Annotated in this window: 83 protein-coding genes and 4 pseudogenes; 39 read left to right on the top strand and 48 right to left on the bottom strand. The window is 49.9% G+C overall.

Going from position 1 to position 92115, the window contains the following annotated elements; genetic code table 11:
- The 18 genes from SERS4_RS0100650 to SERS4_RS0100555 all read left to right on the top strand — a co-directional run.
- Nucleotides 1-685, top strand: a 685-nt coding sequence (locus SERS4_RS0100650) for a DotI/IcmL/TraM family protein (RefSeq protein ID WP_017891142.1), incomplete at its 5' end; no start/stop codon positions are given.
- A gap of 2 nt (nucleotides 686-687) precedes the next feature.
- Nucleotides 688-1695: a DotH/IcmK family type IV secretion protein gene (locus SERS4_RS0100645; RefSeq protein WP_017891141.1), complete on the top strand. Its 1008-nt coding sequence runs from the start codon at nucleotides 688-690 to the stop codon at nucleotides 1693-1695.
- 4 nt (nucleotides 1696-1699) lie between these two features.
- Nucleotides 1700-2932 carry a conjugal transfer protein TraO gene (traO, locus tag SERS4_RS0100640; protein ID WP_017891140.1) on the top strand — a complete coding sequence of 411 codons (1233 nt, stop codon included), beginning with the start codon at nucleotides 1700-1702 and terminating at the stop codon, nucleotides 2930-2932.
- Nucleotides 2932-3675 (top strand): hypothetical protein, encoded by a 744-nt coding sequence (locus SERS4_RS0100635; RefSeq protein ID WP_017891139.1) that lies wholly within the window; start codon nucleotides 2932-2934, stop codon nucleotides 3673-3675. Before traO ends, SERS4_RS0100635 begins: the two co-directional genes overlap by 1 nt.
- An 8-nt stretch (nucleotides 3676-3683) precedes the next feature.
- Nucleotides 3684-4214, top strand: a complete 531-nt coding sequence (gene traQ / locus SERS4_RS0100630) for a conjugal transfer protein TraQ (RefSeq protein ID WP_010895872.1) — start codon at nucleotides 3684-3686, stop codon at nucleotides 4212-4214.
- A gap of 15 nt (nucleotides 4215-4229) precedes the next feature.
- Nucleotides 4230-4631, top strand: coding sequence for a DUF6750 family protein (locus SERS4_RS0100625; protein WP_017891138.1), 402 nt, complete (start codon nucleotides 4230-4232; stop codon nucleotides 4629-4631).
- Nucleotides 4632-4874: 243 nt separating this feature from the next.
- Nucleotides 4875-5321 carry a TraT conjugal transfer protein gene (locus SERS4_RS25915; RefSeq protein ID WP_129935357.1) on the top strand — a complete coding sequence of 149 codons (447 nt, stop codon included), beginning with the start codon at nucleotides 4875-4877 and terminating at the stop codon, nucleotides 5319-5321.
- Between the two features lie 2 nt (nucleotides 5322-5323).
- Nucleotides 5324-8398: a hypothetical protein gene (locus SERS4_RS0100615; RefSeq protein WP_017891136.1), complete on the top strand. Its 3075-nt coding sequence runs from the start codon at nucleotides 5324-5326 to the stop codon at nucleotides 8396-8398.
- Nucleotides 8399-8538: 140 nt separating this feature from the next.
- On the top strand, nucleotides 8539-9765 hold the full coding sequence (gene traW / locus SERS4_RS0100610) for a conjugal transfer protein TraW (RefSeq protein WP_017891135.1): 1227 nt from the start codon (nucleotides 8539-8541) through the stop codon (nucleotides 9763-9765).
- On the top strand, nucleotides 9758-10321 hold the full coding sequence (gene traX / locus SERS4_RS25910; protein WP_017891134.1) for a conjugal transfer protein TraX: 564 nt from the start codon (nucleotides 9758-9760) through the stop codon (nucleotides 10319-10321). The genes traW and traX overlap by 8 nt, the downstream gene beginning before the upstream one ends.
- Nucleotides 10322-10385: 64 nt before the next feature.
- Nucleotides 10386-12530, top strand: a complete 2145-nt coding sequence (locus tag SERS4_RS0100600; protein WP_017891133.1) for a DotA/TraY family protein — start codon at nucleotides 10386-10388, stop codon at nucleotides 12528-12530.
- Nucleotides 12527-13105, top strand: a complete 579-nt coding sequence (locus SERS4_RS0100595; RefSeq protein WP_017891132.1) for a hypothetical protein — start codon at nucleotides 12527-12529, stop codon at nucleotides 13103-13105. The genes SERS4_RS0100600 and SERS4_RS0100595 overlap by 4 nt, the downstream gene beginning before the upstream one ends.
- A 129-nt stretch (nucleotides 13106-13234) precedes the next feature.
- Nucleotides 13235-14545 carry a conjugal transfer protein TrbA gene (locus SERS4_RS0100590; protein WP_156816627.1) on the top strand — a complete coding sequence of 437 codons (1311 nt, stop codon included), beginning with the start codon at nucleotides 13235-13237 and terminating at the stop codon, nucleotides 14543-14545.
- Between the two features lie 81 nt (nucleotides 14546-14626).
- A protein-coding gene (locus SERS4_RS0100580; protein WP_156816620.1) for an IS3 family transposase occupies nucleotides 14627-15777 on the top strand; the annotation gives its coding sequence in 2 pieces (ribosomal slippage) (nucleotides 14627-14885 and nucleotides 14885-15777; 1152 coding nt in all).
- Nucleotides 15778-16108: 331 nt separating this feature from the next.
- Complete coding sequence (locus tag SERS4_RS0100570) at nucleotides 16109-16819, top strand: hypothetical protein (protein WP_156816626.1); 711 nt, start codon at nucleotides 16109-16111, stop codon at nucleotides 16817-16819.
- Between the two features lie 37 nt (nucleotides 16820-16856).
- Entirely contained in the window at nucleotides 16857-19034 is a 2178-nt protein-coding gene (trbC, locus tag SERS4_RS0100565; RefSeq protein ID WP_026142136.1) for an F-type conjugative transfer protein TrbC, read from the top strand.
- Nucleotides 19035-19044: 10 nt separating this feature from the next.
- Entirely contained in the window at nucleotides 19045-19581 is a 537-nt protein-coding gene (locus SERS4_RS0100560; protein WP_017891127.1) for a phospholipase D family protein, read from the top strand.
- 9 nt (nucleotides 19582-19590) lie between these two features.
- Nucleotides 19591-19914, top strand: coding sequence for a hypothetical protein (locus tag SERS4_RS0100555; RefSeq protein WP_017891126.1), 324 nt, complete (start codon nucleotides 19591-19593; stop codon nucleotides 19912-19914).
- A 502-nt stretch (nucleotides 19915-20416) separates the two neighbouring features.
- Here the strand turns inward: SERS4_RS0100555 and traI are convergent.
- Both traI and mobA read right to left on the bottom strand, forming a co-directional pair.
- Nucleotides 20417-22372, bottom strand: a complete 1956-nt coding sequence (gene traI / locus SERS4_RS0100550; RefSeq protein WP_017891125.1) for a TraI/MobA(P) family conjugative relaxase — start codon at nucleotides 22370-22372, stop codon at nucleotides 20417-20419.
- Nucleotides 22373-22382: 10 nt separating this feature from the next.
- Nucleotides 22383-22688, bottom strand: coding sequence for a plasmid mobilization protein MobA (gene mobA, locus SERS4_RS0100545; protein WP_017891124.1), 306 nt, complete (start codon nucleotides 22686-22688; stop codon nucleotides 22383-22385).
- 268 nt (nucleotides 22689-22956) lie between these two features.
- Here mobA and SERS4_RS26855 point away from each other — a divergent pair, with 268 nt between their 5' ends.
- Nucleotides 22957-23298, top strand: coding sequence for a mobilization protein MobC (locus tag SERS4_RS26855; RefSeq protein WP_216594069.1), 342 nt, complete (start codon nucleotides 22957-22959; stop codon nucleotides 23296-23298).
- A 130-nt stretch (nucleotides 23299-23428) separates the two neighbouring features.
- Here SERS4_RS26855 and SERS4_RS0100535 read toward each other — a convergent pair whose 3' ends face one another.
- From SERS4_RS0100535 to sopA, 19 genes are all read right to left on the bottom strand, one after another.
- Nucleotides 23429-23740: a DUF5983 family protein gene (locus SERS4_RS0100535; RefSeq protein ID WP_017891122.1), complete on the bottom strand. Its 312-nt coding sequence runs from the start codon at nucleotides 23738-23740 to the stop codon at nucleotides 23429-23431.
- Between the two features lie 47 nt (nucleotides 23741-23787).
- Entirely contained in the window at nucleotides 23788-24606 is an 819-nt protein-coding gene (locus SERS4_RS0100530) for a DUF932 domain-containing protein (RefSeq protein WP_037410062.1), read from the bottom strand.
- A gap of 445 nt (nucleotides 24607-25051) precedes the next feature.
- Complete coding sequence (locus SERS4_RS26850; RefSeq protein WP_017891119.1) at nucleotides 25052-25201, bottom strand: hypothetical protein; 150 nt, start codon at nucleotides 25199-25201, stop codon at nucleotides 25052-25054.
- Nucleotides 25202-25261: 60 nt separating this feature from the next.
- Nucleotides 25262-25714, bottom strand: a complete 453-nt coding sequence (locus SERS4_RS0100520) for a hypothetical protein (RefSeq protein ID WP_017891118.1) — start codon at nucleotides 25712-25714, stop codon at nucleotides 25262-25264.
- A gap of 733 nt (nucleotides 25715-26447) precedes the next feature.
- Entirely contained in the window at nucleotides 26448-26891 is a 444-nt protein-coding gene (locus tag SERS4_RS0100515) for a type II toxin-antitoxin system HigA family antitoxin (protein ID WP_017891117.1), read from the bottom strand.
- On the bottom strand, nucleotides 26888-27199 hold the full coding sequence (locus SERS4_RS0100510) for a type II toxin-antitoxin system HigB family toxin (RefSeq protein ID WP_017891116.1): 312 nt from the start codon (nucleotides 27197-27199) through the stop codon (nucleotides 26888-26890). The genes SERS4_RS0100515 and SERS4_RS0100510 overlap by 4 nt, the downstream gene beginning before the upstream one ends.
- Nucleotides 27200-27314: 115 nt before the next feature.
- Nucleotides 27315-28043 carry a plasmid SOS inhibition protein A gene (locus SERS4_RS0100505; RefSeq protein ID WP_017891115.1) on the bottom strand — a complete coding sequence of 243 codons (729 nt, stop codon included), beginning with the start codon at nucleotides 28041-28043 and terminating at the stop codon, nucleotides 27315-27317.
- Nucleotides 28040-28504: a conjugation system SOS inhibitor PsiB gene (psiB, locus tag SERS4_RS0100500; RefSeq protein WP_017891114.1), complete on the bottom strand. Its 465-nt coding sequence runs from the start codon at nucleotides 28502-28504 to the stop codon at nucleotides 28040-28042. The genes SERS4_RS0100505 and psiB overlap by 4 nt, the downstream gene beginning before the upstream one ends.
- A gap of 41 nt (nucleotides 28505-28545) precedes the next feature.
- Nucleotides 28546-30588 carry a ParB/RepB/Spo0J family partition protein gene (locus SERS4_RS0100495; RefSeq protein ID WP_017891113.1) on the bottom strand — a complete coding sequence of 681 codons (2043 nt, stop codon included), beginning with the start codon at nucleotides 30586-30588 and terminating at the stop codon, nucleotides 28546-28548.
- Nucleotides 30589-31306: 718 nt separating this feature from the next.
- Entirely contained in the window at nucleotides 31307-31690 is a 384-nt protein-coding gene (locus SERS4_RS25575) for an antirestriction protein (protein ID WP_017891112.1), read from the bottom strand.
- A 463-nt stretch (nucleotides 31691-32153) separates the two neighbouring features.
- Nucleotides 32154-32561, bottom strand: a complete 408-nt coding sequence (locus SERS4_RS0100485) for a hypothetical protein (protein WP_156816625.1) — start codon at nucleotides 32559-32561, stop codon at nucleotides 32154-32156.
- Nucleotides 32562-32984: 423 nt separating this feature from the next.
- Nucleotides 32985-33542: a helix-turn-helix transcriptional regulator gene (locus SERS4_RS26685; protein WP_083906150.1), complete on the bottom strand. Its 558-nt coding sequence runs from the start codon at nucleotides 33540-33542 to the stop codon at nucleotides 32985-32987.
- An 84-nt stretch (nucleotides 33543-33626) separates the two neighbouring features.
- The gene (locus SERS4_RS0100475) at nucleotides 33627-34031 is read right to left on the bottom strand and encodes a plasmid partitioning/stability family protein (RefSeq protein WP_017891109.1); all 405 of its coding nucleotides are present in this window, start codon (nucleotides 34029-34031) and stop codon (nucleotides 33627-33629) included.
- Between the two features lie 2 nt (nucleotides 34032-34033).
- On the bottom strand, nucleotides 34034-35008 hold the full coding sequence (parM, locus tag SERS4_RS0100470) for a plasmid segregation protein ParM domain-containing protein (RefSeq protein ID WP_017891108.1): 975 nt from the start codon (nucleotides 35006-35008) through the stop codon (nucleotides 34034-34036).
- A 257-nt stretch (nucleotides 35009-35265) separates the two neighbouring features.
- Nucleotides 35266-35565 carry a DUF3085 domain-containing protein gene (locus SERS4_RS25570; RefSeq protein WP_172641803.1) on the bottom strand — a complete coding sequence of 100 codons (300 nt, stop codon included), beginning with the start codon at nucleotides 35563-35565 and terminating at the stop codon, nucleotides 35266-35268.
- Between the two features lie 87 nt (nucleotides 35566-35652).
- Complete coding sequence (locus SERS4_RS0100460) at nucleotides 35653-36156, bottom strand: hypothetical protein (RefSeq protein ID WP_017891106.1); 504 nt, start codon at nucleotides 36154-36156, stop codon at nucleotides 35653-35655.
- Nucleotides 36157-36615: 459 nt separating this feature from the next.
- Nucleotides 36616-37386, bottom strand: coding sequence for an N-6 DNA methylase (locus SERS4_RS0100450; protein WP_017891104.1), 771 nt, complete (start codon nucleotides 37384-37386; stop codon nucleotides 36616-36618).
- 471 nt (nucleotides 37387-37857) lie between these two features.
- Nucleotides 37858-38820 (bottom strand): ParB/RepB/Spo0J family plasmid partition protein, encoded by a 963-nt coding sequence (locus SERS4_RS0100445; protein WP_017891103.1) that lies wholly within the window; start codon nucleotides 38818-38820, stop codon nucleotides 37858-37860.
- Nucleotides 38820-39986 (bottom strand): plasmid-partitioning protein SopA, encoded by a 1167-nt coding sequence (gene sopA / locus SERS4_RS25565; protein ID WP_017891102.1) that lies wholly within the window; start codon nucleotides 39984-39986, stop codon nucleotides 38820-38822. Before sopA ends, SERS4_RS0100445 begins: the two co-directional genes overlap by 1 nt.
- Before the next feature lie 1200 nt (nucleotides 39987-41186).
- On the opposite strand from sopA, the gene SERS4_RS0100430 reads away from it, so the two are divergent.
- Nucleotides 41187-42176, top strand: a complete 990-nt coding sequence (locus SERS4_RS0100430) for a replication initiation protein (RefSeq protein WP_017891101.1) — start codon at nucleotides 41187-41189, stop codon at nucleotides 42174-42176.
- Nucleotides 42177-42622: 446 nt separating this feature from the next.
- Here SERS4_RS0100430 and SERS4_RS0100425 read toward each other — a convergent pair whose 3' ends face one another.
- From SERS4_RS0100425 to SERS4_RS0100405, 5 genes and pseudogenes are all read right to left on the bottom strand, one after another.
- Nucleotides 42623-42916, bottom strand: coding sequence for a type II toxin-antitoxin system RelE/ParE family toxin (locus tag SERS4_RS0100425; protein WP_026142132.1), 294 nt, complete (start codon nucleotides 42914-42916; stop codon nucleotides 42623-42625).
- On the bottom strand, nucleotides 42909-43151 hold the full coding sequence (locus SERS4_RS0100420) for a type II toxin-antitoxin system ParD family antitoxin (RefSeq protein ID WP_017891099.1): 243 nt from the start codon (nucleotides 43149-43151) through the stop codon (nucleotides 42909-42911). Before SERS4_RS0100420 ends, SERS4_RS0100425 begins: the two co-directional genes overlap by 8 nt.
- 151 nt (nucleotides 43152-43302) lie before the next feature.
- Nucleotides 43303-43531: pseudogene (locus SERS4_RS25560) on the bottom strand (type II toxin-antitoxin system Phd/YefM family antitoxin).
- A gap of 172 nt (nucleotides 43532-43703) precedes the next feature.
- Nucleotides 43704-44366 (bottom strand): tyrosine-type recombinase/integrase, encoded by a 663-nt coding sequence (locus SERS4_RS0100410; protein ID WP_083906153.1) that lies wholly within the window; start codon nucleotides 44364-44366, stop codon nucleotides 43704-43706.
- Nucleotides 44367-45187: 821 nt separating this feature from the next.
- Nucleotides 45188-48979: a hypothetical protein gene (locus SERS4_RS0100405; protein ID WP_017891096.1), complete on the bottom strand. Its 3792-nt coding sequence runs from the start codon at nucleotides 48977-48979 to the stop codon at nucleotides 45188-45190.
- Nucleotides 48980-49847: 868 nt separating this feature from the next.
- On the opposite strand from SERS4_RS0100405, the gene SERS4_RS0100395 reads away from it, so the two are divergent.
- A complete protein-coding gene (locus tag SERS4_RS0100395; RefSeq protein WP_017891094.1) occupies nucleotides 49848-52058 on the top strand; it encodes an AAA family ATPase in 2211 nt (736 codons plus the stop codon).
- Nucleotides 52059-52777: 719 nt separating this feature from the next.
- On the opposite strand, the gene SERS4_RS0100390 is transcribed toward SERS4_RS0100395, so the two are convergent.
- The gene (locus SERS4_RS0100390; RefSeq protein WP_017891093.1) at nucleotides 52778-53092 is read right to left on the bottom strand and encodes a hypothetical protein; all 315 of its coding nucleotides are present in this window, start codon (nucleotides 53090-53092) and stop codon (nucleotides 52778-52780) included.
- Between the two features lie 673 nt (nucleotides 53093-53765).
- On the opposite strand from SERS4_RS0100390, the gene SERS4_RS0100385 reads away from it, so the two are divergent.
- From SERS4_RS0100385 to SERS4_RS0100375, 3 genes are all read left to right on the top strand, one after another.
- Nucleotides 53766-54704 carry a DUF4365 domain-containing protein gene (locus SERS4_RS0100385; protein WP_017891092.1) on the top strand — a complete coding sequence of 313 codons (939 nt, stop codon included), beginning with the start codon at nucleotides 53766-53768 and terminating at the stop codon, nucleotides 54702-54704.
- Nucleotides 54705-54782: 78 nt separating this feature from the next.
- Nucleotides 54783-55559 carry a hypothetical protein gene (locus SERS4_RS0100380; RefSeq protein WP_017891091.1) on the top strand — a complete coding sequence of 259 codons (777 nt, stop codon included), beginning with the start codon at nucleotides 54783-54785 and terminating at the stop codon, nucleotides 55557-55559.
- A 208-nt stretch (nucleotides 55560-55767) separates the two neighbouring features.
- The gene (locus SERS4_RS0100375) at nucleotides 55768-56307 is read left to right on the top strand and encodes a hypothetical protein (protein ID WP_017891090.1); all 540 of its coding nucleotides are present in this window, start codon (nucleotides 55768-55770) and stop codon (nucleotides 56305-56307) included.
- Between the two features lie 737 nt (nucleotides 56308-57044).
- On the opposite strand, the gene SERS4_RS0100365 is transcribed toward SERS4_RS0100375, so the two are convergent.
- Nucleotides 57045-57818 (bottom strand): hypothetical protein, encoded by a 774-nt coding sequence (locus SERS4_RS0100365; protein ID WP_017891088.1) that lies wholly within the window; start codon nucleotides 57816-57818, stop codon nucleotides 57045-57047.
- 2 nt (nucleotides 57819-57820) lie between these two features.
- Nucleotides 57821-58144: a hypothetical protein gene (locus SERS4_RS0100360; RefSeq protein ID WP_017891087.1), complete on the bottom strand. Its 324-nt coding sequence runs from the start codon at nucleotides 58142-58144 to the stop codon at nucleotides 57821-57823.
- A 137-nt stretch (nucleotides 58145-58281) separates the two neighbouring features.
- Here SERS4_RS0100360 and SERS4_RS0100355 point away from each other — a divergent pair, with 137 nt between their 5' ends.
- From SERS4_RS0100355 to umuC, 3 genes and pseudogenes are all read left to right on the top strand, one after another.
- Nucleotides 58282-58974 (top strand): SOS response-associated peptidase family protein, encoded by a 693-nt coding sequence (locus SERS4_RS0100355; RefSeq protein WP_026142130.1) that lies wholly within the window; start codon nucleotides 58282-58284, stop codon nucleotides 58972-58974.
- 193 nt (nucleotides 58975-59167) lie between these two features.
- Nucleotides 59168-59587: a translesion error-prone DNA polymerase V autoproteolytic subunit gene (gene umuD, locus SERS4_RS0100350; RefSeq protein WP_017891085.1), complete on the top strand. Its 420-nt coding sequence runs from the start codon at nucleotides 59168-59170 to the stop codon at nucleotides 59585-59587.
- Nucleotides 59588-59589: 2 nt separating this feature from the next.
- Nucleotides 59590-60851: pseudogene (umuC, locus tag SERS4_RS25555) on the top strand (translesion error-prone DNA polymerase V subunit UmuC).
- A gap of 11 nt (nucleotides 60852-60862) precedes the next feature.
- On the opposite strand, the gene SERS4_RS26010 reads toward umuC, so the two are convergent.
- From SERS4_RS26010 to SERS4_RS25550, 4 genes and pseudogenes are all read right to left on the bottom strand, one after another.
- Nucleotides 60863-61636: a DUF4145 domain-containing protein gene (locus tag SERS4_RS26010; RefSeq protein ID WP_037410057.1), complete on the bottom strand. Its 774-nt coding sequence runs from the start codon at nucleotides 61634-61636 to the stop codon at nucleotides 60863-60865.
- 394 nt (nucleotides 61637-62030) lie between these two features.
- Nucleotides 62031-62759: a hypothetical protein gene (locus SERS4_RS0100330; RefSeq protein ID WP_017891079.1), complete on the bottom strand. Its 729-nt coding sequence runs from the start codon at nucleotides 62757-62759 to the stop codon at nucleotides 62031-62033.
- Nucleotides 62760-62819: 60 nt separating this feature from the next.
- Nucleotides 62820-64250: a serine protease gene (locus SERS4_RS26005; protein WP_071592973.1), complete on the bottom strand. Its 1431-nt coding sequence runs from the start codon at nucleotides 64248-64250 to the stop codon at nucleotides 62820-62822.
- Nucleotides 64251-64591: 341 nt separating this feature from the next.
- Nucleotides 64592-65967, bottom strand: a pseudogene (locus tag SERS4_RS25550) (Tn3 family transposase); the annotation flags it as partial.
- 69 nt (nucleotides 65968-66036) lie between these two features.
- Between SERS4_RS25550 and SERS4_RS0100310 the strand changes: the two are divergent.
- Nucleotides 66037-67187 (top strand): IS3 family transposase gene (locus SERS4_RS0100310; protein ID WP_156816620.1). Its coding sequence is split into 2 segments (ribosomal slippage): nucleotides 66037-66295 and nucleotides 66295-67187, totalling 1152 coding nucleotides; the frame shifts between segments, so codons are not numbered across the junction.
- 48 nt (nucleotides 67188-67235) lie between these two features.
- Nucleotides 67236-68363, top strand: coding sequence for a hypothetical protein (locus tag SERS4_RS27280; protein WP_253275379.1), 1128 nt, complete (start codon nucleotides 67236-67238; stop codon nucleotides 68361-68363).
- Nucleotides 68364-68512: 149 nt separating this feature from the next.
- On the opposite strand, the gene SERS4_RS0100300 is transcribed toward SERS4_RS27280, so the two are convergent.
- The gene (locus tag SERS4_RS0100300) at nucleotides 68513-69355 is read right to left on the bottom strand and encodes a GIY-YIG nuclease family protein (protein WP_017891075.1); all 843 of its coding nucleotides are present in this window, start codon (nucleotides 69353-69355) and stop codon (nucleotides 68513-68515) included.
- A 346-nt stretch (nucleotides 69356-69701) separates the two neighbouring features.
- On the bottom strand, nucleotides 69702-71048 hold the full coding sequence (locus SERS4_RS25540) for an RES family NAD+ phosphorylase (RefSeq protein ID WP_253275378.1): 1347 nt from the start codon (nucleotides 71046-71048) through the stop codon (nucleotides 69702-69704).
- A 425-nt stretch (nucleotides 71049-71473) separates the two neighbouring features.
- Between SERS4_RS25540 and SERS4_RS0100290 the strand changes: the two genes are divergently transcribed.
- The 4 genes from SERS4_RS0100290 to SERS4_RS0100275 all read left to right on the top strand — a co-directional run bounded on the left by SERS4_RS0100290 (nucleotide 71474) and on the right by SERS4_RS0100275 (nucleotide 73362).
- Entirely contained in the window at nucleotides 71474-71719 is a 246-nt protein-coding gene (locus tag SERS4_RS0100290) for a hypothetical protein (protein ID WP_017891073.1), read from the top strand.
- A 4-nt stretch (nucleotides 71720-71723) separates the two neighbouring features.
- Entirely contained in the window at nucleotides 71724-72302 is a 579-nt protein-coding gene (locus SERS4_RS0100285) for a hypothetical protein (RefSeq protein WP_017891072.1), read from the top strand.
- Nucleotides 72292-72456 carry a hypothetical protein gene (locus SERS4_RS26845; RefSeq protein ID WP_017891071.1) on the top strand — a complete coding sequence of 55 codons (165 nt, stop codon included), beginning with the start codon at nucleotides 72292-72294 and terminating at the stop codon, nucleotides 72454-72456. Before SERS4_RS0100285 ends, SERS4_RS26845 begins: the two co-directional genes overlap by 11 nt.
- A 210-nt stretch (nucleotides 72457-72666) precedes the next feature.
- Nucleotides 72667-73362, top strand: coding sequence for a hypothetical protein (locus tag SERS4_RS0100275; RefSeq protein WP_017891070.1), 696 nt, complete (start codon nucleotides 72667-72669; stop codon nucleotides 73360-73362).
- Nucleotides 73363-73389: 27 nt separating this feature from the next.
- Here the strand turns inward: SERS4_RS0100275 and SERS4_RS0100270 are convergent, their stop codons facing one another.
- Nucleotides 73390-74079, bottom strand: coding sequence for an RES family NAD+ phosphorylase (locus SERS4_RS0100270; RefSeq protein ID WP_017891069.1), 690 nt, complete (start codon nucleotides 74077-74079; stop codon nucleotides 73390-73392).
- 560 nt (nucleotides 74080-74639) lie between these two features.
- Between SERS4_RS0100270 and SERS4_RS0100265 the strand changes: the two genes are divergently transcribed.
- Nucleotides 74640-75986, top strand: a complete 1347-nt coding sequence (locus SERS4_RS0100265) for an ISNCY family transposase (RefSeq protein ID WP_083906151.1) — start codon at nucleotides 74640-74642, stop codon at nucleotides 75984-75986.
- A gap of 126 nt (nucleotides 75987-76112) precedes the next feature.
- Here SERS4_RS0100265 and SERS4_RS0100260 read toward each other — a convergent pair whose 3' ends face one another.
- Entirely contained in the window at nucleotides 76113-76628 is a 516-nt protein-coding gene (locus tag SERS4_RS0100260) for a hypothetical protein (RefSeq protein WP_017891067.1), read from the bottom strand.
- Nucleotides 76629-77436: 808 nt separating this feature from the next.
- Between SERS4_RS0100260 and SERS4_RS27275 the strand changes: the two are divergent.
- The 5 genes and pseudogenes from SERS4_RS27275 to SERS4_RS0100235 all read left to right on the top strand — a co-directional run.
- Nucleotides 77437-77643, top strand: a pseudogene (locus tag SERS4_RS27275) (SOS response-associated peptidase family protein); the annotation flags it as partial.
- Nucleotides 77644-78327: 684 nt separating this feature from the next.
- On the top strand, nucleotides 78328-79368 hold the full coding sequence (locus tag SERS4_RS0100250) for a nucleotidyltransferase (RefSeq protein WP_017891065.1): 1041 nt from the start codon (nucleotides 78328-78330) through the stop codon (nucleotides 79366-79368).
- Nucleotides 79365-81104, top strand: coding sequence for a ThiF family adenylyltransferase (locus SERS4_RS0100245; protein WP_017891064.1), 1740 nt, complete (start codon nucleotides 79365-79367; stop codon nucleotides 81102-81104). Before SERS4_RS0100250 ends, SERS4_RS0100245 begins: the two co-directional genes overlap by 4 nt.
- Entirely contained in the window at nucleotides 81085-81588 is a 504-nt protein-coding gene (locus SERS4_RS25530; protein ID WP_156816623.1) for a Mov34/MPN/PAD-1 family protein, read from the top strand. The genes SERS4_RS0100245 and SERS4_RS25530 overlap by 20 nt, the downstream gene beginning before the upstream one ends.
- Nucleotides 81581-82654 carry an SAVED domain-containing protein gene (locus SERS4_RS0100235; RefSeq protein ID WP_017891062.1) on the top strand — a complete coding sequence of 358 codons (1074 nt, stop codon included), beginning with the start codon at nucleotides 81581-81583 and terminating at the stop codon, nucleotides 82652-82654. Before SERS4_RS25530 ends, SERS4_RS0100235 begins: the two co-directional genes overlap by 8 nt.
- 673 nt (nucleotides 82655-83327) lie before the next feature.
- Here the strand turns inward: SERS4_RS0100235 and SERS4_RS26840 are convergent.
- From SERS4_RS26840 to SERS4_RS27270, 11 genes are all read right to left on the bottom strand, one after another.
- Complete coding sequence (locus SERS4_RS26840; RefSeq protein ID WP_156816621.1) at nucleotides 83328-83876, bottom strand: hypothetical protein; 549 nt, start codon at nucleotides 83874-83876, stop codon at nucleotides 83328-83330.
- 237 nt (nucleotides 83877-84113) lie between these two features.
- A complete protein-coding gene (locus tag SERS4_RS27380; protein ID WP_017891061.1) occupies nucleotides 84114-84248 on the bottom strand; it encodes a hypothetical protein in 135 nt (44 codons plus the stop codon).
- Nucleotides 84249-84333: 85 nt separating this feature from the next.
- Nucleotides 84334-86049: a PglL family O-oligosaccharyltransferase gene (locus tag SERS4_RS0100225; protein WP_017891060.1), complete on the bottom strand. Its 1716-nt coding sequence runs from the start codon at nucleotides 86047-86049 to the stop codon at nucleotides 84334-84336.
- 224 nt (nucleotides 86050-86273) lie between these two features.
- Nucleotides 86274-87068, bottom strand: coding sequence for a hypothetical protein (locus SERS4_RS0100220; protein ID WP_017891059.1), 795 nt, complete (start codon nucleotides 87066-87068; stop codon nucleotides 86274-86276).
- A 38-nt stretch (nucleotides 87069-87106) separates the two neighbouring features.
- The gene (locus tag SERS4_RS0100215; protein ID WP_017891058.1) at nucleotides 87107-88084 is read right to left on the bottom strand and encodes a reverse transcriptase domain-containing protein; all 978 of its coding nucleotides are present in this window, start codon (nucleotides 88082-88084) and stop codon (nucleotides 87107-87109) included.
- The gene (locus SERS4_RS0100210) at nucleotides 88077-88604 is read right to left on the bottom strand and encodes a fimbrial protein (RefSeq protein WP_017891057.1); all 528 of its coding nucleotides are present in this window, start codon (nucleotides 88602-88604) and stop codon (nucleotides 88077-88079) included. Before SERS4_RS0100210 ends, SERS4_RS0100215 begins: the two co-directional genes overlap by 8 nt.
- A gap of 14 nt (nucleotides 88605-88618) precedes the next feature.
- Complete coding sequence (locus SERS4_RS0100205; RefSeq protein WP_026142126.1) at nucleotides 88619-89095, bottom strand: fimbrial protein; 477 nt, start codon at nucleotides 89093-89095, stop codon at nucleotides 88619-88621.
- A 14-nt stretch (nucleotides 89096-89109) separates the two neighbouring features.
- Complete coding sequence (locus tag SERS4_RS0100200) at nucleotides 89110-89604, bottom strand: fimbrial protein (protein WP_037410053.1); 495 nt, start codon at nucleotides 89602-89604, stop codon at nucleotides 89110-89112.
- A gap of 9 nt (nucleotides 89605-89613) precedes the next feature.
- Nucleotides 89614-90270, bottom strand: coding sequence for a fimbrial protein (locus SERS4_RS0100195; RefSeq protein WP_026142125.1), 657 nt, complete (start codon nucleotides 90268-90270; stop codon nucleotides 89614-89616).
- Between the two features lie 25 nt (nucleotides 90271-90295).
- A complete protein-coding gene (locus tag SERS4_RS0100190) occupies nucleotides 90296-91045 on the bottom strand; it encodes a fimbria/pilus periplasmic chaperone (protein ID WP_017891053.1) in 750 nt (249 codons plus the stop codon).
- 6 nt (nucleotides 91046-91051) lie between these two features.
- On the bottom strand, nucleotides 91052-92115 hold a 1064-nt coding region (locus SERS4_RS27270), incomplete at its 5' end, for a fimbria/pilus outer membrane usher protein (protein ID WP_037410051.1).

Raw genomic sequence — 92115 nt, 5'->3', positions numbered from 1 at the left:
GGATAACGCCATGCAAAAAAAACAGCCTGTCTCTCCTTCACCGGAGTTACCTGGTCCCTATGACGCCGCCGTCGCGCAGCATCAGGCCAACCAACTGAATGTTTACTTCACCCGCAAGTCATTGACCACCAATGTGTGGCAAAGCGCCTCCATCACCCTCTGCTTGTTGATTATTGGTGTGTTGATCTATGCCGTTTTGCATCCGCCGGTGAAGTATTTCGCCACGCAGGATGGTCGCGTCATTCCCCTCACGCCAACAGACCAGCCCGCGTACAGCGATGCCGATGTGACCGACTTTGGTAACCGTGTGATACGTGAAGCCTTCACGCTCGACTTTGTCAATTACCGAACGCAGATGAATAACCTGCTTCCGCGTTTTTCCGATGAAGGATTTCGCAGTTACTACACCGCGTTGACGACGTCTAACGTCCTCACGGCCGTTAAAGACAAGAAAATGAACATGTCCGTTATGACCTCTCCGGGCGTCATCGTCAGCAAGGGGACGCTGGAGAACGGTGTTTATGCCTGGAAAATCCAGTACCCCACAAAATTCAAGATGACGGGCCAAACGTCGTCACTGCCCGAACAAAGTTTTGTTGTGTCACTGCTGATTCAACGTACCGATCCCCGGTTGAAAAACACCGGCATGGAAGTGTCCCAGCTCATTACCTATGAGGCTCAATAGTCATGAAAACCCCTTTTGCCGGTCTGTTATTACTGACTGCGGCCAACACTTTTGCCGCCACTACCGTCGATGTTGCCCCGGCACCGAACGCTTGGCAACCAGCCCAGACGATGGGCAATGCCCCGGCGGCGAATGCTGCTCAAAACAACCCGGTACCAGTACAGTCAACTCCCGAGCCAGCTCCGAATGCCCCTTTACCACCGGCTGGGAATACACCGTTGCCCTCACCGGCACTGACTTATGCCGAAGGCCAAATGGCCCCGCTTTCCCCGGACGATGTAACACATCTGCGTAGCACATTCGATCAGCTGCAGCGCAGTGAGAGCCGCTCCCCGGTGACTGCCGTCCCGCGAGTCAGTTCACTGACCGTGAATCTGTCACCTGGAGCATCGTTACCCATGCTGCGAGCCCTGCCAAACTTCCCAAGCACCGTATCATTCACCGATGAAACCGGCGCCCCCTGGAATATCGCGGCCCCCCCGGTGAACGGCAACGAAAGCGGTTTCTATATTCAGTTCATTCCAAACAGCGCAGTGATGTCCGTACAGGCAAGGCGTGCCTATGACTCCGGCAGCGTCACGGTTTACTTGCAAGGCTTGCCAGTACCGGTGGTCATTGCGTTATCCAGTGGTGAGCCGGATAACGCGGACAAAGCTCAGATAACTGACAGCAGCCTTAACCTGCGGATCCCCATGCGCGGGCCTGCAGCCAAACCATTGCCGATCGCCAGAGAGAAAATCAGTCTGGATAACCCCACGCTGCAAGCCTTCCTTGATGGTACCCCACCCAAAGAAGCCAAACGGTTGAAAACCAGTGGCAATGTCCCGATGACCAACGTCTGGCAGATAGGTGATGACCTATATATCCGGTCTCGCAGTGAGCTACGGGATGCCTTTGTTGAGACCTCCTCTGCCGCTGACGGTACCCACATCTGGAAGTTGCCGGTGACCCCGGAAGTCGTTTTCTCCGTTCAAGGGCGTAATGCCACTCTGAACATCAACCTGGAGTAAAACCATGGCTATTGAAAAAGATGCCGCCAGCGACGGGAAAAAGACCGCCATGGTCATAGTAGGTGCCGTCGTAATTATCGGTGCAGGTGTCTACCTAGGATGGGGGTACCTAAACCGGCCCGAACCAACCCCATCGCAGTACAAACTCAATCGGGTCGCCAATAATGCGCCTCGCAACAGCACCGAAACCGTCCAGTACCAGCGGCTGCAAAGCGAGGCCAACACCATCGGCTATAAAACGGCTGACAATGGTGGAACCAGTTTTGTAGCGTCATTGCGAATGAGTGACATCAATGCAGAAATGCCGGCACCAGCACCACTGCCGGTCAGCCTGAATACGACACCAGTTGATACTCAGCAAGGCAGCAATCCACAAAATGGCGGTATTGCCGAAGACCAAAAAGCGGCGTTGAAGGGTTATTTGAAAACACTCAACGATCGCTGGAAGCCCGGGAATATGCAGTTGGCCAGCGCCTTTGGTCAGGGAGCTCAGAACCAACAAGGTACAAACCAACCGACTGACACATCCGCAGGCGGTTCGTTCGGGAACTGGACTCAAAGTCTGCCTGGGAATGCACCAACGGTAACCCCCGCCAGTCTGGAGGCACAAGCCAAAACCCGGGCAGACATCGTGGTCGTACCGCCAAATACCCGTCGCCCTGGTGTAATCGACAGCGCTGTGGATTCTGACAACCTCAACTCCATCGTTCTCGCGCATATTCCTGCAGGCGTGCTGGCGGGTGCCAGTTTCACCGCTCAGGGTGTTCAGTTGGCTGGCGATGGTGTCGTGATCCACTTTACCCGCATGACGCTTAACGGCGCTGATTACCAGGTAGACGCTTACGCCCTGCAGGACGACACGTTGCAATCGGCGGTAGCAAGTGATGTTAGCAACCGCTACATCAGCCGCATTTTTGTGCCAGCCCTTGCCTCGAGCGTCGGCGGCCTGGGAGATCTCTACAAGCAACAGAACACCCAAATACTGTCCACCAATGCAGGGACGATTTCCGGCGGTACCGGCAAGGTCAGCGGTTCAGCTGTGGCCGGCACCATTGTCGGCGGCCTGGGAGCCAATGCCGGCAAGGTGATGACTAATGATGCCTCTCGCCTCCCGGTCAAGCAGGTCAAAGTGTTCAAAAACCAAATCGTGGCCATCCAATTTATGAAAGGGGTGTATGAGAGCGACAGAGTCAATAAAAGCGCAGTAGTTACACCGCGTAACGCAGGAGAACAGTAATGTCCAAGTCCCATTTTGATCTTGATACCCCCCCACCAGAGCCATTGGCGGAAGATACCGATATCCCAGAAACGCCCATCGTCAGTGAGCCCATAAAACAAAAGCTCATTACATTGCCGCTCGGTATCAAGGTGACACCGATTCAGGCAGGAATAATGGCGTTGAGTCTCATCGGGATCGTGATGTTCGGTGTGATGCGCAACAACCCACATGACAGTGGTGCCCCGCCACAGTTTACGGCCCAGGAGGTGGTGAGTCCGTCCGTTCCGACACCGGTAACATCCTCTCCAGCTGCCCCCGCCACTCGGGATCAGCCAACGTCGGCAGCAATGCCAACCCCGGAACCCACCGGGCATGCCATTGTTACAGAAGCAACACAGCACGCTATCGAGAACAACCGCGTATTCAGTGAGAACAACCGGGAAGGAATCAAGGCACTCGATGAGAGAATACGCGTACTGGAACGCCAGGTTAATGCGCTGACACAGCGCCCATCGTCCGCAATGGTTACCCCGCAACCTACAACCGTGGCTCGCTCAGCCAATCATGGCCTTCGGGCCAGCACAAAAACCCATTCCCTTCGTGGTTCAACGATCGCAAGCCTTTACCCAGGGCTAGCATGGGTTAATTACCAAGGCAGTACCTGGGCGCTACGTCCCGGTGACCGCATTGGTAATGCCACCGTTCAGAGTATTGACACCACACAACGCCAAGTGATCACCACCGCCGGTGTTATCCGGTAGGGAGAACTATGGATTTGGTCCAAATGCTGGCCAATGCCGTCAATAACGTGACCGCTGTCGGGATCCAACTGGTTCTCGCGCTGGGTGCCGTTGGCGGTCTGGTCATGTTGGCGTTGCACTTTGGAAACATTGCCAGCAAAGCCAGGCGCGGCCAGGTACAGGATGGCGCAGGGAAAATCCTGTCCGTCGTATTAGTGTGCGGCTGCATCATCGCACTGCACCAGGTCATGAACGCCACCTCGCAGCAGATGGCGCTGGGCAATGTCACCTTTGGCGCTATTGCTTATGTGTCAGAGGGCAAATATGGCCCGGCAGCGGTCGCCATTAACGCCGGTCTGACTTTGCTGCAGTGGGTGGGCGTTATTTATGCGTTGCAAGGTTTGCTCCGGTTGCGACGCTCACAGAAGGACGGCCACACCGGACTCAGCGCCGGTGAGGATGTTTCAAGCGGCGTTAAACGAATCATTGTCGGCACAATGCTCGCAGTCAGTCCCCGGGTACTCGATGCCCTACAAAACACACTAAATATTCATTGGTAAAACATAGAGGTAATAATGAAAGCTCGTCACTCCCTGAAAGATATTCCCCTGTTCATCGCAATTAAAGGTGCCCTCATGGCCGATACAGTACGCCGGTATTATGCCCGTGCCATTGCCGGGGGACTGGCGTGGTTTCTTACCCCTCTGGCTCATGCTGACGATGACATCGCCGGTATGATCAAAGGGTGGCTTGATGGGATTTACTCGCTTAAAGAACCGATCGTCAATGCCTCAATGGTCATCGGACTTGGATGTATTGCCGGAGCAATTGGTCTGATGGCCACTAAGAAAAACAACCCTCAAATTAAAGTTGGGCACATTCTGGTCCTGTTGGTCGCTGGCGCATGCTTTATTGCACTCGATCAGATGGCCAGCCGTAGCCAGAAACAGATGACCCTTAACCCAGTAGGCATTTAACACCCGATGGCCAGTCCAAAAGGCTGGCCATTTCGTTGACGCTCGCCCTTCGCCACCACTGCTCCCTCCTGCCCTGGAGTTCATATGTTGGTTTTTTCTATTTCCCAGCGTGTCGCTGGGTTTTCTCGATCGGCTAAACAGCAAGAAATTCTAGATGTGACCGCACGCCAGAGTGGACACTGCTGCGAATTCTGCGGTTATGAGTCGCTTAAGAACACGGCAATTTTCCGTGACAACAACCCGTTGAATACAGCCCCTGACAATCTCAGTGTCGCTGATCCGCTGTGCCAGGCGTGGCAACAGCTCGATACCGTCACTGCGGAAGCCGGCGTGATGATCTACCTACCGACGCTACGACCCGAAGATGTCAATCACCTGCAGCGGGCCATTGCCCAGGCACTGAGCTCGGAGGACGAAGACTACCGTCGGGATGCCAAAGCCTTGCTGGATTGGCTGACGTCACACGACAAACCGGTACAACAAGCATGGGGAACCACACATCCACAGGCATTCGGCGATGCACTTAAACAATTACCCACCGATCGCCGAAGTCTTCTTCTATCACGCTGCCGTCACCTGGCGTTAGCGCTGCACCCTGGCCGCCTTGTCGGCCGACTAGCCACCACGGGTTTGGATGCTGGCACCACCTGGTGGTTACACCTGTACCGTGATTACAAAGCCCGGAGTTGACCATGATTATTGATAAAATCGAAGACGCATTTGCCTTCTTCTCACGCTATACCCTGGGCAGAGATTTCGCGCAGTATTGTGACCTGCGCACCGTCATTGGCATGACGCCCGACGATAAAATTCGTCACCCGTCGCTGGACGCACCTTACATCCATGTCACCCACAACAATGATTACGCCAGTTGTTTTGAAGTCCTTGGCGCATTTCGAGAATTTAGTGAAAACGTGCCTAAGACACCGAACGAACAACCCGAAGCCGACAGCTACCTGCGTTTTGTGTTGAAACTTCGGGATGCACTAACAGGCGACTTTAAGACTCTGGGCCATAAAATCAGTATTGTTTTCGAGCGGGATCCTAGTCGCGGAAAAGAAGAAATTACCCGATTGGTGGAGCCTCAGCGGCAGGCCTATCACAAACTCGGGTTAACACTTGATGATCTGGTCGATGAGCAAATCACCAAAATGTCCCCCTATGTTGCCCGTGAGCGTGTATGGCTGACGGTTTACACGGCAATTTCCTCCCTGCCCGCAGCGGAACGTAAAGAAGAAACACACCGCCAGGAGCAACAGTTTAAAGATGTACCGGAGGCGCGATTCGGTCAAAATCCTGTGTTTGCTGAGTTTGAGGGACTGAAACTCCGACACGATGCCTTTATCGACAAGTTGGCCAACGACCTCACTAATGGTAACGAGGGAGTGATGGTTCGCCTACTGGACGCTCACGAAGCAGGGCATATCCTGCGCGACGAAATCGAACGCCTCAGTACAGATGAAAGTTGGCAACCCCTGCTTCCTGGTGACCGGGTGATCCCACATGGAAAATTGCGCGATGACGATATCAGTGGTGCATTGGCCCCTCACCTCAATTTTCAGTATTGCGATACAGAGGTAACACCCCACGGTAATTTGATTGAAGTTGACGGATTGTTCCATGGCCAGCTCGCAATGACGCTGGCACCACAGCGGCCAGAACCGTTCAGCCAATTGTTCAAAAAGGTTCCCCGGCAAATCCCCTGGCGCTTGCGTCTGGATCTGATGCCCGGCGGTGGTGCTCATCTCAACAACAAACAGAACCTGCTGTCTTTTGTCGCTTTCGTACCGTCTCTCCGTGATATCTACAAATCGGTATCCTGGTTGGTGAAGCAAGATAAAAAAGAACCGGTGTGCATGATGAGCATCACAGCCAGTACCTGGGATGCTGATAAAAGCCGGTTGAAGCGCAACCTGACGCTTCTACAAAAATCGATTCAGGCCTGGGGCGTCACCTCCGTTACCCGAACCTTTGGTGATCCAATCAGAGCCTGGATAAATACTTTGCCACTGGCATCCAGCTACAGTGCACCAAATCTGATGTTCCCTCCGTTATCCGAAGGCATCAAGCTGATGCCTCTGCAGCGCCCTGCCAGTCCGTGGGGCAATGAGGGCAACTCCATACACCAGACGGTTGATGGAAAGCCCTATCCGATTGGGTTAGCCAGTGCGCTCCAGGAAAAACATACCGAGTTATTGGCTGGCGCTCCAGGTTCAGGAAAATCCTTGTTGGCCAACAGCCTGCATCTGGATGCGATAACCAATGGCAACAGCGATCTGCCGTTTATGGCCTTTATAGACAAGGGGTTTACTGCCCAGGGCTTTTACGACTTGGTTCATGACAGCCTTCCCGTTGACCAGAAAGACAAGATCATCAGCATCATTCTGCAAAACGTCGCAGACCATTGCCGCAACCCATTTGATATTCAATTAGGTCTGAAATACCCGATCAGCACTGAGCGTGATTACTTGCTGAGATTATTGACCAGCCTGTGCATCGATCCACAGACGGGCCTCGCCCCGGATGCAACGTCATGCAAACAGATCCTGTCCCGCGCCGTCGACCTGGTGTTTCGCAAAAACAGCGATACCGAACCCGTGCGATATGGCCCGACCCTGGTTCCGGAAGTGGATGCGGCGCTCAAAAACAGCGGCTGTATCTCTCAGCACGACACGCAATGGTGGGAGTTGGCCACATGGTACGAAGTTCGTGACATGTTATTTGAACATGGTCATGTCTATGAAGCCTCTCTTGCTCAGGCACAGGCGGTTCCCGAGCTGAATGATCTCCAGGGCGCCCTCAACAGTGAAGAGTTGCGAACGGCGTTCGGCATGGTCAACCGCCCGGGATCGGATGAAACATTACTCAGTTACGTATCGCGTTGCCTGACTCAGGCGCTGTTTGATTATCCACTGATTTCCGGTCGCACACGATTTACCGTCAGCCCTAACACTCGCATCAGGATAGTCGATGTCAATAACGTGGCCGGTAATGATTCGCCTGAAGGAAAAATTCGCACCGGTATCATGTACCAATTTGCTCGCCATTTAGCAGGTGGCACTGACTTCTATCTGCCGCAGATACAGACAGAACTGTATGCCAAATTGGATCCACGCTACGTCCAACTGCACCGTAAGCGCATCGAGCAGTTGGATCAGGAGATCAAACTCATCTTCATTGATGAGCTGCATAACATCAAAGGTATTGATGCACTCTGGTCCGCCTTACAAACGGAGGATAGGGAGAAACGCAAGTTTGGTGTCCGTACTGTCTTCGCATCGCAGTACCTGGACGATTACCCTCAAACCATACTGGACTCGGCGAACTCGCTCTATTTACTTCGGGTACGTACTCGGGACTTCGACATCCTGCAAAACACCTTCAAAGTCCCGCGTGCCACATTATTGAAACTCCTGAACACAACCAAAGGCCCGGCACCAGATGGCAGTGGTGTCACCTTCCTTGCCGTGTTCCAAACCACCAATGGCAACGTTGCACAGCTGTTGAAAAATACCGTCGGCCCTCTGCGTCTCTGGGCTTTGAACTCCACACCGGCAAACAGAGCATTACGCAATATGTTGTATGACGCGCTGGATGGCAAAACCGCACGGCGGCTGCTGGCTAATGCTTTTCCCGGTGGCTCTGCAGAAAACCATATCAAGATGTTGAAAAAACGTGCCGGCAACGACGATGAAGGTGGCGCCATTCGTCAGCTGGCAAATGAACTCATCGCCCAAGCCGGCTATATCCAGGGAACTGCGGCTTAAGGAGAAAATATGTATGTGACAACGTTTTGGCCTCGTTTTAAACAATCATTTTTTCACTATCCCATCACCCACATCACTATTTATACCGCGCTGTTCTGGACCCTTGCCGCCTCAGTCGCCCTACACATTTGGAGCTAGTCATGTTTTGGACTCGTCAACATCCCTGTCAACTCAGCCTGCTGACCGTACTGGTGCTAGCTGCATATCTGCCAGGCAAAGCAGTAGCCTATCCCGTTGAAGTCATGAGCAGCCTGCCAGTCGAAACGCAGGTGGCGCCGGCACTTGGGACCATAAACGGTACACTGTCAGAAATCGCCGGTACCCAGCACCAGGTCGGTGCCGCTATCAACCAGAACGGTGGCAAAGTTGCCGCACAGATTGAACAGGCAGCCCAGGCACAGCGGGATCAGGACATATTCGCCCGGCAGACCGAACGATTGGAACAAGCCCGTCGTACCTACAGCGTTCCTGACAGCATCTGCACCGAATCCGGTTCAGGCATGGCCGCTCAGGTGCAAAGCGGTGCCCGGGCTCGCCAGGGAGCCTTGTCCAGCGGCAGTGGGATCAGTAACAGTGCCATTCGTCAGGGTGTTACCTCACCGACCCCTCCACCGGAGCAGACACAATTCCGAACGGCCGCAATACATGCCGACTACTGTGATGCCACGGATTTTGCGGCATACGGTGGAACAGCCTTATGCAAAGGCATCTCCGATTTACCGGGTGGGGACAAGAGACTGACAGCCTTGTTGGATGGTGCTGGTCAGGAAGGGAAAGCCCCGGACTTGACCTTCAACCAACAGCAAACCGATGCAGCGATGGCCTATACCCTCAACAGTGCGCCTGCGACTGCAGGTAAGCAGTTGGGGAAAGGTGAAGTCAAAACGACATCAGGTCAGCAGTACGTAGGGATAATGACACAATATGAATCGGTGAATTCTGCAGCACGCGAACCCATGTTGGCCATGGTCGCCGCCAGTCAGCCTAACGAAGCTACCCGAGATGTGTTGAAAGAAACGCTGCAGACCCCGTCTGCAGCGGCGTATTTTGGGCGCACGGCATCGGAGGAAGCGCAACGTAGCGGCATGATGTCCGAACGTGAGTTTGAACAGTTCGAAGTAGGGAGACGCTATGCTAATACGGACTACCAAACTGACCTGCAGGCAATGGATGGAGATAATTTAGCGCGTGAATCTATACGGATCCAATCACTGCAGAATTGGTTATTACTGGGGATAAAGCAGCAACTGCAGAAAAACAATATTTTGCAGGGCCAACAGCTATCTATCTCAGCAACAGAAAACTATCGTCCGCAGTTGCAAGCAAAAATGCGTGAAGTCAGTGCAGGAGCAGCCCGTCATGACTGAAAAAAATGAGAAAACAGCTCCACATTGGGGCCGTCGTGTTGGTAAGGGGGCGTATTACACCGCCAACATTTTTTTGCCACTCTCAGAATTGCGATATACCGCCACGAAAATCGGCCCCTCGCTGATTAACCACCTTAAACGAGCACGGCACCTCTCACCGTCTTATCAACTGGAGCAAAAACTGAGGGAGCCCGTGCTGGACTTTGACGATGCCGTTGCAGCCAGCGGAGTGTCGACGACGGTATTGATAAAACGCTTTCACCGGCGCAAACAACTTTGCCTGGCACTGTCGGCGGTACCGGCATTTCTCATCATCAGTGTCATGCTGGTCGTCCTGACTAGTAATATCTACACGCCGTTGTTACTGGCCAAAACGTTAGCCCTGGTGTTAGCCCTCTTGTCTTTAGCCGCAATCCCCTTCGTTCAGGCTCTCGTTTGCTCATGGCGTTTGTGGCAACTCCGGGAACGCCGGGCATCTCAGCAAGAACGCGGGGGATTTATGGACTTCTTGACAGAAAACCACTGGCTTAAAACAACGCTTTCACTTCGGCAGTAATCTGCAGGTAACACCTTTCCTTCCTGGCGCCCGCCAGGCAATTGCCTCCAAAAACGAGCATCCTATGAAAGCCATACGAAAATTGATGGCCGGCGCTTTGCTGTGCCTGTTTACGGCCAGTGCCTGGGCCGATACTGCGGTCAGTTTTGACACCATAGAACAAGCAGCTAAACGGTCGAGTGACCTGTCTCGCCAAATTCTGGTTATGATATTTGGTGACGTTGTCACCAACCCATTATCAACTGAATCAAGCATGATCGGTCAGCTATTCTTTGTATTTAACGGGATAGTCATGGCCATTGCTGTCGTCTGGTTCTTGTTGGTCACTGTCAAACATCTGGTGCAAGCCGGACAGCACGGGAAAATATTCAACCAGGGCAGCTCAATGGTCGGCCCAGTCACAACGACCGCGGGGTTCCTAACCCTGGTACCTACGGTCTCTGGTTGGTCCTTGGCGCAGCTCATCTTCCTTTGGGCAGCTTCTATCATGGGGATAGGCAGCGCCAATGTAGTAACTGATCGAATTGTGGATTTATTGGAAGAGGGTTACTCCCTGGTGGTACAACCCGTTGCACCACAGACAGTGAGTGCTGCCCGGGCGATTTACGAAATGAATTTATGCATGTATGGGGTTAATTCGGAACTCAGCAACATGTACCAACAGTATGGCCAGGGTGGTACTCCACTGATGAGTATCAAGTCACTACCTGACGGCTTTGAGATCGGCAACGGGAGCGCTTTGTGTGGTTCAGCCCGGCTACCGGAAAGCCTGGCAGACCAGACGACCAGCTGGCTATTCCCCGTTCCCGTGAACACAGACAGCATAATCAATGCTCAGCGCAGTGCCATGAACGAGATGCAAAACACATTATCACAGGACGCATCACAATTTGTTTCTGCTCTGGCCAACAAACAGGTGAATGGCAGTGGATCATTACCAGATGCTGAAACTGACATCCAGAAAGCGGCGCGAGCCTATGAAGACAGAATAAATCAGGCATTGAAAGCACAAGGGCACTCCGACGAACTGGCTTCCGTTCTCTCGGCCCAGTTGAAGAAAAATGGTTGGCTGGCACTCGGATCTTGGTACCAAACGTTTGCCACGGCCAATAACAAGTTCAATGACGCAGTCCAGTTAAAGCCTGTAATTTCAGGTATGTCTGGCCTGGGTGATTTGGGAGCTAGCGACAACTATTCCAATATAAAAACAGCCTACAAAGCTCAACTGCAGAACTCCCCCTACACACCCCCACTGGGGACACAAGGGGCTAAAGATACTCAACAAGCCATTGATGCATCTGAACCATCAGCAGTATTCGTTGGTATAACAGGTTCATATATGCAAAAGCTAACAAATACCATTGCCACCTCTAACCTTGGTACTTCTGGTATTGATAGTGATCAAATGAACCCTTTGTTAAAAATGAAATTCATTGGGGACATTACGCTAGGAACTGCCGAGGCCACCTTAGGGGTGTTTACAGTTGCCAAAGTGGCAGCGGCGGTCTCTACAAACGGATTTTGGGGGAAAGTAATTGGCGCATTCTCGATGAATGCAACTGAAGGACTTGCTGCCGTTTTGGACGCATTGTCTCCTTTTGTTTACTTTATATTATTTTTGCTATTTGGGATCGGTTTCAATTTATCAATTTACTTGCCATTCATTCCTTTTATCTTTTGGCTTGCTGCAGCAGCGAACTGGCTTGTTAGTGTATTAGTTGGTGCGACAGGAGGAACACTATGGGCAGCAACTCACATTGGTTCCGAGGGAGATCGAGGACACAGGTCAGCTTATGGTTACATATTTCTAATTGATGTGATGGTTAGGCCAATGTTAATGGTCTTTGGCTTCGTATTCGCCAGCATCATGATAGTAGGTTTAGGTTCATTATTAAACATGATGTTCGGCCCAACAATTGCCAATGTTCAAGCTAATTCAATTACTGGAATATTTTCCCTTCTTGGAATCCTTATGCTTTACGCTCGTATTTGTACAACGACGGTGACGCGTGTTTTTAGTTTGCAAGTAACCATGCCAGATTACATTATCTCTTGGCTAGGCGGACGAGAAGCAGCCAGCATTCTTGGTGGTATGGTTGAGTCAACAAAAAGCATATTCGCTGGTTTTTCACATGGACTACAGAGATCGCCTGGTGTAAAATTCAACCATAGGGGATCTAACAGCGAAAATGGAGATGGCATAAAATGATAAAATCGAGAGTGTTTTTAAAAACCTTACTTTTAATTTCTTTACTCTGCGCCGGAGCGTATTTAATATTCTCCTCCATTGCGCTCTTCATCGTCTCTGATTCTCGAACCAACCCTCTATGGCCCTATGCTTTCTTGGCTCTTGGGCTTAGTTGTATTTATTCATTTTATCGTATAAATAAAAAGTCAGATACAAAAGCAGCCCTGATTATAAGCGGTTATTTTTGCAAAAACTTCACCCCAACAGATGGATATGAAGTTAAATCTCTCTATGACGGTAATTATTTTGGTGTGGATACAAAAAATGGAACCATGCTCTTGGTTTCAACCACCAAGTCCATTTATAAAGGCATGAGCATTGCTGACCTGACTGGATATGAGTGCAGAGGGAATATGCTCACATTGAAATTCAATGATGTTCTTTTATCAAATTTCACCGTCGGCGTCGATAATGAAAGAAAGTGTATGGAGTTAGGCCATAATCTTGATGTCTTACTTTCATCTACTTATCGACCAGAGCGAGATGCTGGAAATAATTTTAGCGAATTTGTACAAAAAAAATCACTAGCACTTTAATAATACCACCCTCCATTTCAAGCGCCCTAACCGGCGCTTTTTCTTTGTTGAAGAAAAAATCCTACTTGGTGTAATCCCCCTTATAACCCGTATGGCTTCCTTGCGGGCATCCTTTTATCAGGAAAGTATATGGCAACAAGAACAGCCACTCCGCCACCTCAAGGCCAGGAGCGCGGACTCATGATATTTCTTATCTTTTTCATGATCTGCTTTTTAATGTGGATATACCAGCCCCCCATCATGTATGGAAGTTGTTGGATAATTTATCAACTCTGGTCTCTTTGCGACTTCCCGCGAAACCACAGTTATGTTGCTGAACGATTGAATTTATTAGCTTGGGCGGCAAATCGCGTTAACGACCTCAGTTGGAGTGAGTTTATTAACGTGATGAACAGAACAGCCGGCATTTTGTTAGCACCATTATCAGTGATTGTAGTAGGGAGCATGATTGCAGTCCGCAATCATGCGAGTAACCGAACACGAAGAGATATTAACGTATATTCCCTACCTAAAATTATGTCGCAGTTCTCCCCCAATATTGTACCTGCCCTGTGCTACGGCGATAAAGAAACACAACTGCTGAACTGTGACCCACCAGAGCATCGAAGTGCGCAGTCACCGGAAGAATTTGCCAAACAACACCAGTTGGTGATCGGTGAACGCCTTGATCATGAAAGAGCTCGCATCGTCTTCGAACAGCAGTTGGGTGCCCCACTCAAAGATGCATCCAGTTTTAGCTCCCATGAGCGTGCCTTAGTCGCTGCTTTCGGGCTTCAGGCATTCTTAAAGGACCGCAAGGGGGCTGAGAAATTGCTGGATGGCTTGAACCGCTCCTGCCTCATCAAAAGCCGTCGTGATAGAGGAAAAAAGGGGTATCCAGTTTTAGGACTGGCGACCAAAGCCTTCGAACGCGTGATCAGCACCCCCGAGGCAAAAGCCTGGCTAGGTCGACATAGCACTACCCGTACCGCAATGTTCGCTTTACATGACCAAGACTTACGCCTGCCCGGTCCGCGCTTTCGCTGGCTAAAAGGTCTCGATCGCACATTGTGGTATGCCCTGACCTCGACCGGCCGACCGAAAGTCTTTGTTGAAGGTGCCGGCGTGATTGCCGTTTCAAAATGGGAAACCCTGGTTGGGGAAGTATCAGAACGACTCAGAGTGTCAGTGCCTATGCCAGAAAGTCGAATGGACAAGGCTATCCATGGCTTGGAAATTGATTTGCGGAACCTGGGGTTAACCATAGAAGAAAAATCAGCTACCGAGCCTATTGAATGCGTACCAGATGCTGATATGGAAGACGAAGTGGGAGATGTGGTGATTTTGCGCAATCAAGAAACCGCTATACCCGAGGCCACCATTGCAACAACACGTTCGCCTGAGCAACACCCCGTCAAAACTCGCACATTCACTCGCCCCAGAACACAACGCCCGTCTTAACAGGAAACAATAGATGAATGATCCTACCCGCGAATAGTGGACACGCGACTAAGTGAGTAAACTCTCAACCAGAGGTGACTCATGACAAAATCAGCATCAACCAGCAAAAAGCCCCGCAAGCAACATACGCCTGAATTCCGCAACGAAGCCCTGAAGCTTGCTGAGCGTATCGGTGTTGCTGCCGCTGCCCGCGAACTCAGCCTGTATGAATCTCAGCTCTACGCGTGGCGCAGTAAGCAACAACAGCAACTGACATCGTCTGAACGTGAAAGCGAACTGGCTACTGAAAATGCCCGCCTTAAGCGACTACTGGCTGAGCGGGATGAGGAACTGGCCATTCTCCAAAAGGCCGCGACATACTTCGCCAAGCGCCTGAAATGAAGTATGTCTTTATCGAAAATCATCGGGCTGAGTTCAGCGTCAAAAACCTGTGCCGGGTACTGCAGGTCGCCCGCAGCGGCTGGTATGCCTGGCGTCTGCGTCGTCAGCAGATAACACCACGTCAGCAGTTCCGGCTCGTCTGTGATACTGCTGTCCGTAAGGCATTCACTGAGGCAAAACAGCGTTATGGTGCGCCTCGTCTCGCTGGCGAACTGCCTGAGTACAACGTCAAAACCATTGCCGACAGCCTGCGACGTCAGGGACTTCGTGCAAAGGCTGCTCGGAAGTTCAGCCCGGTCAGCTACAGAGAACATGGCCTGCCGGTGTCTGAAAATCTGCTGAAACAGGATTTTTACGCGAGTGGTCCGAATCAGAAGTGGGCAGGAGACATCACGTATCTTCGCACCGATGAGGGCTGGCTGTACCTCGCGGTGGTGATTGACCTATGGTCGCGGGCTGTCATCGGTTGGTCGATGTCGTCGCGGATGACAGCGCAGCTGGCCTGCGATGCGCTGCAGATGGCACTCTGGCGACGTAAGCGACCGGGAAATGTCATTGTCCATACAGATCGCGGCGGGCAATACTGTTCGGTGGACTATCAGGCGCTGCTGGAGCGGCATAATCTGCACGGTAGCATGAGTGCCAAAGGATGTTGTTACGACAATGCCTGCGCGGAAAGCTTCTTCCATTCGCTGAAAGTGGAATGTATCCACGGGGAACGCTTTATCAGCAGGGAAATAATGCGGACGACGGTGTTTAATTATATCGAGTGTGATTACAATCGGTGGCGTCGTCACAGTGCCTGTGGTGGCCTCAGCCCGCAACAGTTTGAAAACCAGAACCTCGCTTAGGGCCGTGTCCACATTACGTGGGTAGGATCAGAATACTCATTTTACTGCATCCCTGCAGGGTAAAACCCTGTCTGTTTACTCACGAAAATCCGGCAGCGATCAGGCAATCGCCATACTTGAACTGGGTACATACTCCCGTTTTTATATTAAAGATAACGACATCTACCACGATAGCCGTGATCTGCACCAAGCTATCATCCATCACGGAACATCCCCTGAGGACGCCCAGACAATATTACGTGCGATAAACGCAGCCGTACTTCGTCGGCGCGATAGGAGGGTTCAGTGTGGGAAACTGACCGCAGGTGTCATTCTCGGTGCCGCCGTTACCATGGCTATTGTCACAGCCTGGAACCTTGGTGCATCTGGAACCAGACCCCTCCTTATTCCGGCGAACCAACAACCCGTATTTCAAACGCCGGTGATCTCTGTACCTAATTCTCCGGTGGTTCCGATCCAACCAGCCCCAGCAGTAGAATTATCAGCTGATTCGACGCCAACTATCCGCCAGGTTGAACCAGCAGGCGCCCTCCCCAAAGCCGCTGATTATCAAAAAACGGCAGAGATTTTGCGTAAAACAGCCCAAAGCGGCCAATATACGATCGCACTGTCATCAGGCCATCCACGCACGCTGTATGTATTTGCCGACCCGTTGTGTCACAACTGCCAGATCATTGAACCGGCATTAGAAGCCCTGTCAGAAAAATACAATGTTGAGATTTTCCCGGTGACCCTTGTTGGTAAGCAACAGACCCTGAATCTGGTGAGTCCTATCTTGTGCCAGGCCCCTTCGACACGTCTGGCATTATGGAAATCACTGTTCCGCACAGACGCCGGTTTAGCGCCAGGTGAAAGCGCCCCACAACCTGCATCATGTGAAGCAGGGGAAGCAGCAATCGCCAAAAATGACGTTGCCTTTGATTACTACACACTCCCGGGCACGCCTTCTTTATTGGCAGATGATGGTCGCTACATCCCCCTGCAGTCACTGAAAAGTGACGATGCGTTGGAAGCCTTCCTGAACTCATCGACCGTCCAGTAATACCAGCCATCCGATCTTTCCCTGATTGAGGTTACTCATGACACGCCCTGTAGAAGTCGACCCGCGCCGGGTGCGCAGGCCGCTAGGTTATACCTTTATAAATGATGCGTTACTTTCTCCGATGGGGGTTCAACTCAGTCTGCTCGCTGGCTTAATTGTGGGCTTCATTATGCCAGCCACACTGTTACTTACCGTCCCCGGGCTGCTACTTCTGATCATGCTGTTTGCCGATCGTCCGTTTCGTATGCCATTACGCATGCCAACGGACATTGGCGGCATGGATCTAACCACAGAACGTGAAATGCCCAAGTACCGCAAAGGTCTCGGCGGATTTTTCCGGTATGTGGTTCGCACCCGCAAATACCTGCCGGCAGCCGGTGTAATGTGCCTTGGGTATGCCCGCGGCAAAGGCTTGGCACGAGAGATATGGCTGACGTTGGACGACGCTTTGCGGCATATGCTGCTATTGGCTACCACGGGCTCGGGTAAAACGGAGGCTCTCTTGTCGGTCTTCCTGAATTCAATATGCTGGGGACGTGGGATCTGCTATTCGGACGGTAAGGGCCAGAACACACTGGCCTTCGCCATGTGGTCTCTGGCTCGTCGCTTTGGCCGCGAAGATGATTTCTATGTGCTCAATTTCATGACTGGGGGAAGGGACAAACTACTGCAGCTGTTGCTCAATGATAAAAAGCGGCAACCCTCAAACACTATCAATCTGTTCGGAACCGCGAACACCACGTTTATCATCCAGCTGATGGAATCCATGTTGCCGCCCGCCGGCAGTGGAGATCAGGGCTGGCAGGACAAAGCAAAATCAATGCTATCTGCCTTGGTTTATGCCATCTATTACAAATGCAAACGGGAAAAACGTCGCATATCCCAAAAGGTCATCCAGGAGTATTTACCCCTGCGAAAACTTGCTGATCTCTATCAAGAAGCCAAGCGAGACGGTTGGCATCGTGAGGCATACAATCCATTGGAGAATTACTTCAACACGTTGGCTGGTTTCCGCATCGAGTTGATTAACAAACCATCGGAGTGGGAACAAGGGGTATACGATCAACACGGGTACCTGATCCAGCAGTTCAACCGTATGTTGACCATGTTTAACGACCTCTACGGCCACATCTTCTCAACCGATGCCGGTGATATTGATATCGAAGACGTACTGCACAACGATCGCATTCTCTGCACGACCATACCCGCGCTGGAACTCTCCAAGGGTGAAGCATCCAATATCGGTAAGTTGTACATTTCAGCCATCCGAATGACCATGGCCAGAGACCTGGGCTGCGAGCTCGAAGGGATGATGAACGATGTACTGATCGTCAAAAAATACAGTGGTAAGTTCCCCTACCCGATCGCCATGGATGAGTTGGGTGCCTACTTTGGCCCGGGTATGGACAACCTGGCAAGCCAGATGCGAAGTCTGGGATATATGCTCATTGTTTCTGCCCAGGATATTCAGAGGTTTATCGCCGAACACAAAGGCGAATACATGACGGTAAACGCCAACCTGCTAACCAAGTGGTTCATGACGCTGCAGGATGAAAAGGACACGTTCGAACTGGCCAGGATCACCGGAGGTAAAGGGTATTATGCAGAACTGGGCTCAGTAGAACAGGCTGGCGGGTTTATTACGCCTAACTACGAAGATGCAGCCAATAACTATATTCGTGAAAAAGACCGGCTAGATCTTGGTGACTTGAAAGATATGAGCCCCGGTGAAGGCATGATTTCCTTTAAAAGCGCGCTGGTACCGAGTAATGCCATTTATATCCCGGATGACCAGAAAATGACGTCCTCACTACCGATGCGTATCAACCGTTTCATCGACGTGGAAACACCCACCGTAGCTGAGCTATTTACCCTGACCCCGTCATTAAAGCGCAAATTACCGCCTGCCGCACAGGAGATCGATGGCATCCTTCAACGCCTCGAGCAGGCAATGGATACAACAACATCTGCTGGCATGATGGATCCCGTACTCAAACGCGTTGCTGCAGTGGCACTCGACCTGGACAACCGCGCCGACGTCAGTTATTCACCAACCCAACGTGGTGTGTTGCTGTTTGAAGCGGCCAGAGAAGCTCTGCATCAGAACAAACGCAATTGGCGTCAGCTGCCAGCACCTCCTAAACCCATCCGCGTATCAAAAGAAGTCGCACAGTCATTGGCGAACGCCGGCACAAACGAAATCACTTTCCGCTAGAGAGAACCACATGCAACGCTCTTTTATTCGACCGCTCACACTAGCATGTCTGCTGGCGGTGCCATTCGTCTCGCTTCCCGTAAAGGCCTCACCAACATTCAGCGTAGCCTTTTCCCCTTCTCACTCAGCCAAAGCCTCCGTATTGGATGTGATTAACCAGGCACAACAGACGTTGAATGTCGAAGCCTATTCGTTTACCGACAAGGGTATCGCCAGGGCACTACTTGCCGCAAAAAAAAGAGGTGTCACCGTTAGAATTATCGCGGACCGCAAAGCCAACAGCGATAACTATACTGCAGTAACGTTTATGGCCAACAGTGGCCTCAACGTCCGCCTCAACGACAAATATGCTATATTTCACAACAAGATAATTCTGGCTGACGGTCATACCTTGCAAACCGGCAGTTACAACTACTCCTCAAGTGCGGATAAGCGCAATGCGGAGAATGTACTGGTAGTACGCAACCAACCCCAGTTGGTGACAGTCTATCAACAAGAATTCGAACGACTATGGCTGGAAAGCCAACCACTTCCCCCTAACTACTGAGGCACCGGTATGAGTGACAAAAGCCTGGACTATCGGCGCGGCTATACTGAACTGGTAAGACTGTGTGCAATGATGTTGATGGCTCTGACGGAAACAGAGTCCAGGGAAGATGACACCAGACCGGTGTTGACAACTGAGCGGGCGGAGAACCTGCGTGATGAGTGCACCAGATTGCTTAATCTCTTTGTCGCCCAGGAACAATTCGATGCCGATAAACACGATGCGATTATGCACCGTATGATGGCCATATTCACTGAGATAAATGGCAACGACAGTAACGCCTGGCTAACTTACCAACCGGCGCTGCAACAGCTGCACAAACACCTCAACTGAACTGTATTAGCTCAGACTTGACCTGACAAAGTATGGCACAGAGCCAGACTCAATCTTACAGGCAGCTCTGTGCCAGGAGCGGACGTTGCTAACGTAACGATGAGATAATCTATGGGGAGCAGGTCAACCATTCTATATCTAGAACCAAATCGCAGGGGAAACGGTAGCTAGTCTGCGGGTAAAGAACAGATCCTCCCAAGATTCAATTGTCCATCGGATAGAACAATAAAGTTCAATAGAAGACCAATCCGTCCCGGAGATTACATCAATCGAGCGCTGGCTCTTCATCGCCGCGCGCATGAACTTTGTTTCATGGCAACGTCCCCCTTGATTAAGGATAGCGTTGCATCGCCCCGTTGAACTCACAGCTCGAAGCCGACTGTCAGATAAGATTGTGTTCTATCCGCGGAAACTGTCAGTTCAGGTCTGAGCTAGTACAACTGAAGACCCAATAAAAAGCCGGCGCAGTGAAAACTGCAGCCGGCTTTTTTTGTCGTAACGATCACTGTTGAGGACAATATCCCGAGCGGGGTTTGCTCTGTTCGACATCGGGTTGTTCAGCGGCAGAAGGTGTATGTTGCCCGTCCCCCGTTGAAATAGCCTGAGAATACGCGTCATAACCTGCCATCATTCGTTGTTGCGGATCACTCAATGGCAGAGGTGTATCCCCTCCTTCATTGAACCAGCGAACCAGGGAACACGCCTGCTGAACAAAATCAGATTCACCCTCAAACTTAAGATGCTCCCCACTTTTATTCTCTGCCAATGCCATCCCGCCGGCGATATGCTCACCTTCATTCACGCGATGATCACCCACTTCGATCCGCTCACCTTTGTCCTGAAGCTCGACACCACCATCACGCACATACTGCACCGTCCCATCACGTGTAACCTGCGTGGCATAACCGTCTAATGCAAAGGCCGGTGTATCGTCAGCCACGGCGCACACAATGCTGTTGGTTGATATCGGTGCGGTACGTTGTGTCCGTTTCATGCGATACGCAAATGCACGCAGCTGAGCGATGGCGGCTTGATCATGACTCAAGGCCTGCTGCTCAACCCATGCACGGTAAGACAGTCGACGGTTAGCGGGATCGGCTTTGAAGGCCGCACGTTCGCCCTTAACCGCGAGACGCAATGCTGCCATGGCTTTCATGCGTTCGACTTCAATAATGTGGTACGTCAATTTCCGCAACAACGGATCGCCAATGGCGACTCTTGCTCGCGCCTTCTGCCAGGCAAAGCGTTTTGACTCATTCTGGTAGCGTCGTTTGACGACACTTGCATCTAACTTTGGTCGTTTCCAGGCGTGTTTATACGCCTGGTAACGCGCTTTCAAATCTGCACGTGCATCTGCTCTCGCCAGGCGACGCTCGAGCCGGGCAGTCAAATCACGCGCATGCAATGTTGGCTCATACCGGAACTCATGCACAATGGCATCAGTCGCTGTCGTAGTGTGATTTTTAGTATAGTTACCCACATTTTCCAGGGGCTGGAACTGACCCAGATCTTTCTCCAGACAACCCAGCGTAAGGTCAGGATGAACGCTACTTGCCTTCACCGGAGGAAGCTCGGGATTGTCGATAGAATAGATGGCCAGCCCTTTCCCTTTCGGTTTCAACGCTAACCCGGCATTCACTAAAATGCGGTGAACATCCTTCCACGCCAAGTTAGGATCGGCCATAGCCTCATCAATTTTAAACCCACACTCAGTGACGGCGTAGGTATGGAGGCTTTCAACATCGGCGTAATACTCCAATGCCTTGGCACCAGAGGGAGTCAGGCTTTTCTCGCGTTTGGAGCGAACAATTTCGCCCTGCTCGTTAACTGCAAAGAACCCGTTCGTCGGTGTCCAGTTGTACTTGAGTTCTAGTTCACGTGCCGCTTGCTGCAGACGTATGCGAGTGAAAGAATCATCGGCAGCTTTATAGGTTTCTGGATGAATACGGTTGGCTGCAACGTGGCAATGGATGTTGTTCGTGTCGGTATGGATCGCCGCGACGTACTGATGTTCCGACATACCCAGTGCCGATAAACTGTGACGAACGCTATCAAAGATGTGCTCCGTTGACGGGTTATCTGTTTCTGGCCATGACAGGAAATAATGCAGCACGGGATCCTTGCAACGCGTGTTCTGCAGTGCGACTGCATTCATCTCGACCGATGCAGTCGTGATGTTGAAGCAGTTCGTCTCACACATGACGCCATCAAACATCACCTGGGTATGACCATGAGGATCAGCATGCATGATTTTCTGCAAGTCCGCATCGCCATTACGACTGATATAATCAATAAGGTGGTTAAAGATAGCATCTTTCGAACGCGGGCGTCGCCAGCCTGGGTGCTCGAGTTCCAGTGGAGTATCGGGTTTATCTTCGTCGCGGACAACGGTATAGGCGACCAGCTGTAAGAAGCTGCTCTTGCCATCACGCCGTTTTTCCGGGATTCGAATAATCATGCTGTAAAACTCACTCCATACCCACTTTTAATATTGCCTTCTGGATCGCCATCAACACATCAGAATACTCTTTACTCATCACCCCGCCGCCCTCTTTAAACAAGTGCTTTTGCAAGCCACCAAGACGCCGGAGTTCCATAATCAGCTCTGTATCACACTTGGCCTCTATACGACGACCTAGCGCGCTACGAAGCATGAATGCACCTATGCTGAGGCCTGCAGCGTCAGCCTTCTTCATGACGGCATCTTTGTCTTCGGGAAAACAACGAATGCTGGGAAGCAGGGCTGTTCTGTTCCGGCTTTCGCTTTTACTCATGGTGAGTTTTCCCTTCTAGTCTCGTCAGAAAACAGTCTCGTGGGGTGTCGGGGCTCTGCCCTGACCCAGCGTTTTGTTGAACCGACTGCGTGCAGGCGGTGCTACAAAACACATCTGGTCCCGTTTTTAAAACCGGATATCTGTATTATGGCTGATGTCGCCTGTTTTGTCATTACACCATGGGAGAACTTTTTCTGGAGTTGTGCTCGTTGAAGGCATTCGTATACTATTGTCGTTATTGATATTAATGAGAATGGAGACCTTGAACATGGCAGCAAAAAATCAGTACAGCTCAGAGCAATTAGAATTGGCTAAAGTTCAGCTTGATGAGCTTCCAGATTTGAGCAAAGAAAGACTCACTGGAAAAGAAATTCTGGAAGGATTGAAAGACAAAATCATTGTATTGGCTACGCAAAAAGGATACACCGCCAAGGACATTAAATCCGCCCTGGAAGCATGCGAGATCACAGTCAGTGAACGTTCCATTCAGGACATTATAAAAAGCACAGTTTCCTCGAAGAGAAAAACAGTAACACCACGTAAGTTGAAAACGATAAATAATGCACAACCTGATTCAGTTCAGAGTGGTAACTCGGCGGCACAAAACTAAAAATCATCTGGTTACGATTCAATATCGTGACCAGATGAAAGGTAAAATGTATGCACAAAGATGGATTTAGCTGAGATGTGTACAGCATTCTCCTTTAGCACTCGATGTACTTAAGGAGAATAAGAGATTTTCACCAGTAATACGTAGGTATCTCGTCTATTGTATCCCCATCAGCATCAAACTGAATCATGTTCAAATCGTGCTTGAGTATCATCGAATAGACAAATTTTCTAAATACCTTTGACAATCCTAACGCTTTCAATCTCAAAATTATGTATCGGTATCCCCACAGGTCAATAACAAACCCATACTCATATTCCATGATCCAGTTGTATTTTTCAGACGTGCAATTTGCTATCAACCCCAGAGTCGCGTTGTCTTCAAGCGTCATGTGTATTGTGCTGCACACTAAACACCACTTTATCTCGACTGTTTTTCTCATACAAAAATCCTTATGGGCGGCAGACTACTGCCGCCTGTTTATAATTATTATTTCAATGCTTTCATCGCTTCGGCCATTTTCCACAATGCATTATTGAGCTTAATATCACCTGTAATTCCATTCACGGCACGCGTTCTGCTACGTTGCCCTTTCGCAGTTCGACCATCAATCCCCCCCTTGATCATGTTCTCCTGGACACGTTGATAGGTTGTCCATAAGTCCGGGTTATTGTCCTCTCTGCGCCTTGCCTGCAACACTTGCTCTGAGGAAATGGGTTGATGTGTGTCGAAATATTTGTAACCCAATGCAGCATCTGCGTAGAGCATTTGCTCATCACGATTTAACGTTATGGATTTCATCTCTTCACGTGATTCCGTCACTTTATCGAACAAGCCAAGCACCTCATAAGCCCCGTCAATAACTTGCCCAACCACGTCCCCCTTGTGAGGTACACGAACCTCACCGAACGTATCACCGCACACCAAACCGTTATTGCACACGAAACGGAAAACACCTGGGATCATCTGGTAACTGCTGCTGCCGTCATGACTGTTTAGCAAAATAATTTCCGGAACTTCATCATGTTGACCGAAGCCATTACGGCGCAGGCGCAGCATATGGCGTGTATGCCCTCTCTTGCCTTCATCACGAACTTTAGTCTGACAGGCGTAAAACGGTTGGAACCCTTCTTCCCGGAGTTTATCCAACAGGCTGATCGTTGGAATGTAGGTATAACGCTCACTACGGGAGGCATGTTTCTCCTCAGAAAAAACACTGGGTACAAATGTTGCCAACTCGTCGTTGGTCAGCGGGCGATCTTTACGGATGACATTGGCGCTGCGGAAACCTGAATATAATCTTTGCATTTTAATTCTCCCAAACCCTGTTTCTGGTGTTACTCCCCTTTCCGGCGTTGCCGGGCGCGGAGCGTCTTGTGCTGTGACATTGAGACCGGGCCGGGGTACAAGACGAAACCACAAGGGCACCACCGCAAGCCGCATGCGCAAGCGAATGACTGAAAGGAATGAGTGCGAACGGGTGAGGATGGAGGCGCAAGCGAACCCTTGTGGGATCGACGCCCCGGCTCAGCGTCTGTCACGGCAAAAGACATTCTGAGCCATGCCTGTTGGCAAGGAGTGGCACCGAAATAATTCACCTGGCAAAGCCAGGTCGCCTTATTGTTGCCGCAATCTGTGGCAACAGTGAAAGCGGCGTCGGCGAATAGCCGGCTGCAAGCGCGGGGTGATTCGGGAGGCGCCGGCTCAATGCCGGCAGCGCCCGATAGCCGCCCCGAGAGGCGGCACAATAAAGCTAACAGGTATAACCGCGCTGAATTTCCAGATAGCGTAGTAACTGCGCCCACTCAAACACTTTCAAGGCGGGTATACGCACCGCTTTACGCGCATTACGTTGTTGCAAGATGTAGCGCCCGATCGTCTCGATATAATCATCAATAATCATTTTTTGCTCTCCGAGATAAATGATATCCCGCTGCGGTATAGCAGCGGGAAACGATGGACTTTAGGCAGCAACCTGCGCCGATTCCGTTTCACGAAACGCACTCACGCGCGTCATGATCTGACTGTGCGGCAGCGTGACATGGTCGCGCAGTTTGAAATACGCCTCCCCGAACTGAACATAAATGTCAGTTATGTTACCGCTGTACATTTCCATCATTTTGAAGGACGAATAACCCGCACTAAATTGCCAATCCAACGGCGGCAACATTTCCAGCTTTTCCACGTATTCGTCTTTGCTGATGCGCTGAACCGGCCATTTTGCCGCATCATTCATTGCACGTAGTGCTGCTTCTAACGCCACCAGTTCACAAGCTGGCTTGATCTGCTGTAACTGTGCCAAGGTCTGACCGCAGGAGGTGACATACTCCCCATCCAGCCAGATAGCCACACCAACCGGCCACATTGTCTCAGGCACATAAAAAACCATTTGCTGTTGTTGTTCGATCGTTGACATAACCACTCCCGTTAGTCAGTGAATCAGAAGCCGCTGCGACTTCTTTCTGGTGTATACCCCTTTTGGCTTTTTGCCGGCGCGGGGTGACTGGCGCCGTGACAACATGACCGGGACGGGGTATCAGCTGACGGCACAAGGGCGGGACCGCAAGCCGCACGCGCAAGCGAACGACCAACGGGAGGGAGTGCGAACGGGTGAGGATACCGGCGAAGCGAACCCTTGTGACGGCGGCGCCCCGGCCCAGGGTCAGTCACGGGGGCGGACGCCTTGCGCGTAGCCAGGGCTAAGGGGATACACCAGAAAGGGCCAGGCTTTTGCCTGGCGGCATCAGCGAACGACCGCACAAGCGGTCGGGCAGTGAAAGCGGCGCAGGCGACAGCCTGCTGCAAGCGTCTTGTCTTGCCCTTTAGCCATCAGACCCTAGCGGTAGCCCGAAACCCGTAGGGGTTCGGCGGAGTCTGAGACGCCGGTAAGCCGGCGGAACTGACGGAGTGGGGCTGACGACCCGGCAACGCCGGGGAGCCGGAGGGGGCCAGTGCCCGGGTTCTTGTTTGCCTTAACACAGAGAGTCAGAAACGATAGCCCGGCAACAAGCCAGGTAAGAAATAAGGGCAGCGAAAAAAGAAAACGCCCGGCAGGACGACGGCTAAAAGAAACGGCGCCACTGGCGCCGTCTCACGATGTCAGTCGTTAGGGGTTGGTCAGACAGGTCACCAGAAACCCGTCCTCCCCATCAGATAAACAAATCAGCAGGGACATCAAAACGCGTCGCCAGAGCCTTAATGTGCTGCACAGTCAACGCACGGCGACCACTGAGAATGTTGCTGACATTGCTTTTAGACCCCAATTCATCTTCCAGATCGGCCGCTTTCAAACCCTGCTGATCCATCAGGGTACGCAACGCGGCGACCCCGGTAGGGATCTCCGCAAAGCGGCGGTTAAACGCCTCAAATTCCGGGGCGCTGTTTTCATACTCTGTAATTTTGGCCGCAAGCGGTTCAAAAAGCGGGTTGCTCAGCTCGTCGCGATCGACAAGATACTCAATCAGCTCAAGCGCTTTTTTGTATTCAGCCTCGCTTTTATCGCCCGTCATCAGAGGAATGCATTTCACCGCGTTGGCAAATGTCGCGATCATGCCTTCGGCACTGGCGGCGTCGAGATGAGTGGCAACAGTCATTCTTTATGCTCCCTATAATACTTGGTTAACTTGTCGTATTCGGCATGAGTCGCAATGTGCTTAACAAAAACCTTTTGCTTTTCAAAGTCAATGAAGGCCATAAGCCGCAACGTATTGCCGGACACATCGATAACCCACCACTTTTTACGGTACTTGAAGTTATCCAGTGACGGGATCGCTCTTTTCATTTCATCCGGACTGTTGAAGGTCTTTTTTTCCAGAACCCGCATCAAATCCAGAAGCGCCAATGCGCTATTAGGGTATTTTCCGGCAGCCTCGTTAAACGGCTGTCTGCTAATTACATGCACTGCAGATCCCTCTACCCTGTTTTCATCTTGAAAACATTGTACTCTCCAACCGTATTGTTTTCAAGTTGTAAACTATCATTTTGCCTCATTGAGCACGCATTTCAAGCCGCTTCCCTCATAGTTTTCGTGCCAGTTTATTCGGGATAAGCAAGGCGTTGAACATCCGCTCGGCCTCGGTCAAATCCCCTTCAACCCCCCGCAGCCTTTCCATCACAGTCCAAAGAGCGTCGTTCTTGTAGTGCGAAAGTTGACTGGCTGCAATGCACGGAAACCGCTCGAACCAAGCAAAAAATCCCTCGCTAAGATCGTCTTCGTAAATATCTTGTTTACTCCAGTACGCGTACCACGCCCCAACCGTCGACGGGGTGGCAAATGCCAGCTCAACTTCGGCCTGCGCCAGCAGGGTCTGATAGCGCCGCCGCTTTTGCTGTTCTTCCCGTGACCGCTTCCGCTCTCTGCGCTCGTACTGCATATCCCACTTGCGCTCGCGCCGCTCATGGCAAAGTTCGACATAGGCCGGGAACAGTGTTGCTACAACGTCACCAGACAGCGGCAGCGGGCTATATTGGCCCCCGCTTTCGATCAGCCTGTCCAGTGCCTTAATGTATTGCGCAATGGACGCCCCGCCCCGCTCATCCGGGGAGTAATTTGACGATAACAGACGGATGTCGTTCGCTAAAATCTGCCCCCGCCCGTTGTTCAACACTTTGAAAAATGCCTTGGCATACGGATATTCTGCGATCCGCTTCCCCTGTTCTTTCTTACGTTCGACCAGCACCACCGCATGAATGGCAGCTTGCTGATACTCGTTAACCGGTACCAGTGCGCGATTGTTCGGGATCATACGCAAAACCCTCCCATTCGCAGCGCAACCGCCAGTTTCTCGGGCAAGGTGAAACCGTGCCGGTAATATTCGCCGACGTTTCGCAGTAGCCGGTTAATACTCTCCGGATCAAAATTGTCGGCGGTATGTAACCAGGCGACGTCGTTGCCCTGGTTCGCAGCTGACGGTGCTCCTTGGTACGGTAACACCGCTGACCAGCCCGGAACACCCGCCCCGGCACTGCACAGATAAATCGCGGTCAAATCATCACCCTTCGGGCTTATCCGGCAGACAACCGGCACCTGTCCACAAAACTCGGACACCTCCTCCGCGTTCGCTATCCAACCCGGGGGCAGCGCCAAACTACCCAGCACCGCATTGTTCAACTTCCGCCGCCACTCCCTGCCACGATCGCGGTACTCCTCCAGTTCGGTAGCGCTCATCCCGGTTAACTGCTCAAGGCTCAATCTTTGATTTTTCATGGTCTTGTTCTGCCGCCTTCTCGGCGGCAGATCCCTGTCAGTTAGGCGGCGTCGCGGAGGTCAGCGGCAGTATCGGTGTGGCTGGTCGTGCAGGTATCCACATCACCGGTGCTCTCCAGCTCGGTCTGCGGCGGCTCTGCGGGTGACATACAGACAGGCAACCAGTGGGTCTCTTTCAGTACGGCCTCAGCGAATTCCGCCGCTTCCTTGCGCTTCATGCCCTCGGCGTCGCTGGCATTACCGGCACGACCGGCGCTGTTGAGCGCATCAACAATCTGGTCTTTGGCAATGCGTGAGAAATAGTTGGCAGAGGTGGGTTTCCACCAGTCGCTGATCTGGAAGTTCAGCGCTTTCTCAACACGCGCCAGCTTGGTACCCACGCGGTTGTCATGCAATTGGCACTCTCTGCCATCAAGACCGTGGGAGACACAGTAAGCCAGCAGCGCCAACACGTCTTCCTGCGGCCATTCCAGCAACCAGTCGAACCCGTCAAGCCAGTCCTGCGGGAAACGGCTCAGCCAGCCCTCATGCAATGCGTTCAGTTTCTGATTAGCGAGTCCGTTTTCACTGCCTGCGTCCGACGACTGGTTCAGGCAGTTACTGCGCTGGCTATCCACGGAGGTATGAAGCTCGCTGAAATATGCCTTTCCAAAGATCCTACGCGTCAATGTGAAGGTGTGCAGGGCAAGAGCAACCGTGGAATTTTGAGCCAGTGAAGCGGCTACCGCCAGTGTGCGCTCGGCTGACAGACTGGCGACCAACACCTGCGACAGCCCTTTCTCTGAGGGTGGGGTTTCTTTATTGGCTTTTTCACGCCCGGCCTTCTCGACCAGCTTGATGTCCTCCATCTTCATCAAACCGCGTTGGAGATGAATTTTTCCGTCTTGCAGATAGGCAACCACACCAGCCGTGTCGCGTACATCCAGCGACCATTTGTTGATTTCAGCGTGTTCATTGATCTCGGCAATACGTGCGTTAATTTGCCCGATACGCGGGGTATGCTCCCACTCGTCGTCGGCATCAGCACCCTCGAGCAGGCTTTCGAGCCATTTTTTCTCAGACTCCAGTTGCTCAACTTCTGCATTCTGCTCGTCGCTCAACTTGGCATAGGCATAGAGCACATCGTAAACCTTTGCATCCTCACCCCAGCTCTTCACTTCCTTGCACCGGCCTTGTGCCCAAGCCCAACCTTCTTCTTTCGCGACAATGTCCGCCGCGTCCTGCAGCTTGGCAAGCGCCATCGTTTCCAGTTGCAGCCGATTTGTCAGGATGACGCTTTCGGCGAACAGGTCTTCACGGGTTTCACCGCCTGCCGCTTGGTAGGCGTCCAGCCCAACGAAATCGACCAAATCACTGTCTACCGCTGACACTTCATCGCTCAGCACGCTTTCCCGGAGCGCTTTTGGTGTACGGTATTGCTCGTAATAATCCCCCTTTTCCCATGCCTGCATCTGACGCTGACGATCGTCACTGGCACCCAATGCGGCTAATTGGTCGAAATTGATTTTGTTGGTTTTCAGCAGTTCCAGCAGGGCTGGCGCGACTGTTGTTAACTTGAGGCATTTTTTGACATGAGCCGTGCTGTAACCAAGGATGGCACCGATCCGCTCTACAGACATTCCCTTTTCCGCCATGACGCGGAAGCTTTCCAGTTGGTCAGCAGGCTCCAGATTAGAGCGCTGTACGTTTTCCGCGATAGAGATCGCATAAGCATCGTCTTCACTCACCTCCAACACGGCAACGCTGAATTCTGGCGTCACCGGAACGCCTGCCGCAAATCGTCCCTGTTCCATCAGCACGTTGAGGCCCAAACGGCGGGTTTCACCGGCAGCAACCCCGTATAACCCATCAGCCATGCGGTACACGACGAGATTCTGCAACAGCCCAGCACCCTCGATACTGGCCGCTCGCCCTTCAATATCAGCCTTCGTGCGGGGCGTTATGCGCGCATTGAGAGGCGTCGCAGCCAGCTCTTTGAGCATGACATGTTTAAACTCGGCCTTGGCCAGCGTCGCTTCAACAAACTGAGCTGCATCAGTCTTCACGGTTTTTTTGGCACTAGGCTTGGTCGTGGTCTTGGACATGGGTAATTCCTCCATCAGTGATAAAACGTGCCCAGAATCCGCCATAACAGGGCTTCTTTCTGGTGTATTCCCCTTTTGGCTTTTTGCCGGCGCGGGGAGTCTGGCGCCGTGACACAAAGACCGGGACGGGGTATCAGCTGACGGCACAAGGGCGGTGCCGCAGGCCGCAGCGCAAGCGAGTGAACGACCGGAGGGAATGAGAGAGTGCGAACGGGTGAGGACACCGGCGAAGCGACCCCTTGTGCTGTCTGCGCCCCGGCCCAGCGTCTGTCACGGAGACAGTCACCTTGCGCTACAGCCACATACAGGGGGAGACAACGGAAAGCGCCAGGTCTTTAGCCTGGTAGCCTTAGCGACTGGCCGCACAAGCGGCCTGTCAGTGAGAGCGGCCTGTCAGTGAGAGCGGCACCGGCGAACGGCCGGTTGCAAGCGCCTGCCTCTACCCTTTCGCCATCAGACCCTAGCGAGAGCCCGAAACCCAAAGGGGTTCGGCGGAGTCTGAGACGTCGGTGAGCCGGCGGAATCGACGGAGTGGGGCAACGCCGGGGAGCCGAAGGGGGCCAATGCCCCTATCCTATGAAAATAATAGCGTATTTAATCGAAACAACCGCGGCACCAGGAGCACCGTCGCGAGGGCAAGATTTGGGTGTCAAGGAGAAGATCCGGGCTGAGCACCCGGAGCCATTTTTAATCAATAGCGCGGAAAATAAGCTCTCTTTCAGGATGTTTTATGATGCTGATTTAAAACAAACAGCGTCGCGATGATCCCGGCAGCATCAGCTGATACATCAGCGTCAAAGTAGTTGCCCGGAATAGTCAATCTGTACGTGCCTTCCGCCGGAGCAATATACCCCGTTGGCCGGGTTGTGATGATATCCGTCCACGGCGCAACATGGCCGTTTATCCCGCGCGGAACCTCGTAAAAACTCCACATCCCCCCATCGTAATTACTGTGTCTATGCAAAAAATTCATCGCCATGCTCTCACCCAACGGCGTTGCAAACAGCTCTGGAACAAATGCCAAGCGGCGACGGGCATCGGTAATTTCGATTTTAGTCACGTCTTCAACGTCGGACTGGGCGATATTGACTGGGGTATTCATATTTTACTCTCCGGCTTCTTTATGGTGCTAGGGCGCTTCATTCCGCGATGTTTGAGTGCGGGGTACGCGATGCTGTGACACCAGACCGCCCTGTTCCATCAGGGGCAGAAACAAGGGCGATACCGAAGCCGCAGCGCAAGCACCTGACCATCGGGAGGGGGCGCGAACGGGTGAGGAAGCGGGCTTTAGCCTTTACCCTTGTTGATGAACCGGAACGGGGCAATGTCTGTCACAGCAAAAGTGATCACCGCTGACAACACGCAGAGACGAGCTCCAACAGAAGCGGTTGGCAACGGCTTGCCTTAGCGGCCGCAATAGGCGGCCAGTGAAAGCGGCGCTGGCTGACGGCCAGCTGCACGCGGGTTACACGGTTAACGAGATTAGGCAACGCGGCGACCAGTTAGACAGCATCATCATTATTCTCCACACGTCATGGTAAGGCGCCCCACGGGCGCCCACCGCCTTAACCGCCGTAATTTGGGACGTTACCCAATACGTATTCCGGGCCGACAACGCTGGCATAACCGTACTCGTCCCGCTCTTCTGACCATTCCAGATCGTCACTGGCACTGTCGATATATTCACCACACGCATAGACGTGATAACCGCAGAACCCCTCGCCTGCCTCACTGAACGTATGAATGACATGACAGGAAAACTGTTTACTCAGCGCCCTGATATCGGCACATTCCGGAGGAGCCCACCGTGTATCAAAATCAATCTGCACAGTCCCTTCAAAGGCTGTCACATCGACATCAGCATCGTTGAAAAAACTCACTTCCCCTTCGTCCCGGGCAAAATCGGTCACGGCGGTCAGTTGATCTGGGTTTCCAGTCACGATAATTCGGTTTGCACACCAGTTAAGCATCATTCTTCTCCAGTCAGGTTGTCGGATATCGGCTTACGCCGTAGCCAAAACACAGACGTGCGCAAAGCGGAGAATGCAGGGGCCGTACCGCAGGCCGCAGCGCAAATGACTGACCGCAGGGAGGGAGTGCGAACGGGAGAGGATACGGGCAACGCGAACCCTTGCAGGCGTAGCGGCACGGCTACGTTCGGGCTACGGCGTAAGCCCAGGCGACGCCATACCATTTTGATCCCCGCCCGCAGGGCGGAAAAAGGGAAGAAAGCGCGGAGGTTAATATCAGGGGATCGGTCGTGGCCGGTTCGAGGCCGGCAGTGACCGTTGGGAGGAAAAGAAAAATGACAAGACAGACCGGAGCGCGATGTTTCGGGGCCCCGGCCCTGCCGGGGATCCTTTTCGTGGCCAGTCCTGGCCACCATAAACCCTGTGCTAGTTCACATCGATATTGACCAGCTGACCCAGCACCTGCAGCAGCCTGGCGCACGGATAGGTTGACCAGACCGGCAACAACGTGGCCAGCGTAACGGCCTGGGCGGCCAGCATCAGCCGACGCGGCAAAGGCCCCTGCTCATAGTGCTTGACGGTCCGCAGCGAAACCCCCAGATAATCCGCGGTCTGTTTTTGCGTCCAACCCAGTGAACCCCGCCAGGCCTTCATACCTGCAGAAGGCATAACAAGCGATATCACCCCCCTGGACTGGGGTGTTGTCTGGTCATGGCGCGTCAGCGCCTGCAGTTGCAAGACGATTTGCGGTGGGTCCATCCGGAGCAAATCGGGGAGCAGGCGGATCAACATCAGTGTCTGGATCCCCAGACGAGCCGATCGGGACACGCCACTATTCTCATAGGTTCGGTAAGTCCGTTCTGACACCCCCAGAGCATGGGCTGCATCCTCTTGCCGCCAATGGCTACCAGGACGTAGCGAACGCGCCTCAGACAGCGTAAAATACTGACCGGCACGCCATAATCTCAATTCAAAAACATCCATGCATTGCCATCCTTTCTAAAAAACAGGCAATTTATGCACCCTGAAACGCGATAACAAACACATAATCCGGCAATAATTGCCCCCTTAGAGCAATTTACCCAGTTTCTGGCGCGCCTCTCCCAGGGAAGCCAATTCGCTCGGCTGTTGAACAGGTTCGACCGGAACCACCGATCGACAATCCTCACCGGACAACGCCGTAATCACGTCGCGGATCGCCGCCATATCGGGTTTCCAGCCGGTTGTCTGGCTGACCAGGTTGACCAGCTGCTCGCTGGTCAACTGGCCGTTATACATCGTGGCCAGCAACACCGGTAATCGTGGGTCGAGCTGATGTAATGCCGCCGTTGTGATGATGGCATTACGCAGGAAATCCCCGCGTACTCGCTGCGAAATGGATTCAACCACATCCAGGGCATGGCGATCGGCTTCGCAGTCCAGCTGCAAATAGCTGGTAAATTTACGGCGGGTATCACTGCTGTTATCGCTCACGGTTATCCCTCTTGTTTATACAATGCCATTTCACTCGCCAGCGCCATTTGCGGGCTTTCGACCAGCGTTATACGCTCTGCCGGCAGTTTCCAGGCTTTTCTTACCGCGGATTCTATCAGCGGAGCGCCCCCACCGACCAGCCAAACCCGGTTAACGTGGCGGAATCGCGCCAGTTCGTTCACCACACGATCGCCAAGCTGGGTGATACCGTGCTCTATCGCGGCGATAACGTCATCAACCCGGGAAGCATCATTAATCAGCTGTGACAAAAAGGCGCGATCATGGCGGCGTTGGATCACCGTATCAGCAACATAGGCGCTCGTATCGCTGTCCGCCATACGCAGCGCCGTCAGAGCGGCTTGCGTCACCATCGAAACACCAATCGTTGGATTGCCGTGGATTGCCGTCACATCGTCGAACTGCCCGACAATGACTCCGGCATCGAGCGTCGTACCGCCCAAATCGATAACCAGAGACGTTTCCAGCGGCCCGACATTATCCCGCACCAGGGGAGAAAACACTGCAGGCAGGGATTCAGGCATCACTTCAACAGCCTCCACGGTAAAGGCCTCCCCCTTGTTCAACGTCACAGGTCGAAGCAGGTTGTCGATTTTTCGCTGAATATTAACCGTGTTTTTCTGACAGTCTTCGGTATAAAACTCACTGATCGGCAATGTGACGGTCAGCTTAACCGCTTGTGGCTCCACGCCACTGTTTAGCAAGGCATGATGCACCGCCAGAAGATTGGTATCACCGTACTGATACTCAATGTGGGTCGTGCTGATCGCCTGTTGGCTGACATCGTCAAAGGTGTACTTCACGCCATCAACGAGATAGTTGAACGTGCGACGGCTGCCGATACCATCGATTTTCCATCCCTGACGGAAAGAATTGGGTGACAAGGTCGTGCGTAAGTCCCCCTCCACATACCAGGCCAGTTTCACATTGGTAGAGCCATCATCACAGCAAATATGCATTTCACACCCCTTTTAGTTACTCAATTTGAGTATCATTATAAGAAAAACATAGACCACATCAAGATATAGTTACTCATTTTGAGTAAATTAAAACACTCAGTATGAGTTTGTTACGTATTCACCCGCGTCGTTACGCATCAAACTGAGTCACTTTATGATTGAAGAACCCCCTACTGTCTCCATTGAAACTCAGCATGAGTATCAATGGAGCTTTATCGCGCCGCGGTGCTGTCATTAACGCGAACCGGGCAACACTCTTAACCCACCGACGTCATACAGAACTCGGTTTGTGTAATGAGAAACTCAAGATGACCTTGTTTCTCGAGCAGATGGTCAAAGGTCGGATCGTTCGACGGGAGGCGTTCCATAAAGTCGTCCCCACCACATAACCGACAGGCGTCATCAAACACGTCGCCACTGTCACGGATCGTCGGATCCAACCCTTCCGCGTAGGCGAATAACCGCTTTCCTTTGGTACGCGCTGCCGCCATCAAATACACGCCTTCATCCTTGACCAGCAGCACATCACACCCCTGTTGACGTGCTTGCGTGATCACCTCAAATGTCTTTTTACCTTTGAAACAAATCTTGTTATTCATAACGATATCCAATTTTTTAATGGGCGACATTCATCGCCCTGATGATTATTTGTAGACTTCGGCGATGACGGTGGTCAGTGCATTCGGGTTCGACAACGGCTCCAGACGGGCACTCAGCAGGACCAGTTCTGTCGCCAGTAATCGGGCGGAAACGCTGAAGTGTTGATCATGCTGTTTTCGACTATTGATGTAGCTCAGCAGGGCGAATGCAGCATCCGGGTGACTTGCCTCCATCGCGGTAAACCCGGTGGTTTCAGCGTCAAAGTGCCCCATTGCTGTCAGTAATACGGTCTGTCGCCATAGCGGAAAATCGGCATAAACACCGGCGGTGTGCAGGTGTTGTCCAAGGTGGAAGAGATCGGCCATCAAATCGCTGAAAACCGAGGTGACATCGCGATCATCGCCCGGGCATCGTTCCAGGAACGCCAATACGGCTTCCGCCGCCCCGGAGACGCGGACCAAAGTGGCCTCCGTCGCCTCATCCTGCAGCGTACTGCTCGTAGGGTTGGTGGCCAGTTCGGCCAGAACTTCTTCCAATAATTTCGTCATAAACCCTCCCGTTTCGACTTCTTTCTGGTGTATACCCCTTTTGGCTTTTTGCCGGCGCGGGGTGACTGGCGCCGTGACAACATGACCGGGACGGGGTATCAGCTGACGGCGCAAGGGCGGGACCGCAAGCCGCACGCGCAAGCGAACGACCAACGGGAGGGAGTGCGAACGGGTGAGGATACCGGCGAAGCGAACTCTTGTGACGGCGGCGCCCCGGCCCAGGGTCAGTCACGGGGGCGGACGCCTTGCGCGTAGCCAGGGCTAAGGGGATACACCAGAAAGGGCCAGGCTTTTGCCTGGCGGCATCAGCGAACGACCGCACAAGCGGTCGGGCAGTGAAAGCGGCGCAGGCGACAGCCTGCTGCAAGCGATGGGTGCATTGGTTCCTGCCGGCTCAATGCCGGTTGGAACCAACAGGGCGGCAAAAAAAGAGAAAAAGGGGGCCATGCCCCCTTCCCCTTAAACTGCGTGTAACACCGCCTTGAATTTCGTGATCATATCAACCAGGCGAAGTCTTTCGCTCCAGCCGTTGGCGTAATACATCGGGGTATGCCTGACTTTAAACATTTTCATCGTCAACGTATTTCCGGTATAGACCGAGGCCGGTAATCCCAATAGCGCAAGCTGGATAAAACACATATCCGCAGCCAAAGGATCGATATCAGTACAACGGATATAGAGCACTTGTTGCGGGTTATACCCTTTAGAGAGCAGGTGTTCAGCAGCGGCGATCACCATGCCGCCCGAACCACTGGCAGGTTCATCCAACGTGATAAACGGGCGATGTTCCAGCTCATTAACATGGTCCCCGAGTGTCAGGGCGGCAATAAGTCGTGAGACTTCGCATGGTGTGAAGAATTGCCCCATCGACGACGAGCCAAATTCAAGCTCCATAAATATCCCGCCCAGCAGGTCATCCATTCCCCCTTCCATCGCGTCGATTAAGAAACAAAACAGTTGCTGCATCCTCTGCAGATCAACAGCCTCGTATCGCTTACAAATCTGAACCGCTTCTTCCCTGCCCTCTTCTGACCGTACTCGCGCCAAATCGAGTTCGTTAGCAGCCAGGCGAATGAAGTCGCGGAAAACATCGAGACGACGGTGATAGGTCGCGATAACAGAGAACGTTTTGATGAATTGTTTTCTGGCTTCGCGTGGCGTCAAACGCGGCGCACGTTGAACCGGGGTTTCGGGGGCTAACAGTGCATCGAAGGAAAGTTGGTTGCTCATGGTGTGTCTCCCTTGGGAGGCAAGAACTCATTTTCTCGCCATGGCGCAAAAAACAAGGCTCGCCAGTCAGGGATGTGGCAGGTACGACGGCCGAAGCCGCATGCGCAAACGAGTGGAACAACGTGAAAGGAGTGCGAACGGGTGATGCCGGCGGCGCCAGCGAATACTTGCCACAGACCAGGGCGGGGCTAGATTAAGCGCGGTGAAACAATGAGTTAATTATGGAAATACATAATAAAGAAATCTCTGAAAAGTTTAGTGCGATCTCAATCCTCTTATCATCGAGTTGATTTACTAAATCACGAAGTGGGACCACGGTCCCATCAGTTGAAAAAAGCAACTTAGGATAATCATAAGTAGACGCAAACATTAAAGTGGGACCACGGTCCCATCAGTTGAAAAAAGCAGCTTAAGATAATCATAAGTAGACACAAACATTGAAGTGGGACCACGGTCCCACTTCAAAAGCGATTATTCTTGCGTTTTTGCATGATCAGCGAGCAGAGTTTCAATACGTTCAATCAGAGAAGCAGGCGCATCCGTCAGACTAAAGGACACTGCATTTTCTGAGTATTTCGCCTCAATACCAATGGCAAACTTACGCACGGTGACATCTGGTTTCGTTCGAGTGACCGGCATCAGGCGTTTTAGCAGTTCTTCAGTACTGAATGTGCCACCTTCAGATTGCTGTTCGCGTAACACTTGAGTCAGCAGTTTTAGCGCGGCAAAATCAGACTCATGAAACTTATAGATCATTTCACCACTACGAGCGCTTAGTTCATTGGGATTCGTAAACAACTGTAAGGTTTCAATTGGCAGTTCCGCGGTTTTTATACAGCGCTGAATAATCTTGCGTGAGATGTTCTCAGCCTCCGCGAGATGACTGACGTTCCCATTAAATTCAGAAAAGAGCCGACGGGCATAGCGTAACCCACGCTCATATGCACTGGTTGGCCGATAATCATTTCCGATTTGAGATAGCCAACGCATCTGTGCATCGTTCAACTCACCGACGAGAACTTTGTACTCACTGCCAGTCAGAATGGCGGCCTTACGGCGTCGACTGCCGTCCGCAATTTCGACAAGGCCATTCTGACTACGTCCAAAAGCGGGGGACTGTTGACCTGACGTTAGAAACGAGGGCAACAAATCATCAAGGGAGGATTCGGTCAATAGGTCCTGAAGACGTTCGTTGCCAGTAAAGATGGTCGTTTTGACTTCTATTTGATCCGAAGCGATGGTTTTCAGAACAAAGGTCATATCCTCCCCACATACCGGCAGGGTGATAGAGTTACCTTTCATCGTGCTAACACGTGAAGAAAGTTGGCTTACTGCGGGTGCCGAAGGTGAGGGTTCACTCCCTTTTACCGGAACCGCATTAGCTTCATCAAAATTGATCGTCGGCGCATGACGTAATACAGGGGCTCTTTTCATTACGCATTCTCCCAACGCGTTTTGATTAAACGATTATAGATCTCAGCACAAACCGGTTCCCAAATGGCCACAGCGTTACGCCAGGCAGCCGGCGTAGAACGCTGATTCGCCGCCTGCTCGAAAACGGTACGCATCCTCACCTGGCCTTTTCCGACTTCATCTGTCACACGCACCACTTCCTTCAGAACCATCCCACCCCAGGCGTTACGGATTTGGTCATCCATCCATTGAGATTGGCTACCGACCGCATTGCTGAATTTCGTGATCAGGACGCGAACATCGGGTTCAAAACCGTTCAAGTCAATATTGAGCATCAGATCGCGCAACATGGTAAAAAACTGCAGGGTAGAGACATAGTCATAAAGCTCCGCCGGCGTAGGAACGACAATGACATCTGCGGCACAGGCGACATTAATTGTCCCTATCCCAAGATTGGGAGCACTGTCCAGCACGATCACATCATAGCTGTCCCAAACAGATTCAATGGCAGCCCGAAGAAGAAGGTGCGGCGCCACAGGGAGTTTCCCGGCATCATGCAACGGATAAATTTCGGATTCTATACGGTGTACAGCCAAGCAGGATGGAATGATGTCCAGATTGGGCCAGCACGTGGGTTTAATGGCATAAGCGGCATCGTCACGCTGACCCATATAATAAGGGAGAAGGGTATCTTCCGGATGAATATGCAAATCCGGAACATAGCCATGATAAAGCGACGCGGTTGCCTGAGGATCTGTGGCGTCAATTAATAAGACACGTAACCCTTGTAATGCCATCCATTGAGCAATATGTACCGATGTGGATGTTTTATAAGCCCCACCTTTATGAGCAGCTACCGCAAGGACAACAGGATCCTGTCCGGCCGGCCTTGTTGGGCGAGTACCAAACACATCTCTCATTGCATTGATTTGTTGTATTGAGTATCCGGTGCGTTGCTCAACCCGTCCAATCATTGCAGTTTCCGGGGGGGGCAACTTTCCTGACTCTTCATAGTTTCGGATCGTTTGCGCCGTGACACCCACAAGATCTGAAGCCTCAGTGATCCGCCAACGCCGGGTAATTGCTCGAGCTTCCGGGCTGTCGTTACCAAATTGCGCTTTAGCGATTTCCTGCGTCATAAATTGACCACGTTCTATACAACGATCCAGCGTTGACTTGAGGTCCATGTTATCCCTTATTCAGTTTTTTGCATCTTTATAGTAAATCATCAACAAAAACGCAAAACAACAGTTATAACGCATAAGGAGACAAATAAGGCATAAACATGACGTATTTCAGCAGAAGACGGAGCTAACGCGATCTTGAGGATGTATAAAGAAGGGATTAAATGAGCAAAGATCATAAACAAACATCCGAAGGATATTTGTTATTTTATTCTTTTTAACTTTCTCTTTATGAGCTAAATAATCAAATAATATCAACAACATAACTTCATATATGTGGAGTGTTTTTCTGTCTCCGGTGGATCTATTTCATGATCTACGTGGATCCTTTTCATGCCTTATGAAGAAGAAATTTCTGTTGATAAATTAAGATGTTGGACACTAAACGGTAATTTTATTGCTACAGGATCGGTCTGAATCATCATTATTTACCTTGCAGAGGTCAGACGCAAAGGTGGAGCAATTTTCTGTTCAGTCTCTCTTTACTGAACAACGGGTTACTCTCATCGGTGGAGATTTTTCCTGTTGGTGCGTGAGTAAAGGTGGGGGTATTTCCTTTGAAGGTTAGTTACAGGTGGAAGGATTTTATGTCAAGGATGATAAGTAACTGTGGAGACATTTCCTGTGGTTTGGCTCGAGTGCTGTTTGACCTGATGTGTGGGAGGGGCAAATAATGGTGGAAGGATTTTCTGTACCTATAGAGTGTATGTGGATGGATTTTCTGTATGAATTGACGGTATTGGGAGGAGGACGGTCCTGTTCATGTAACAAACAAAGGTGGAGAGATTACCTGTAAGGTTGTCAGGAAGGGTGGACAAATTTCCTGTTAAAGGGTGCCGAAAAGGGTGGAATGATTTCCTGTATATGTCTGCGGCGCATTGAGATCTTATTCTGTATACAGTTTCTTCTGATATCGGCTTTTATTCAGTGGCTTGCCTGGAGAAAGGGGAGGGAGAGTATTCAGAGCATTTCTATGAGTGGAAATATTTCCTGTTCGTGTGCAGTAAAGGTGGAGTTATTATCTGTACGGCGCGATGTCATTGCGAGCCCTGATAGGGTCGTTGGGAATACAGGTGGAATCATTTCCTGATGCGGGTAAATTTGTTGTGAGGAATATCATGGTTCAAGGTGGAGATTACGATTTACGCGCCCCTTCTTAATGTGGAATAATGTTGTGGTGTTTCCACATTATGGATAGAGCGAATGAATCATGACACATTGACTGTGGTGCAGGGGAACGATCTTCTTGAAGGCGCCTATGGTGTCACTCTAGACGAGATGCGCCTCCTGAACCTGGCCCTTGCGCAAATTGATAGCAGAAAGCCACAACCAGACATGTTGTACACGCTTTATCCTCGTGATTACCAGCGTATTTACGGTGTCAACCCGACCAGCAGTCACCGGCAACTACGTGATGCCGCTGATAGCCTTATGAAAAAACCAGTGACGATCTACAAGGAAGACCGTAATGGGAAAGTCAGAACGGTTCAGCTTTCCTGGTTTTCTCGTCTAGAGTATGTGAGCAATGACGACCACAGTGCGGTCGTGCTGCGTTTTGGCCAGGACGTTGCCCCTTATCTTTTTGAGCTGAAAGAAAGCTTTACCAAACTGGACTTTATAAACCTGGCCAGGCTGGATACCCCTTTCTCGATCCGTCTTTACAGCTGGCTGGTCAAGGCACGTAACCTGACCCGGTATCGGAACCACGGGACCATAGAAGTGACCCTCGAGATCGAATGGATGCGAGAGAAGGCTAACCTGCAGGGAAAATACCAGGATTACCGGGACTTCAGGCAAAAACTGCTGCAACCTTCTCTCGATCGCATCAATGCCTCGACCGATATTTCGGTGATTTGGGAGCCGGTGAAGATTGGCCGCTCTGTACACGCCATCAAATTTACCTACGTTGACGAGTCCGCTCCAGAAGCGGTGAAACCGATGCGTCCACGTCTGCCACGTCGCCCTCATGTGACGGCAGGATCCGCTGCTGAAGGGGAGTGGGCCAGAAAATGCATCGCACTGCTGACTCAGTATATGGCGCAGCTGGCTGCCTATGATCCTAACGAGAAGGTGACTGTGCCTGACTTACGAAAACTGGCCGGTTGGTACAAGAAAGTGGGACATCGTGACCAGGAAAGAGAAACACTGGACGCCATCAAACATCGGGCTCAACGTCGAAAAACAGCCAAGTGATGCGCATTTTGGAAGAGGGCAGGGTGGTCGGTTGCTCGATGAATATAGATATTCAACTGAGCTTATTTCGTCAAGCTGCCAAGTATACCGCAGATCGTCATATTTTACGCCGAGTCATGTGACTGACAGCATGACTGGTCCCGGCGGCATCAATATGCGTTATAGAAGTCATTCTTTTTGTTCCCTATCATACTGGGTCAACCTGTTGTATCCAGCATGAGTCGCACTTTACAACGTCAATGAAGGCCATCAACCGCAACAGCGTACCAGATACATCGATAACTTAAAGTACTTGACTTAACCGTGCATAAAAACGGGCTGCCGAGATTGAATGTTTACCGTTTGAGCGGCGTCTTGCCTGACGTATCGTCGCGGGCCTGCATCGATTCTCATCCACCACAATCAGGATTGCGGTGGGGGCGGTCGGTCCGGCATATCGAGCACGATTACGTGGGAAAATCCAGCGCTTCGATATCCATAGATTGATGGAGGACTCGGGAAATCAGCACTTCATCGCCTTGTTTTATAATATATATCCCATGCTTCTTGTATTGAAAGCGTCGCATGTCCTGACAGATCCAGTGACATTCAGCACCTAACCCGGCATTCTGAGCCAGTAATTCAAAGACCTTTATAAGCTCTTCATGATAACGTTTAGCCTGAGTAAGGCCAAAATGCTGGAGTGTATAACGAACAATATGGTAGATATCTTCGTCAGCCAACACGGAGAGTTTATATATTGGCATCTTTCACTGCTGCTGAAAAAATGTCATCCATAGTGCGGTTGCTAACCGGGGCATTTACGCCTGCCAGAACCATTTCCCGTACGCTTTGAATACGTTGTTCACGCGCTTCCATCAGCCTTAACGCATCGCGAAGCACTTCAGATGTATTACCATAGCGGCCAGATTGGACCATTTCTCCCACAAAGCCCGTAAAATGTTCACCCAGTGTTACGCTGGTTACTCGTGCCATTTGAATTCTCCATTGTATTACTCAGTAATACAAATATACGTGAGTGGTACATTGAATTCAACGTTTCTTATATTGTCGTACAACACCTCTATCTGTCTGCCACGTCATTTTTTGCCATTGCGGAATACTTAAACGTGGTTTCTCCGCCGGATCACAGACTGTCCAGGAGCGCCTTGCGGTTGAACGTACGTCCCCGCTCGAGAACCTGTTCAGACAAAGCCATCAGTGTAAGCAGCGCAATGCTCTCATCCCGGCGAATGCGATCGTCATAAGACTCGATCACATACGCAGGCTGGCCGTTTTGCGTCACGATCAGGGGTTCGCTGACATCAGAGTGTGGCCGCATTTTGTTTCAGATAACGGAGCGTCACAATTCTCATACTGTTTCCCTCGTTCGGCCTGCAGCAAAAGACTAACGCTAGAGCGTTAGCCGGCGGATGTGCGCCGTCATCACTGCCATCCTGTGGTGAGTTCTAACACCATTCACTAACTAGTGACAACGTCACCTGAAAACTCCCTCAACAGTCACTCATGCAATCAAAGGTGGAGACATTATCTGTTCGGACTGAGCAGCTGCATAGCCTGTTCAGGGGTCATCTCAAATCGCACGCCCAGTTGCCCGGCAACGTCCAGCGCGAAGACCCGGGTGTAGATCTCGGTGCTTTTATAGTCCCGGTGTCCCATGAACGATTGCAGGATCTTCGGGTGTACCCGGTTATAGAGCAGATGCATGGCAAAACTGTGCCGAAACGTATGAGGGGTGATGCTCTCAATGGAGAAGTGTATTCCGTTTCGTTGCGCATGACCCAGGGCGTCTTTCAACCAATTGCGGGCGGTGTCATCGGAGATCTCCCAGACCGGTTTGGTGATATAGCGAGTAAAGGTGGCCAGATGATCGCGCAGCCGGCGCGCAAAACCGGGGTCAAGCAGCGGCACGGTGCGTTTCACCGGCGTATCTTTCCCGGGGCGGCCGCGACGGCCTGCTGTTTGGTTGCGCTGTTTTAAGGTTCGCAGCACTACAAAGGGTTTGACGGCATCGAGCACAATGTCTTTCGGTGTGACGGCCAGGGCTTCGTTGATGCGCGCGCCGGTGTTCCATAAAAAATCAAACAGCATTCGCCGGCGCAGATCGGCAATGTTGTCGAGCAATAAGATTATCTCCGGGGCCAGCAGATAGGCCGGTTGATCCGACAGATTCAGCGCCATTCGACGCATGGCCACGGCCTGAGCAAAATCAAAGTAGGGGCTGGGGAGCGCTTCCGTAGCGGAGGCGGCAGGTTCATAGGCTATCAGTGACACAGTTCACCTCGTAAATTCAGCATTGCTCTATCAGAAAATTCCTCCACCAATCCCGATCAACTGGTCCCAGGGAAGCGGGGAGGCAGGGATCTCTCCCGATCGCGCTACATAAAATCTGCAGTACTATGACCCTGATAAAAATTTATTTTTCACGTAGCGCAATCTGCTGAAGACTTGCCCAGTTTCGGCAGAGAAGACCGGGGGCTGGCAGAAAACTCAGCCACTATTGTGCCTGAGAACGCCACGGTGATCGTTCGCAATAAATCTGCTGCCGTGGATCTGCAAATCGGTAAAACTGGAGTATAACGGATAAATACCGAGGGGCGGGGATCCTAATACTGGCGGCGGCTGACGCCCGTCAAACCGCCGCCAGAGGTTAAAAACACCCTATGCAGTGTTAAAAACCGCACCCAATATACCCTATATGGGTTATCCACAGAAACGGGGGATACGTCTGTGGGGGATCGGCTTTCCTCGCGTTAAGCCGAATCAGATACAAAAGATAGAAGAGGCCCAACATGAGAAATCCAAAAGGGAAGTAATTCGTGCCGGTGATCGGTCAGTCTGTCCGTTTTGTTTCCGACTTCTGGAAATATCCCCAAACTCGGAAGCAAATAATCGACGCCGGCCCGCAACGCGGGGCAGGGGGGATCGTACACGAACATCCCCCATCGTGCATGGCACTAGCCGGGTAGGGCTGTTGGGAACTCCAGAGGAAATCCCCAACCCAACCAAACTCATTCAGACTCATCGTCCTGACTGAAAGACGTTCGACAAACGATATGGTATTTACCGTCTTCGCGAACTGTCCATTTTTTAATGAGTTCTACATTCTGCAGGGCCAACAGGAGAGACTCAACCTCCGTAGGATTATTTAACGTCAACGTGGCACTTTTCTGGATAAACAATTTTGAAAATTCTTTTTCCTGTAACTTATCGATAAGAACAGGAATATCCCTTCTATGAACATGGCCGGTTTTAATTAACCTGATGATTAAACGTATTTTTAAATTATCATCATCGGATAAGGCTATCAGTGAGAGCATAACCTCACGGGAAAGACTTAAATCAGAAAGGTAATTATCGTTATACTTGCCGTAGTATTTCAACAGCAGGTCTGCCTTCTCTTTTGTATTAAAGGCCGGTGAAGAATTTATCTCTGTGAGAGACGCCTCAAGGAATGCATCATCTTCATCGGCTTTGAGGTAGTAATCCGCGTTACGGAGGAAGGCATCTTTATCCTGCTCGAACCAGCTTACAAAAATCATAACGTCTGTCTCATCAGTCAAAGGAATGAATAGCTCAGTCGCCTTCTCAAAAGATTCAGAATCAAGAATGACTTTATTACCAGAAATAAGACGACGAAAGTTATTAATACTGAAACGTTGGTCCCAGTAATGGACGTTAATCGCTACAGGTCTCATCAACGCGACGTAAGAAGCATCATTGATCTGCTCATTACAAATGATCTTCATATAAAGAAGGTCATATTTGTCACCATCAACAAGATCAAGACGCTGTTCCCCCAGTACCTTGGCATGTTTTTCAATATAATTCGTAAGAACATCGGCGTTACAGTTCTCACAAATATAGGCTATCAAAGCCTCCCATCCAGGCACCACATGGTCATAAAGATAAAACAAGTCGTGGTAAGAAAGAGCCTCCTCGTCCATCTCCACGTCTTCAGTGAACAAGTGGAGATCGTCAATTGTAAACTGCATTTTTTTTAGAATTTCAATTCTGACTTCATCACTGAGAGAAGGGTGCTTAAGTACGCTGACTATTGTATTACTGTTTTCTTCTGACGAAATAAAGATATCACGTACAAATACATCCATATTATTATCAATACACACTCTTACGTTAGATAACTCATAACTATTAACCAATGACAATGGCATATCATCAACCTGTTCACAGGTAACATTAACATGCTGCAATATTCCCGCGACCACTGCCCTGTAGTTCTCCCTGTCAAAGGAATACATATGATTATCTGCCACAAATTTTAGAGCCTGGCTCTCAATATCTGTCACTGGCAAAGTGATACCATCAAATATCACCCCCAGTTTTTTTACGTTATTCATAAACGGTTGCAGCGTGTCGTGGCTCAGATGAGAAACCAATTGATACCCCTCATCTTCGATAAATCGTCTATAGCGCTCATTATCATTCGTCGCATCAGGGCTAACAAAAGCTATTATATTGACCGCAATTTTTGTTTTCATCGTGTTTGAGCCACTTTCCTCAAGAACGGAAAGCATCTTATCTAGATACCGGTTTTTCTCCAGAGAATTGATAATGAACTTCACAAACAAATCAGGGGAATTAAATTTTTCCTCTAATACACGAAAAACTAAAATGATATGTTCAGAGTCTTTATTGAAGACTTCTGAAACGATAGCCGAAAGAGTGTTTTTATTTTCCAGATTCTGATTATTTAACAGACAAGACATTATTTGATGGTGTAACGCCCCAGAACGGTATATATAATTATGTTCTATCAGGTCTGATAAAACATCTTTTTCGTTATCCAGTGCGTAGTTGTCATTAACTTCTGCGCATCCCATCTGTCTCCCTACCGCTTTGATATAGTCATTATCATTAACTGAAATGGTGCCTTCATGAAAGATAGAACGGAACATCATGTAATCTTGCATAATGAACCCATTCGTCAAAAAATAGTAGAGAACCTCGAACCCACCAAAACGAAAACCAGAACGGATAGTCTCAAGTTGTTCCTTATCAATAATATCCGGATCATTACATTTTTCAATATACCCCTCAGCTATATCTTTAAACCTGCTTTCGCCTAAAAGTATTAGCAACTCAGCCAATGTAATTGCATTTCTGGTACGAATGTTTTCCTTTACCTCCTGAAGTTCAATGATAGCTTTTTTGAGTTCGATTTTCCGGTCAGCAGCAACTAGCCTTGCTCTTTTCTTATACTCATCAACAACGTTTGAAGCTTGTATTTTGTAATAGTTATATTGGTTATTATACCTGTCGTGTTGGCCAATATAAATAGGTTCGCTACCACCGAAGAATTCCAAAAATTTAGACTCATCATCATACAGTTCGCTCGCATTAACACCACGGCCATTATATTGTTTTGAAAATTTTATTATTGGCCATATTTCATGGGGAATATACCTACAAATAATATCCATTCTGATATCAATGTCCGATGAAACCGTTTCTTTTCTCAATTTAATAATTGCCAAAGAGAGATCTTTCTCTTTTCTATCCAGCGATTTGAAATGGTTTTCATGCAGCCGCTTTAATCGATAATCATTGATAAATGAATAGAGAACACCTGATTTCCTGTCCGTCAAATGGTAATCCTGAGCATAGATATTTTTATAAAAAATAAGAGAAAATATCTTTGCCTCGTTTTCCCTTTCATCAACGACACGTCTGAATAAATTATATTCATTAGCTATATTTTGCAATGTTCGCATATCACTAATATACAATGATGTTTGTTTAAGAAGAACCCTGTTATCCTCAGGGAAATCTGTTATTTTATTTTTTAAGTGAGTGTATGCATTTCGTGCATCCATGACCGGAATAATCGGCAGGATAAAATCAAAAAATTTTGTACGTATGTCTGCACCGAGAAAAATGTCATCCTTGCAGGCATAAACAAATCGTACAGGGTCATCCTGCATGTTATTATTGATAATCTGATTTATCTCCCTCAGCTTTACAAAAACTGCCGTATTACCAAGTCTATCCAGATCTTCGAAAATGACTATTTTATGTCCTGTTCTTGAAAAGAAATAGACAATTTCATCCAGACAATTGTTAAGCAATGAGGATGATTCCTGGGGAGTCATATCGGCGCTTCCCTGGAGAAAAGCTATCTTACTCAGTTTTAATTTCTTATCAAACAATCCGGATTTAGACGCTACACGAACGATAAAGAATAGTGTTATCACGACAAGAATCATACTGAACAACAACCGTTCAGGATAGGCATTATTAATCAAAGAAACGACACTCTCGCTAACGCCGAAGAAAGGAAGTATCTTTTTTGGTATGATTGAAAATAACAACAATAATGAAGGTGCCAAGACACTTAGCGAATTAAAAAAAAGCCAAAGGACATGCTTGCCATTTCTGTTCTGGATACGATCGATGCGTGAATCAGGGAGATTATCTTTGTTTTCTTTGTACAATATCTGTTGAAGAATACTGAGTTCAATCTCCGCGTTCTCGGGAGGATTTTCGTTATCTTTTCGTGACATGGAGAAATCAGCCAGAGATACATTAATAAAGTCTTTTTTTAACCGGGCGCTCAGGTAAGAAAGTATAACTGTACTTTTACCTGCCCCGTAAGGGCCGGTGATTGCGATATTTTTTACATCTTTTTTAGTAAAAGCAAAATCAAGCGCCTCAAAGTATTCGCTGACGCTAGCATCCGTAATGACTTTCGGTGTTAATGTGTCATAAACGTTTTCATTCTGGGGATGTGATGGAGTATCCGTTTTTATAAAAAATTTTTTCAGCCTGCACAATATTGTCATTCCAATTCCTTAACATTAGCGGATTTTTATTCCTGTTGTACGTAAGCAGTTTACCATTTTTACCAATATAAGCATGCCATCCACCACGTCAGCATTTTGACGCAAACACCAACCTTCCAAGGACGAGTCATCGACGGCAACAATACGACCATTCCAGGTGATCAGGAATTGGTCGCCGGAGCTAATCTCACTCAGCCAAAGACGAGTGTTTCCCAGGCACGTCAATCCGTTGTACATCATCGAAATGTCAATTTTCGTTATAACGCTCACTCCCCATTTAGTAATAATTGAAATTATCACATAACAAAACCATCCCAGTTCCTCATGCGGCTAACGATGATCACCCTTGTTGTTTTCTGCTGCAAACATCACTCTAATGATAATAATTATGAATATAACCACGGCATTAAATTATCTGACGACCGCTTCCGGGTGATCCGATGTATTGGAATATAAGACTTTCCGGAAGTGTACTACGGTCAGGGAAGAAGCAAAGAGGGGTTTACTGCCGTCGTCAACCTCACCCGCGCTGAACAGCGCGGGTCTAGCGGTAACGATAAATAAGCTATTAAATTCAGCTCATTGAAAGAATAACATCAGGAATTCCGACGGGCGAAAGCCGTGCGGTTCGGTGAAGATCCGGGACTCACAGAAATCGGATCTCAATGCAGAATGAAAAACACTGATGCACCTATAGCATAAATAGGATCCGATTATTGCAATAATAATCCGGTCACCATCACTTCCCGTAGAGCCCGTCTCCTCATGTCAGTATGACTCAGAAAATCTTATCAGAATGGCCAAACCTGAATACAAAAATGCGCTACGATGTAAAGACTTATAAAACGCATGGATAAGGAAAAAAAGAATGGCGCAACTCAGGATCCGGGGCGTAAGAAGCTACGCGCCCGACAGGGATATCTGCTTTGATCTCAGCAGCAAAGTGACGCTTATCTATGGCCAGAACGGCTCAGGAAAATCCACGATATCTGGCTATTTTTATGACAGTCAGGCCGATAAATACCGGCACTGCGCATTTGAGAGTCCACACATAAGCCACTTTCAGGTATTTAATCAGGAATATATTGACAGTAAATTCGCCCGTTCGGACTATCAACCCGGGATATTCACTCTTAGCGAGGCCAATCAGGAAAGCCAGGATAAAATAAACAGTAATAATAAAGAAAGAGCAAAACTGAGTGTTAGCATAGATAAGCTCAATGAAGAGGTTGCACATAAAGAAGGGATGAAAGAAACGGTCATCGACGGCTGTGCCAGGGATATTTTCAACAGGACAGTCAATGACAGAAAAATTCTCAGTGCTTTCCTTGATGGCGCTAAAATTAAGAGATCATTCTACGAACGTATGGTGGCAACACCTCTTTCAGACGTTCGTACCACATCTGAGGAACTGGCGGATAAATGGCGGACATTAAGCCAAAGCGAAGGAAAGCTCGTCGCCGAAATTCATCTTCCCACGATCAGCCCCTTAACGGAAGACGCGAAAAAGCTGATGCAGGAACCGGTTATGCCTGCAACCAGCACGCAATTCTCTGCCCTCATTCAGAAAATCGGTAATGCAGACTGGGTGAGCCAGGGAAAGCATTATATACATGACGATATTTGCCCGTTCTGCCAGCAGTCCTTTGATGTCACGGCGTTTTCGCACGAACTCACTCAGATGTTCGATGAGTCATATCAGACTTCTCTTGGGACGCTGAACCATGCAGCAGAACGACTGGCTCGGGACTGTGATAGCCTGGCCGAATTTGAACGCCGCGTTGCAACCCATTCTTTCGTTGATGAAGGAAGTCAGATTTTGTCTCTGGTGAAAGCGCTAAATAAAGGCTTTCAGATTTTGTTACAGCAACTCCTTAATAAAATTAAAGAACCGTCTCTGAAGGTACAACCTGAGAACCTTGAGGAATCCCTGTTCTTACTCCAGAATGAAGTGGACGCGTTCAATACTCGGGTCCGGGAAAATAACCGACTGGCTGAAAACTTCACCCAGGAAAAACAGTCCCTGTACGCTGATGTCATTGCGCACCTCAGAGGGATTTGCGAAGAGTTCTTTACCGAACGTGACAGGCAGCTTGGCGAGCTTCAGAATGAAATTAACAGCAGGTTGCGCGACGGCGGGATCATCAAAGCAAAAAAGAAGCAGCTGGATGACGAGACGAATGCGCTGACCGGACAACTCTCCGACATACAACCCACCATTGACAGTATCAACGCGAATCTCAGGCTGCTGGGGATCACCGGCTTTGAAATTATCTGCCATGATGCTGAAATGAAACTATACCGTCTGCGCCGGGGAAGCGAGCCTGAAAAGGCGGAAGTATTCAAATCTCTAAGTGAGGGCGAGAAAACCATGGTTTCTTTCCTTTACTTCATAGAATCATGCTCCGGCAGTCTCACCCCCGATACCATTCATCCGGAGAATAAACTTATTGTTATTGACGATCCAATTTCCAGCCTGTCACACAACTATATCTATGAAGTCGCAGCACTCATTAAACGGAAAATAATTAAGTCAGACGCAGCAAGACATGTGGTGATACTGACTCACAATATGTTTTTCTTCCAGGAAGTGTTGTTAAACAGCGGTCGCCTGCAGGATAACAGAGAGGCACCGGTGAACTGGTCTCTGCTTCGAATCATTAAGTCTGACTACAGCTCCTGCGAGAAGCTATCCATGCACGAAATGCTCAATGAATATCAGGCGTTATGGCAGACCCTAAAAGATGTCAGGGATGGAAAAAACCAGCCCATTGTGCTTTTTAATACGATGAGGAATATTCTCGAATATTATTTCAGTTTTGCCTGCAAAACTGAAAAACTTAAAGAGGCTCTGGAGTCTCTGGCAAGCGAACACAGCGATGCCGGAGAATATGATTCATTTTATCGGGCTATCAACCGGCACTCTCATTCGGACGGCAGAAATATCTTCGCTACAGGCGTCATCGATAAGGAACGTTATCTGAGAATGTTCAGAAAAGTGTTTATTCAGACAAATGACGATGATCACTACTTGGCCATGATGGGGGAATCAGCAGGGCTGCCGGAAACTGTGGAATAAACGGGCAGTATCGTCACCTGCGGGTACCGTTCACTTAACGCGTCGGGAGCGAGCGCATGTGCTTACGCACATACTCTACGCGCCCGAAACGAAAACGTGTATACCGTACAACGGGCACAATTTTCGGTTTCATGGCGGGTTTCCTTTTACAGTCCGGCTACTGCCAGAAGTCCCTGTAACCATTTACAGGCGGTAAAAAGCGCAGAGGGGAACACCCGAGGTGACGACAACGGATTATATACACCGTTCCGGTCAAAGGTAAATCATTTCCACACAAGAAAAAGGGAAAAGCAGTGATTCAGGCCTGTCCGTGACTTGACGGCTATGCGCCCACTCGTGTATCACAGCGCTTCATGAAAACCGTCACTACTTCCCGCACTTCAGTACCCTCGCAGACAATCGAACATGACATTTCCGGGTTTAACAGAAAGCGGAAACCCCGATCCCATCTCGAGGAAAGCAGATCGCCCAGCCAAAAAATCCGGCCCTCTCGCCGCCATCCTCATCCAGGGATGAGAAAAGCGCTTGTCACCCCGTTCATAAAATTCCCTTCATGACTCATGGGGTTTACATTTTAATGGTGTGCCATAACCCCCACACCCGGCTCGCCTATATCTGTCATTATGAATTGGTTTTTAAGAGAAACTAAATCATCTATTTTAAAAACCAGTCTCATACACTTCTCCCTATTCTTTTGTCTCAGCAAGTCAGCGTTGGTTTTAAATCCTACCCTTTCTTACGTCCACATATCGCTTTATAGTCAAACCAGCAACAATAACATAAAGAATTAACCCAGAGATAAAATAAGGCAAGTTAGATTCGGTGGCAGGCAATATATTTAATAATTGACCGCCACTATTAGAGCCCTCAGAAAGATAATTACCTATAGCCGTAAAGGTAAACACACCAGACAACACTAAAAGCCCTAACAGAAAATAATTATAGACAGTAAATCCTAGAAAATACATCTGAACTATCGCAGCACAGAAATAGCACAAGATTAACAATAAAAAGATGGCAAAAATTAAAGTCATTTATCTCTCCAATCGAATAATGTTAATATAAATAATGCCACATGTATACATATTTATTCACCCTTAAGACCACTGAGCAGAGATTATAAAAAAACCACTCCAACGATAAAATAAAATAAACAATCTAACACCACCCTCCTTACAGAAGTAATCAGCAACCGACCACATTACCCCGTCACTTTGTAAGATGATTTTATTGACCAGTTATTCATTTTTTTCTCAGCTCCCATTGAGTATGAAATAACAATCTAATAATAACATTGTTTTATGTGTATATGTAGTAATCAACCATAAAATATGATTTTATACCAACATCGTCATTTTATAAACACCTCGATGACAAAACAAATATGCGGCTTTTAGTGCTACCCCGCTCGATTCAGAGCTCTCGCAAGGTTGGCTTCATGCTGCTGTCCCTGCTCCCTTTTTAGGGTGGCGTTATCAGTTGTATCGCTAACGAAACGATCCCCGTGGCGTCGAGCTATTCCACCGCCCGGCGTGCATTCACCTCGTCAATACAGTCTAAATTATGTCCTGCGGTATTCTTTGCTCTGTTATCAGGTACGGTTTCTTCTTCTTTGAGGTATAATTTTCCTAGTCAGGAAGCAGGACGAATAGCGAAGTACGACTTGGCGTGTATAACGCTTAATTTTAATGTTATCAGGAAGAAAACATGTCACTACCAATCCGATCTCCGTCACATGAAATCGAAACACGCTCAAAAATAGAACTAGAATATGCATTAAATGGCAAGGCCATATTCCGGGAATTAACAGGAAATGATTACGGAACAGACGGGGTGATTGAATTTATCAACGATACGTGTGAGATAACAGGCGATGAGATCCTCGTGCAGCTCAAAGGAACAAATGAAATTACGTTCGGAAAAAATGGGTTCATCACATCTCCACCGATAAATACCCGCACTGCTAATTACTGGCTAAATAAGCAACAACCAGTATTTCTAATACTTGTCGATGTAATGAGAAGAGTCATCTATTACCAAGAGGTACGGTCACGCCTAATAATGAACATGGAAAAACTGGATGATCAAAAAACCATCACAATCCAGATAAACAAATCGAACACATTCGACAGCACAAACCCCAACAGACTTAAATTCGCTTATCAAAAAGTAAGAGATTTTGTCGATTTTAAAAATGAACTATCCCAAACCCTTAAAAACCATAAGAGTACCTATAAATACCTATTGGAAAACTCAGGAAAGGATTGCTTTATGGTTATTGATTCTGACGATTCACGCATAAACAAACTTGAGGAAATAAGACAATCACTTATTTCTGCATTTGCATTTTTTGGTTTAAACGGAAGAATATACGGCCTTAAGGATTACCATAAGCAATCCTATAAGGATTGGGAAGGCGACCTGGTCGAAATGCATATCACCCAAACCGCTGAACACCTGCAGGGTCAACTCAGAAGCCTATTAAAGGTTATTTACAATTCACGAAATACGTACAGCACCTTCTGGAAAAAAAACGACCCGAGAACACATGAAGCAATCAATAAACTAGACAAAGAAAAATCGTCCATTATGATAATGAGAAATGAATTTAGTTTAAAAGACATAAAAACTCTAGACGAACGTTAATACGTGCTTCAGAAGCATGCATTGCACTTTGTTAACTTTTAATCACTGTTACAGTATAACGTTGTTCAAGGTCTGGAAATGAATACTCACCAAAAACTTAATCTTATTTGCCCATTTTCCTCTCCTTACGAACTGTGGGAGACCAGAGAATTAACGTCTGAAGAGACGGATAAATTGATCGAAAAAGGACAATGGAAACCGTTCTTAACCGTCAAGGTTAAACTAGAGACAACGATCAGTACTCCGTTCGACGCTGCGCGGTTTATCGCCTCAAACAAAAATGATAGCCGGCTTGACCATCGCGTTACTGCATATATTAGAGAGAATCCAGGATACAGCCAGTGGCGCAGTTATATGCCGTCGGAGACCCCTGACGCACTAGCCGACTATCAAGAAAATTACCCTCCTGATGACTTCAGTCCGATAAATCAGCTGGTTGTTAATTACGGCATTGCACTACCAGAAGGACAAACCCTATTTCACGGGGGATTCTGGCCAGTGAATGAAGATGGATCTTTGCTCGATACGCACACAACAAACCGTGTTTTGTCCACCTCACTTTGTCCAAAAGTTGCGTTAAATAACGGTGATTGGCGTGGCAAAGCCTATGATGCTGGTCGACTCGATTTGATGGTCATCACTGTGAAAAAATCAGCCAAAAAGGCGTTTATTTTTGATATGGACGCTGATCCTAACGGTCACGAGCTGGAAGTCCTTTTTGAAGACGGTGTTCAACTCACCCTTATTGACGCGCAACTTGTCAGTACCAAATTCAACACCTGCAAAGCCGACAAATTAGGATATACGGTTTCTAAAACTATACCAGTGTATGTACTGCAGGTTGAATTAAGGTAAGTCATCGTCATGCACAGTCAGCTCCTGTGAGTGGCCCCTGATCGTAAGCAATGACGCACTTTCCCTTACTATGCAGCTGCCGCACCTGTACCCGTGGGTATCACGATCTGCAGCAGTGGGGCCCAATAATAAGCGTTGCCAACTACCGTGCAGTTGTTAACCTGCTGAACAAGCCGACTATTGCTCGATGATAAGGGAAGGAATAAAGTTGAGGTTATTTCATGGCACCCGCGCGGCTTTCACTGCATTTAGTATCGAGTATCCAGGTACCGGTGAAGCCGGTGAAATTAGAGCAGTGTGGTTTACGGAACAGTTATCCGGCGCACAAAATCACAGCGCACGCACGAAGCAACCGGGACACCGGCGAGTTTATGAATGCGAACTGCATCCAGAAACTCTTGTGCTCCTGGCGGATACCCCGTTGACGCAGCAACCTGTCGTCATGGAAAGATTGCGGACTGTATTACCCGTAAGTATTTCAGTGCATGGGTTCTATGACGAGCTGTTCTGCGACTATTTCAACTATTTGGGCGTGGAAAATACCGTGGCGGGTGACCGGTTCAAAAAACAACGAGAGTTAGATCTCCTTCGCTCTGCCGGTATCGATGCAATCTATGATTATGAGCGCGGGGGGCAAGACAATTATCAACATGGGGCGACAACCGTTGTACTTGCCCCTGAAAAAATTCGTATTGTGACGATCCACGAATCGCAGTCTCCTGGGGTTTGGTCCGTAGCGCCCTCATAACATCAATTTTATCTGACAAACATGAAGGAGGAGCCGACCTTTCACGGGCCAGTCATGTGGAAACATTGGAATGTAAAAAAGCAAAAACCCCGCTTGGTGGCGGGGTTTGATGCTCTGGTTACACCGTCTGGTAAACGGTTTCAGCAGTGTGGTGAACTTCCTTCTTAGCAATTCCAGTATAGGCCCTTACTCAAAAATGATCAATTACTCGTATCGTAAAGGAAGAATAACGAATATAATCAGCGCCGTGCTAGGAAGATAAGACCCGTGAAACCGCCATTTTAAGTAGAGCCAGTGACCTATCTGGCATATCAGTATCCATTATTATTATCCTTTTGATGAGCTGATTTTTTGTTTAAAAATAGCGTTTTCTCATCGACAAAAAGCCGAATGAGAGATGCAAGCCCTCTGTAACGGGTGGTGCCGACAGCCTGGACGGTAGCGTGGTGAACTTCCTTCTTAGCAAAAGCGAAGGGCATATCCTGGATGGGCGGATTAGAGGTAAGGGGGACTGCTAAGTAGCCTAGCTCCATCAGAGATGTAAGGAGCGGGGAATGATCGAACTAGTAATAGCGATTGTTAACTTGGTGACAGCAGTGCTGGAACTAATCAACAAGTTCCTGTAATCGGGGACATAAAAAGCTCTTGAGTTTTTTTGGCCGTCCTTCGGGACGGCTTTTTTGTTTTAAGGAAATTCCCCATTTATCTGTCACGAGTCTCATTCCGTATGTCCAATCCTAAAACGGTGAATCTTTAAATAAATAATTTGCCTTGGCCCGTTGAGCATACTCATGCATTGATTGAACAAAGTCGACCACATCGTCAACCGCTTTTGTATACATAGCCACTGTAATCTCATGTTCCTTTCCTGCGTGGTCGTAACCGTTTCTATGCACGATATCGTGGCGTAAAATAACGATATTTTTGATGTTTTCTTTTTTCTCTTGTATAGCTTTAGGCGTATCCTCCCCCAAGACGTTTTTGTAAAGATCAATCACCTTATCTATCTTGTGATAAACAATCCTAGCCAGGTTCATTAACACCGTCTTGTTGACCACATCGCTGGAATTATGTATCTCCAGGAGGGTCAACCTCGTCGAACTCAATTCTGTAACTTTTTTCATGGCATTAACCAGATAATACTCGTCACTCAGTACCGTACCGATGAGTATATCCCCAAGGCAGGATTCCATCAGAGTCACTATGTAGGCAAACTTCATCTTCAAAACAATAGGGGAGTTATTTTCTGATAGGGATCCTCTAATTTCACTCATCTGTTGATTAAATAATGAGAATGCCAGTTCTTCTTTCGAATACCACTGTATTTCATCTTCGTAATCCAGACCATCCCAATAATCGTCAGCAACATGTGAACCATGTAAATATTGCTCTTTTAACGTGTTCCACTCTTCGTCGTCTTCTTCAACATCGGGTGATGCGTTCTCCCTGATCCACTCATACATCTCTTCATTTGCTTCATCTTCCATCATCTGTGTCTTCACCAATCCCATTTCTAATTTCCTTCTTGTTCGTCAATTTTATTGGATTTAAGCTTTTCCAGGCGTGATGCGTAGTGAATTGCTGCGTTTTCTTTCCCCATCGGTGATAGCCTGAATGCTAACTTCAGCGATTGCCGGTCACGATATTTCTCCAGAAAACCATGCTGTACCAAGGTATGGCAAGAACGTCGGAAGTTGGTGTCGGCAACAAGTTGACACCGCCCATAATTAATCATACTTAATAGCCGCATGGCTGATACAGCACCGGTTATCCCTTTCCTTTCAACAAGATCAAACAACACAAAGATCACGTCTTTTTGCACTGCCGATAACCGCATACTTCCCTCCAAATTATTGATGTGACACATCGTTAAAATACCGCACTACAAAGATAATCTTATTGATTCCTCACATCAATAAGGGTTTTCAGCCCGTTATCCTATAGTTCAATGATGGACAACAATGTGAGGTAGATATGTGCGGCCGATTTGCGCTCTTTCACTCCCGTGAAGAATATCTCACGGCACTCCAATTGCCTGTGATAGTCAATAAAACGGTAGATACGCCTAAGTGGTGTTACAACATATCACCAGGGACAAACGTGGTGATTATTCAACAGCAGGAACGGAAAATTGAACTGAGTCTGGCATATTGGGGATATGCCCCCAAATGGTGGAGGGAACAGGGGAAACAACCACTCATCAATGCCCGAGCTGAAACAGCCTCAAGCAGCAAGATGTTTTCCCCACTTTGGAATCACGAACGCGCTCTAGTCCCCGCGTCAGGCTGGTATGAGTGGAAGAAATCCCCTGACAACCCACGAATCAAACAACCATATTTCATTTACGCCCGAGACAAAATGCCACTGTTTTTCGCAGCATTTAAAGCGAGAGACAAAGAAGGTGAAGAAGGGGGAGTAGTGGTCCTCACCGCCGCCAGTCGTGCAGGGTTAAAGGATATACATGATCGGAGGCCACTGGCTTTAACACTCCAAGCTGCTCGTGAATGGCTGGATAACACGATCACGCCACCAACGGAGGAAATGTTGGCTGACGTGTACAGTTTTCAGGCGGATGAGTTTGCCTGGCATCCGGTGTCATCAGCGATTGGTGCAGTTCGTAATGACACTGCAGCACTGATAGCACCGATCGATAGCCCGAAAATCTGAATATATGCGTTATCCACAATTTTGGTGGATAACGTGTGTGCAAGCGTCGGTAAAAATCGGTTTTTCCAATATGCTAAATCATTCGGAAAATTATTGAGTTACTTCTTGCCCTGTCAGCATCGCGTCTACAGGGCTTGCAGGTCTATCTGTTTCGTTTATTATTACTGTATATGCATACAGTAAAGATATTAAAATGATGGCCATTACCGATTTGCTTAAATTCTCACCAGGAATCTCGCTTACTCTGCCACTGTTCGGGGCACAATGCCCTGCTGGCTTTCCGAGTCCCGCTGACGACTACATTGAACAATCTCTTGATTTAAATGATTTTATTCGTCACCCGGCAGCGACATACTTTATCCGAGCAACAGGGGAGTCTATGGCTGATGGCGGGATATTGTCGGGTGATCTGCTGATCGTTGATCGAGCAGAAAAACCAGAACATGGCAGCATAGTGATTGCGGCAGTCGATGGGGAGTTCACCGTAAAACGCCTACTACTTAGCCCCCGAGTCTGCCTGGCACCGATGAATCCGGCCTACAGTCCTATTTATCCAGAAACCCTGGAAATTTTTGGCGTAGTGATCCATGCGTTGCACTCGTTCGGGAGGTGATCATGTATTTACTGGCTGATGTAAATTCGATGTATTGCGCGTGCGAACAAGCTTTCAGACCGGATTTAAAAGGAAAACCAGTCGCAGTTTTATCAAACAACGATGGCGCGTTAGTCGCAATCAACAGGGAAGGGAAAGCACTAGGTCTCAAGCGAGGCATGCCATTTTTCATGGCTAAAAACATAATTAAAACCAATAAAGTACATATATTCAGTAGCAATTATTCGTTATATGGTGATCTCTCTGCCCGCGTTATGGCCATTTTAGAATCGATGGCCCCGACGCTAACTATTTACAGTATCGATGAGGCATTTTTACACGTCGCCGGCATCGAGACTGTAGAGACGTTCGCGCATTTTGGTCAACGCGTTCGGGATACGGTACTGCAGCAGACCGGATTAACCTGTGGTATTGGGGCTGCGCAAACTCTGACGTTAGCCAAGCTGGCCAATCACGCGGCAAAAACCTGGCCGGCGACCGGAGGTGTTGTCGATTTAACAGATCGCGATCGTCAGAGAAAATTGATGGCTTTACTCCCTGTCGATGAAGTCTGGGGTGTGGGCGCCAATTGACAAAGAAACTGGCCACAATGGGCATCAAAACAATACTGCAGCTCGCTGACAGTAACCGGGCACTGATACGGCGAACCTTCGGCGTCGTGTTGGAGCGTACCGTTCGTGAATTGAACGGCGAGTCCTGTATTTCAATAGATGCGCTGCCTGCGAAACAACAAATCATTGTTAGCCGTTCTTTTGGCCAGCGCATCACGCAGCTGCAGGATATGCACCAGGCCGTTTGTCAGTACGCCGAGCGTGCTGCCGAGAAATTACGCCGCGAACGACAATATTGCCGGCATATCACCGTATTTGTACGGACCAGCCCATTCGCGCCTCACGATCCCTACTACGCGAACAGTAACAGTGTCCAGCTTATGCTGGCATCACAAGACACCCGAGATATCGTAACCGCAGCAGTGAAAGCTCTAAAGGCTATTTGGCGAGACGGCTACCGCTATCAGAAAGCGGGGATCATGTTGAACGACTTTAGCGAGAAACCTGGGCAGATTGATTTATTCGATGACTGCCCACCCCGTGCCGGTAGTGAACAGTTAATGGCCACAATCGATGGCATTAACCAATCCGGATTGGGAAAAGTTTGGTTCGCTGGCCAAGGGACCAACAAGACCTGGGCAATGCGCAGGGAACTCCTGTCCCCCGCCTACACGACGCGTTGGAAAGATATTCCCATAGCCAGGCTAGCATGAATGACAGGGCGTTATGGTTGGCCACTTAACCTTGTTCGAGGTGCATAAGCATTGTTGAGTTCTGCAACGATGGTCGGCACGTTCGATTGCTGAGGGTAGAGTTGCTGAATAAGTTCATCGAGAACGGTACAGGCTCCCTCAATATGAGACTGTTTAATCGGCTCATCCGTGTGGCTACCTCTGTTTCCCAGCCACTTTAACGCCATAAATGCATCACTGTAGCCACCAAGAATTGCAGGGTAGTCATCTATCCTTTTGTGGAGTGTCAAACTCAGCGGACTTTTACCATCCCGCGGCATTTCTCGCGGAACGCCCAGACCATCAAGCAGCATTTCCAAGACAGTACGCATGGTGTTAACTGCAGCTGAAGGATGAGCGGCCAAAAGCGCTGAAATCTCCTTTAACTGGACACAAATATCATCAGGACAGTTCTCAGGAGGCGTAAAGATGGGTAATGGTGGATAGAATGATCTGGCTCTATAAACGCTATAGTACTCTTGCTGTCGACTCTCTTCGTCAATATCAAGTTCAAGCCAGCCTTCCCCGTTGATAGCTACAGCTTCCAGACAAACTTTGCGGCTGCACCGAAGCAGGCAGCTGAATACCATGCGGTAATGATCGTCAGGCTCAAACCCATCCTCGTTTTTATACTGACAGGTATCACTGGTTTCTTCTTTGTGAAAACTACCGGGAACAATCTCAAGTGTTTCATTAAGACAACGCGGACAACGCCAGTGGGGAATATTATCTTCTACAAAAGAGGTATATAAGGAGGAGCCTGCCATGTCGTTAATCTTCCTATTAATAGGGGTTTTCCCTAATCATACACTATGTTGAAACCGGCTAGCCGCTAGATCACGGCAGCATTTTCCACATTTCGTGAAGCCACTTACCGATCCGCCACAACCTGGCGAGGTTATCCAACCAATTGAGAACGGTTTCCAGCAATGTCGGTTTTTTCTTGCTCATTATGTGAGACTCCTTTTGTCTGATCTTCCGCTTAGCCTGGCATCACGACGCTGGCTGCTGGGGAATTTCTTAAAAAGGATACGAGTTCGCCTGACAAAAAATCTTCTTGGGGCTTGTCACGACTTTCGGGTTATCAACTAAATCGTTGTGTTATTTCACCGAGCACATACCAGTAGCAATTGCGAGTTCTACAACTAAGTTATCAATCGATTAGGCCTTTTTTTTGTGATAAGTCTGAACGGCAGCTTCCAAGCTCTCGACATACCGCTTAATTTCCCCTATGGCGTACATCAAAAATGTGTCATCCATAAGGACACCATCGAAGTCATTAACTGAGATCCCCGCAATTTCCACCCGGCGTATCGCTTGTAGAAGCCTATTCTCTGCTTCAGTCTTCTTGCTTTTTCGGACTAAACTCTCATGGTAGCCAGATGCAATACCATCGCTGTGCGCCATAATATTTCTGATTATTGTTAAGTGATCGACATCAACAATGCCTTTTTCTCCGATGACTTTCGTTAGCATGGTATGAGTCTTTTCAATCGCGCCACCCTTGAGCTTACCAGTGTAACCAGACAGGTTGAGCATTAATTTCAAACACTCATTCATGTGATGCTCGAATAAACCGAATATGGTAAGGAATGCAGAGCGCCGAGTAAGTTGGCTGATTAGGTGTATATATTCTAATTTTACTTCGTCATGGTCAGTACCAAGACATGAGCCGCATGAGTAATAGGTACGCTCAATATAGTAAGGTTCTCCATACTCATCCTCGTTATAATCATCGTACACTCCTTCAATTATAGCTCCTGGCTTACAAGCTTCTGTGACTGCGCGTTCCACATTATTTTCTGCCTGTTCGGCAAGCATCTTCATAACCGGAATTGAAGAAGTAGCTTCCCAAAGCTGGCAACTAAATAGAAATCCAAGCATTGCCATATCAATATCCTTTTATTTAAACTCTCTTGATAAAACTACAAAATTAAAACCTAACCAACATCACTTTAATACAACCAGATGGAACCTAACATCTGAGAAATCTTCTGATTTCGGATTATACGTTAATGTCACCCGAAAATATGGACGAACATAGTGCTGATAAGTGATAAACTCATTATGATCCATATAATTATGGAACCCTTCAGAGAATTCGTGTTCTTTATTTAAATACAAATATTGATTCTTATCCATTTTCAAAGTTAAATATGCACCTCTGATATCATATAAAACATCCAAACCTATTGATCCTGACTCTAATAAAACTGCTGAGTAAATACTAATATCTTCGATCCCATCGAATGTCTCAGCACTGATAGATTCAAATAACTTAACTTTCTCTGCAAACCTATGATTTATATCTATTTTGTTTAACATTTCTTGACTAAGATTACCTAAGTAACTCAACCCTTCATCTTCGAGTACCGTGCTGAATATACTGTAAATATAATCCTGTAACTCAGCATTATTAATAGCTGAAATGTCACCGGCTTTTTTAAAAATCTCATGGATTTCTTCCGAGCTTGCAGTTGGGAACTTAACACGAATTGAACCATCATCTCCTCGTACAGCTCCCCCTAAAACTCGTGCGCCATTACTTTTGGTTTCAACCTGCAGTCCAGCAATATTATCCGGCCACATACCATTTGGCCACGTACAGCTGACTACTGATACAAGTGATGGCCAAATAAGTGTTACATATGTCGGACCTTTATCGTCATCGTGACCTTCAAGACAAGATGATATTACTCCAACAACGCGTCCATCTTTATTAAATACGGGACCACCACTCATGCCACCGAGTGCTTTCATTGCAACTTCTACACATGCTCCTTGTATATAAGAACCTCTACCTTGTGAATACTGCTCAGTCACTAGACCGGAAGTAGAGTAAAAACTGATTGTTGGAGTGCCATCATTGTTGACCTCTCTATAACCTGCTGCCCATAAACGCTCACCAATTTTTGGTAATGCAACCTCAATCGGTACATATACATATGGCTCATTATCATTAAATTTTGAGAGTGGACTGCATGACATGATAGAAACATCTGAGAATTTTTCTTGCGGTTGTTGAAACAATATTTCCACTTTCTCCGTCTTCAATGCATCGAATTCTTGTGGACACCACATTCTCATCGACGACTCACATGGAAATGTATAAATTATCGCTTGATTACTAAACGTTTCCTCAACGACATGAGTAGCAGTTAAGCAAATTCCAGGAGCAATCATTACCCCGCTACCTAAAATTTTCTGTTCTTCTGAGTTTATAATTCCTATAGCAACAATTAGTCCATTCAATGCCCAAATTTCACCTTCAACAATACCATCGTAAGGAAGAAATTCAGGTAATAACCATTGGCAATCTTTATCTAAATCATTAGTATCTGGATATTCAATTTTTGTTTGAAAGGTTTTTGAATTTTTCACAACCAACAATCTCCATTTAAATAATTAATTTTATCAAGCTGATAACTTATATATCAAAAGTGTATTTTAATGTTTTCTATTTTTACTAAAAAAATTGAATCTTCGTCTAATCAGACTTACACAACCCTTCATTTATAACCAAACCAATTATAACCTTTAATACACCTATAGCTAGGCAAAGTACTATCAACCAGAATACAGTGCCCAAAAGGTCGCCCTGCAACTGGCCAACATGACTAACGGTCGCTACAAGATTGACCGTGATTCTGGTTGGGGAAACCGAAAACATTGTATGTTATGACCTTATTGGGGTCAGTTTGGATATCGAAAATTATTGTACGTTAAGGTTGTTTTTTGACCTTTCGACTTTAGCTGGTCTTAGCCGACGAAACTTACCGGAAGCCGGTATCTGGTTGCTTTTCCAGATATAATCGCCGGTCAGATTGATATGCTCCCAGCCTAACGGCGACAAATGCGACAGCAGTTGCTCGTTGATCTTTACCCCTTTACGCTTCAGGGCATCGACCGCTCTTTCCATATAGACGGTATTCCACAACGAGATAGCAGCCGTCAGCAGCGTCAGTCCACTGGCGCGGTAGCTCTGATTTTCCGGTTTTCTGTCCCTGATTTCTCCCAGTCGGTGCATAAATACCGCACGCGCAAGCGCGTTACGGGCTTCTCCTTTATTCAGTCCCGCCTGTACCCGCCGACGCAGTGCAGGATCGCGGAACCAGTCGAGCATAAACAGCGTTCGTTCAATACGGCCAATTTCTCTCAGTGCTTTGGCAAGTCCGTTTTGCCTGGGGTAGCTGGCAAGCTTTTTCAGCATCAGGGATGCCGTCACTGTCCCCTGCTTTATCGAGGTTGCCAGACGCAGCACTTCACGCCAGTGAATTTCGATCTCTTTCAGATTCAGGCGGGTCGTTGATATTAGTGACTGAAGCGCCGGGTATGGGTCTGCTTTCCCATTGATAAACAGCTTCTTGTCGTGGAGATCCCTGATTCGCGGACAGAACGCAAATCCCAACAGATGCATCAGGGCAAAGACATGATCGGTGAAACCTGCGGTATCGGTGTAATGCTCCCTGATTTCCAGGTCGCTTTCGTGGTACAGCAAACCATCGAGAACATGGGTTGAATCCCTGACCCTGCTGATTATGCAGGTGTAAAACGGGCTGTATTGATCCGAAATATGGGTATAAAACTGACGCCCGGGCTCCTGCCCGTATTTCGGGTTAACCTGCCCTGCGTAGCGGCCTGAACTGCCGGTTCTGAAATTCTGTCCATCTGATGATGACGTTGTCCTGTCTCCCCAGTATGCCGCCAGCGGCCTTTTTCCCTGCGCGTTTACCAGCTCTGCAAGGGCGGCTGAATAGGTTTCGTCGCGGATGTACCATGCCTGAATATCTTCGAGTGATGATTTGGTGCTCCCGGGGCAGGCTTCTGCCATTTTGGTCAGGCCAAGATTGATGCCATCCGCAAGAATGGTGGTGAGGAGCAGGCGGGTATCGGGACGGGTAATGTCATTTTTTATATGCGAAAAATGTCGGGTAAACGTCGTCCAGCTGTTCACCTCATCGAGAATTTCCGTGATTTTAGGTCGCGGTAGCATGCTGTAAACCAGCTCCGCCAGCGGTGAAACCTGCGCCGGAACGCAGTTATCCAGCGGAGAGACTTTTACGCCCCTGTCGGAAATTTCCACATCGGGCAGTTCACCGAGGGCTGATCCTACCCGCGAATAGTGGACACGCGACTAAGTGAGTAAACTCTCAACCAGAGGTGACTCATGACAAAATCAGCATCAACCAGCAAAAAGCCCCGCAAGCAACATACGCCTGAATTCCGCAACGAAGCCCTGAAGCTTGCTGAGCGTATCGGTGTTGCTGCCGCTGCCCGCGAACTCAGCCTGTATGAATCTCAGCTCTACGCGTGGCGCAGTAAGCAACAACAGCAACTGACATCGTCTGAACGTGAAAGCGAACTGGCTACTGAAAATGCCCGCCTTAAGCGACTACTGGCTGAGCGGGATGAGGAACTGGCCATTCTCCAAAAGGCCGCGACATACTTCGCCAAGCGCCTGAAATGAAGTATGTCTTTATCGAAAATCATCGGGCTGAGTTCAGCGTCAAAAACCTGTGCCGGGTACTGCAGGTCGCCCGCAGCGGCTGGTATGCCTGGCGTCTGCGTCGTCAGCAGATAACACCACGTCAGCAGTTCCGGCTCGTCTGTGATACTGCTGTCCGTAAGGCATTCACTGAGGCAAAACAGCGTTATGGTGCGCCTCGTCTCGCTGGCGAACTGCCTGAGTACAACGTCAAAACCATTGCCGACAGCCTGCGACGTCAGGGACTTCGTGCAAAGGCTGCTCGGAAGTTCAGCCCGGTCAGCTACAGAGAACATGGCCTGCCGGTGTCTGAAAATCTGCTGAAACAGGATTTTTACGCGAGTGGTCCGAATCAGAAGTGGGCAGGAGACATCACGTATCTTCGCACCGATGAGGGCTGGCTGTACCTCGCGGTGGTGATTGACCTATGGTCGCGGGCTGTCATCGGTTGGTCGATGTCGTCGCGGATGACAGCGCAGCTGGCCTGCGATGCGCTGCAGATGGCACTCTGGCGACGTAAGCGACCGGGAAATGTCATTGTCCATACAGATCGCGGCGGGCAATACTGTTCGGTGGACTATCAGGCGCTGCTGGAGCGGCATAATCTGCACGGTAGCATGAGTGCCAAAGGATGTTGTTACGACAATGCCTGCGCGGAAAGCTTCTTCCATTCGCTGAAAGTGGAATGTATCCACGGGGAACGCTTTATCAGCAGGGAAATAATGCGGACGACGGTGTTTAATTATATCGAGTGTGATTACAATCGGTGGCGTCGTCACAGTGCCTGTGGTGGCCTCAGCCCGCAACAGTTTGAAAACCAGAACCTCGCTTAGGGCCGTGTCCACATTACGTGGGTAGGATCATACCTCTCAGAACGGAACGTGGTGGAGGCCGGAGATGGCCATGTCAGTGACGCGGAGCAAAAACACCTAGCAGACAGCCTTGAGCGCCACCTGATGCGGTATTTCCCGGCCAGAGCGCATTCCGTGTTGGAGCTGAGTGAATGGGTTCAGGGGATCTCAGGTGGACTGGCGAAACTCCCCGTTACGCTCTTTGAACGCACCGGACCGCACGAAAGTTCCAGGCAGACCGCAGGGAAGCGGCTGAGCAGCCAGGCGTACTGGCGTTACTACTTCGCCTTTTCCGCCCCACAAAATGTCCTGTCACCGCAGGTTTTTGAGCAACTCTTCGCGCTCGCCGACCAGCCTGAAAAGCAGCAGGAACTCGCGGAACGTCTGCTCGGTTATATCCAGAGCAAGAACTTATCCTCCCGGACCTGGTTTGAACACATCCTGGCCCAGCTGACGTCCCCCCTGATTGAGGCCAGAACACCGGCAGAGTGCCGGGGTCTGCTGCAGTTCTTCTTCGACAACGGGGATGACATGCTGGAACGCTATCGGGCACACAACGAGTGGTTTATGCTGCAAGACCTGGATACCTACAGCGTCGCTGATCGGCTTATCAGGCAGATGCTACAGGAGGATGTTGCGTCCACCATGAAGTTCCTGACTGCGCAACTCCAGCGCGGCAAAGCCTGGTACTGGAGCGCGGAATATGTCCGTCACCTGCTGTGGCAGCACGGCATAGTCGGAGACAGAACCGGTCATCAGCTGGAAGAGTCGATGGGTCGGAGTAACGTCGTTACTTTACAGAAAGCCGTTGCAAAGAGACTGAACAGCCTGGCCATCACCGAACAATTACCGGCCTTTGCCCTGTTGAATAGGTATATCTGGGCATGGCGTGATATCAGCGGGATCCAGGCAGTACGGAAATGGGTCGATCGCCAAGTTCAGGAGGATAAGGCTTTTCTGAACCTGCTGCTGCAGCTCCGGTATCATGGCACCAGTTCGGCAGATGGGCGATACCGCGCACTGCATCTGGCAGAGATGACCGAATTTCTGGGCGATGTTGAGACAGTGACAGGCCGTATTGCCTGCATCAAGGAGACCGGCCATTTCCCAGAACGGGTTGATCAGGTGGAGCAGTCTATCAGGAGAAACCGTTTCTGAGCGTGGAATTCATTGGTGGTGCATCTTGTTGGGCAACAGCGCCCAGCCTGTTTCAGAGGCAGCGGACAGGGTGCGCCGAATGGCAGCCATGCCAAGGACACAATGAACGACCGGACGCAAATGAAAAAGCGCTGACGCCCGATGTGCGGTCAGTTCCGGTTATGACCAAAGCGGCGCGTCAGCAACACCCGTTTCCAGTGCGCCTCACGCCGGTCAATCTCCCCCTTTTCGCAGTTCAAACCCATGACTTCAAGCACGGAAAATTTGACCTGATCTAACCGCGGGCCCGCGAGATCGCCGAACGCCTCCTTCAAACCGGCATTGCCGCCATGCCCGGTTCGGAGGTAGCTCATCCAACGTCCCCATAAGCCATCGCCGCCATCCGCCTTACCCACATACAGCTTTCCGCCCTCCTCATCGGTCAGCAGGTATACCCCCTTGACATCAGAAAGCGCGCGGATCCACGACCTGTTATCTTCCCGGAGGATCAACCCGAGTGTCCGCATGTCAATGCACACCTCCCGGTAGCCCGGAAAGCGGCCCAGAGTGCGGCGGGCGGGGGTGATGTCGGTGATCGCCAGATACGGGGCCACAGCCTCTCCCCGCCGGACAAACGCGCGGGCATTGGCCGCCAGCGCCCGTGACACATGAAGCCGGCCGGCATACTCGCTGAGGGCGGTGACAGGCGCCAGCGTATAGCGGTAATAGGCCTCATCACGACCACTGACAGGCTCCGTAATGCACGGCAGCTCACCGGTCTCATAGGTTCCGGCGTACATCCAGCGCAGCTTGTTCTCCGTCTGGATCAACGAAACCACATACGGGCGCCTGAATACCTTTTTCTTTTGCCAGCACTGCCATTCATCGAAAGTGCCGTGTTCAAACTCGGTCAAAGGAACTTCGTCGTAGTCGTTTATCGACGCGAAATGGACGTGACAACGCTCAGGGCTCAAGTCAGGCAGGGCCAGCGTCAGATAACTAAATAAATCCATATTATTCATAACCTTCAATGGAAATTAGAGGGACAGATAAGCACCACTGGGCGTTTTCCCTGTATGACGGCTGCCGCCCGACCCTGCACCATGCTGTGTGCGGCCAAGGAAAGCGATAGTCAGGACAGAGGACAACAGGGACTCGGTACTGCAGGTGCCGCGCCTATGCGTCACCCCCTTCCTGTCACCACTCAGTAAACTCCAGGCTCCAGGCCGCTGCGGCGGCCTTTCTTATTTGTGTACCTCTCAGTTAATCAGCCTCCAGCAAGATGGGCTGGGAAAGCGACTCATTTCATAACTAGAACGGAAAATCATAAAGGCCAGATGGGTGTCCGAAAATCCTGTATCAGTAAGGTGCATCGTCCTCGCCAGGACCGGTTTTCCACAAGTGAGATTTAGATGGAGGGGTATAGCTGTACTTGTCCCGTCTGACGGTGTCGGTGGAATACTCAAAGCGAGCAGCCCTGATATCGTGAACGCTGACCGAAGTTAGATCAATCTCCAGTGACGGCTCCCGGTAATCTTTTCGATGTGAAAAAGAATCCGTATCTGGCAGGCATGGAGCTGCATCGTCTTCCATTCTTTCTGTCACGCAAATATCTGGCTCCCACTCGTCGTCTTCACTGACATGACGCCCGTATCGGATCATGCAGTCTTTCCGTGCTGGCAGCGTAAGCAAGCGGACCCGGGAGGCTTTGTGAAACAGAACGACATTGTAGCCTTCTTCCGATGAGATGGTCGACAACGGCGCGGTACCCGACAATTGCACCGACGGATAAAGGATCCCGTCCAGGTCGAATTGCTCGGGATCTGCCAGGTATTCCGCAATAACCTGGGTCGGGATATAACTGAAGTCTTCCTCTCCCGGCAGCACTGGATCCACAATGCGTCTGGTCAACGTGCGTAAGAAGGCAGCCTGCTCGCGCCTTCGGATAAAACCCGGATCAAACTTACTTCCACGTGCCAGAATGCCCTCCAAAGCGGGCAGATTTAGCAGCCTGAGCGGGCGGATAATCCTGAATCTCGCGGTAACCACAGAGCAACCCACCGGAGGGCGGATCTCTGAAATTGATATCTCCAAAGAACTGGCACCATAAAACACCGAGATGCCTCTGGCACTCATTCGGTTCGAGCCGCTGAGGCGATGCGGCGGGGGACCTAATTCCCGATCTGGAGTAACCAGTAAATTCTCAAGTTCGTCATGGTTACGGCACCACCGAGCGCGATAAAGGAAAGGGATTTCAGTACCTGGACCGGCCTGTGCGATCACCGCTTTATTTCCATGTGATTGCAGGCTTTCCACATCATGGAATATGCCATTCAATGTTTCGCTTACGGCGTGGTTAACGTAGCGAGACTCGGTTTTCAGGGAAGTGACGAACCTTTCCCACATGGAATCAAGAGACACCGTATCGACTTTTCCCCGTTCCTCATAGCGGGAATCAGATGCAAACTCGCATTCCTCACCCATTGTGCCGGCTTCAAAGCTGTAATTTCTTTCCTCTAGCTGTTGTTGAACATCAGTTGCCACGGCCGAACTGGTCGCAAGCAGCTCTTCAATAACATACGCAATGTCAGTACCTTCTCGCTCCCAGTCATAATCGCTGTCTCCGTGCCTGAGCATGGCATATTCAAATTCTGATGGTTCGTTCGACGTGCGAACGTAATGTTCTGCTATAGCTTGTTCGGTCAAGTTGCAGATGGCTCTAAGGCTGAAACAGGCTTGATTCATGCCGCAGTAATTGCAGTCATGCAGTCTACCGGACGCCTCAATGTTCGCGCTGAGAAAAGGCTCAGTGATACATTCTGAACATATCCAGGTTTTGTGTGAGTTTGCACTGCACATTCAGGGCATCTCCCCAAAGGATTCATTGTCCCAATATTATCAGACGAAAGGCAGCCTGAAAGCGAACTTCTGAGTCTGCCAGAAAACGGATCTGCGCGACGGAAAACCGGCAAATGATATGATTATCTGAGTATTTTAATAAAATCATATTAAGTATAATATTTATCATATTTCATAAAATCAGATCTGATATGGTGTTTACAAGATTAGAATAAAACAATTCTCAGTATGGTTTTTCATTAAACCGGACATTATCAGATGGAGCGTGCAGGATGGATCAGGAATTGAATTTTTCACTCAGCTATGAGCAGCTGACCCGGGAAGCAGAAGATGCGATTAAAAAATGCAATCTGAACCAGGACGGGATGGGTTACATCGAGGCGCTGGCCAAAGCCTCCGCCATTCTGAATTTCTGGTACGGTTTGGCGCTGCAGGGTTATCCGGGCACAACAATGGATGAACGTGTTGATGCCGACCGGCTGCGCCTGCATGCCCTTATCTATAAGAGAGAGGACTGACATCGTGACAACGGTTAACGTCCGCCGGCCGTCGCCGCTGCAGCGGCGGGTGCTGATTGTGCTGGCCGCCCTCGATGTGCAGCGGCCTGGGCCGGTGGCGACGAAAGATATTGAGCGGCTGCTGGCGCAGGGCGGGGAGGCCCCGGTGTACGGCAACAACCTGCGCGGCTCCTGCCACCGGATGGAAGCCGTGGGCTGGCTGCGCACCCTGCGCAACAGAAGCTCGCTGCAGCTGGCGGTGGAGCTGACGGACGCGGGCCGGGCAGTGGCTACGCCGCTGCTGGCCGACGAACTGGCGGCCGTGCGCGAACAGCAGCGCCGGGACGACGTGCGCGTACTGCCGGTACGCCCGGCCGACACCCTGGCCGACCAGGAACTGGAGATCGCAGGCATCATCTATACCGCCAGTCGCGGAGTGTTTGTGGTGCGGCTCGACGGCACCACCTGCCTGCAGCTGTGCCGCGCGGACGGCACGGTCACGCGGCTGGAGGGAGACGCCCTGCAGGTCGCCGACGGGTATCAAACGGCCTATGACGCTGGTCTGCCGGTGAGAATACAGGTGAATGAAGAAAATGGAAGATGAACAAATGACAGATGAGATAAAACGACGTATCCACGCCTTCCGCAACGCTCTTGTGCTTGCCGCTGACACCCGGTCACACGAATGTTTTGAGATGGGCCGCTGGCAGGAACTAAACGCATTCCCGCACGGCAGCTGCGATCTGGCCAGCAACTAGCTCCTCGATGAAGACATTGATCCTCGCAACGGAGAATTCCCGTTCGAACTATGAGCAGCACGTTTCCCATTCTCCACTGATAGGTTCCAGCTAGGCTGGCAGGGGTAAGCTTCCTGTCGCGTCAGTCTGTCGAAAAACAACACGCATAAAACTTGCACAACTTTTCGATTTACAGTATCATTTTATTCATGAAATCGAAAAGGGGGGCTTATGACCACCACAACCCAAAAACGAATAGGTAACACTCGTTCCTCCGCAACGAACAGTTTTTCTGACAGCGGGATCTTCGCTGCGCGCCTGCAAAACTTTGTCCGCGAGGTCGCAGAGGACGTGCGTGCCGGCAATACGCCGATCGCCCCGGAGAGCATGGCTGAGACAGATGCAGTGTTTACCGTCGATGCCATTTTGCAGTTTTTGATGAACCGTGCAGTTAACAGTGAGACGAAAGAGAAGAAACGCCAACGTCGCCGTTTGCTCAGCAAGGCGATGTTCCTGGACACCCTGGAGAAAGATGGCGGGATATACGCATCAGCCAAGGCCGCGGAGATCCTCGGCAAAACCAAAACAACGGTGAAAAACTGGAAGGATGCCGGGCAGCTACTCGCGCTGGAGATTGATGGTGAGTTTTACTATCCCGCATTCCAGTTCACGGATGATGAGTCGATCTCCGATAAAGGCGTACTCCGTGGCGTGGCCGAGCTGCAGGGCCTGTTGAAGGGGCAGGGGTTCAGTGACCGCATGCAGTATTCCTTCTTCATGGAGGAGAGAAATACCGTACTGAATGGGTTGTCCACGACAGGATACCCGTATACCGTCGCCGGTATCTTGAAAAGCAATCCCGGCCCGGCCCTGATGGATGAGCTGCATCGCCTGGCCCGTGTCTATGGTTTACAGGACGCCAGTTAATGAAAGGGGGGGCTTGCCCCCCTTTTATTATTCGTCTACCGGAATACCCAGGCTATACACTAAAATATCCGCTGCTTCCTGACCATTGTATTCGAAGTCAGTCAGCCGCGTTTGGCTGCGGGTCACAGCCATCCCGGTACCGGCAACGTCGTCGTGCCACAGTACAAGACAATCTTCACCGGTGACGTTAGAGGTAAATAATATGCCGTCCAGTCCCGCCGCCCTGGCTTTTTCTGCCAGCAGTTGCGTTACGGCGCGCGTACCCGTCGTGACATGATTAATCGTCAGAGGGGTGCTACGCACGAGATGTTTGACCAGCAAAACCCTAACGTCTTTTTCGATAACCACTTGGCCGATATAGTGGATATCGAGGTCAGATTCGCCGAGACTTTTTTTGCCCTGAAAAACTTCCTTCATCGGTGTTAGCGGATCAAAGGCTAGGTACATCGATCCAGTGACCCCATCGGTCAGGCTGTAGCGGAAATCCGCCCCATTACGATTGAAAAAGACGCTATTACCGCCGTGAGCGCCACGTTGAAGTCGGTATGTCAACTTACCCGCGTCAACATATCCACTGTTATCAAGCAGTGTCGCATCTTGCAGCGGCCTGATGATGGCCAAGGCCGCTTCATCTTGCTTATTCGCGCACATATTTCCAGAAGTTTCAGTTAGTTGGTTAACTTCGTCGTTTTGGTTTACCTCGAATTTTGATGTCATATCTATCCCCTATACTAGTTCGAATGATGTAAGCCATAGGCCTAACCTCCGTGATTTTGGTTTTTTGCCCCCGACCGTGTGGCCGCAGGACGCTGTATCCGCCGATGGAACTGGCAAGACACGATGAGGATAGAGAAATAATCTGGCCAGACAAGGCTTGATTTAAAAAGAATTAATGGGTTGAACGCGGGGCAGGAAAAACTGTGATGTCGCGCATGATCTCCGGTCAGTCAACCAGGTGCCGTCGATGTGGGCGCCGATAAATTTGCGTTCTGCCCTCAGACCTTCACCCCGGTAGCCAGGTTCACCAAGCATCCACGGAGTAAGCAAACTGACCCGTAGAAGGGGGAGATGACTACGCTGGAGCAAAATGCTGGGTAGTGTTCACCCAAAACATTAAAATCACTAAGTGATTGTTTTATTTAACATAATCAGTATTATGCGCACCAATATTGTCAGTCCAAAGCGATAATGTCGTATTTTACCAAAGTTAAAATGTCGCCTTTCGGTTAGTCTGTTTCTTCACAGGCAGACAATCCGGAGCGTCTATGTTGGTGACCATGAGCCAGAAAGAACTGAATCGTATTCCCGTGCTGCAGCAAGTCTGCGACAAACTCCTGACTCAGGCTGCAGCAGCAAAACTGTTGGACCTCAGCGTACGACAATTACAGCGTATTCTTGTCAGGTATCTGGCTCACGGTGCCGCCGGCCTTACTTCTCGCAAACGTGGCAAACCTGCGAACAATCGCGCTCCGGATGATATCAAGCTGCACGTTCTGACGTTGCTACGCGAAAAATATGGTGACTTCGGACCTACATTAGCCACAGAAAAGCTCAGCGAACGCCACCAAATATCGATCTCTGTAGAAACTGTTCGTCATTGGATGATTGCCGATGGCCTCTGGGTTCCCCATGCTCGACGCAAACCCCGGGTCTATCAACCACGTTATCGCCGCGACTGTCTTGGCGAGCTCATTCAAATCGACGGCTCTCACCATGACTGGTTTGAAGGTCGCGCATCAAAATGCTGCCTGTTGGTTTACATTGATGACGCTACCGGGCGGCTGATGCACCTGCGGTTCTGTGAAACAGAATCGGCGTTCGATTACATGCTGGCGACGCGGGAATATATTGATAAACATGGTAAACCTGTGGCGTTTTACAGTGATAAACATGCTGTTTTTCGCGTCAGCCAGGCTGAAACTCGCCGTACTGGCACCACGCAGTTTGGACGAGTTCTGCATGACCTGAACATCGAGCTCATCTGTGCCAATAGTTCGCAGGCTAAAGGCCGCGTCGAGCGTGCCAACCTGACGCTCCAGGACCGATTAATCAAAGAGATGCGACTCGAGAACATCAGCAGTATCGAGGAAGCCAATGTCTGGCTGGACAGCTTCATCCTGGACTTCAACCGCCGCTTTGCCAAAGCCCCCAAATACCCAAAAAATCTCCATCGGCCGGTCAACGAACAGCCGGCAGCGCTGGATGATATCTTTGCCTGGCAGGAGCTTAGGACGCTCTCAAAATCGCTGACATTCCAATACGATAAGATGCTTTATCTCGTTGAACCCACAGAGGAAAACACGCGTATCGCCAGCGAAAAAATCATGGTTTATGACTACCCCGACGGCACGTTGGCGTTCAAATATGGCCACCGAACGCTGGCTTATCAGGTCTTCGACAAGTTGGCCATCGTTGACCAGGGTGCCATTGTGGACAACAAACGGCTCGGTGCGGTGTTAAAGTTGGCGCAGGTCCAGCAGGATGAACGGGATCGGGATGGTCAAAGAGAGCGCAGCAAGAGCATGCCAAAACGACGAGCTCAGGCCAGGCTTCAGGAACAACTCAGGGCCATCAATCCGGTCCTGGCCAACCCCGAAGAGTTCAGAGCCAGCCTCAAACGCTAACGCCCTTTTCTCTCCCTTCAAGTCTTATAAAAAAACCGTAACCTCTGATGGGCTACAGTTTTCACATGTCGTTAGGAACATTCAATAAATCCCTAACCGAACCGTATTAGGTGCAACTCCAGCTAATCAACCAACCCCTTCATCACTGTCAGGCGGGTTATCATTAGCACTGGCGTTGTTGATCAGCTTCACGAGTTCCTCCTCACCATATTCTTTGACGAGTCGATTAATTTCTTTTTGAACATGAACCTGCTTAAGAGCCTGTAATCGACTTTTGCAGTCGTGCATGATTTTTACGGAGTCATTTTCTAGTTTGTCTAAGTCATTTTCAGAAATGAAAAATACGGCCTGGGGAGCTACGCCCCCTACATCTGACTGAACATTTTGAATGTGGGTTGATACCGGGATATGGAATTGTTTAAGTGTGTGAATCACTGCAGAAGCGCGATTTACACAAAAATCAGCTTGGGCCGTATTCCCAGTTGTGGACAAAAAATACCCATCACACATGGCGGCAAAAGAGCACAATGGCGTTTTATGGAGTTTGCGAACAACCTCCAAGACGGCATCATTATCTTCAAAACGCTCAATGAGACGACTTTTCGCCAAATCAGGCGTGTATACATCCGTAATTTTATGCATTTTATGGCCTTAATTCATTATTGCTGAGCCCAATTGTAGAAAAAATCAGGCTAACCAGCAGGAGTTAAATGATTTAAGACCCAGTTCGAAATGATGTCATACCGCACGGAAATCTGAAAAAAACCTAGCGACCTTAAACGGATTACTACATAATGCCGCGCGACTTGACATAACTGCAGTTATGCCGTTTATAGTACAGGTTGTATTCAGTTCCGAGGAACTGGGTCAGTGGCAGCTATCAGAATTCTTAGTTTCTCAGGCCGAGATCTGATAGCTGCCCTACTTTCCTGATAACCTACACGATCATCAGAACTCCCATTCTATCCAACACCATACTCGTACACCTAATTATTTTTCACTCAAAATGGTGAAAATACCCGTTAAGTGCTCTCAGAGCCATCCTAAACAACTTTAGTTGTATTCATTAGATACCCTATTGGCAATCGTTAAAGCGATTTTTGAGCCAGCAAGGCCATTTTAGCGGTATGTACGGTTATACAGCGGAAATCAGAACGTATCACATACTGACTCACTTTGGAGTTGAATTACGACATTTGAACTTTGGAATGGAGGGTGATATTTCAACTTCGCGTAAATATTTTTAATATTTTCAATTAGTTACATGATTACCTCCTGGCTCTAAATCCCACCACGCCGCTGAAGCTATACTTTGGTCATGTCGACACAAAAGGATCACCTGCCTATGTGTGGCCGTTTTGCCCAGTTCCATAGCCGAGGCGAATTTCTCACCGCCCTGGGATCCGAAACGCCGATGATCATCACCGGCGACTGACGCGACCGGTATAACGTCGCACCCGGCACGCCGGTACCGCTGTTCCATCATCATGATGATCAGCTGCAGCTGGCGTCGATTGACTGGGGGTATGCGCCAGCATGGTGGAGCGCTCAGGGAAAACCGGCCCTCATCAACGCCCGCGTCGAAACCGCTGGCGGACATAGAAGGAAGGGCCCAATGACAACAACAATACCGGACGAATTTATCGCGGTATTTTAGCGAGGAATACAACTGCCCCCCTTTGATATGCCTAGGGTGCATACGCTCTCAGACGATATTTTTTTGCAACAACAACTGATCCCATCAGCCGCCTCACTCACCTGGATGCTTTGTTCATATCACAATGAAAATTAGGCTGGCACAAATATGCAGCCCCCACAACGTTCATCCCTCCGACCCCTACGCTGATTATCAAGCCAAAGAGTCAGTCTATATTATCTACGCCCTCGCATTCTGATGATCGTGATACCATCGCAACCTTTCTTCGGCGCAATACTTATTATCAACAGTAGAAATAATTCGCGTTATGTTTGCGGAAGCCTCGTTTCTCGTTAGTAGATAATTGGATTTTCTGATCAAAAAGATAGTCAATGATAGTATTATCTGATATTAGTATGGGGTAGTTTCCCATAAAAATGGCTCTTATGATAAAATCACTCCATGTAGCTAGAGAAGAACCTCAAAATAATTTTATTCATATCAACACCCCTCACACAACATCTAAATAACTTATTGTTTTTGCCTCACATCCAATACTATAATCGATACTCATCGACTCAAAATCGAGAGCACTAACACATCTGTTTATCCGCAAGCCAAATACTTTCAATAGATATCTATTGAAAGTATTTTTATTGCCCAGACATAAGTACTGGGAAAAGGCGCCAACATTCAGAGGAAAGAATGAGCATTCAGCAAAAATTTAACGATTTTGATAACAAGATCCGATTAGGAAGAAAAGACGAAGCCTATGGAGCAGCCAGAGCTAAAGATGACAGCATCACGGAGGCCATTTACCGGCAATTCAAAGAAAATGGTTATCCCGTTATCGATGATTTTATCCAAGGGTCTTTAGCCACCTATACTGCTATCAAAGAAAAAGGTAAAGACTTCGATATTGATAGAGCTATTGTGATCAGCAACGCTGAAGCGCCTGACGATCCACTGATCCCCAAACGAGTGGTACTGCAACTACTTGAAAAACGAGGGTTTAAAAATGCAAAAATTAAAAGCCCTTGCGTAACTGCGGATTACACAAGCGAAGACCTTCACATCGACATTCCTGTTTATCGTCGCTCTCTCTATGGCGATTATGAGCTGGCGGTGGGTAAAAATAGCTCAAGTGAACAGCATAAAATCTGGAACCCTTGTGCCCCAAAAGAATTGATCGACTGGGTCAACAAGTCTTCCCAGTATGGGGTATATAGCGACAAAAAACTCTCTCAGTTCCGTCGCCTTGTGCGCTACATCAAGCGTTGGAGAAACTTCACCTTTAGTGATGAAGTGGGCCGTAAAATTTACTCAATCGGCCTGTGTATCATGTTCAAAGAACAATTTTCCAATTGTATCAGCGATGAAGGCATACCGAACGACCTGAATGCGCTCGAAGCAACGCTGTCTGCGGTGCTCAACTCGACATATTTTACCCACGATGGCCAAGGGCACTACACTGTCTCTGTCAACCTGCCCGTTTCGTCCTACCGTGACATCTTTGACGGAAGTAGTGTGAATACGGGAGCTCAACTGTATAACAAACTAGTTAGCTTGAGGGATAAGCTGCGCAAGGTTCAGAATGAGGAAAGTGAATCGAAACAATGTGACATGCTGATCACACTGTTTGGAGAGGATTTCCCGACAAGTTCTCGCGCCAGTAACGCGTCCCAAAATGCTGGCAAGGCGCTTTATGCAACCGCGGGTGCAGTAGGGACATCACAAGGCGCATGAATTACACCGAGATCACCCACCACCTAGCGTCACACGGATACAGCGTATCCGCGGTTGAGGTAGAAAAATACCGTTCGCTCCGGATCCCTCTCACTATTGCAGGGCAGGAATTCGTGCTGGTTCATATCATGGTCACTGAATTGAATATGATGCCGGCCTTTTTCCTGGAAGACCCTCTTAAGTACGGTCGCCTGGCCCACGTGATGGTCGATGACGCGTTTCTTAACCTTGGCTATATTTGCGTCAATGTTGCTGATTCGGTCTCAGTCAACTTTGAACGTCCGGAGCTCGCTTTCCTGGAAGCGCTCAAACGCACCGAAGCATTAATTCACCATGCTGTAGAGGATCCAGACTGGAATCGTTCGGAGTTGCTTCGTGAATTTCAAGCAGGCTGGGCGCGCATCGCAGACGATGACGAAAAAAAACTGTTATGCCTGTCCAACGACGGTACACTGGAAATACTGCAGATCCATAAACCGGTGAAAAAGGGATCCGCAGGTATAAGCACAATGTACTTTGGGCTCCCGGAGGGGAGCACTGCAGACATGGAAAGTTATTCGTTTGTCGGTACACAAGTGGCTAAAAGAGAGCGTTCCCCAGGGCGGGGGTACGTTATCCCTTTAACGACTTTAGAACCAGCTCCCTGGTGCAAGGAAGCGTTACAAGCGTGGTATGCCCGGTGTATCGATAATCTGCCCATGCATACCAAAAACACCCTGATTGATAAAAATGGTCAATGGCGTGCACACGAATTTTGGCTTGTTTTCAACGCAGACACGCCTTCAGGCAAGACATGGTTTTGCCTCTATCTCTCATTGAAAAACGGGCAATCCGGAAAGAAAAGACTCCCTCTGACCAATGAAGATCTCACCATTTGGGATCTGTCCGCTCTTGAGGTCTCACTTTTCAATAAAGAACGTTTAATGCCAAGAAGCGGTGCGAATTACGCGCTGAGAGATAAAAAAGTGCTGCTCATAGGATGTGGTTCTGTGGGTTGTGAAATTGCCGATAAAATGGCGGCGACGGGGATTGGTACTCTGGATATGAGTGATCCTGACACGTTTTCGCTGGACAATATGTTTAGGCACTCATTATCTCTGGACTTTGTAGGCTTTAGCAAAACGACGGGGTTGGCCTGCCAACTCAGTCGCAAATACCCTTGGCTAAAGACACAAGGTCTCTATAACTCGACTTTACTGAAATTTCGGGATAAACAGATCCTCGAGAAATACGACCTCATCATCATTGCTATTGGTGCGCCAACACATGAACGTCTTTTTCATGAGTACCTGCATCGAGAAGGTATCAAGACACCCGTAATCAACTCCTGGGTTGAAGGTTTTGGCGTGGGCGGTCATGCCGTAATCGACATTCCTTCAAGTCCTGGGTGCATGAGTTGTGCATACGTTGACATTGAAAACATGTCCCGGGGATTATCTTCCAACCTGAACTTCCTGAAAGATAATCAAAACATAACGCGTAACCACGCCGGTTGCGGTACCGCATTTTTGCCCTACAACTTCATTACCTCAACGCAAACTGCGCTTGTAGCCGCGATGCTGGCCACACGCTATCTTCAAGGTGACTTGCAGGTCTCGTCGAGGATATGTTGGAAAGGGGATGCGGCTGACGCGGTTTCAGAAGGATTTGAAATGACCGAAAGGTTCCATGCATTTACGCGGTCACTCCAGGTGATCCCTCTGTATAACGAATGCTGTGACAGATGCAATGACTGAGTACCCTGGTTTTTTTTCAACTGAAAATTTTAAGCTCAATGTCTCTGGGCCTGTTATCGAGACATGGCAGTCCCATCGGCAGATCACACGCCATTTGCATGAATCATTCGGGGTTCTTGTTGGAAGTAAGAGTTCAGACGCCAGTATTTATTGGCTCGACGAGATAACCACACCCTTACCAGATGATACGCATACCCGTTTCAGCTTCATCCTGATGGATAAAGGCCATCAGGAAAAAGTCAACCACGCCTACCGAAAGTCTGCCAATCGGCTGGGTTATATGGGAACGTGGCACACTCATCCAGAAAATTACCCCGTCCCCTCAACCATTGATCTCCATGATTGGCGAGCATGTTCTGCGCGTAATCAGGACAGAAAAATGTTCTTTATTATTGTTGGGATAAAACAAACCAAGCTTTTCACATTTCAAAATCAACAAATAACATCGACGACCTTAATCATTGGAAATGACAGCGATGAATAAACTCCTCTTTATTATAAAAATAATATTTGATTATTTAGTACGCCCTAGAAACTGGCTGGCGATGCTTGCGATAAAATTCATTAGTTTTGGGACCATGCTGACGCTTGGTGGCGTTACGTTTAAAGCAGACGTCTCAAAGTCATTTCTCGAAGAATACCTGCCATTTATAGATACCTTATCTTTTGGTTATCAAGCACTTTCAACAGTTATCTTTGGCTTGGGCATTGTTCTCATTGCAGGCGGTTTCTTCCTGGGGCTTTATACTGCATACAACATAGTGAAAGAAGGTAAAAAGAAAAATATTGCACTTATCAGTGCCAGTGGTTTCCCCAACTTCAACCCGTCTGCCGCCCTGGATTCTTTACCTCTTCAGGAGAAAAACAAGGCAATTTTGGTTTCGCTCCCGCTTATTGACTCGCGGAAGAAAAATCTTATTTTAAAAGATATTGCTTATTATCAACGAACGATTCATGACAGGATCCTTCATAAGGACACTCAGTATGCTTATATATGTGCCATCGGCACCGTGCCTTATCTTTTTATGATAGGTGCATTTTTTCGCGATGGTCATCTCCCGATTACGTTATTTGAGCACGACAGAACCAAGAATAAATTTCATAGGTTAAATAATTTTCCGACAGGCAGGGCATTAGCGCTCTCTTATAAAGATAACGCCATCTGCGATTTTTCTAAAATTCCCGCGAATCCACAGCAGAAAATCGGTCTTGCCATATCATTTAGCTTACAGATTAATGAGGTAGATCTGCCAAAAGAATTCAGGGAACATACTCTTCATATAACGCTAAACGACGGCTATAGGTTCGACAACCTTCCTAACGAAGATGAGCAAGCCCGGATCGTTTCTGAACTCAGCAACATAATCGCTCAGCTCAATAAGAACGCACAAGAAGTCCATTTATTCATCGCTGCCCAAGCTTCTTTAGTCATCCGGTTAGGGACACTGTATCAACAAGGTGTTCATGGCAAGTTGACAGTTCACCACTGGGATGTCGCCACAAATGACTATCCATGGAGCCTCAGCATACTCGGTGATGACATTGCTTAATGTATTAGCGGTTTTACGGTGTATAGGGTGAATAAAAACTGCCATGGTTGAAATCATTGCAGCGTTCAAGACGTTAAAGATATCTGACGGGCGGCATATCGCGTGGGAGTGCATTCTATTACTATAACAGGATTACCGCACAATAATTATTTATATCCAAACTGACCCCTTTTAAAATGGTGCGGTACTACGGCTTTTTGGCCAATCGCAAATAGGGCCAACTGTTGCCGAAGGTCTACGAAGCGCTGTCGATGACTGTACGGGATAAGCCAAAACGACCTGGGTTCGCGGTGCCGATGAAAGGCTTTTTTGGCATCGCCCCCATACCAATGCATCCTTTGCAAAGGCCGGTTGCGTTTTCCCGGCGCCATGGCGGACGAGCAAGCCACCAAACTGCTGTAAGACAGACTGAACCGGATGGCCAAAAAACGATGGTTTCAGATCCCATTCTGGATCAGTGCGCCTGAAAAATGGTATTTAGATTAAAAACACATCTAAACTGGCATTTTTCCGCATTACTACAAAACAGGCCTCACCAAATTTGGATCTTCTTCACCGCTGTTAATGTTTCCTTTAATTTACAAACATAGTATAGTGTTAAAAATAAATTATTCGGCACTATATTTCATCAACATACTAACCTTACTTTATGCATAGTCATTATTATCCGATATCAATCTATCAAGTAGGTTAGAACAGCACTCCCTCTAAACGCCCCTCCTGTTATATTACTCTGGTCGAGGTGAAACGTTGATGTAATAGAAATATCCAAATTTCCATCATCGCCAACCTTAAGCTTCTCGTCATATTTATTGCCATTAAAATTTAGCTCGCAATATCCAGAACCACATTCTGTAAAGTTTTTTGTTTTACCTGGGACTGGAAACCCTCCTGATAATTTAATACTAACTGAAGTACTTGGATCACATTCAAATTTTATATTATGAGGCTGTGTCTTATTCCCATCGGCTTCTATCGTCGTCATCGTACCATGCGATAAGTTAATTGATTTATTATCATCGCCAATAACCTTACAAACTGACACTGCATTTATATTTATATAAAACCGCCCAATAGAACGTGAGTTACTGAGAATCCAACTAGGTGTATCTTCTGCGTTGGCGGGGATACCAGCTGTATATTTATTTTCCTCAAACGCGTAATGATAATCAACAGGAATAGAATATCTACCTGGTTGAATGCTCTGTTTTTTCACCTTCACGTTAATTCTTGCATCTCGCCAAACCAATAGAGGGTTAAGTGATGAACCTACGTTCCAGCATCCAAATAACTGTTCACCTCCATAAATATGAAGTTATCATTTCATCATCCTCATTAATTTTGTAGCCCCCTATACATGACAATAAGCTTACTGTTCATATCACATCTAACAGCACTGAATGAGCGGGTTTTGTCAACAACACTGCCCATTTCGGCACCAGTCGGTAATGCCGTTTTGCTATTGTTGATAAAGCCTTTCCAGCGTTTTGACGCGCGCAATGTATTCTTCGGGGGTACCTGACATGCCGATGGCCGCAAGGTAATCTCGTGCCAGCTCTCGCGCCTGATGCGCATCCATTTGTTGTTTCAGCATAATAATTTTCTCCAAGTAATAAAGTGTACATAACATCTCATAACGATGAATACGATAACGACATCAAGTTGTGCCTTCATGCCCCCTAAGAATATCCATTCATTGCATCAATAAATCGGATATCCAAGGGAAATAAACGCGCGGCGTCACGCCGGTACTGCTCTGCCAACACCCACTGCTGCTGTTGACGCAAGATAACCAACAGGTTGGCGTAAACGTTTTTATCAATGCGGTGATTCAGATAACGCTGCGCCCATTGGGCATAGGTTTCCAGCCGCTGCTCGTCACGCGTTCGGTTAAAGGCAAGCAACCCCGCCAACTGGCGATCAAACTGCAGACGATCGTCATGCATCCAACTGGCCCAGCCCGGCAATACCTCCACCTGCCGCATATCCTGCAACCCGCCGCGCTCCGCCTGGGTCAATACCCGCCCGCTGTAAAACCCGGTCGCCATCACGAAAATCGCCGCCAGTGACAGAGTCAACATCGGCAGTCGCCAGCGTTTTAACCCACAGCCGGTGCCAGGGCGCGGACTGGCCAGTCGATCGAGCATTGCCAGCAACAACAGGAACACCAGCCAGTGCAGTGCCGACAGGTAAAACGGGTATTCAGTTTGGCTATGCAATGCAATCGGCAGCAACGCCACACATAGAGCCAACGCCTCACCCGCCGATGATTTACCGCAGGCAAAAGCACGCTTGTCGCGCCAGTGGGCATGGGCCAGCAGTTTGATGCCCGCCCGCACCAAGAGCAGCATACCCAGCAGCGCGACCACGCCCCCTTCCACCCACCACAGCAGCAATTCGTTATGCGGATGACGGGCGATTTCAGTCACCACCGTGGGCGGCGTTTGGTTTATACGAAAATGCTGAAAACTGTACTCAAAACCGCCGTAGCCCCAGCCAAGCAGCGGCTTTTCGGCGATCATCGCCAGCGTATCGCGCAGCATGGTGTAGCGCGCATGGTTGGAACCAGTATGGCTGGCATAGCGCAACGCACCGCCCAGCTCACTCCCCCACCACAGCACCAGCGCAGCCGCCACGCTGCCGCCGGCAACCAGCAATGACGCAATGGCGACAGCCTGCGGATGACGGCGGCAAAAAGATAGGACAAACAGCCCCAGCACCAGGGCACCCGCCAGCCAGCCGGTGCGGGATTGCACCCACACTAACACCATCGGCACCAGCACCAGCACCACGGCCAGGGCGCGGCGACGCCAGCGTTCTACTCGCGGATCCAGTCGCTGGAAGCCAGGCAGCACATACACCGCCAACGCCAGCGCCAACCCGGTGGCGATAAAACTCGCCAGCACGTTAGGCTGCTGGAATATGCCGAAGGCGCGCGAGCTGCCGGAGGGGATCCAGGATTGTGCAATTGCTGGCGCAAACAGCTGCAACAGCACAATTAACGCCTGAACCACCGCCGCCGATAAAATCACATACAATACCGCATGGCGCTGGCGTGCGGTCATGCGCACCTGCAGCCAGGTGAAATAGAACGCCGCTCCGGCAAATAAACCAGCCAGCCGCCAAACGGCGGCACTTAGCCATTCAGGCCGGGTAAAAAATACCGGCAGCACCAGCAGTAAACAGGCGGCTATTATTGCGCGACAGGTCGGCGTCATCACAATTCGGCACAGCGGTGTTGCCCGCCAGCAAACACCCATTAATAGAGCCGCACCGCCGTAGACCAGCAGATTAAACGGCAGTGCCAGCCCCGCGCCACCGGGATTGGGGATATAGATCGCCAGTGGTATAAAAAGTAAAAAGACAAATAGGAAAAAATTACGATCGAAGTTCATTGGCACTACCGTATTAAAAATTGGCGAAAACATAGCATGCGTAATTCGGATTTGAGCTTGATTCCCCCGTGTCTATTTCTGCCAGCCCCGGTTTATCGGCGGTATGTGCCCATCATGACGGGCAGTATACCGGTGCCCGACGGCCGCCGCCGGGGTGTCATGGATCGGGTGGGTTGGTGACATCCGCATCCGCACAATATTGGGGTGGACCCGTCACTAAATGATCAGTTGTACGACACGTTGACTATCGCGCTGCCCGTAAATTGACCGGCACCAAGCAAGTCGAGAGCCACCCCCCGTACACGCAGCGGGAGTTTCTCAGCGACATTGCGGCGCGCCTTGACAGTTCTGGGTTCCCCAAATCCGGCGCCCCAGTCGAGGAGCGCATACGAGTCCGATGACCCACCCAGGGGGATCCTTTCCCCGTTATTCGTCTCGATCAACACGGAGGCGTCGCTGGTGCAGGTCAGCGTGACGTTGTTCACATCCACAGTAGGCGCGGCCCCACCGAGCGATGCACGAAGGTCCACGTTGATGCTGTTTGGCTTCACGTCACAAGACGCAGCCTGTACGATCCCCTTTGCGCAATTTGATATGATTGACCCCGATATCATGATGCCCCCCAGTCCCGCGGCTACCACGACACACGGCTGATCCCCACGCGATACCGGGAGGTAGTCCCGGCCCACACGGTCTTTGTTGGTCACTGCTGCCCACCACTCATTGACTGTCAAGTAATTGTTGGGCCGTAGTGGTGTTGAGAAACCTGCCTTATCCGCCGTCCCGTAGCCTTGCATGCCCGCGGGTAGCCAGTCTTCATCGATCGTATAGAAGCTCAGTGTGCACCGACCGTCCCCTTTCCAACACGGGTTCAGCTCCCCGATCGGCGGACCACCCTTCACGATTGCAGCAAAGTATCCATTCGGCGAAGTCGGCACTTCCGTTACGCCGAGGGTCAGCCCAGCTTCGACGTGTAGGGGGGATAAAAATAGAAGGGTCAGGATCAAATGGTTCTTCATAGGTACGTCTCTGTATTTTCTCTATCCGGCAGATACCGCTAAATATCATCCAATGAATGACCCAGTATTCCTTCTGCCCATATTGCCCACCGTGCCTCGTACGTTCGCACTCGTTCCGCAGTTTCTGTCGATGACAGCCCCTGTCGGCGAGCCTGCTCGTAAAGCCGCGCGCGTCGTGCACGATGGTTTTCCAGCGCTCTGGGCGCTATGGTGGACCCCGTGGGGGTAAACCATACCCCCAGCCAGTCAAAACCCTGTGCAATCCTGCCCAGTTGGGTTTTGTCCGGGTGGGTTTCAAACCCGCCCAGGTCAAAAAATTCATGCAGCCGCTTAACGCTGCGCCGCAGTTGCCAGCGGGTGCGGGTAAACAGCAAAAAGTCATCCATATATCGCGCATACCACAGGCCCTCCTGGGCGTTAAAAAAACTGTCAACATGATGCAACAGGCTGCCGCCAATCAGCGGGCTCAGCGCACAACCCCGGCAGATGCCGCTGGGTGGGGTATAAAACTCACCGCCGTCTTCTACGCTGTAATGCACGTATTGCTGAATCACATCAAACAACACCGGGTCGGCCACATGCCATTTCAGCTGATTGGTCACCTGATGCTTACGGATATGCCGGTAGTAACCGCGAATGTCCGTTCGGTAGACAAAGGCATATTCTCCGCCGGTCAAGGCACCCCGTACTTCCGCCACCGAAACCACGCTACCGGCATGCCCGCGCAAGTGCATGCAACGGGCAGGTTTTGGCAGCAGCGGCTCCGCCAGCAGCGCAGCCCACTTCAATATCAGCGCATCCTGCGCGCACCACTGCACCCAACTGCGGCTACCACGCCGCAATACCTGCATCGGTGCCAGCCGGTAATCCCCACTTTGCAGTTGCTGATACAGCCGGTCGTCCTGCTGCGCCCAGTGAAAGCGCAAATGCCAAATGTCGGCATTGGGTGGCGCATGGCGACGACGTTGGCACAGCCAGCGCCAGGCGGCTTGCCATGCCGCCGCGCGGTTATTCATATTCCAGGCTAAAGGTCGCCACCGCGCTGAACGGCCCGCGTTCAATGGCTTTATGCTTCAGCGCGTCCGGTTCACCCTGCACATAGGCGTGCGCCGTGAGGATGTTGGCCCCGCTCACCAGCGCCTGTGCTTTGCCTTGCTGGTTAATGGGCAATGGATCACCCTGTGGGGTTTCCATACCGATGGCGATGCCGCTGGCCTGGCTGGCACCGTTTAGCGCCAGCAACCCCGGCAGCGCGGTGCTTTCATTACCGCTGAAGGTCACCCTGACCGTTTTGCCCAAACTGAGATCGCACTGCGCCAGATGCAGCTTGAACGCTTGGCCGTGGGTGCGGGTGTTCATATACAGGTACTTGTCGATTACCGTGTCAAAATCCAGCACCACCGTTTCATCGCCCGGCGGGATCACGCAGGGCTCGGCCACCAGCGCGCCGTGCAGGCGCATATTGTCCGCCGCCAGGCTCAACTGGCTACACAGCAACATCGCTGCAGTTGCACACCATACCACCTTGTTAACCATGGTGACTCCCCGTCTCATTGGTACACCGCCAGCAGGGTGGCGGTCGCTTCAAACGGCCCTTCTTTCAGGGCTGCACCCGGCCGTTTCACTGGCACCGCCTGTAGTGTTGGCGGCGCGTTCAACTTGACAGGGATCGGTTGATTCAAAGTAAACCGCTTGCCGTTTTGCAGCAGGCGGACAGCCAGATCGGATACATTACTCTCGATCGCCGCCTCGTCGTAATCCGCCGGGGTTCCTACCACCTCCAGCGTCATACTCCATGCCTCCGCACTGGGGCCGCAAGTGATCCGGTAGTTAACCGGTTGCAGGTAGTTAGTGCCGTCCACTTTGGTCACCCCGACACGGTTACCGAAATCAACATCCACTTCGCCACCGTCGTTGATGGTGCATGGCGGCGGTTCGATCAGGGTGCCAGAAAAGCGCATGTTGTCCGCCGCCACAGCCGGGCCACCCAGGACCATTAACAGAAGAATCCTGCCGTATCGCGCCATTACCTCAGCCCCTTTCACTGGTATTCCACCTTCATGGTCGCCCCGGCGGAGAAGGCGCCGCCGCTCAGCGTCGCCCCAGCCTGCTTGACTGGCACCGCCTCAAACGTCGGCATATTGGGGTAAAAAAAATTCATCCACGTGTTGATCGACTGAGGGTTACCGTTGCGCAACAGCGCAACCCCCAAACCATCCTTGTTGGTGCTCAGCACGCCTGTGTCAAACCATGCGCCGGTACCTTCAATTTGCATTTTCATCGCATAATTTGGTGCATTTTTGCACTCAACCGAGTAGACCACCGGCTGTTTCTTATAGCTACCGTCGATGCGGGTGGTTATCACGTCGTCACCGAAATTTACTTCGATCAGGCTATTGTTGTTAATCACGCAGGGCGGTGGCGCTACGATGGTTACCGTCACTCTTATCGTAGAGACTGCCTGTACCTGCGGACCGTACAACACCACCACCGCCAGTCCACAGCCGGGCAAACACTGTCTAAACCTTGCCTTCATGCCATTTCCTTAGTCATAACTGAGCTGGAAATCCACCACCGCCGCATAGGCTCCGGGCAATAACGGCGCACGGGTGCGCTCCAGCATAATGCGGTAGTTCAGCGCGTTTTGCCCCACGGCCAGCGCCAACGGCACGCCCCGGCTACCGAGGCGGATATCCCTGCCGCGCTCATCACTAATGCGCAATGCCAGCCCGGAAGCGCCATGCACCTTCATCAGCTCCGGATTATCAGCGTCCGCCGGGGCCATAAAGCGGACCGACACCGCCGGCTGCTGGGCGCTCCACAGCACGTTGCCACTGCGTTCGTCCCGGTTGGCGGCCGGGCCGCGCAGGCAGTCGCGCAGGTGCAGCTGCACATTTACCGGTACACCGCGATCGCCCGTCTTCGCCAGTTGTGCCGTCGCGGTATTGCCCAGCCACACCGTCTGATACGCGCTCGCCATCTCCAACCGGCAGGCGCTTTCGGTCAGTTCGCCGCGCACATGCAGCACGCCGTGCGCGCCTTGAACCTGCCAATTGTCCGCCGCCATCGCAGACGGTAGCAGCCATAACATTGCGCAGACGCACAATGGCACCATCAATGCCGCCGCGGTAATCACCAGGGCATACAACCATTCATGGCGGTGATAACCACCGCCGTTCCATCGCCGGGATGTTGTTCGCATCGCTAATCCACCTGTTCACTGAGCCTTACTTACTGCCCGCCACCACCTGGCAGCTCGCGCCGTTACAGTTAAAACTCAGCTTCGGTCGGCCGCCGTAGTCATTGACGTAAGTCAGCACCGGCGTATTGCCCAGCGCAGATGAGGCGACCTTCAGCGGCGCACTGCCCTTGGGTGCCACCATCAAGGGTTCGAAGCCCGGGGCGCTGGCACCGCCTTTTTTGCTGCTGGCATCAACCAGCGTCACGTAATACGGCGTCGGGTTATTCACCTGGTAGCTGTCGCCCTGTTTGGTCAGGGTCAGTTTTTCCTGCCACGGCGCGCTGGTTTCCGGGTTGGCTATCGCAATCGCCTTCGGCCGGTAGAACAGCTTGATGCGGGTTTGCAGCGCCAGTTGCAGCGTGTTGGGCTTGTCGCTCTTCGGCGGGATCTCGCGCAGGTTGAAATAGAACAGCGTTTCGCGGTCCTGCGGCAGCGTATTGGCGGCCGGCAGCCCCTGCACCTTCACCTGGCTTTTGGCCCCCGGCTCCAGGCGCTGCACCGGCGGCAATACCGTCAGCGGGCTGGTGATTTTTTTGCCGTTGGCGTCTTCGATCCAACCCTGCGCCAGGTACGGCAGCTGCTTGTTCTCGTTGCTGATGCTCATGCTCACCGACTTGTCACCGCCGCTGAAGATCACCCGGGTGCGATCCAGCGCGATGGCGGCCGTCGCCTGTTGGGCGCACAGCAGGCCCGCCAGGCCGCCGGCAATTAGTGTCACTAGATTATTGGTTTTCATTGATCTCTACTCTTTAACAGTGTTTAACGCCTTGCCGTTGGCCACCGGGCCGCAAGGCAGTAACAGATTGGTTAATTCGCTCGGCGACAGCGTCTGCGGCAGGGTAAAGACGCACCGCTCCGTGCCGCCCCAGCTCACGCTCATCGCTTCCCCGGCATTAATACCGCTCAGGTACACTTCGCCGTTGTCATTGATAATGCCCACCTCCTGCCGCTTGTCGTTGCGCACCGTGGCACCAAACGGCGGGGCTGAGCCATCCGCCAGCCGCACGACCGCCATCGCCTTCTCACCAGCGATCACCTCGAAGTGCCGGTAGCCGATGGCCCCTTCGGTCAGGGTGGCCTGCGCCACGCTCTGGCTGACGTCGGCATTTTCCGGCAACGCGTTCAGATCGATACTGAACTGGTTGCGGTAGTAACTGCCGACGTCCACCACTACCGCTTTGCCGAAGGCGTTGCTCAGGGTCGGTGAGCTGTAACCATGGATCGGAATATTTGGTACGCCGTCGGTATCCAGCAACATGCGGGTGCCCCCGCTTATGCTGTTGCGGTGCAGTGCTACTCCTTTCAGGGTGGCGGTCGCGCCGCCCTGTATCGATCCCCCTAGCGAACTGTACTGCCCGGCCTGGTAGCTGGCGCTGGCGTTCACCATGCTGATATCCCCACTGTGGCTATAATAACCACTGGCGGTTGCGCCACTGCGCGCGCTCCCCGCACTAATCTGGTAGGTGTCACGCTCATTGAGCCGGTCGTAATACCCCACCTGATGGGAGTTATCATTACGGTTGTAACTGCCGCTGTAGCTCAGCGAGCCATTGCTGCCCCACGGCAGCGACAGCGACAGGTACATGCCGTCGTCGTTGGTGCCGTTATATTTGTTGCGGTAGCCGGTCAGCGACAGGCTGATATTCCTGAAACGCCCCAGGTCGAAATAGCGCGACAGCGTCAGGTTATAACGGTCATTCGCCGGCCGGTCCCAGTAGGTCTGGTGGTTGTAGTTGAGATACGCACTCAACCCCAGGTCACGGAACTGCTGGTTAAAGGTGATGGTGTACATCTCCTTGCTGCTGT

This window comes from Serratia sp. S4 (genome assembly GCF_000347995.1).
Classification (GTDB): domain Bacteria; phylum Pseudomonadota; class Gammaproteobacteria; order Enterobacterales; family Enterobacteriaceae; genus Serratia; species Serratia quinivorans.
The sequence above is the reverse complement of the archived record's forward strand: the minus strand, read 5'-3'. Positions and strand labels throughout refer to the sequence as shown.

Coding starts and splice junctions, on each gene's coding strand:
- SERS4_RS0100645 (WP_017891141.1), top strand. CDS start 688: ATGAAAACCCCTTTTGCCGGTCTGTTATTACTGACTGCGGCCAACACT.
- traO (WP_017891140.1), top strand. CDS start 1,700: ATGGCTATTGAAAAAGATGCCGCCAGCGACGGGAAAAAGACCGCCATG.
- SERS4_RS0100635 (WP_017891139.1), top strand. CDS start 2,932: ATGTCCAAGTCCCATTTTGATCTTGATACCCCCCCACCAGAGCCATTG.
- traQ (WP_010895872.1), top strand. CDS start 3,684: ATGGATTTGGTCCAAATGCTGGCCAATGCCGTCAATAACGTGACCGCT.
- SERS4_RS0100625 (WP_017891138.1), top strand. CDS start 4,230: ATGAAAGCTCGTCACTCCCTGAAAGATATTCCCCTGTTCATCGCAATT.
- SERS4_RS0100615 (WP_017891136.1), top strand. CDS start 5,324: ATGATTATTGATAAAATCGAAGACGCATTTGCCTTCTTCTCACGCTAT.
- traW (WP_017891135.1), top strand. CDS start 8,539: ATGTTTTGGACTCGTCAACATCCCTGTCAACTCAGCCTGCTGACCGTA.
- traX (WP_017891134.1), top strand. CDS start 9,758: ATGACTGAAAAAAATGAGAAAACAGCTCCACATTGGGGCCGTCGTGTT.
- SERS4_RS0100600 (WP_017891133.1), top strand. CDS start 10,386: ATGAAAGCCATACGAAAATTGATGGCCGGCGCTTTGCTGTGCCTGTTT.
- SERS4_RS0100595 (WP_017891132.1), top strand. CDS start 12,527: ATGATAAAATCGAGAGTGTTTTTAAAAACCTTACTTTTAATTTCTTTA.
- SERS4_RS0100590 (WP_156816627.1), top strand. CDS start 13,235: ATGGCAACAAGAACAGCCACTCCGCCACCTCAAGGCCAGGAGCGCGGA.
- SERS4_RS0100570 (WP_156816626.1), top strand. CDS start 16,109: ATGGCTATTGTCACAGCCTGGAACCTTGGTGCATCTGGAACCAGACCC.
- trbC (WP_026142136.1), top strand. CDS start 16,857: ATGACACGCCCTGTAGAAGTCGACCCGCGCCGGGTGCGCAGGCCGCTA.
- SERS4_RS0100560 (WP_017891127.1), top strand. CDS start 19,045: ATGCAACGCTCTTTTATTCGACCGCTCACACTAGCATGTCTGCTGGCG.
- SERS4_RS0100555 (WP_017891126.1), top strand. CDS start 19,591: ATGAGTGACAAAAGCCTGGACTATCGGCGCGGCTATACTGAACTGGTA.
- traI (WP_017891125.1), bottom strand. CDS start 22,372: ATGATTATTCGAATCCCGGAAAAACGGCGTGATGGCAAGAGCAGCTTC.
- mobA (WP_017891124.1), bottom strand. CDS start 22,688: ATGAGTAAAAGCGAAAGCCGGAACAGAACAGCCCTGCTTCCCAGCATT.
- SERS4_RS26855 (WP_216594069.1), top strand. CDS start 22,957: ATGGCAGCAAAAAATCAGTACAGCTCAGAGCAATTAGAATTGGCTAAA.
- SERS4_RS0100535 (WP_017891122.1), bottom strand. CDS start 23,740: ATGAGAAAAACAGTCGAGATAAAGTGGTGTTTAGTGTGCAGCACAATA.
- SERS4_RS0100530 (WP_037410062.1), bottom strand. CDS start 24,606: ATGCAAAGATTATATTCAGGTTTCCGCAGCGCCAATGTCATCCGTAAA.
- SERS4_RS26850 (WP_017891119.1), bottom strand. CDS start 25,201: ATGATTATTGATGATTATATCGAGACGATCGGGCGCTACATCTTGCAA.
- SERS4_RS0100520 (WP_017891118.1), bottom strand. CDS start 25,714: ATGTCAACGATCGAACAACAACAGCAAATGGTTTTTTATGTGCCTGAG.
- SERS4_RS0100515 (WP_017891117.1), bottom strand. CDS start 26,891: ATGACTGTTGCCACTCATCTCGACGCCGCCAGTGCCGAAGGCATGATC.
- SERS4_RS0100505 (WP_017891115.1), bottom strand. CDS start 28,043: ATGATCCCGAACAATCGCGCACTGGTACCGGTTAACGAGTATCAGCAA.
- psiB (WP_017891114.1), bottom strand. CDS start 28,504: ATGAAAAATCAAAGATTGAGCCTTGAGCAGTTAACCGGGATGAGCGCT.
- SERS4_RS0100495 (WP_017891113.1), bottom strand. CDS start 30,588: ATGTCCAAGACCACGACCAAGCCTAGTGCCAAAAAAACCGTGAAGACT.
- SERS4_RS25575 (WP_017891112.1), bottom strand. CDS start 31,690: ATGAATACCCCAGTCAATATCGCCCAGTCCGACGTTGAAGACGTGACT.
- SERS4_RS0100485 (WP_156816625.1), bottom strand. CDS start 32,561: ATGATGCTTAACTGGTGTGCAAACCGAATTATCGTGACTGGAAACCCA.
- SERS4_RS26685 (WP_083906150.1), bottom strand. CDS start 33,542: ATGGATGTTTTTGAATTGAGATTATGGCGTGCCGGTCAGTATTTTACG.
- parM (WP_017891108.1), bottom strand. CDS start 35,008: ATGCATATTTGCTGTGATGATGGCTCTACCAATGTGAAACTGGCCTGG.
- SERS4_RS0100460 (WP_017891106.1), bottom strand. CDS start 36,156: ATGACGAAATTATTGGAAGAAGTTCTGGCCGAACTGGCCACCAACCCT.
- SERS4_RS0100450 (WP_017891104.1), bottom strand. CDS start 37,386: ATGAGCAACCAACTTTCCTTCGATGCACTGTTAGCCCCCGAAACCCCG.
- SERS4_RS0100445 (WP_017891103.1), bottom strand. CDS start 38,820: ATGAAAAGAGCCCCTGTATTACGTCATGCGCCGACGATCAATTTTGAT.
- sopA (WP_017891102.1), bottom strand. CDS start 39,986: ATGGACCTCAAGTCAACGCTGGATCGTTGTATAGAACGTGGTCAATTT.
- SERS4_RS0100430 (WP_017891101.1), top strand. CDS start 41,187: ATGAATCATGACACATTGACTGTGGTGCAGGGGAACGATCTTCTTGAA.
- SERS4_RS0100420 (WP_017891099.1), bottom strand. CDS start 43,151: ATGGCACGAGTAACCAGCGTAACACTGGGTGAACATTTTACGGGCTTT.
- SERS4_RS0100410 (WP_083906153.1), bottom strand. CDS start 44,366: ATGCGTCGAATGGCGCTGAATCTGTCGGATCAACCGGCCTATCTGCTG.
- SERS4_RS0100405 (WP_017891096.1), bottom strand. CDS start 48,979: ATGACAATATTGTGCAGGCTGAAAAAATTTTTTATAAAAACGGATACT.
- SERS4_RS0100395 (WP_017891094.1), top strand. CDS start 49,848: ATGGCGCAACTCAGGATCCGGGGCGTAAGAAGCTACGCGCCCGACAGG.
- SERS4_RS0100390 (WP_017891093.1), bottom strand. CDS start 53,092: ATGACTTTAATTTTTGCCATCTTTTTATTGTTAATCTTGTGCTATTTC.
- SERS4_RS0100385 (WP_017891092.1), top strand. CDS start 53,766: ATGTCACTACCAATCCGATCTCCGTCACATGAAATCGAAACACGCTCA.
- SERS4_RS0100380 (WP_017891091.1), top strand. CDS start 54,783: ATGAATACTCACCAAAAACTTAATCTTATTTGCCCATTTTCCTCTCCT.
- SERS4_RS0100365 (WP_017891088.1), bottom strand. CDS start 57,818: ATGGGATTGGTGAAGACACAGATGATGGAAGATGAAGCAAATGAAGAG.
- SERS4_RS0100360 (WP_017891087.1), bottom strand. CDS start 58,144: ATGCGGTTATCGGCAGTGCAAAAAGACGTGATCTTTGTGTTGTTTGAT.
- SERS4_RS0100355 (WP_026142130.1), top strand. CDS start 58,282: ATGTGCGGCCGATTTGCGCTCTTTCACTCCCGTGAAGAATATCTCACG.
- umuD (WP_017891085.1), top strand. CDS start 59,168: ATGATGGCCATTACCGATTTGCTTAAATTCTCACCAGGAATCTCGCTT.
- SERS4_RS26010 (WP_037410057.1), bottom strand. CDS start 61,636: ATGGCAGGCTCCTCCTTATATACCTCTTTTGTAGAAGATAATATTCCC.
- SERS4_RS0100330 (WP_017891079.1), bottom strand. CDS start 62,759: ATGGCAATGCTTGGATTTCTATTTAGTTGCCAGCTTTGGGAAGCTACT.
- SERS4_RS0100300 (WP_017891075.1), bottom strand. CDS start 69,355: ATGGATTTATTTAGTTATCTGACGCTGGCCCTGCCTGACTTGAGCCCT.
- SERS4_RS0100290 (WP_017891073.1), top strand. CDS start 71,474: ATGGATCAGGAATTGAATTTTTCACTCAGCTATGAGCAGCTGACCCGG.
- SERS4_RS26845 (WP_017891071.1), top strand. CDS start 72,292: ATGGAAGATGAACAAATGACAGATGAGATAAAACGACGTATCCACGCC.
- SERS4_RS0100275 (WP_017891070.1), top strand. CDS start 72,667: ATGACCACCACAACCCAAAAACGAATAGGTAACACTCGTTCCTCCGCA.
- SERS4_RS0100270 (WP_017891069.1), bottom strand. CDS start 74,079: ATGACATCAAAATTCGAGGTAAACCAAAACGACGAAGTTAACCAACTA.
- SERS4_RS0100265 (WP_083906151.1), top strand. CDS start 74,640: ATGAGCCAGAAAGAACTGAATCGTATTCCCGTGCTGCAGCAAGTCTGC.
- SERS4_RS0100260 (WP_017891067.1), bottom strand. CDS start 76,628: ATGCATAAAATTACGGATGTATACACGCCTGATTTGGCGAAAAGTCGT.
- SERS4_RS0100250 (WP_017891065.1), top strand. CDS start 78,328: ATGAGCATTCAGCAAAAATTTAACGATTTTGATAACAAGATCCGATTA.
- SERS4_RS0100245 (WP_017891064.1), top strand. CDS start 79,365: ATGAATTACACCGAGATCACCCACCACCTAGCGTCACACGGATACAGC.
- SERS4_RS0100235 (WP_017891062.1), top strand. CDS start 81,581: ATGAATAAACTCCTCTTTATTATAAAAATAATATTTGATTATTTAGTA.
- SERS4_RS27380 (WP_017891061.1), bottom strand. CDS start 84,248: ATGCTGAAACAACAAATGGATGCGCATCAGGCGCGAGAGCTGGCACGA.
- SERS4_RS0100225 (WP_017891060.1), bottom strand. CDS start 86,049: ATGAACTTCGATCGTAATTTTTTCCTATTTGTCTTTTTACTTTTTATA.
- SERS4_RS0100220 (WP_017891059.1), bottom strand. CDS start 87,068: ATGAAGAACCATTTGATCCTGACCCTTCTATTTTTATCCCCCCTACAC.
- SERS4_RS0100215 (WP_017891058.1), bottom strand. CDS start 88,084: ATGAATAACCGCGCGGCGGCATGGCAAGCCGCCTGGCGCTGGCTGTGC.
- SERS4_RS0100210 (WP_017891057.1), bottom strand. CDS start 88,604: ATGGTTAACAAGGTGGTATGGTGTGCAACTGCAGCGATGTTGCTGTGT.
- SERS4_RS0100205 (WP_026142126.1), bottom strand. CDS start 89,095: ATGGCGCGATACGGCAGGATTCTTCTGTTAATGGTCCTGGGTGGCCCG.
- SERS4_RS0100200 (WP_037410053.1), bottom strand. CDS start 89,604: ATGAAGGCAAGGTTTAGACAGTGTTTGCCCGGCTGTGGACTGGCGGTG.
- SERS4_RS0100195 (WP_026142125.1), bottom strand. CDS start 90,270: ATGCGAACAACATCCCGGCGATGGAACGGCGGTGGTTATCACCGCCAT.
- SERS4_RS0100190 (WP_017891053.1), bottom strand. CDS start 91,045: ATGAAAACCAATAATCTAGTGACACTAATTGCCGGCGGCCTGGCGGGC.